Source organism: Flavobacterium anhuiense (assembly GCF_004151235.1).
Classification (GTDB): Bacteria; Bacteroidota; Bacteroidia; order Flavobacteriales; family Flavobacteriaceae; genus Flavobacterium; species Flavobacterium anhuiense_A.
On record NZ_JUIV01000003.1, the window covers coordinates 1 to 115343 of the forward strand.

Consider the following 115343-nt stretch of genomic DNA (forward strand, 5'->3'; position numbering starts at 1 on the left):
GGCCCCAAAAGATTGAAGCGCATAGCGGGAAAAAGCTCCTAAAAAAAGCCTAATTTAAAAAACTAACCTTATATATGTCGAGCATAAGACGCACTGCAGTGCATCTCTACGGAAAAACGGGAATTTGATTGCAAACATACCTATACAAATAAACCCGACAGGTTTTCAAAACCTGTCGGGTTGTAACCGAGATTTACTATTATATATATAGTATAACTTATAAACTATATTATATGTATTATTCATTCAAAGCGTCTATTACGTCTTTGGTGGTTTGAATGCTTTTTAGTTTTGCTTGGTGATCGAAGATTGGACTTGTCACCATTAGCTCGTCGATTCGGGCATAGTCAACAAACTTTTTCAAATCGGTTACTAGCTGTTCTTTGTTTCCCGTGAAGGTTCCTGCTGTCATTTGATTTACATGGAAACGTTCTGCTTCATTCATGATATCGTCTAGCGATAAAACTGGAGGTTGCAATCCTTTACGATCATTTCTAATTAGATTTAGGAACATTTGATACAAACTTGTCGATAGCAATTCTGCTTCTTCATTTGTATCGGCGGCAATGATATTTACACATGCCATTGTTTTCGGCTTGTCTAAATATTCTGATGGCTGGAAATTTTCTCTGTAAAATTCAAACGCTTGGATCATTAATTTTGGCGCAAAGTGTCCAGCAAAAGCATAAGGCAATCCGTAGGCTGCTGCCAGAGCTGCGCTATCCATACTTGACCCTAAAATCCAGATTGGGACATTTAGCCCTTCGGCTGGAAATGCTCGAACTTTTCCTGTGGCATTTTCAGAAGAAAAATATTCTTGAAGCTTGCTTACATTTTGCGGAAATCGCTGTGCTTGTTCGAAAAAGTCTTTACGAATCGCTTCGGCAGTTGGTTGATCTGTTCCTGGCGCTCTACCTAAACCTAAATCAATTCGGTTTGGATAAAGAGTTTCTAAAGTTCCAAATTGTTCTGCCACTACTAAAGGAGAATGATTTGGAAGCATGATTCCGCCAGAGCCTACACGGATATTTTCGGTTTGACTTGCCACATAACCAATTAAAACCACAGTTGCAGTACTTGCAACGTGTGCCATATTATGATGTTCTGCCAACCAGATTCTCTTGTATCCTAGCTTATCGGCTAATTGCGCTATGTCTTTTGTTTTTTGGAATGTTTCTGTTGCGTTACTATCTTGGGTGATAATTGCAAGCTCTAATATTGAGACTGAAATTGGTTTTTTCATATAATTTAAGGCTAAAATGCAAAATTAACTCATTTATGCGAATGCCTTTTATTTTCTAATGTTAATAGAATTATAATATTCCAAATTCTTTCTAAATAACTAGTTTTTAATAATTAATTATTGTTTTACAATAATTAATTATACATTTGCAATATCAATTTAATTTTTCATTGTATGAAGACTACTCATATTGTTTCTAGAATATTGTTTTATTTTACCCGATTCTTGGCTGTAGTTTATTTTTTCTTGGCCGCTTACTCGGTTTTTACTTTAATGACAGGGTTATTTCTAACATTTAAAGATAACGGAAAGTATTTTCAGGTTTGTTATCCGTTTACTACGCATCCTGTAATGTTGGGCGATTACAATCTGCCGTATATTCTTTTTGATTTTTTGGCTCCGCTAAGTCTTTACGGACTTTTCTTTTTACTGAGTAGTAATGTCTTTAAGATTTTCTTTCAGCCAAAATTATTTACTCAAAATGGAGTTTTGCACTTAAAACGCTTTTATTTATCCAATTTATTCATTCCGAGTATTGTTATATTTTTTGCTTTCTTCTTTGTCCCTTTAGATAATGAAGTAGCACTTTTTATCATATTGCACGGAATGCTTGGCGCTTTTGCTTATTTTTTAGCTGCCATTTTTAAACAAGGTTTAAACCTTCAAAACGAACAAGACTTATTTATATAGCTATGCCAATAATTGTAAATGTTGATGTAATGCTTGCCAAACGCAAGATGCAGAGTAAAGAATTGGCAGAGAAATTAGATATAACACCTGCTAATTTATCTATTCTAAAAACTGGAAAAGCAAAAGGTATTCGATTTGATACTCTCGAAGCTATTTGCAAAATCCTAGACTGCCAGCCTGGTGATATTTTAGAATATGTAAGCGAGTAGTTTTCTTTTAAATCAAATTTTCTGAACCTAAAAATCGGCTTTTTGAGGCTGACAGGACTCTTATTGTCTAAAAATTTCAAATCATCATTTATATCATCATCAAAAATCAATCAAAAAATGAACAGTTTATCAATCAAAAATCTCAGCAAAACGTATGAGAACGGTACAAAAGCGATCGACCATTTATCGCTTGAAATTTCAAACGGAATGTTTGGCTTGCTTGGACCAAATGGCGCCGGAAAATCGACTTTAATGCGAACCATTGCAGCTTTGCAGGAACCTACTTCTGGAATTATTGAATTTAACGGAATTAATATTCTGGAAAACCCAATGTTCATCAGACAAAATTTGGGCTATTTGCCACAGGAGTTTGGTGTTTACCCAAAAAATTCTGCTTATCGATTACTCGATCATTTGGCCATTTTGAAAGGAATTATTAATAAAAAGGAACGACACGATCAGATTTTGTATTTGCTGCAGCAAACCAATTTATTACAGCATAAAGACAAAGCGGTTCATTCTTTCTCTGGTGGAATGCGTCAGCGTTTTGGAATTGCTCAGGCTTTACTGGGAAATCCGAAGATTATTATTGTGGATGAGCCAACAGCTGGATTGGATCCGGAAGAAAGAAACCGATTTAATAATCTGCTGAGCGAAATTGGAGAAAGCATTATTGTGGTTTTATCTACTCATATTGTAGAAGACGTTCGTGACTTGTGTCCAAAAATGGCTATTATCTCTAACGGGAAATTGATTCTCGAAGGAAAACCTAATGAGACAATCGAAACTTTAAAAGGTAAAATCTGGACGAAGGCAATTCAGAAATCGGAATTAGAAGATCATAAATTGAACTTCAATATTATTTCTTCTCATTTAAATTCAGGAAAAATTAATATTCATGTTTTCTCAGAATATCAGCCAGATTCTGGTTTTGAATTGATTTCGCCAGATTTAAGTGATGTTTATTTCAGTGTTTTAGGTCAAAATCAATTTAAAAATTAGAGTTATGCTTTCTAAATTAATTCAATTTGAATGGCATAACAATACCAGAAGCTGGACATTTTATGCCACATTTATCATTTATTTGGTTTTAGGATTTTTTGTGAGTGCTTTTGCAAACTTTTCGTTTTCGGGAGCTTACAAAAATAGTCCGTATATGCTTACATATGCGATTGGTTTGATTTCGCTGATGACGATATTTTCGATTACGCTTCAGGCAGCGCAAAGTTTTTTAAGAGAATATGAAACCAAGTTCGATTCAATTATCTTCTCTTCCCCTGTTTCAAAGTTTCATTATTTGGGAAGCAAATTTATTACGGCTTTTAGTATTGCTGTAGTTTCATTTGGAATGTTTATTCTAGGAATGATTATTGGGCATCAAATGTCTTGGCTTTCTGAAAGTGAAATTGGTCCTTTTAAAATTCTCAATTATCTCTGGCCTTATTTGGTAATTGTGATTCCAAATATTTTCTTGTGCCTTTCTATATTGACGGCTTTGGCCTGGCTTACGCGACGCAAACTTTTTATTTATGTCGGCGGTTTATTAATCTACATATTATATATAGCGGGATCAATTTTTTCGAATTCGCCGATATTTGCCAATGCTTCTCCTTCTTCGGCGAAAGCCATGTCTTTGGCGGCAAAAATAGATCCGTTTGGATTGGCAGCATTTTTAGAACAAACCAGATATTGGACTTCTATCGAAAAAAATACAGCGCTAGTTTCCCTTTCTGGCAATTTTTTATTCAACCGAATACTTTGGATTTGTATTTCATTGCTCTTGGTTTTTATTTCTTATCGAATGTTTTCTTTTCGAAAAACGAAAATTAAAAAGATAAAAACTTTAAAAGTCATTCAAAAAGAAACAAAAGTTCTTTCTTCCAAAATTCCACTGAACATTGAATTCAAAACTTCCAAACATAATTTAGCCGTTTTTATGAGTAATCTTAAAATGGATATTTTTTTGGTTTTGAAAGGAATTCCGTTTTTACTAATTGTACTTTTATTTTCGGGTTTATTAATGATTGAGATTTCAGATGAAATTGACGGTGGAATCAGATTGGCAGAAAAAATTACCGATACGGCTTTGATGATTTCTACCATAATGGATCGCCTTCCGTTTATCCTGACTTTAATTCTCTTATTTTACAGCAATGAATTAGTAAATCGAAGTGAGAATTCGAGATTTGAAATGCTGGAAAATACTGCACCTTATTCTCAGTTTACCGTTTTAATGGCAAAATTAACGGCGCTTTTTATTATTCCGTTACTCCTCATTAGTATCAGTATTTTGATTGGATGCGGATTTCAGATTATCAATTCAAATGCGCCAATCGAAATTGGTCTTTACCTTTCTTTGTTTTATTATCTCGGATTTCCGCTGTTGTTGATTTCGATTTTAATAATTGCGATTCAGACTTTCATCAAAAACAAATATTTAGGATTGGCCGTTTCTGCCTTTATCTGTATTTTATTTTGTACCGGAATTGGCGAACAGCTGGGAATTTCGCATCCATTATTCCGATTTGGAGATTCTTTCAAAAGAGAATATTTTGATTTGAATGGCTTTGGAGCCTATACTTTTCCGTTTCATATTAAAATGTTTTACAATCTTGGTTTGGCTTTAGTGCTTTTGACTTTGACTGGAATTTTATGGAAACGAAATGCATCAATTGTGAAAACCTTTCGCAGAAATTCATTCAATAAAATTCAAAAGACAACTTTTGGCTTGGGAGTTTTTGTTTTTATTGGTTTTGGAAGTTATCTTTTTTATAAAACCAATATTGAATATCCGTATTTGACCGAAGAAGATCAGAATAATTGGAGCGAACAATACGAGCGCCAGTTTAAAAAATATACTAATCTGGTACAGCCAACGATTATTGCTGTAAAAAGCAAAGTAGATTTATTTCCTGAGAAAAATCATTATGAAGTAAAAGGAACTTACGAATTAATCAATAATACGAAAAAAACTATTGATAGTTTACTCCTATATATAGATCGAAATTCGAAACTAATTTCTGTTGAAATTCCGAATTCAAAAAATCTCGATGATGTTTCGGCATTTCGTCATTATTGGTATCAACTGGAGAAACCTTTAGAACCTCAACAAAAAATGAAAATGAGTTTTTCTTTTGAATCTTCGTGGTCGCCTTTTAAAGGGCATACTGCTTTTAATTCTATAATTGGAAATGGATCTTTTATGCGAATAAGCCGTTATTTTCCACTTTTCGGTTATCAGGATTCTAATGAAATCAGCAGTAAAAAAGAGCGTGCGAAAAGACATTTGAAACCTCAGACTCCGTTGAAAAAATTGGAAGAGAAATCAAATGCTGCAAATGATTTTATTGATTACGATGCTGTGGTTTCGACTTCTAAAAATCAAAAGGCGATTGGCGTTGGAGATTTAGTTGGGAATTGGAAAAAAGACAATCGCAATTATTTTCATTATCAATCAAACGGAAAAATTCCGTTCCGATTTGCTTTTTCATCAGCCGAATATCAAATTCAAAAAACGAATTATAAAGGCATTTCAATTGAAGTTTATTATGATAAAAGGCATTCTAGAAATGTCTCAAAATTAATTCAAGATGTAAAAAACACTTTAGATTATTGCCAAAACAATTTTGGAAAATATCCTTACAAAACTATTCGTTATGCGGAAGTTTCTGCTTTCGCGGATGGATTTGCGGCGACTTCATATCCCTCAACGGTTTTCATGAAAGAGAATTTTGGGTTTTACAGCAACCTCAACAACAAGGATAAAGAAGATGTTATCAATCAATTGACGGCTCATGAATTGTCGCATGAATGGTGGGGAAATTCGCAAATCAGTCCTGAACAGAAAGAAGGAAGCTGGATTTTGACTGAATCTCTCGCCCAATACACCGAATTGATGTTATATGAAAAAGAACATGGTTTGGAAAAAGCGCTCGAAACTTTAAAAATTCATCTCGATTTGTATTTGAGCAGCCGCAGTTACGAACCTGAAACACCTTTATATAAAACCAATTACGAAACGCCGCATTTGCCTTATGATAAAGGAATGCTGGTTATGCATCAGCTAAGAGTTTTAATTGGGGAAGAAAAAGTGAATCTGGCTTTGCGAAATTTTCTAAATCATTCGAAATACCCAAATCCGATTCCTGATGCTGAAAGTTTATTAAAGGAAATTTATGCTGTCGCTGATTCTAAACTGCATCCTAAATTGAATGAAATGTTTAAGCAGATTATTACGTATTCTTCTAAAATAAATTCTGTTGAAAGTCATAAAAAAAATAGCTTTTACGAAGTTTCTTTTAAAGCGGTTTCTGAGAAATTCAGAGAAAATGCAACTGGAAAACGAACTCTAATACCGAATGATTCTACAATAGATATTGGAATTTATGATGAAAACGGTAAACTGTTCCGTTATTCTTTCGCTTTAAAAAACAATAAACTTGAAGGTAAAATCAAACTGAAAGCAAAACCTCAGCGAATTGTAATTGATCCGTATTTAATGAATATCGATACTTTTATAAAGGACAACGAAAAAGAGATCGATTAAGTTTTTTTTGCCACAGATTAAAAGGATTAGAAGGATTATTTATTTTGAGAGATAAATCTTTGCGATAATTTTTAGCGCAAACAAAAAAATCATTTTAATCCTTTAAATCTGTGGCTAAACTTTTATTTCAATTGAATCAAAATCTGTTTATGCGTTGTTTTTCCATCATCTTTTATGTTCAAATCTTTTGGCGATTCGATTTCAAATTTGGATGGAGTTTCTATGTTTAATGAAATGTCTTTGTGGCGAAACGTTTCCGGAATTTCTGGAAGTATAATTGCTACTTCTACTTCTTTTTTGTTTTGTTTGTATTCAATTTTAATTCTGTCTCTTAACCAAATATATTCGTAAACTTCCTGCCACGGCGCCATCCAGATAGAATCATTTCCATTTGTACCATATTTGTTGGCAAGCGTTGTCATATAATATTTGAAATCAGGAAAACGTAAACTTAAATTCCAAAGATTTGAATTTCCTGTTCCGTGGGTAAATTCGTTAAACCAAACAGGTTCTGGCTGTTTTACAATCGAATCTATCGTTTTTAAATAACGATCCATTGTTTTAAAACTGGTAGTATCTTTTGAACTCAATACAAAAGTTCTGGCCGAAATCATTTTATCCAAATTTAATTTCGAATTCACTTTATAAACCGGACCAGTACCATAATAAGACGCTACAGAAAAATATCCATTATTAAGAGCTTCTTTTTCATATTCCAAATAATACTTCTCATCTCCTTCTCCACCCGGAACTACAAAATGAGACATTGCAAAATCTAAATTTTGTTTAATTGAAGTTGTATTTTCTGTTACTTCTGTTTTATAATTCGTTCCGTGTTTAGTAGCATGATGAAAACTATGATTCAAAATATCCCAACCTGCATTGTACATTTCTTTGATTTCAGACCATGAAAGATGTCCACGGTTTTGAGGTAAATCACGAATAGATCCGCCATTGATTGCTAAAGCAAGTTTAAACGGAATTTTATTCCCGAATCCGTCTGAATAAAAAAGTCCTTTTGAAGTGGTTCCGTCCCCGCCCTGATCAATTTTCCATTCGTTTTTATCAGGATTACTGATTTTTCCTCCATTTAATAATGGAAAAGCAGTTAAATGTGCCGAACGATATCCATCATCAAGTGTAAAACTATAAGCAAAATGTTTGTTGAATTTTAATGGCGACGTTTTTATTTCGACTTTGTTTTCTGATTTCAGTTTAATTTTAAAGGAAATAGTTTTCGTTTTTGAAGAATCTTTTTGAATAATTCCATTTGAAAAACTATTAAAACTTCCAAAGATTATAAAAGCTATTATAAAATGAATTTGTTTTGACATAAATTTTAGTGGTTCTTTTTCGATCTAAAAGTACATTTCTTTTTGAAAAATATTTTAAATCTGATTATGTCTTAAAAAATATTTTGTTCCGAATAAAAAAAGAGAACTAATTTTAAAGCTAAATTTGTACATCAAATACCAAAATTTGATTTAGCATCTCTGCAAATGACACACAAAATTTTAATTATAGACGACGAAGAAAAACTGAGAAGTCTTCTGGCAAGAATTATAAAATCGGAAGGATTTGAAGTTTTTGAAGCCAAAGATCTAAAATCGGGTTTAAAAAAACTGGAACAAACCGAAATTGATGTTGTTTTGTGTGATGTCAAACTTCCTGACGGAAACGGGGTCGATTTTCTTCAAAGCATAAAAAACCGTTTTCCCATAACAGAAGTGATTCTGCTGACTGCTTTTGGAAATATTCCTGATGGTGTTCAGGCGATGAAAAACGGCGCTTTTGATTATATTGTAAAAGGTGACGATAACGATAAAATTATTCCTCTTCTTTATAAAGCGGTAGAAAAAGTACAATTGCAGAAAAAAGTACAACAGTTAGAAAAACGAATTAACGATAAATATTCTTTTTCGACTATCATTGGAAAGTCAAAAGGAATCGAACAGGTTATTGATCTTGCCCAAAAAGTAGCCAAAACCGATTCGACTGTTTTACTTATGGGTGAAACTGGAACGGGAAAAGAAGTTTTTGCGCAAGCGATTCATGAAAACAGCAATCGTGCAGGAAAATCTTTTGTGGCGCTGAACTGTAGCACTTTCACAAAAGAAATTTTAGAAAGCGAGCTTTTCGGTCATAAACAAGGTGCTTTTACTGGAGCTGTAAAAGATAAAAAAGGTTTTATTGAAGAAGCAAACGGTGGAACTTTATTCTTAGATGAAATTGGTGAAATGCCAATTGATCTTCAAGCAAAATTATTGCGTGTTTTAGAAACTTCTGAATATATTCCCGTTGGAGACACGACTCCAAAAAAATCAAATTTTAGGTTAATTGCCGCTACAAACCGTGATTTAAAGATAGAAAGCGACGAACATCGTTTTCGCTCTGATTTGTATTTCCGTTTGAATATCTTCGAAATCAAATTGCCTTCGTTACGAGAAAGAATTAAAGATATTCCGTTATTAGCCAATTATTACGTGAAGCAATTTTCAGAAAAAACGAATAAAAAAGCGCTACAAATTGCGGATGACTTTTTACAGAAATTAGAGAATTATTCCTGGCCAGGAAATATCCGTGAACTGAAAAACGTCATCGAAAGATCGGTTATTTTGAGCAATGGAGATATTTTAACTTCAGATGTTCTTCCTTACGAAATGCAACATCAAGCCGAAAATAATTCGAAACCAATGTCGGCTTTCTCGATGCAGAGTGTTGAAAAATTGCATATTCAAAAGGTTTTAAATTATACGAAAGGAAATAAAGCGGAAACGGCAAGATTACTAGAAATTGGAATTGCCACTTTGTATAGAAAATTGGAAGAGTACAATATACAGTCGTAGTCCGGCAAGGTTTTCAAAAACCTTGTAGGTTTAGATTTTTAAAAATTTACATATTTAACGTTTTAATAGAATACCTACAAGGTTTTTGAAAACCTTGCAGAAAATATCGATTGTCAAGATATACCTTATCATTTCAATAAAAGCTTATCAAAATGATAGGCTTTTTTTATGCCTAATTTTTGGCACAAAACTACATTTCTTTTGTTTACAACACTTTAGACATCATTTGACTTTTTCGGAACATCTTTTGGCATAAAGAGGAAGAACATTAAAAATTCATTCCAAATGAAAAATCAAGTTACCTCAATCTACAAACAAGCAGAACGCTTTGCTGAGATTACTAAAAAAAATATTATCTGCGGTAATATCGTTCGTGCTAAAAAATGTTTAGCCCTTGCCGAACGGTTATTTATAAACGGAAGCATCGAAACTAAAAATGCCATTTCTAACGTGTATGTTTTTTCTGTTTCGTCTTTTATGGAAATGCGCCACTGCAATATCTCACACCTTTTCCCTCAAACGCTTAAAGCAGAATATATCAAACAAGTTAATGCTTCGGGAGTCTAAAAAATTTAATCGGTTAACTGTTTAATTGTTTAATCGAAAAATCTAAAGTCTACAATCTTAAATCTAAAAAAATCATGGTCACAATCCTCCTTCTCGCTTTGGCAGTTTTACTGTTTGCGATTTGTTTTCTGTCAGTTGAATTCTTTGAAAAAATCTAAATCATGACTGCACTATTTATTGTTTCAATCGCCGTTTTCGTGTATTTGATTTATGTATTAATCAAACCCGAAAAATTTTAAAAATGAAAAAGTCGAATTATAAAAATAAAAAGACATCTCTACTGTATGCATGTGCTGTCTGGACATTAGCCTTTATCGTACTTATCCTGTTTTTATAAAAATCTAAAAATTAAATAATTTCTAACAAATAAAATATGAACACAGAATTAATAGGTGTCATAGGTATTTTTATCCTTACCATAATTTTAGCTATTCCGGTAGGGAAATATATTGCTAAAGTCTTCTTGGGAAACAAAACACTTCTTGACCCAATTTTCAATCCAATTGAAAAACTTATTTTTAAAATCAGCGGTATCAATCCAGCTGAAGAAATGAACTGGAAGCAACATTTGAAAGCACTTTTAAGTATCAATATGCTTTGGTTTTTTCTCTGCTTCTTTGTTTTGCTTTTTCAGGGCTCTTTGCCTTTAAATCCAGATAATAATCCGTCAATGGCTTCCGATTTGGCTTTTAATACTGCCATTTCGTTTTTAGTGAATTGCGATTTGCAGCATTATTCAGGCGAAAGCGGCGTTTCTTACTTGTCGCAAATGGTCTTAATGTTTCTGCAATTCGTTTCGGCTGGTGTCGGAATCGCTGCTGCGGTAATGGTTTTTACCGCTATGCGCGAAAGAACCACAGATAAACTAGGGAATTTTTACAATAATTTAATTAAAAGCTGTACTCGTATTTTACTTCCGCTTTCTGTCATTGTAGCGGTTATTTTAACATTCAATGGAACTCCAATGACATTTGAAGGAAAAGATACTATTACCACATTACAAGGTGATCAAGTTGAAGTTTCTCGTGGACCAGCTGCAGCATTCGTGGCGATCAAACATATCGGTACAAATGGAGGCGGATTTTTTGGAGCTAACTCAGCTCATCCGTTAGAAAACCCTAGTTATTTTACAAATGCTGTTGAGCTTTGGGCACAAATGATTGTTCCGTTTGCAATGATTTTTGCACTTGGTTTTTTCCTTAACAAAAGGAAATTCTCTTTCATCATTTTTGGTGTCATGACCGTTGGATTTTTGCTTCTGGTAATTCCAACAATCTCTAGTGAACTCAACGGAAATCCTGCTATTGCAAAAATGGGAATTGCACAGACAACTGGAGCAATGGAAGGAAAAGAAGTACGTTTTGGCCCTGCTATTTCAGGATTTTGGAGCATTGCTACAACAGTGATTTCTACGGGTTCTGTAAATAGTATGCACGATAGCGCAATGCCAGTCTCTGGAGCTATGCAGTTATTGGCGATGATGGTCAATGCCTTTTACGGCGGATGTGGTGTAGGTTACCTCAACTTTTACATCTTCATTATTCTGGCGGTATTTATTTCTGGTTTAATGGTTGGCCGAACTCCTGAATTTTTAGGAAAGAAAATCGAAGCTCGAGAAGTAAAAATCGCTGCTTTTATTGCAATTCTTCATCCGTTATTGATTTTAGCTGGAACTGCTCTAGCTTCTTATTTTGCTGCGAACGATACTGCAATGGGATATTGGTTCAGCGGAAATGCCACAGGATGGTTAAACAATCCTGGAAATCATGGATTCTCTGAAATGTTATATGAATATACTTCGAGCGCTGCCAACAACGGTTCTGGTTTTGAAGGTTTGGGAGATAATAATCCGTTTTGGAATATCACAACTGGAATTGTTTTATTGTTAAGCCGTTTCATTCCAATTATTGGGCCTCTTGCAATTGCAGGTTTATTAGCCAATAAAAAATATATTCCTGAAAGTGCGGGAACTTTAAAAACCGATACTTCAATTTTTGGAATAATGATTTTTGCCGTAATCGCCATTATTGCTGCCTTGTCTTTCTTTCCAGCATTAGCTCTAGGTCCATTGGCGGAATTCTTTACTTTAAAATAATAACTCATTTTTCAATGCTGAAAATATTTTAAACACATAGAGACATAGTTTTTTCTTTACTAAAAAAAGAAAACCAAAAGAAACTAGTTTCTAACACATAGCTATGTGTATTAATGCAAGTGAAACGTCTTTATCTCGAAGTAAAATCTATGTTTCTATGTGTTTAGAAAAAAGTCAACCAAATAATATAAAAAAATGACAACTAATAAATCCACATCATTATTTGAAAGCAAACAGGTAAAAGAAGCCTTATTGCAGTCTTTTGTGAAGCTGAATCCAAAAATGATGGTAAAAAATCCGGTAATGTTTACCGTAGAAATCGGAACTGCGATTATGTTTGCCGTTTGCGTTTCGATCTTAATGGGCGCTAACGATCAGGGCAGTTTTGTTTACAATTTCATTGTTTTTTTAATTTTACTTGCAACGCTTTTGTTTGCCAATTTCGCCGAAGCGATTGCCGAAGCTCGAGGAAAAGCACAAGCTGACAGTTTAAGAAAAACCCGTGAAGAAACTCCGGCAAGACAAATTCTGCCTAACGGCGAAATTAAAAACGTGAGCTCTTCGGCATTAAAAAAAGACGATATTTTCATTTGCGAAGCGGGGGATTTAATTGCCGCTGACGGAGAAATTATCGAAGGTTTGGCAACAATAGACGAAAGTGCCATCACGGGAGAAAGTGCTCCAGTAATTCGTGAAGCTGGCGGAGATAAATCTTCGGTAACTGGAGGGACAAAAGTATTATCTGATAAAATCAAAGTAAAAGTAACTTCTGAACCTGGCGAAAGCTTTTTAGATAAAATGATTGCTTTGGTTGAAGGTGCAAGCCGTCAGAAAACGCCAAACGAAATTGCTTTGACGATTTTACTAGCGGCTTTTACCTTAATCTTCGTGATTGTTTGTGTTACGCTAAAACCGTTTGCCGATTATGCCAACGCTCCTATTACAATCGCTGCTTTTATTGCTTTGTTTGTGTGTTTAATTCCAACAACAATTGGAGGTTTACTTTCTGCGATTGGTATTGCCGGAATGGACAGAGCTTTACGTGCCAACGTAATTACAAAATCTGGTAAAGCTGTTGAAACTGCTGGCGATATTGATGTTTTGCTTTTGGATAAAACCGGAACAATCACAATTGGAAACAGAAAAGCAACCAATTTTTACCCAACAAAAGGAATTTCTTTTGATGATTTCGTTAAATCAGCAGTTTTGAGTTCGCTTGCCGATGATACACCTGAAGGAAAAAGTATTCTCGAGTTAAGTGAAATGATTGATGTGAAAAGTGAAACGAAAGCCTCGTTTTTACAAACTACTTCTGACATCGCGCACACTATCAAGTTTACTGCCGAAACCAGAACTTCTGGAGTAGTATTAAAAGACGGAACTAATATTAGAAAAGGTGCACAAGATGCTGCAAGGAATATTGCTCAACAAGCTGGAAATTCTTTTCCAGAAGATACAGCACAACAAGTAATTTCAATTTCGTCTAATGGAGGAACGCCTTTAGTAGTAATCAAAAACAACGAAATTCAAGGTGTAATCGAATTACAGGATATTATCAAAACCGGAATGAAAGAACGTTTTGAACGCTTACGCCGAATGGGAATCAAAACGGTTATGGTTACGGGTGATAATCCGCTTACAGCTAAGTTTATTGCTGAAAAGGCTGGTGTTGATGATTTTATCGCTGAAGCAAAACCTGAGGATAAAATGAACTATATCCGAAAAGAACAAGCTGAAGGAAGATTGGTTGCGATGATGGGAGACGGAACAAACGACGCTCCTGCCCTTGCGCAAGCAAATGTTGGAGTTGCCATGAACAGCGGAACTCAAGCTGCAAAAGAAGCTGGAAATATGGTCGATCTTGACAATGACCCAACCAAGTTAATTGAGATTGTTGAAATTGGAAAACAGCTTTTAATGACTAGAGGAACTTTGACTACTTTCTCAATAGCCAATGACGTTGCAAAATATTTTGCCATTGTTCCTGCGCTGTTTATTACTGCGATTCCTGCGCTTCAAGGTTTAAATATTATGCATCTCCACAGTCCAGAAAGTGCTATTTTATCGGCTGTGATTTTCAATGCGATTATCATTCCGATTTTGATTCCGCTTGCATTGAAAGGTGTTGAATACCGTCCGATTGGGGCAAGTGCCATTTTAAAACGCAATCTTTTGATTTATGGTTTAGGCGGATTGATTGTTCCGTTTATCGGTATAAAAATAATTGATTTAGTTGTTGCGCTATTTATGTAAATAGAAGTTACTAAGACACTAAGCTACTAAGATTCTAAGTTTTTTTTCTTAGCAGCTTAGAAACTTAGCAACTCAGAATCTTAAAAATAAAAAAAATGAAAACTATATTTTCACTCATAAAACTTACTGCCGTTACTTTAATCTTATTTGCAGTTATTTATCCTCTTGCGATTTACGGAATCGCACAAATTGCTCCAAACCAAGGAAAAGGAGAAACTATTTCGGTTAACGGAAAAGTTGTTGGCTATCAAAAAATTGGACAAAAGTTCGATAAATCTAATTATTTCTGGGGAAGACCTTCGGCTGTAGATTACAACGCTGCAGGAAGTGCTGGAAGCAACAAAGGGCCAAGCAATGCTGAATATTTGGCTTTGGTTCAAAAAAGAATTGATACGCTTTTATTGGTTCATCCTTATTTGAAAAAATCTGATATTCCAGCTGATATGGTTACGGCCTCAGGAAGTGGTTTAGATCCGAATGTTTCTCCGCAAGGCGCTTTGATTCAGGTGAAACGTATTGCTAAAGAAAGAAATTTGGCTGAAGCAAAAGTAAAAGCTTTGGTAGAATCTAAAATTAACTCGGCTGTTGTTGGTCCTGAAACTGTGAATGTTTTGGAATTGAATGTGGCGCTGGATCAGCTTCGCTAAAGCTCTAAGTTGCTAAGGTTCTAAGATACTGAGATTCTAAGTTTTTTTTCCTAACAGGTTTCCGAAACCTGTTAGGTATGAATCGGCATCAACTATTATCGTAAAGTAATCGTGTAGTTTGTCATCCCGAGGAACGAGGGATCTCTGCAAGTAGCTCAACAAAGATTGGCGAATTTCTATACGGAGTTTCTTGTGGAGATTTCTCCTCCGTCGAAATGACAAACTAGATGGAAAAAAACGAAAACGAAAACGCCTTTTTACCCCAAATGTCCTAGCCCCGATAGTAGTGGAAATCCTTTTGCTTTTTTCTTTAAAAAGCAAAAGATTGAAACGGATAGCGGGATTAGCTCCTAAAAAAATCTACTAAATAAATAATTGAATACCCAAAAAATGAAAAAAATAATACTTACTGCTTTAATCGCTTTTGGTTTTAGCAATTTACATGCACAAGAAGAATCTAAAAGTCCGTTTACGTTTTCTGGATATGTAGACGTTTATTATAGTTATGATTTCGGGAAACCGGAAAATCATACAAAACCGGGCTTTTTTTATAATTATAACCGAAGCAATGAAGTGAACCTGAATTTAGGTTTGGCAAAAGTGAATTATTCGAAGGGAAATGTCCGAGCAAATTTGGCGCTGATGGCGGGAACTTATGCACAATATAATATGTCGGCTGAACAGGATTTACTGCAGAATGTTTATGAAGCGAATGTTGGCGTGAAGATTTCGCAAAAACATGATTTATGGATTGATGCCGGAATAATGCCTTCGCATATTGGTTTTGAAAGCGCGATTGGAAAAGATTGCGCCAATTTAACCCGAAGCATTCTGGCAGAGAATTCTCCTTATTATGAAACTGGAGTAAAAATTGGTTATACTTCTGATTCTGGAAAATGGTATTTGGCAGCCATGTATTTGAACGGCTGGCAGCGAATTCAGAAAATTGAAGGAAACCAAACGCCTGCTTTTGGAACGCAGGTTACATACAAACCTTCGGACAGAGTGATTTTGAATTGGAGTACGTATATTGGAAATGAACAGCCCGATATTGATAAAAAGTGGCGTTACTTCAATAATTTTTATGGACAATTTAAAGTAGCAGAAAAAGTGAATTTGACAACTGGTTTTGATATTGGTTCTCAGCAATCGGCTAAAGGAAGCGAAAAATATGATGTTTGGTTCTCTCCTGTTTTGATTCTGCAATACAAACCGACTGATAAAATTCAGCTTGCAGCACGTGGAGAATATTACAGTGATGAAAAAGGTGTAATTATCGCAACTGAAACTCCAAACGGATTTAAAACTTACGGATTTTCAGCTAACTTTGATTACTTAGTTACTGATAATGTTATGTTTAGAATTGAAGCCAGAAATCTATCTAGCAAAGATGAAATTTTTACCAAAAATAATCAGCCAACAGATACAAATACCTTTGTGACAACTTCTTTGGCAATCAGTTTCTAGGAAAATTTTCTTGCCACAGATTACACAGATTAAAAGGATTCTTTGTGTTGAGTCATTTGCCACGAATTGCACAAATTTTCACGAATTAATTACTTTAACGTTTATGCCATTTTTAAAATAAAAATTTGTGCAATTCGTGTAATTCGTGGCTGAAAAAAATCACTTTAATCTGTGAAATCTGTGGCTAAAAAAAATAAAAACTTTGTGACTTAGCGCCTTCGTGGCAAAAAAAACATGAAAGAAGAAAACGAAAACAACGCACAGCATTTTCTGGATTTGATTCAAAAATCCCGAAAGGGAAAGTTTAAAATCTACATTGGAATGAGTGCTGGTGTGGGCAAAACTTTTCGTATGCTTCAGGAAGCGCATTCGTTATTGAAAAACGGAATCGATGTCAAAATCGGCTACATCGAAACGCATATGCGGAAGGAAACACATGAATTATTAGCTGGCCTTCCTATTATTCCAAGGCGAACAATTTTTTATAAAGGAAAACAGCTTGAAGAACTTGATGTACAAGCCATTATTAATCTTCGTCCGGAAGTTGTTATTGTTGATGAATTGGCGCATACCAATGTTGAAGGAAGCAAAAATGAAAAACGCTGGCAGGATGTTCTAGAGATTTTAGACGCTGGAATTAATGTAATTTCAGCTGTGAATATTCAGCATATTGAAAGTTTAAACGAAGATGTAAAACGAATCACAAATATTGATGTTCAGGAGCGAATTCCTGATAATGTTCTGCGTCTGGCAGATGAAGTCGTAAATATCGATTTGACTTCAGAGGATTTAATTGCGCGTTTAAAAGAAGGAAAAATTTATACGTCAGATAAAATTCCAACAGCTTTGGCTAATTTTTTTAAATCGGAACAGATTCTGCAATTGCGTGAATTGGCTTTGAAAGAAGTCGCAAGTCAGGTTGTGCGAAAAGTAGAAAGCGAAGTTCCGAATCTGCATGCTTTACGGCATGAAAAATTGTTGGCTTGCATTAGCAGTAATGAAAAAACTGCTAAAATCATTATTAGAAAAGCCGCTCGATTGGCAAGTTATTACAACGGCTCTTGGTATGTTTTGTATGTAGAAACTCCTAAAGAAAGTAGTACAAGAATTGCACTTGATAAACAAAGACATTTAATTAATAACTTTAAACTCGCTGTACAATTGGGCGCAGAGGTTATTAAATTGGAAAATTCAAATATTACAAATGCTATTTTGACAACGGTAGAAGAAAAACAAATTACAACTGTGTGCATCGGAAAACCGCATTTTAATTTGTTTAAAGTAATTTTGTCTACAACAATTTTCAGACGTTTGCTAAACAAATTGTCTTTATCAAATGTAGATCTTGTTATTCTGTCGTGAAAAATTTTTAAACCATATAAGTTATATCAGTTCATTTAAACGAGGCTGCTTAATTTAACCGCAAAGGGCGCAAAGTTTTGCGCAAAGCACACAAAGATTAAATTAAAAAACTTTGCGTCCTTGCGACTTTGCGAGCAAAAAATCTAGCGAACTTTGCGAAACCTTTGCGCCCTTTGCGGTTCAAAAAACTAACATTTTCTTATATAACTTATATGGTTCAAAAAAAACTAAATGTTTTATAAAATGAGAATTAAAACCAAATTGAATCTGGGTGTTGGATTGTTATTTTTAATGATCATCATTCTCTCGTTAGTGAGTGCTTATTCTGTTTTTTTGATTAAGCAGGACACTGAAAATATTTTGAAATCCAATTACAATACGCTGGAATATTCCAGAAATATGATTTTGGCTTTGGACGAAATGAAATCCGGTTCAAAAGAAACGATTCAGAGTTTTGAGGAGAATCTCGAAAAGCAGACTCAAAATATTACGGAACCAGGCGAAAAACAAGCTACCGAAAAGCTTAAAGCCAGTTTTGCTCTTTTGGACAAAAACAACTCCAACGAAACTGTAAAAACACAGATTCGTCAGGATATTTTTGCAATTATGAAGCTAAATCTGGATGCCATAAAACAGAAAAGCGACATTGCTAAACAATCGGCTGAAACGGCTAATCTTTCAATTGCCATTGTGGGAAGTTTATGCTTTCTGATTGCTTTTAATTTATTGATTAATCTTCCGAATAATATTGCCAATCCAATTAAAGAATTAACACTGAGCATTAAGGAAATTGCCAATAAAAATTATTCCGAACGCGTTCATTTTACAAGTCATAGCGAATTTGGAGATCTTGCAAAATCTTTCAATACAATGGCGCAAAAGCTTGAAGAATATCATGACAGCAATGTTTATAAACTTCTATTTGAAAAAAAGCGACTGGAAACCTTGATTAATAATATGAACGATCCTATTATTGGTTTGGATAATGAAGGAATTGTTTTGTTTGTGAATGATGAAGCACTGAAAATTATTGGTCTAAAATCGGAAGATATTATTGGAAAACCAGCATCTGAATTGGCAATTTCTAATGATTTGATTCGTTCTTTGATTCTGAAAGAAAGTGAAACTCCGAAAAAACAACCTCTCAAAATTTTTGCTCACGGAAAAGAAAGTTATTTCGAAAAAGAAATTCATAATATCACGATAACGCCAACGGGCGAAGAAAAAGAAATTAATATTGGCGATGTCATTATTCTTCGAAATATTACGCTTTTTAAAGAACTGGATTTTGCTAAAACCAATTTCATTGCCACCGTTTCTCACGAATTAAAAACGCCGATTGCTTCTATAAAACTAAGTTTACAATTGCTTGAAAATGGAAAAACAGGAGATATGAACGATGATCAGAAACAATTGGTTGAAAGCATTAAAGACGACAGTCAGCGATTGTTGAAAATTACAGGCGAATTGCTGAATTTATCGCAATTGGAAACGGGAAATATTCAGTTGAATATTGGAAAAAGCAATCCGCACGAAATTGTAAGATATGCTGTAGAAGCTGTAAAAGTTCAGGCAGATCAAAAACAGATCCAATTAGTTGTTGATGCTGATGAGAACCTCAAAAGCGTAAAAGCTGATGCCGAAAAAACAGGCTGGGTTTTAATTAATTATTTATCAAATGCCATTAGATATTCATCTGAAAAAAGTACGATTCTCATCAAATTAAAAGAAGAAAATAATCAAATGGTTTTTCAGGTAATTGATACTGGAAAAGGAATTGATACAAGATACAAAGACAAGGTTTTTGACAAATATTTTCAAGTTCCAGGCAGTCAGAAATCGGGAACGGGATTGGGATTAGCGATTAGTAAAGAATTTATTGAAGCTCAAAATGGAAGCGTTGGCGTAGAGAGTAATTTAGGTTTGGGAAGTACATTTTGGTTTTCGTTGAAAGTATAAATTATTTAACAGTATTTTGAAAATAAATCTTTAATTTTGAGTATTAAAAGAATTTGATATGGACATGACAGCGCAAATAAAAGAAAATTTGATTTCTAGAATTAGAGATTCTAAAGACATGAATTTTTTAAAAGCACTTCAAACTATTTTTGATTCTTCAGAACAGTCATTGTACGAATTAAATGCTGAGCAACAATCTTCTATCGAAACAAGCCGAAATCAGATACAAAAAGGAGAGTTTCATAAAAATGAAGATGTAATTTCAGAGATGAGAGAATGGCTAAAAAAGAAATAATCTGGTCTGATCTTGCTAAACTTGAATTTTCTAATGTTCTTGAGTTTTATGTTTTCAAGAATGGAAATTCTGCTTACAGCCTAAAAATTCTTGAAGAGGTTGAAGATTTATTAGAAACTCTTTCTAATAATGAGTTTATAGGAAGACTTACTTCTAATAAAATCACTCGTGTTATTCCAATGAAAATCTACTTAATTTTTTATGAGATTAAGAACAATCAAATAGAAATATTATCTTTTTGGGACAATCATCAAAATCCTGAAAAAAGGAAAATAAAATAAGACTCTTATTTAGTCAATCTTAATACAATTACGCAATTTAAAACCAACAAATTAAAGTTCACTTAAGGTTCAATTAAGTTCAAAATACCAGACTTAAACATTCGTTACTATTGCAAAACATAACACCAAAAACAATGTTCCGCAAAACGATTTCCCTCGTATTCCTGTTCGTATTATTTTCTGCTAATGCGCAGCAAAATGATTCCATTGCAAAAATTGACAGCACGTCAAATAATTTGAAATTCAATTACAAACAGCTAATTATTCCATCAGTTTTGATTGGGTACGGCGTAATTGGAATTGGAAATGATCAACTTTTAAGCTTCAATCGCCAGATAAGAGCAGAAGTTAAAGAAGACATTGACGAAAAAATTACAATTGATGACTTCTCTCAATACGCACCTGCAGCATCTGTTTATGCTTTGAATGCTTTTGGCGTAGAAGGGAAAAATAATATGCGTGATCGTTCGGTCATATTTGCAACTTCGTATATTATTATGGCAACGACTGTTTTGAGCTTAAAATCTATTGTACATGAAGAAAGGCCTGATGGAAGTTCAAACAACTCCTTCCCTTCTGGACATACTGCAACTGCTTTTGCTGGAGCCGAATTTTTATATCAAGAATATAAAGACAAATCGATTTGGTACGGAATTGCAGGTTATGCCGTTGCAACAGGAACCGGACTTTTTAGAATTTACAACAATCGCCATTGGTTGACTGATGTTGCGGCTGGAGCGGGAATTGGAATTTTGAGTACCAAAATCGCTTATTGGATCAATCCTTATATCACTAAAAAATTATTCAAGTCAGATTCTGAAAACAAATCAACCTCTATGATTATGCCTTTTTATAATGGACAGCAATATGGATTGGGTTTTGCGAAAGTTTTTTAGTTTTTTTTGCCACAAAGGCACTAAGACACAAAGTTTATTTATCTTTTTTTGAATAGCTTTGTGTCTTAGTGCCTTCGTGGCAAAAACTCTTTTTTATGTATTCGAAGTATTATTTTTAATCTCTCGAACTTCTCTTTTCAATTCTAAAAGCAAATCTTTCATTGCACCCGTTTCTGTCGTTTCTTGTTTTTTATCCGAACGGCCAATGTTACATTCGTATTCCCAAATCTCCAAAATTTCAGAAGCTTTCACTTCATAATTTGGATAAAAACTGTTATCAGATTCTAAAACCAAACTATTCTTTTTGTTTTTATTGAGACGTTTATATACTATTCCTTCATTCTTAGTAATCAAAATATAGGTTTTGCCATCCATAACCTCTCCCAGCTTTTCTACGTAACGGCCAATAATAATGGAACCATCTTCGTGTGGAGGCATTGAATCGCCTTCAACTGGAAATCCGCGGTGTTTTCCAGGGCCTAAAAACGGAAGTGTAATCTGCTGTAAACTTTCGATATATTCTGGATCAGCATATCCGTTGAGGTAACCGGCTTTTGCTTTTTGAGATACAATTTCGATATAATTTTCTCCAAAACTATCCACTTGAATTGGCAAAATAAGTCGATTGCCTTCTAGTTTTATCAAATTTTGCACATCAATTTTACGTATATCGACAGATAATATCAAGTCAATACTCATATGAAAATATAATGCAATTTTCTTTAAAATGTCATACGGCGCTTCCGAAGTTCCATCTTCGTATTTCACGTATCTTCCTCTTGTAATGCTAAGGTTTTCAGCTAATTTTTCTTGTGATATTTTATGCTTAACCCTTAATGCTCTGATGTTGTCTGAAAATAAGGACATAATTAATTTGTTATAATTTGGAACAGCAAATATACTAAAAATGTTCTAATCTGTGCTAATTTTGTTTCATACAAAAACAAAAGGAAAAAATGGCACGGGCAATTGTACATATGGATTTGGATACCTTTTTTGTATCCTGTGAAAGACGCACCAACTCAGAACTCAACGGAATTCCGCTTATTATTGGCGGAGGCGACCGAGGCGTTGTGGCATCTTGTTCGTATGAAGCTCGCAAATTTGGAGTCCGTTCTGCCATGCCGATTCGTATGGCATTAAAACTTTGTCCAGACGCAAAAGTGATGAAAGGCGACATGGAATTATATTCGCAATTGTCTCATGATGTTACCGAAATTCTTCAGGAAAAAGCGCCTGTTTTAGAAAAAGCCAGTGTCGACGAATTTTATTTGGATATTACTGGAATGGATCGCTTTCACGGAAGTTATAAATGGACAAACGAACTGGCACAAAAAGTAATTAAAGAAACTGGACTTCCTATTAGCTTTTCATTGTCTATTAATAAAACAGTTTCTAAAATTGCTACTGGGGAAGGCAAACCAAAAGGAAATCTTGAAATTCCGGAACATAAAGTGCAAACATTTTTAAATCCGCTTTCAATTCAAAAAATACCAATGGTGGGAGCTGTGACTTTTCAGCTTTTATCTCGAATTGGTGTGCGTAAAATTCAGACTTTAGCCGAAATGCCTGTTGAGGTTTTACAGCAAATGATAGGTAAAAATGGTATAGAACTCTGGAAAAAAGCTAACGGAATTGATCATACGCCTGTAGAGTCTTACAGCGAAAGAAAATCCATTTCGACAGAACATACTTTCTCTCAAGACACAATTGATCTTACAAAACTCAGAAGAATATTATTAGGAATGGTCGAAAAACTGGCTTTTCAGCTTCGTGCAGAACAATGGCTGACTTCAACTGTTACGGTTAAAATTCGTTATGCCAATTTTGATACCGAAACTAAACAATGTAGAGTGGCTTATACCTCTGCCGATCATGTTCTGACTAAAAATGTAATAGAACTTTTTGAGAAAGTTTACCAGCGCCGCATGCGTCTTCGTTTGATTGGCGTTCGCTTTAGCGGATTGGTTCGCGGAACGTATCAAATTGATCTTTTTGAAGATACTCAAGAAATGCTTGCGCTTTATGCCGCTATGGATAAAATGAAAAACCGTTACGGTTTTGATGCCGTAATGCGCTGTGCTGGAGCCCATTTCAAACCGAATACTAAAGACGAAATCTTAAAACGTATCAAATAATGTATCTTAATTGCCATTCATATCATTCATTGCGCTACGGCACGATTCCGCTTAAGGAATTGATTGACGAAGCTGTTTCGTGCGGTATAAAAGCAATGGCATTAACAGATATTAACACTGTTACCGGAATTTACGATTTTATAAAAGCTTGTCAGGAAAAAGAAATTAAACCTTTGGTGGGAATGGAATTTCGATGTAATCACGAATTCCTATATATTGGTTTAGCGCAAAATGCAGAAGGTTTGGCCGAAATGAATCGATTCTTAACGGAACATAATTTCAGCGGAGAAACTCTGCCTTTGCGTGCTCCAAAATTCGAATCAGCATTTGTGATTTATACTTTAGAAAATGCTCCTGAAAAGCTTTTTGAAAATGAATTTATCGGAGTTCGTCCTGAAGAAATTTCGGGTCTTCTGACTTCAAAACATAAAAATAAAATCTCCAAAATGGTGATTTTGCAGCCTGTAACTTTTAGAACTAAAAAAGAATACAATCTGCATAAAGTTCTTCGTGCTATTGATACGAATATTATTTTATCAAAACTTACAGAAGCTGATTATTGTAAAGTTTCTGATGTGATGAAACCTGTAGAATCTATTCTGCCATTCTATGAAAAATATCCTGAAATCATTTTGAATACACAGCGTATCATTGACGATTGTAATTTTCAATATGACTTTTCGGCTAAAAGAAATAAAAAGTTCTATACTCAAAACCGTCAGCAAGATTTAGAAAAATTGACCGAATTGGCTTGGGAAGGATTTGAAAAACGGTACGGAAACGAAAATATTGAAGCAAAAGCTCGTGTGGAAAAAGAATTGAAAGTAATTGACGAATTAGAATTCAGCGGTTATTTTTTAATTACTTGGGATATTATTCAATATAGCAATAGCCAAGGTTTTATGCACATTGGTCGCGGAAGTGGTGCCAACAGTATTATTGCTTATTGTTTGGGAATTACAGATATCTGCCCTATCGAATTAGATTTATATTTTGAACGTTTTCTAAACTTAAACAGAAAAACGCCACCGGATTTTGATATCGACTGGAGCTGGCAGGAACGCAATGTAATTTTAGAATACATCTTCGAGAAATACGGTAAAGATCATGTTGCTTTCTGCGGTACGAATGTCGAATTCAAATACCGTTCTATTTTTAGAGAAGTCGGAAAAGTTTTTGGCCTTCCGAAAGAAGAATTAGATCTTCTGGCAAAAAATCCAGAAGAACTTCATCCAACCAATAAAATAGTAAGACTGGTTCAGGAATACGGACAAATGATGGGTAAATATCCTAATCAGCGAAGCATGCATGCGTGTGGAATTCTAATTTCTGAAGAACCGATTACAAATTATACTCCTCTCGAAATGCCTCCAAAAGGTTTTCCAATTGTACTTTTTGATATGCATATTGCCGAAGAAATCGGTTTTGATAAATTCGATATTCTAAGTCAACGTGGTATCGGACATATTGATGACAGTGTAAAACTGATTGAAAAAAATCGGGGTATAAAAGTTAACATTCGTGACACTTCGATTTCTAAAGACGAAGCTGTTTGCAATTCATATTTAGCAAAAGGAGATACAATTGGCTGTTTTTATATTGAAAGTCCCGCTATGCGCGGTTTACTGCGTCGTTTAAATTGTGACAATTATAAAATTCTCGTCGCAGCATCGTCCATCATTCGTCCGGGCGTTGCACAATCGGGAATGATGAAAGAATATATTTTTCGTCATAATAACCCAACGCAGTTTGAGTATTTCCATGAAGTTTTCAGGGAACATCTTGGTGAAACGTACGGCATTATGGTGTATCAGGAAGATGTAATTAAAATCGCCCAGCATTATGGCGGACTTCCCGCTCCTGACGGTGATATTTTGCGACGTGCCATGTCTGGAAAAGGAAGATCTTTGGAAGCCTTACAGAAAGTAAAAGATAATTTCTTTGCCAGTTGTGCTCAAAAAGGTCATCCATTAGCATTAAGTCAGGAAATTTATCGTCAGATTGAATCTTTTGCGGGTTATTCTTTCTGTAAAGCACACTCGGCTTCTTATGCTGTTGAAAGTTATCAAAGTTTGTATTTGAAAGTTAATTATCCTGTTGAATTTATGACAGCCGTAATCAACAATCAAGGCGGATTTTATAGAACCGAAGTTTATGTGCACGAAGCGAGAATGTCTGGCGGAACAATTCATAATCCGTGTGTTAATAAAAGCGAATATCAGACTACTTTGTACGGCACTGATATTTACCTTGGTTTTATGCACATTCAAAGTCTGGAATCCAAAATTGCACATTTAATCGAATCGGAAAGAGGAAAAAATGGCGAATATCTTTCTTTGGAAGATTTCATAAATCGGATTCCAATAGGAATTGAAGGCGTTAAAGTTCTGATTTTCATTGGTGCATTTCGTTTTACAGGAAAAACAAAAAATCAGCTTTTGATAAGCGCCAGTTTGCTTTTAAACAATTTTAAACCCGAAAATAGAAATCTAAAACTTTTACAAGAGCCTGTCAAAGAATACAAACTTCCAACATTGGAACGCTCTGTTTTTGAAGATGCTTTTGACGAAATCGAATTGTTGAGTTTTCCTGTTTCCTGTACCGTTTTTGATCTTTTACAGACCAAATATCGTGGCAATATCATGGCTAAAGATTTAGTGAAATACCATAAAAGACAAGTAAAAATGCTAGCTTATTTAATTTCTAGAAAACATGTGCCAACAAAAAAGGGATCTATGTATTTTGGAACTTGGATCGATTATGAAGGAACTTATTTTGATACAGCACATTTTCCTGATAGTCTGGCAGAATACCCTTTTCAGGGCGGCGGCTGTTATCTATTATTAGGAAATGTTGAAGTCGATTATCATTTTCCAACTATTACAATAACCAAAATGGCCAAAATGCCTTTTATTCCAGATCCCCGTTATATGGATTCGAAAGACCAATATAAAACACAGAATCAAATTAAAGAAGATATAAGCCTTACGCACAGAAAGCCTTATCCGCAAGGACATGAAATTAATCTGCCAAGGCATCGAATGAAATTTTAAATGAGTATCCCAATTTAACACATAGAGAGATAATTTTTAGCTTGTAGAGACGCCATTTTAACTTTAACCTATGTGTTAAATTTTAAATAACTAAAGAACAACTTACGTTATATAAAGATGAAAAATACGGAATATGCTATAGTCGATATTGAAACCACAGGCGGAAATGCCAGTGGCAGCCGCATTACAGAAATTGCGATCATTATTCATGATGGCAAAAATGTGCTGGATCGTTACGAAACACTTGTAAATCCTCAACAGGACATTCCTCCTTCTATTTTTGGATTGACAGGTATTAATAACGAAATGGTTGCCAATGCACCAATCTTTGATGATATTTCAGAAAAAGTATTAGAAATGCTTACTGACCGTATTTTCGTTGCTCACAATGTTAACTTCGATTACTCATTCGTTCATCATCAGCTGGAACAGGCAGGTTTTAAATGGTCTGCCAAAAAACTTTGTACCGTTCGTGCAGCCAGAAAAATCAAACCAGGATTGGGTTCTTACAGTTTAGGAAATCTTTGCAATTCTTTAAATATCAATTTAGAAAACCGACACCGCGCGGGCGGAGATGCAGATGCTACTGCCTTATTGTTTTCTCTTTTATTAGAATGGGATGATGCTGGAGAAATAGAAAAAATGATCAAGAAAACAGCACAAGATCAGCGCTTGCCTCCTAACCTTCCGCCAGATGATTTTAATAATCTGCCAGATAAACCAGGCGTGTATTATTTTTATAATCAGGCAAAAAAAGTGATTTATGTTGGAAAGGCAATTAATTTAAAAAAACGAGTAACATCACATTTTACAGGAAACAACATCAATCCGCAAAGACAGCATTTTTTAAGGGATATTCACGGAATCTCTTTTGAAGTCTGCGCTACCGAATTAATGGCACTTCTTTTAGAATGTACCGAAATCAAAAAACTCTGGCCAACTTATAATAGAGCTTTAAAGCGTTTTGAAGCTAAATTTGGCATTTATCAATACGAAGCGCGAAATGGCTATAAATATCTTGCCATTGGAAAAGTGAGTAAATTTCAGGTTTGCATTCATGAATTTAGCAGTTTGCATGAAGGCATTAATTTGCTTCGAAGTCTAGCTGAACGTTTTGGAATTGATCATCGCTTCTGTAAATATTCAAGATCTGAAGAAGGAGAATTTTTCTACAATAATAATGTGCAAAGTCTGCCTGATGTCATAATGCATAATGCACAAGTCGATAACGCCATTGATTATCTGTTAAACAACAGGCCTACTTTTGCCATTATTGACAAAGGAAAATCAAAAGAAGAACGCAGCTGCATTTGGATTGAAAATGGGCATTTTTATGGTATGGGATATCTTCCTTCAGATGTTTCGATTCACGAGCCTTTGGATGTAAAAAACTATGTTACACCTTACAAAAGCAACCAATATATAGAGCAATTGATTTTTTCTTATGCAGAAAAGCATCCTAGAAAAGTATTCTTTAAAAAACATTTCTTGGTCTAAAATCAAATTAGAGAAAAATAGAGCTGTAAAAATCAAAATTATGACACTATTTAGCGACACCGAATTATTTACCACTGGACACGGAGGTAAAAAAATATTTGATCTTCCAGATTGCGAATTAATTCTGATTGAAAATTTCTTCAGCAAAGAAGAATCAGATTCTTTTTATGAAAGGATACTTCGCAAGACCAAATGGAGAGAATATGAAATGGAAATTTATGATAAAACCTATACTGTTCCTAGAATGATTGCCTGGTATGAAGATAAAGATAATGCAGGAGCTGATCCAAACGGACCAGATTGGACGTATGAATTGTTAAAGATAAGAAGTCGTGTAGAGAAAGAAACACAGCTTGATTTTAACAGTCTTCTGTTAAATTTATACCGAAACGGAAAAGATGGCGTTGGCTGGCACAGCGACCGAGAAGACAAGTGCGGTAAAGATCCAGTTATAGCATCTGTCACTTTTGGAGAAACCCGAATGTTCAAACTTCGCCACAAATTCAGAAAGGATATTCCGCTAGTAGAAATTCCGCTTCATCATGGTTCTTTCTTATTAATGGCAGGAACTACGAATAGCTTTTGGCAGCATCATGTACCCAAAACAGCACGCAAAGTTTTGCCCAGAATAAATTTAACATTTAGGCAAACGCAACGTAATACGTAATGCATTCAGAACTAAAAACTAGCTGATTTATTAGCTCAATCTCTACGAGGAAAATTCTGTCGAAAAAAGTTAAAATACTGATTGTATGAATGTTTTATTAGGCTGAACCTTCCTTTTTTACTATTTTTGCAACCTTTTAAAAAAATATAATACCGTAATGGCTTATTCAAACAACGATTTAGCGCGCTTCTTAGATGCGCAGAACAAACTCTATCTTACTGCTCTTTCTGAAATCGGAAAAGGGAAAAAAGAGACGCATTGGATGTGGTTTATTTTTCCTCAAATTAAAGGATTGGGTAAAAGTGATACTGCAAATCTTTATGCCATTAACGATTTAAAAGAAGCTACACATTATTTGGAACATCCTATTTTAGGAAAACATTTAATTGAAATTTCAGAATTGCTATTAACCTTTAAAATGAAATCTGCTGATGGGATTTTTGGCGATTTAGATGCCCGAAAATTGCGTTCTTGCATGACTTTATTCTCTTTGGTAGAAAATGCAAATCCGATATTTCAAGAAATTCTGGATGCTTTCTTTTCTGGAGAAACCGATCCGCTTACTTTGTCTATTATTAATTCAACTATAAAATCTGTTGATGAACCGGTAGAAATATAACCCGAGTTTACAGCGATTATTTACATTTAAAAGACACTAATTATAGTGTCTTTTTTTTGTTTGCATCCATACCTTAATGAAAATCAAGCACCTAAATTATTTATTTGAAAATAATAGCGTTAACTTGCATAATCAACCTCAAATCTAAACCAAATTATGACAGAAAAAATCAAAACTTTACAAATCATCCATCTTGGCATTTGCGCTGGAACAATTATCGCATATTTCATTATAGGAAATATTTCTTTAGAAACACTAAATATTCCTGCTATTGATTCAAATTCAATACTATATCTTATTATTCCTGTTCTTGCCTTTGTTTTGAGCAGCATCTTATTCAAAGCACAATTAAAACAGATTGATCCGAAATTAAAACTTGAAGACAAACTGCCAATTTATCAAACTGCTTCCATTATGCGATGGGCAGTTCTTGAAGGCGCCGCTTTCTTGATATTATTCATTAAACCCGAATTTATTATATTCGGAATCCTTCTCATTGTTTATCTTCTTTTTCTAAGACCTACCGAAGAAAGAATTACTAATGATTTATCTAATTCTTAAAACCTATAAAGCAAAAAAAGCATCTTGAAAAATCAAGATGCTTTTTTTATTTCAATTAAAACTAAAAATATTATTCGCTTGGTTTTGTTAAATAGTAAACTGGGATTCCAGTTAACATAATTAATACTCCCCAGCCGCAGGTAGAAAATTTTGTAATTAATAGCGAAATACAAATCGCCGAGGCTACAACAATATATAGCATTGGTAAAAATGGGTATCCGAATGCTTTATACGGTCTTTCTGCATCTGGCATTTTTTTTCTAAGAATAAAAATTCCGTAGATTGTCAGAATGTAAAAAATCAATACGATAATAATTACAAAATCCAGCAAATCACCATATTTTCCTGTCAAGCACAAAGCCGAAGCCCAAATACATTGCGCCCAAAGTGCCCAAGCTGGAACGCTCGAACTATTTAAAACAGCTGCTTTTTTGAAAAACAAACCGTCTTTTGCCATTGTATAATATACTCTTGCTCCCGCCATAATTAATCCGTTGTTACACGCAAATGTCGAAATCATAATCATAATCGCGATAATCAACGCTCCGATATTTCCAAAAATATAATCTGAGGCCACAACTGCAACACGGTCAAATTTTGCTGTTGCAATTTCATCAAACGGAACTACAGCCAAATACATAAGATTTGTCACTACATAAAGAGAAGTTACTATGAAAGTTCCTAGAAACAAACTAAGACCAACATTTCGTTTCGGATTTTTAATTTCTCCTGCAATAAAAGTCACACCATTCCAAGCATCACTAGAAAATAATGATCCAACCATTGCTGCTGAAATTCCAGAAATCAAAGCAGTTCCGCTAATTGGCAACCATGATCCGCTTTCTTTATCAAATGTTTTTGTACTCCATCCGTCTACCCAGTTTGCATCCCAAATTGAAGCTTTCGCGGCAAGCGTTAGTCCAAAAACAACTAATCCTAGCAGCGATAAAATTTTAATTATTGTTAAAACGGTTTGCAGAATTTTTCCGTTTTTCACTCCACGGCTATTAATGAAAGTCAGAATGATGATGGTTAAAATTGAAACTAGCTGAGCTGCATTCAGTTTAAAAGCACCCAGTTCGTAAAGAATATTTTCATCGCTTAAAGGCTCATACAAATAAGCTGCAAATTTTGAGAAAGCCACTCCTACTGCTGCAATGGTTCCGGTTTGAATAACTGCAAAAAAGCTCCATCCGTATAGAAAAGCAATCAGTTTATTATAAGCTTCTTTTAGGTAAACATATTGTCCTCCTGCTTTCGGAAACATCGCGCTCAATTCGCCATAGCTAACCGCAGCGACAACGGTAATAAATCCAGACAAAAGCCAGATTAAGGTAAGCCATCCTGCCGAGCCTACTTGTCTGGCGATATCGGCGCTTACGATAAATATCCCGGATCCGATCATAGAGCCAACCACAAGCATGGTTCCGTCTAAGAGTCCGAGTTCTCTTTTAAAATGTTCTTGGTCGTTTTCTTGCATTTTTATTGGTTTAGGTTGGCTAAAGATATACTTTTTTCTGAAATCTTAATATTAACTGATTAATTTAAAAGAAAAGAAAAAAAACATACCACTTACGGTTTTACGTAATGTTGTAATATTTAATTTACATATTTTTGAGTAAAACAGAAAAATGCATTAATAAAATATTCAGCAATCATAATATAGAATATTTTGTCAATATTAAATATCAGAAATTTAACCTAACGTTTCAATAGTAATTTCAGGTACTTCGATATAACTGTAAATAAATTTATTGAGCGGATTGCAAAATCTGAAGTTAAAATCTGAAAGGCGGAACAAATTAACCCAAATCTAGTACCTAAAGTTTTCGTCTTTAAAGGCAATTATTTTGCAAACGGGAAATAAAAAATCATGAAAAATTTAAAAATTTATCTAAGCATTACTTTCATTTTACTGATAACAAGTGCAACTTTTCTTGCCTGCACAAGTGATGAAAGCGACAAACAAACAGCAAAAACTTCTATAGAAGAATCCAAAACTAATTCCCCAACAAGCAAAGCAATACAAACTACTTGTGGTATTGTAAGTCCAACAATATCAATCCCTGAAACTTCTGAAGTTTTTCCAGGCTCACAGGTAACATATACTTATACTAATACTACTGGAACACCAAGTAATATTCAATGGAGTACAAACGATCCAGTAAACATTCAATTACTTTCAAATACCGGATCAACAATAACAGTTAAATATTCAAATAGTTTTACAGGAGGTCAAATTACCGCTGGAGGAACTGGGGACGGGGCATTATTTTGTCAATCAATCGTAAATGTTGTAAAACTTGATTGTTGCACACCAGTTCTTTCTGCATCGTATATTTGTAGAGGAAGCGGCACAGGAAGTGCAGGGGGAAGTCTAGAAATATCAATTCCTACTAGTAATAATTGTAAAATTACTTGGGAACATATTACTAAAATAGATTTAAGCTTGTCAGATGGAACTAAATTTACAGTTACCAATCCAAGCAGTTTATACAACCAAAGTCAAGGCACATTAACATATCCATACATTCTAACCAATAACAAAATAAATTTACCATTTAGAAATCAAGAATGTTCGCCGGACATCGCATGCACTGCTACATTTTACTTTAATAACGGCTGTCCTCCAGCAACTGCAACCGTCGTAACCTTGGGACCACTTGAGACATCTAATTAAATTTAATTATTAAAACTTAAAAACTGCAAAAAATATTTTGCAGTTTTTTTTATGCTCTTATCCAACATATAACTTAAAGAAACCCTATCATTACGGGAACATTTAAGCAAATGCAACAATCTCTACCTTTGGTTTTGAAGCATTAGAAATTTTCCCTAACTTTAAATAAAAACATATATCATGACTTGGGATCCGAAAAAATACAACGAATTTAAAGCAGAACGTTCTAAACCTTTTGATGATCTTACAAGTCATATTATTGACAAGCCCAATCTAAAAGTTATAGATCTTGGATGCGGAACGGGTGAATTGACCCAAAAATTGCATCAAATGCTTACCAATCCGTTTGTTCTTGGTATTGACAATTCTGCTGAAATGCTGGCAAAAGCTCCAGTACAAGAAAATCTTGAATTTAAAGAAAAAACAGTTTTAGAACAAATTGAAGATGAAACCAAATTTGATTTAATTTTTTCGAACGCAGCATTGCAATGGATTGATAATCATACCGAACTTTTTCCGAAAATTATTTCTCGCATAAATCCAGGCGGACAGCTCGCAGTTCAGATGCCACAGCAAAATGAGAACATTCTAAACAAAATACTTTTACAATTGGTGCAAGAAGAACCTTTTGCTTCATATCTCAAAAACTGGACGCGTCCTTCTCCAGTATTAACTTTAGATGAATATGCTAAAATCTTATTCGAAAATGGCGGCAAGGATTTAGTTCTTTATGAAAAAGTTTATCCTATAATTTCTAATAAAAAAGATGATTTTTTTGATTTCATTTCAGGTTCTGCGTTGACGGTTTATCAAGAAAGATTAGGAGAAGAAGCATTTACAGCATTAACAACCGAATTCAAAAAAAGAATAGATGCGTATTTTCCTGTTGTGCCATCTATTTACGCCTTTCGAAGATTGATAATTTATGCTACATTTTAATTAAAAAACTAAAAAGCCAGTTTCAATTTTTAAACAAAATAAGGCCTAATTATTTATTTTTAATCTTATTTTTATATCCCATTTTCTTTTAAAAATCGAATTACAAAGTCAGTCCTTTTGACTTAAAAATTAAAAAAATGGATTTTCAAAACCACAATTAACTAAATCACAAACAATTAAACAAAAACACCTGAAATAAAAATATTTTTGTTTCCGCCTAAATTTTTTTGCGAAAATCATAAGATAAATTTTATTATATTTGAGAGAATGATTTTATAAGCCTATATACAGAGCAAAATATCTTAACAAGTGTTTAACGATAACATGAATTGATTTTCCCCCATAATCATCTATTCATACTTGCAAAACACGCAAAAAGACACATTTTATTAACCTACTAATTTTAAGATTATGTCTAAATTGCAAGCTTTAAAAAATTTTCGTTTCCCAAATGTTTTCATTCTTATTTTAATAGTATTCATTTCTTGCGCATTATTAATCTGCATTAATTTTTTTACTATTAAAATCTTATCCGCCAATAGAGCTTATGTAAATGGAGAATCACATTATTCGAAAGGACAAAAAGACGCATCTAGACATTTAATCACCTATTTATTTACAAAGAATCCTGCACAATGGAAATTGTATCTGGAAGAATTAAAAGTACCGCAGGGAGATGGCATTGCAAGAATTACACTCTTGAAAGCTGGCGATAACGAAGTGGCGAGAAAAGGTTTTTTAACAGGCAGAAACAATGAGGATGATTTAGACGATATTATCTGGCTGTTTGAGAATTTTAAAAATGTTAGCTTTTTATCTAAAGCCATAAATGAATGGGGACAAGGAGACAAATTAATTTTTGATCTGTTTGTTATTGGCCAGCAGATTAATGCCAAAATTGAGCATAATATATTAACCGCTGAGGATCAGAAGAAATACTTGAAGCAAATAAGTTCAATAAGCGACCGATTAACAGTTAACGAACGTAATTTTTCAAACACATTAGGAGAAGGAACTCGAAAAATAAAGGATCTGTTGATTATTGCTAACATATTTTTTATACTGGTTATAGTTTGCAGTGTTTGCCTTTATTATTCGATAATGGTCAAAAGGCTCTTAATTTCAAAAAAAGAGACAGAAGTAAAAAATGAAAATCTTGTTATCGTAAATCGCGAATTGGATCGATTTGTTTACAGCGCATCGCATGATTTAAGATCACCCATTACTTCATTAAAAGGCCTTATCGAAATAACAGCATTAGAGGACGATGTACAGCAGGTTCGGAATTATCTGCAAATGATGCATCAAAGTCTTGCCAGACAAGATCAGTTCATTAGCGACATCATTGATTATTCTAAAAACAAAAGAAAAGAGATAATTATGGAGCCTGTAAGCCTGAAAGAACTTTGTAATGAAGCTATTCTGCAATTAATGCACATTGAAAATGCAAACAGAATTAAATTCACTCAGGAACTTTTGGTAGATCAGATTAAAAGTGATGGTCTTCGTTTAAAAATTATTATTAACAATCTCCTTTCTAATGCTATAAAATATGCAGATTGCAGTAAGCCTGAAATGTTCATTACAATAAAAACTTATTTTAGTGAAGGCCAAAATAAGATCGAAGTAACAGATAACGGAATCGGAATTCATGACGATAACAAAGCGAAAATTTTTGACATGTATTTTGGAACAAACAAAAACAAAGGTTCTGGCTTGGGTTTATACATTGTAAAAGAAGCTGTTGAAAATATTAGAGGAGATATTTCAGTTTTTTCAGAAAGCAGTGTTGGAAGTAAATTTATAGTAACAATACCAGACTCATATGCCGTATAAATCTCAATTTATAATTATAGAAGACAATCTGATAGATCAATTTGTCACTAAAAAGCTGTTGAAAAAAGGGCTTGATATTAATCCTGCTTATATAGCTAATAATGGAAAAGAAGGAATGAACTGGATTCTAAAAAATCAGAATCTAAATCCATTGATTATTCTTTTAGATATTCAAATGCCTGTCATGAATGGTTTTGAATTTTTGGAAGAGTTTGATAGACTTCCTGAGGATGTAAAAGAGAAAATTGAAATTTTTGTCCTTTCTTCGACTTTAGATAGTGACGAAATCAAAAAGGTCAAAGAAAACAAATACGTGACTGATTTCTGGAATAAACCTTTTAGATTAGAAATATTGAAAAATGCTTTTCTTTCAGCTTAATTTAAAACACGATTTACTTGAGAGAAAGCCCTTGTGTAATATGGTTCTTTTGTTGAAGAAATCATTACACCGCCATGAGTAGATGAGTGCACAAATTTAATCTCACCATCAACATTTTCAACAACCATACCTACATGATTTATATGTCGTCTGCCGTTGGTTCTAAAGAAAATCAGATCACCTTTTTGAGCCTCCTCTGAAGCTATTTTTGTTCCTATTCGAGATTGTTCTATTGAACTTCTTGGCAGTTTAATATCAAAATTGCCAAAAGTACAAAACATTAATCCTGAACAATCAAACCCTGCTTTTGTTGTTCCGCCAGATCTATATCTTATACCTATATTTTCGGTTGCGCTTGCTATAAGCTGATCTATTAATTCAGAATTATTTCCGGTTCTCACAAATGTCGAATCTCTCTTTATTTCTGGAGCCGTTACAGCTATTTGATTAGAAGAAGAAGCATCTTCTTGGACATTAGTTTCTTGCAAACCCTTCGCCGCTTGAATAGCATCTGCTTTTTCTTTTGGAACACGAATTTTCAATAAATATCCCGCAGGCACTTTTCCTTTAATTGATGGATTTTGACGTTCTAATTCCGCAACTGTAATCCCGTATTCTTTAGAAATCCCGTATTTTGTTTCTTTTGCTTTAACTTCTCTTATAAGTTCTACATCTGTTGAAACTACTTCTGAATTAACTGGAGTTTCGTTTTGAGAAGTACTATTTGACGCAACATTATTTGAAGGAATGTTTATCTGCTGTCCGATTTTTAAACCTTCGCTTTCTAGAGATGGATTTGCTTTCTTTAAATCACCAACAGAAACATTGTATTTTTTAGAAATTCCCCAAAGCGTTTCTTTGGAGGCTACTTCGTGAGTACCAGAAGCAGTTATTGTAGAGACATTAGCATCTGCAACTTCAACATTTTTAGATTTTGCCTTTGCAGTAGTTTTATTTTTATTCGGAATTAAAAGGATTGAGTTTAGTTTTAATATTTTAGGAGCATTTGGGTTTGCATTTGCTATGTCTTTTACTTTTACTCCATATTTTTTAGCAATAACAGAAAGGTTATCTCCTTGTGAAATTTTGTGCTTAATAAAATTATCCTGCGCAAAGGCTCCGACACTGAAAAAAAACAATACTATTATTAACCGATAAACCATATTTCTTGAATTACATTTTTATTATTATTTCAAGAGCTTAAAACACTAATTTTTAAACTCAAAAAAATCATTTTTATTACGTGCATCGGCGAATTTAACTTTTTAAAGTAAAAAAAACACGATTTTTAACAACAAATTTTAGTTAAAACCTAAAATTTAAAAGTTGGTTAATCCCCGAAAAATCTTTTAGACTGAATTTCAAAACGTTACGAATTTACAATACTTTTCCTACAATTAAAAACAATAACAGATAAAAAACGCCCTGTTTTTTTCAGAGCGTTTAATTTATAAGTGAAACTTAAAAAAATTTAAGCTTTTCCGGCAGCAATCAAATTCAATGCAGAGCCAGCTACAAACCAGCCAATCTGTCCTTCATTGTAAGTATGGTTTGCTAAGATAATATCTTTTGTACCGTCTGCATGAACAAATTCTAATGTCAATGGTTTGCCTGGAGCAAATTCTGTTAAATCTAAGAAGTTAATAGTATCATCTTCTTGGATTTTGTCATAGTCTGCTTCATTTGCGAACGTTAATCCCAAGAGACCTTGTTTTTTAAGGTTTGTTTCGTGGATACGAGCAAAAGATTTTACTAATACCGCTTTAACACCTAAGAAACGAGGCTCCATAGCTGCATGCTCACGAGAAGAACCTTCTCCGTAGTTATGATCTCCAACTACGATTGACGGAACTCCAGCTGCTTTGTACGCACGAGCAACCGCAGGAACAGCGTCATATTGACCAGTCAATTGGTTTTTAACGGAGTTTGTTTTTTGGTTATATGCATTGACAGCCCCAATCAGCATATTGTTTGAAATGTTATCTAAGTGCCCACGGAAACGCAACCATGGTCCAGCCATAGAAATATGATCCGTTGTACATTTTCCAAAAGCTTTGATTAGCAATTTAGCACCTGTGATATTTTTTCCATCCCAAGGCTCAAAAGGAGCCAATAACTGCAAACGCTCAGAAGTTGGATTAACCACTACTTGAACATTTGATCCGTCTTCAGCTGGAGCTTGAAATCCTGGATCTTCAGCAAAGAACCCTTTAGCAGGAAGTTCATCTCCTGTTGGCTCTTCAAGCATTACCTCTTCACCGTCTTCGTTGATTAGCTTATCAGTTAGCGGATTAAAACCTAAATCACCTGCAATAGCCAAAGCAGTCACCAATTCCGGAGAACCTACAAAAGCTAAAGTATTCGGGTTACCATCGGCACGTTTTGAGAAGTTACGGTTGAAAGAGTGCACAATGGTATTTCTTTCTTCTTTCTCTGCCCCTTCTCTATCCCACATACCAATACATGGCCCGCAAGCATTTGCAAATACTGTAGCATTGATTTTATTAAAAGTATCAATAAATCCGTCTCTTTCTATTGTAGAACGCACTACCTCAGAACCTGGCGTAATAGTAAATTTCGCTTTCGTCTTTAAGTTTTTAGCAGCAACTTGTTTTGCTAAAGAAGCAGCACGAGAAATATCTTCGTAAGATGAGTTTGTACAAGAACCGATCAAACCATACTGAACCTGTAACGGCCAGTTATTTTTGATTGCTTCTTCTTTCATTTTAGAAATCGGAGTAGCTAAATCTGGTGTAAAAGGACCATTTAAGTGTGGCTCCAATGTAGATAAGTTGATTTCAATCACTTGATCAAAATATTGCTCTGGATTAGCATATACTTCTGGATCTCCTGTTAAATAAGGAGCAATCTTGTCTGCAGCATCTGCAACATCTGCTCTATTTGTAGAACGAAGATAGCGCCCCATTGAATCATCATAACCAAAAGTAGAAGTTGTAGCTCCAATTTCTGCCCCCATGTTACAAATAGTTCCTTTACCCGTGCAAGACATTGCTTTCGCTCCTTCTCCAAAATATTCTACAATTGCTCCGGTACCTCCTTTTACAGTAAGAATGCCCGCAACTTTAAGAATAACATCTTTTGGAGCTGTCCAGCCTGATAATTTCCCAGTCAATTTAACTCCAATTAATTTAGGGAATTTAAGTTCCCAAGCCATTCCAGACATAACATCTACAGCATCTGCTCCACCAACACCAATCGCTACCATTCCTAAACCTCCTGCATTTACAGTGTGAGAATCGGTACCAATCATCATTCCGCCTGGAAAAGCATAATTTTCAAGTACTACTTGGTGGATAATTCCAGCGCCTGGTTTCCAGAAACCGATTCCGTATTTATTCGAAACAGAAGACAAGAAATCAAAAACCTCATTACTTTGAGTTTTTGCTCTAGCCAAATCGGTTGCCGCATCTACTTTTGCCTGAATCAAGTGATCACAGTGAACTGTTGTAGGCACCGCCACTTTAGATTTTCCGGCATGCATAAACTGCAATAAAGCCATTTGCGCTGTTGCATCCTGACACGCTACTCGGTCTGGTGCAAAATCAACATAATCAACTCCTCTCTTAAACACCTTAGATGGCGCTCCATCCCAAAGGTGATTATATAAAATTTTCTCCGTTAAAGTAAGGGGACGACCAACAAGCTCACGCGCTTTATCAACACGCGCAGGCATATTTTCGTATACCTTTTTAATCATTTCAATATCAAAAGCCATAGATTTTTTGTTTTTATTATTCTTTTTTGAACATGACAAGTTACAAAAAATAGAACAATTATTACTAAAAAAGCCCGAGTTTTACGACTCGGGCTTTTAAAATATTATTAAATAATCTTTTGATTACATAACTAATTGTTTATTAGAAGGAGCAAACTTCGTTAAGTTGATTCCGTCTACTGCTGCAGTGTATTCTTCCATTGTTGGAGTTCTACCTAAAATTGTAGAAAGAACAACAACTGGAGTAGAAGAAAGCAATGATTCTCCTTTTTTTCCTTCTTTATCTTCTACAACTCTTCCTTGGAATAAACGAGTAGATGTTGCCATAACCGTATCTCCTTTAGCTGCTTTTTCTTGATTACCCATACAAAGGTTACATCCTGGACGCTCTAAGTACAACATGTTTTCGTATTCTGTACGAGCTGCCGATTTTGGAGCATTATCGTCAAATTCGAAACCTGAATATCTTTGTAAAACTTCCCAGTCACCTTCAGCTTTCAATTCATCAACGATGTTGTAAGTTGGAGGAGCAACTACAAGAGGAGCGTTGAATTCAACTTTTCCATTTTGCGCCTCAACGTTTTTCAACATTTGAGCCAATATTTTCATATCTCCTTTGTGAACCATACAAGAACCAATAAATCCAAGATCTACTTTTTTCTCTCCACCATAGAAAGATAATGGTCTAATAGTATCGTGAGTATAACGTTTAGAAACGTCTTTATTATTAACGTCTGGGTCAGCGATCATTGGCTCAGCAATTTGATCCAAATCAACTACAACTTCAGCATAATATTTAGCATTTGCATCTGGAGTTAAGGCTGGTTTTTCACCAGATTTAATTTCTGCAATTCTCTTATCAGCTTTGTTGATTAAACCTTGAAGAACTTGTCTATCGTTGTCCATTCCTTTATCGATCATGATTTGGATTCTGCCTTTAGCAATTTCCAATGATTCGATCAAAGTATCATCTTCTGAAATACAGATAGAAGCTTTAGCTTTCATCTCCGCAGTCCAGTCTGTAAATGTAAACGCTTGGTCAGCAGTAAGAGTTCCGATGTGAACCTCAATAATTCTACCTTGGAATACATTCTCACCGTTGAATTTCTTAAGCATTTGAGCTTGTGTAGCATGAACCACATCACGGAAATCCATGTATTCTTTCATATCTCCTACGAAAGTCACTTTTACAGATTCTGGAATTGGCATAGAAGCTTCTCCAGTTGCTAATGCAAGAGCAACAGTTCCTGAATCAGCACCAAAAGCAACACCTTTAGACATTCTTGTATGAGAGTCACCACCAATAATGATTGCCCATTCGTCAATCGTAATATCGTTAAGTACTTTGTGGATTACGTCAGTCATTGAGTGGTAAACACCTTTAGGATCACGAGCAGTGATTAAACCAAAGTTGTTCATGAACTTCATTAATTTAGGAATATTTGCCTGAGCTTTTTTATCCCATACAGAAGCAGTATGACAACCAGATTGGTAAGCACCATCAACAATTGGAGAAATAACTGTAGCAGCCATAGACTCTAGCTCTTGAGCAGTCATAAGACCTGTAGTATCTTGAGAACCTACAATGTTTACTTCTACACGAACATCAGATCCAGCGTGCAATACTTTTCCTGGAGCAATACCAACAGCATTTTTGTTGAAGATTTTTTCAACTGCTGTTAAACCTTGTCCTTCATTAGAAATTTCTTTAGATGGAGCAAATACAGCAGGAGCTTCGATATCTAAAACTTTAGCCGCAAAAGTTTGTAATTTTTTACCAAATACAATTGCATATGATCCTCCAGCTCTAATGAACTCTTTTTTCTGAGGAGTAAATGATCTTGAAATATCAATTAATTCCTGATCACCATTGTACAGCTTTTTTGTTTTTGTATTAATAGTAAGAACAGTTCCTGTAGCAACAGAATATGCTTGCTCAAGAATTGGCTCATTATTTTCGTTTAATACAGGTTTTCCGTCTGAGTCAAGCTTTTTAACCCAGTTTTTAAGATCAATTCCGATTCCTCCAGTTACATCTACTGTAGTAAGGAAAATTGGAGAAATACCGTTTGTTCCTCCAACAATTGGAGCGATGTTTACGAATGGAACATATGGACTAGCTTGTTTTCCTGTCCAAAGCGCTACATTGTTTACACCTGACATACGTGAAGAACCAACTCCCATTGTTCCTTTTTCAGCAATTAACATCACGCTTGCATCTGGATGCTTAGCCTGTAAAGCTTGAATTTCTTCTTGCGCTTGAGGCGTAATCATACATTTTCCGTGAAGTTCACGGTCTGAACGTGAGTGAGCTTGGTTTCCTGGAGATAATAAATCTGTTGAAATATCACCTTCTCCAGCGATATAAGTAACAACCTTAATTTCTTCATCAACTTCAGGAAGTTTAGTGAAGAATTCAGCTTGCGCATAACTTTCAATAATTTCTTTAGCAAACGCATTACCAGCTTTGAAAGCTTCTTTCAAACGATCTGTGTCGGCATCGTAAAGGAAAACTTGAGTTTTAAGAACATCTGAAGCCTGTTTAGCAATTGCAGCATCGTTTCCTAAAGCCAAATCTAATAACACTTCAATTGAAGGCCCACCCTTCATGTGTGATAATAATTCAAAAGCAAAAGCAGGTGTGATCTCTTTAACTACAGATTGACCTAAAATAATTTCTTTTAAAAACTTTGCTTTTTCACCTGCAGCACTTGTAGTACCTGGTAAAGTATTGTAAATAAAAAACTTAAGAGAATCTTCGCGGTATGCGTTATCAACATCTTTAATTTGGGCAATGATTTCGCTTAATAATTCAGCTCCATCGATTGGTTTAGGGTGTAACCCTTGATTTTTTCTTTCTTCAATTTCTTGAAGGTAATCCTGATAAATACTCATAATAAAAGCGGATTTATTTTTTTGAGGCAAATTTAAGCATTAAACCCGATAATTAAAAAAAATATAATAGAACAAGCCTTTTCAAAAATTATTATTGCTAAAAAACGATTTTCACTGCTTGTTTTTACCAAAAAATCAATTTTAAATTAAAATAATGAATTATTAATATTTAAAGATCTTTTCTTTAACAAAGTCGAAATTCGATGTTATAAAGTAAGTAAGTTTTTACCTCTGTTTTCACTAAGAATCTTTCTAAATAAACAATTATAACGTTATAGTTGATCTTTTTGACGTCGTTTGAACGTCATCGATCGATTTTAAATTCTAGACAAAAACAAAAAATCCCGACAATAACTTATCGGGATTTAGTAAATATATTTTACAGAAATTACATTAGTTTTTTAATGATTGCTTCTTCTGTAATTCCTTCTGCATCGGCCTTGTAATTTTTGATAATTCTATGACGAAGAATTCCTGTTGCCACTGCTTGAACATCTTCAATATCTGGTGAAAATTTTCCATTGAAAGCAGCGTGTGCTTTTGCTGCTAGAATCAAATTCTGCGAAGCTCTTGGTCCTGCTCCCCAGTCCAAATAATTCTTTACAAAATCATTGGTCAAAGAATTGTCTGGACGAGTTTTGCTTACCAGAGTTACTGCATATTCTATAACGTTGTCTGCGACTGGAATTCTGCGTATTAAATGCTGAAAATCGATGATTTCCTGCGCATTAAACAACGGATTAATTTCTGTTTTGACATCAGAAGTTGTTCGCTTTACTACTTGAACTTCTTCTTCAAAAGTTGGGTATTCTAATTTAATAGCAAACATAAAACGGTCTAACTGAGCTTCTGGCAAAGGATAAGTTCCTTCTTGCTCAATTGGGTTTTGCGTTGCCAAAACAAAATAAGGCAAATCTAACTTGTGATGCTGACCAGCAATAGTTACTGATCTCTCTTGCATTGCTTCTAATAATGCTGCTTGAGTTTTTGGCGGTGTTCTATTGATCTCATCAGCCAAAATAATATTAGAAAAAATTGGGCCTTTAATGAATTTGAAGTTTCTATTTTCATCCAAAATCTCACTTCCTAAAATATCAGAAGGCATCAAATCTGGCGTAAACTGAATTCTTTTAAAATCTAGCCCTAAAGCCTGAGACAAAGTATTTATCATTAAAGTTTTTGCTAAACCAGGAACTCCAATTAAAAGCGCGTGCCCTCCAGAAAATATACAAAGTAAAATTTGATCTACAACGGCGTCCTGCCCTACAATGATTTTCGCTATTTCTTTTTTTAATTCATTTCTTTTTTGAACTAAATTGTGAATTGCTGTTACGTCAGACATTTATGAATGTATTTAAAATTAAAAAGAGTTAATTCTATGAAATCATAAAACTAACTCTTTTTATTTATTTATTAAAACTTATTTTTTTAACCAGTTATTCGCAAAAGTACAGTCTTTATACTCTCCAATAATTTTGATGTAAGTATCTTTAATTTTAGTATCAAACCATTTTGCAATTGCATTGATCTGCTTTTCTTTAAGTGCTAATTCTTTAATTTTAGTATAATCTTTAGCGTAATCAGCAGTGTGCTCATCAATTCTATTTGTAACGGTAATTAACTTATATGTTTTTTTACCTTTATCATCTGTGTTTAAAAGTGGCTGAGAAACTTCATCTCCTTTTAAATTTGAAACTTGGCTATATAATTGCGGATCCATTTTTGTCAACTCAAATCTAGTGTCTTGAGTTGTTGGGTTTACTAATGTTCCTCCGTTTGCTCTAGTTTCTTTTTCATCCGATTCGGTTCTTGCCGCTTCGGCGAAAGTTATCTCTTTATTGATAATTTTATTTCTAATATTGGTAATTCTTTCTTTCGCTTCTTTTAAGGCAGCTTCTGAAACTGTTGGAGCAATCAAAATATGACGAAGTTCAACTTCTTGTCCTTTAATTTTTTCTACCATTATAATATGAAAACCAAAAGTTGTCTCAAATGGCTGTGAAATTTCTCCTGCCTGAAGACTAAAAGCTACATCTTTAAACTCTTTCACAAATGGAGTTTTTCTTGTCATTTTGTAATACCCTCCATTTGGCGAAGATCCAGGGTCTTGAGAGTATAAAACGGCTTTTGTAGCAAAACTAGAACCTTCAAGAACATCTTGTCTAATAGAATTTAACCTATCGATTACTTTTTGTTTGTCTTCTTTAGAAATTTTAGGCTCCACAACAATTTGTGCTACTTCCATTTCAGCCCCAAAAGTTGGCAATTCATCTTTTGGAATTTTCTTAAAGAAATTACGAACTTCCTCTGGAGTAATCTCAACATCTTTAATGATTTTATCTCTCATTTCAGAAGCCAATTTCTGCTCCTTTAAGATATCAGCAAAATAGGTTTTAAATTCTTCTACAGAGCTTTTCTTATAGTATTCAACTACTTTATTAATGTCACCTACTTGCTGTGTCATATAATTAAGACGCTCTTCCATCATGCTTCTAACTTCGGCATCACTCACAATAATACTATCCTGAATGGCTTGGTGAGCATATAATTTGTCTTCTAAAAGTTTACCAAGCATTTGGCATCTTGTAATATCTTTTATAGATCCGCCTTGAGCAGTAATTTCTAAAAATCCTTTATCAATATCAGAATCTAAAACAATATAATCTCCTACCGTCGCAATAATTCCATCGATTTTCAATTTTCCACCAGAAGGAGTTTCGACTGGTTTCTGAGCAACAACATCAGGAATAACTTCTTGCGCCTTGATAATTGGAGTTAAAAAAAGAAAAAAACAAATTGTTAGTGCAAACTTGAAATCAATTGTTTTTAGCTGTAATTTTTTTAATAACATTATTTTAATTTTTATTTGAATGTAAAGCCTGTTTTAGATAATCCTTCTAAAATTACATATGTTCAACTTAAACATAAATAATTAAAGTATAGTTCTTTCGTAACTTATAACGAACAAAAATAACAATTCAATTACATAATCCAACTATCCGATATACTATTAACAAAAAATTATAGGATAGTTCTATAACAGTATTCCAAATTGGTTATTTCAATTTTCTTAATGCAACAAAAGGCGCCATTATAAATCGTTCCATAATTTGAATTTTAAGAGCAAATAAATGCTTAATTATAAAGGCTCTAAAAAAAAGTTCTCAACACTACAACGTTTTCGTAAAGAGCTATTTTCTTATAAATTAAAATTAAATCAAAAAAAAATTACTTTAGATGCGTATTTATCATTTTAAAGTATTAAAAAATGAAAATATCTGCTTTTTTAAAGCTTGATTTTGACAATTACAAAACTCACTATTTAACTTAACCACATCTATTATGAAAAAACCTATTTTAAAATTATGCGTTATTACGGCATTTACTGGACTGCTATTTTCGTGTTCGCAGAACGAAATGAGTGAAACTGATTCAAAAGCTGAAAGCCAAAATTTCAAAATTATTGATGTTACGCATCATGACGGAAAACCTTTTAGCACAGGAATTTCCAGTTCTTCTTCAACAGGAAAATATGTTGACAATCCAGGTGGAGGTGTTATGATGCAAGCTTTCTACTGGGACGTTCCTTCTGGGGGAACTTGGTGGAATACCGTAAGCAGCAAAGTAACCGCATGGGGTAACGCTGGAATTGGCTCTATTTGGCTTCCGCCTGCTTCAAAAGCACAAAACGGAGCTTTTTCTATGGGATATGATCCAACAGATTACTTTGATTTTGGAGATTACAATCAGAACGGAAGCATTGAAACCAGATTTGGATCAAAAACTGAATTAGTAAATTTAATTACGGCTGCTCACAACGAAAATATCAAAGTTTACGCAGATATCGTAATCAACCATAACAGTGGCGGACAATCTGAGGCAAATCCTTTTACAGGAACAAATACGTGGACTAATTTTACAGGTGTTGCTTCGGGCAAATTTCCTCGTAACTATAATGATTTTTATAAAAACAGCTACGGAAATAATGACGAAGGATCTTTTGGAGGATTTCCAGATTTATGCCATGCTGCGCCAAATGTGCAAAACTGGCTGTGGCTGCGAACTGACGGAGTTGGTAAATATTATAAAAACACTATGAAATTTGATGGTTGGAGATTTGACTATGTAAAAGGTTTTGGTGCTTGGGTTGTTAATTCATGGAATGCCAATATTGGTGGATTTTCTGTTGGAGAATTATGGGATTCGAATGTAAATGTATTAAACGATTGGGCAAATGCTGCCAATAGTTCTGTATTTGACTTTGCTTGTTACTACAAAATGAATGATGCTTTTGATGGAAACAATCTTGCTCTTTTGAATGATGATATGATGTGGAAACGTAATCCGTACAAAGCGGTAACTTTTGTAACCAATCATGATACTGATGAAATTTGGAGCAAAATGTTAGCTTACTCATATATATTAACTCATGAAGGTTATCCAACAATTTTCTATAGAGATTATGAAGAATGGCTGGACAAAAACAAACTGAATAACCTGATTTGGATTCACAATAATAAAGCAACGGGAACAACTTCTATCTTATATTCTGACAATGACGAATATGTGGCAAGAAGAAATGGTTACAACGGAAATCCTGGATTGGTAGTTTACATTAACAACTCAGACGTTTGGCAAGAAAGATGGATTCAAACGAATTGGGCGAATACTCAAATTAAAGATTTTACAGGTAACTCAACTTGGTATCCAACAACTCAAGCAGACAAATGGGTAAAAATACAATGTCCTCCAAAAGGATATTCAATTTGGTCAATTAATCAGTAATTTTAAAAATGACTATTTAAGGCTGTTGCAAAACAGCCTTATTTTTTTCTTCAAAATCCATTTAGGAATAAAGACTTCCAAATTTACGAACTGAATATTTTTATAAAGCCGTATTTAATAGTACTTTTGCAACCTATTTATACGAAATATGAGCTTTTTAAAAGAAATACAACGCAGAAGAACATTTGGAATTATCTCGCACCCTGATGCCGGTAAAACAACTTTAACTGAAAAATTACTGTTGTTTGGAGGTGCTATTCAGGAAGCTGGAGCGGTAAAAAATAACAAAATTAAAAAAGGAGCAACGAGTGACTTTATGGAAATCGAGCGTCAGAGAGGTATCTCGGTTTCGACTTCTGTGCTTGCTTTTAATTATAAAGATAAAAAAATCAATATCCTTGATACTCCCGGACACAAGGATTTTGCAGAAGACACCTTTAGAACTTTAACCGCTGTTGATAGTGTAATTGTTGTAATTGACGTTGCAAAAGGGGTTGAGGAGCAAACAGAAAAACTGGTTGCTGTTTGTAGAATGCGTAACATTCCAATGATTGTTTTCATCAATAAATTAGACCGTGAAGGTAAAGATGCTTTCGATCTAATGGATGAGGTTGAACAAAAATTAGGATTAAAAGTCACACCGTTAAGTTTCCCTATCGGAATGGGTTATGATTTCCAGGGAATCTACAACTTATGGGAAGAAAACATTAACCTTTTCAGTGGAGACAGCCGTAAAAACATTGAAGAAACCATTGCTTTTTCTGATGTTCAAAACAATCCAGAACTAGATAAAATTATAGGAGAAAAAGCGGCTAATAAACTTCGTGAAGAATTAGAACTGATTGATGAAGTTTATCCAAAATTTGAGCGCCAAGATTATTTAGATGGAAAAATTCAACCAGTATTCTTTGGTTCTGCTTTGAATAACTTCGGAGTTCGTGAACTATTAGACTGTTTCATTACAATCGCTCCTTCTCCAAGAGCAAAAGATTCTGAAACTCGTACAGTTGAACCTACAGAAGAGAAGATGACTGGATTTGTTTTCAAAATCCACGCTAACATGGATCCAAAACACCGTGACCGTTTAGCGTTCATCAAAATCGTTTCTGGAACTTTCGAAAGAAATAAACCTTACTACCACGTTCGCCAAAAGAAAAATCTAAAATTCTCTAGTCCAAATGCATTTTTTGCTGAGAAAAAAGAAATTGTAGACATTTCGTATCCTGGTGATATTGTGGGCTTACACGATACTGGAAACTTTAAAATTGGAGACACTTTAACAGAAGGAGAAATCATGAGTTTTAAAGGAATTCCGAGTTTCTCTCCAGAGCATTTTAGGTACATCAATAATGCTGATCCAATGAAAGCGAAGCAATTGGAAAAAGGAGTTGATCAGCTAATGGATGAAGGAGTTGCTCAGTTGTTTACTTTAGAAATGAACAATCGTAAAGTTATCGGAACAGTTGGAGCACTTCAGTACGAGGTAATCCAATATCGTTTAGAGCATGAATATGGAGCTAAATGTACTTACGAAAATTTCCCAGTGCATAAAGCTTGCTGGGTAAAACCTGATGATGCTAAAAATGAGGAATTCAAAGAATTTAAGCGTATCAAACAAAAATTCTTGGCTCATGATAAATACGGACAATTAGTATTCTTAGCCGATTCAGATTTCACTATTCAAATGACGCAAAGTAAATATCCAACTGTTAAATTGTACTTTACATCTGAGTTTGATTAATAATTCACTTTAGATTAAAACATAAAAGGCTGTCAATTTATTTAGACAGCCTTTTTCATTTACATTCCCCAATATGTAAATTTGATGATTATCGTGTATAATTAATTCCTAATCCGCCCGCAATATAGATTTTAGTAAGTTCATCAGCTGAAATAATTATATTTTGCTGTAATACATTATCTTTCACTAAACTCATATTAAAAGGAATTGTTTTCGAAAGATAATAATCATTGGCCGTGATTGTGACTTCAAATGCTTTAGAATCCTTCGCAATTAATATCGGAATTAAAAACTCACCTGTTTTTGAACTCATTTTTATATTACTCTTTGAACCATTAATAGAAATAGCTAGATTTTGATATATTTTTTTATCGAAAGGTTTATTTGTTTTGGCATCAAGTAATTTTCCTTTTATAAAAATTGATTGTTCTTCTGTGTTTTGAACATAAGCAACTTTTCCAACTGTATAACCTACTCGCTCTGGAACCCTAATCTCAGTTTCTGCTGTATTTTTTTCTTGTGCGGTTACATTTGATGCTAACAAAATTGACGCCGCCACAGCTGAATATTTTAAGTTATTGATTTTTGATGTTTCATTAAAGCGAAATTCTTCTCCCAACTGAGTTGTTTTTAATCTGGCACAAATCGATTGATCTTTATTTTCAGCAATGAATTTAGCAACTTCAGAATTCGTTTTCTTACTTAAATCGATTACATTTTTCATGCAGGAATTACAAAATGAACCATTTTCATTTGGAATCATTTTATCAAAATTTTCAGAACAAGGACTAGCTATTTCTAAGGTGAATTTCTTTTTCATCATGTATCTTTTTAAGTTAAAGTCTTTCATAGACTATTTACTTATATAGAGTACATTTTGCATCGAAAGGTTGGGAAGAATGGAAAAAAAATTCAGAATAAAAAAAGCGCTAATATTAAATTAGCGCTTTTTTATAATTTGAATTAAATTAACCTTTACTAAGTCATTATATTTCAAAATTCAATCTTTTTTAGGCAACACCAAGTTAATGAAATACTTAGCTAAAGAGAAACTTTGTCGACTAAAGTAAATTAAATCCGATAAAATACATTTTTTATTCATTAGCCATAAAAAAAGCCCCTTTATGCAAGGGGCTTTAAAATTTATGCCTGTCCCGCAGGACCAAAATTAAGCGGAATTGGTGCTTGTTCCGTTTCTTTGATTTCGCCATGAGCGGCCTCAAATCTATGGATGTTTTCACCTATTGCTCTCAATAATCTTTTAGCATGTTGTGGTGTCAAGACAATTCTTGACTTTACCTTGGCTTTAGGAATACCTGGCATAATACTCACAAAATCTAAAACAAACTCAGATGATGAGTGATTAATAATTGCTAGATTAGAATAAATTCCTTCTGCAATAGTTTCGTCTAACTCAATGTTAATTTGCTCTTGTTGTTGTTTCGGATTACTCATAGTTTCCTAATTAATAAATGTATTCTTCTTTATTAGCCATCATTTCGTTGTAATCGTCTTTAGATCCTACGATAGTGTTATCGTATTCTCTCATACCAGTTCCCGCAGGAATTCTGTGTCCAACAATTACATTTTCTTTTAATCCTTCTAGATCATCTACTTTACCAGCTACTGCAGCTTCGTTAAGTACTTTCGTTGTCTCCTGGAATGAAGCCGCAGAAATGAATGATTTAGTTTGTAACGAAGCTCTTGTAATACCTTGAAGAACTGGCGTTGCAGTCGCAGTAATTACATCTCTTGCTACAACAAGATTTTTATCTGTACGTTTCAATAATGAATTTTCATCACGTAATTCACGAGGCGTAATAATCTGACCTGGTTTCAATACTGAAGAATCCCCAGCATCTTCAACCACTTTCATTCCGTATAATTTATCATTTTGAAGGATAAAGTCTTTAGTATGGATCAATTGATCTTCTAAGAATAGAGTATCTCCTGGATCTTCAACTTTAACTTTACGCATCATTTGACGAATTACAACCTCAAAGTGTTTGTCATTGATTTTTACCCCTTGTAGACGGTAAACCTCTTGAATTTCATTGACCAAGTACTGTTGAACAGCCGCTGGCCCTTGAATTCTTAAGATATCATCTGGTGTAATTGCACCATCAGACAATGGAACTCCCGCTCTTACGAAGTCATTTTCTTGTACTAAGATTTGGCTTGAAAGTTTCACTAGATACTTTTTAATCTCACCAAATTTAGATTCGATAACGATCTCACGGTTACCTCTTTTGATTTTACCGAAAGATACAACTCCATCAATTTCAGATACAACTGCTGGGTTTGAAGGGTTACGAGCCTCAAGAAGCTCAGTAATTCTTGGTAAACCTCCCGTGATATCGCCCGCTTTAGAAGAACGACGTGGAATTTTTACTAATACTTTACCTGCTTTAATTTTCTCACCATTCTCAACCATTAAGTGTGCACCTACTGGTAAGTTGTATGAACGAATTAATTCACCTTCTTTACCATAAACTAATAAAGTTGGAATTAATTTTTTGTTTCTAGCCTCAGAAATTACTTTTTCTTGGAAACCAGTCTGCTCATCGATCTCAACCATGTATGATTGTCCTTGTTCTAAATCTTCATAAGCAATCTTACCAGTAAATTCAGAAACAATTACACCATTATATGGATCCCATTTACAGATTACAGTTCCTTTAGTAACAACGTCACCGTCATTTACAAAAATACTAGATCCATAAGGGATGTTATGCGTATTTAAAACAATTCCAGTTCCCTCGTCAATTAATTTCAACTCAGTAGAACGTGATACAACGATATCAACTTCGTTACCTTCACTATCCTCACCTTTAACTGTTTTTAAATCTTCGATTTCAAGTCTACCATTGAATCTTGTAACAATACTAGACTCTTCAGAGATACCTCCAGCAACCCCTCCAACGTGGAACGTACGAAGTGTCAACTGTGTACCTGGCTCTCCAATAGACTGAGCTGCAATAACTCCGACAGCTTCACCTCTTTGTGTCATCTTACCAGTAGCTAAGTTTCTACCGTAACATTTCGCACAAATACCTTTTAAAGCTTCACAAGTTAATGGAGATCTAACTTCAACTTTCTCAATTGGAGACGCTTCGATAGTCTTAACAATTGATTCTGTAATTTGTTCTCCAGATCTAACCATGATCTCATTAGTAAGAGGGTTGATAACGTCTTGTAATGCAACACGTCCTAAAATTCTCTCACCTAAAGATTCAACGATTTCCTCATTTTTCTTCAAGGCAGCAACTTCAACACCTCTTAAAGTTCCACAATCCTCGATGTTAACAATAACATCTTGAGAAACGTCATGAAGCCTTCTTGTTAAGTAACCAGCATCGGCCGTTTTAAGAGCCGTATCCGCAAGACCTTTACGAGCACCGTGAGTAGAAATGAAGTACTCAAGGATCGAAAGACCTTCCTTAAAGTTAGAAAGAATCGGGTTTTCAATAATCTCACCACCACCGGCAGTAGATTTTTTAGGCTTAGCCATCAAACCACGCATACCAGTTAACTGACGAATCTGCTCCTTAGAACCCCTCGCCCCAGAGTCAAGCATCATATATACAGAGTTGAAACCTTGCTGGTCTTCTCTAATATTTTTCATTGCTAATTCTGTCAACTGCGCATTTGCTGAAGTCCATACGTCAATAACTTGGTTGTAACGCTCGTTATTTGTGATAAGACCCATGTTATAGTTAGTTGAGATACCTTCAACTTGCTCTCTGGCATCTGCAATTAACTTCGTTTTTTGTTCTGGGATTCTAATATCACCTAAAGAGAATGATAAACCTCCTCTAAATGCGAATTTATACCCCATATCTTTCATATTATCCAAGAAAGCTGCCGTTGTAGGTACATCAGTCACACTTAAAATGTGTCCGATAATATCTCTAAGGTTTTTCTTAGTCAATACGTCGTTGATATATCCAGCTGCTTCCGGTACTACTTCGTTAAATAATACACGTCCTGCAGTTGTCTGGATGATTTTGTACACTAATTCTCCAGCGTCATTAAAATCTTTTGCTCTAATTTTCACACGAGCATTCAATTCTAATCTTCCTTCGTTTAATGCAATGTTTACTTCTTCTGCAGAATAGAAAGTCAAATCCTGACCGATAATTTTGTGATCTTCTGTTGAGATACGCTCTTTGGTCATATAATATAGACCCAAGACCATGTCCTGAGAAGGTACAGTAATTGGAGCACCATTTGCAGGGTTCAAGATATTGTGAGAAGCCAACATTAATAATTGTGCCTCTAAAATAGCCTCTGGTCCTAATGGTAAGTGAACCGCCATCTGGTCACCATCGAAATCGGCGTTGAATGCCGTACATACTAATGGGTGTAACTGGATTGCTTTTCCTTCAATTAATTTTGGTTGGAATGCTTGAATACCAAGTCTGTGCAAAGTAGGAGCACGGTTCAGTAATACTGGGTGTCCTTTAATTACGTTTTCAAGGATATCCCAAACTACAGGCTCTTTTTTGTCAATGATTTTCTTAGCAGATTTTACTGTTTTTACAATACCTCTTTCAATCAACTTACGGATAACGAAAGGTTTGTATAACTCAGAAGCCATATCTTTTGGCAATCCGCACTCATATAATTTCAACTCTGGACCAACGACAATTACCGAACGAGCAGAATAATCCACACGTTTTCCTAAAAGGTTTTGACGGAAACGTCCTTGTTTACCTTTTAATGAGTCAGATAATGATTTTAATGGTCTGTTTGATTCTGTTTTAACAGCAGAAGCTTTACGAGTGTTATCGAACAATGAATCTACAGATTCTTGCAACATACGTTTTTCGTTTCTTAAGATAACTTCTGGAGCTTTAATCTCCATTAATCTTTTTAAACGGTTGTTACGGATGATTACACGACGGTATAAGTCGTTCAAATCTGAAGTTGCAAAACGACCTCCATCAAGTGGCACAAGCGGACGTAATTCTGGTGGGATAACCGGAACCACTTTCATAATCATCCATTCTGGACGGTTTTCGCGGTTTTCGTTAGACTCACGGAAAGATTCAACAACTTGTAATCTTTTTAAAGCCTCAGTTTTTCTTTGTTTAGATGTCTCGTTGTTAGCGCTATGTCTTAATTCATAAGATAAAGCATCTAGGTCAATACGAGCCAATAAATCCATAATACACTCTGCTCCCATTTTGGCAACAAATTTATTTGGATCTAAATCGTCTAAATATTGGTTTTCTTGCGGAAGAGTATCTAAAATGTTTAAGTATTCTTCTTCAGTTAAGAAATCTAATCTTTGTAATGATTCTCCATCTGCATTTTTAGCAATACCTGGCTGGATTACTACGTATCTTTCGTAGTAAATAATCATATCTAATTTCTTAGATGGAAGACCAAGGATATAACCAATTTTGTTTGGAAGAGAACGGAAGTACCAGATGTGAGCAATTGGTACAACAAGGTTGATGTGTCCTACTCTATCACGACGTACTTTTTTCTCAGTAACTTCAACACCACAACGGTCACAGATGATACCTTTGTAACGAATTCTTTTATACTTACCACAAGCACACTCGAAATCTTTTACTGGTCCAAAGATTCTTTCGCAGAAAAGTCCGTCACGCTCTGGTTTGTGAGTTCTATAGTTGATTGTTTCTGGCTTTAAAACCTCTCCTCTTGATTCTTTCAAGATAGATTCTGGTGAAGCCAATCCAATAGAGATTTTGTTAAATCTTTTTACTGGATTCTTATCTTTATTGTTTCTATTATTCATCATAGTTTTTACTATTGATTTACTGCTGTTAAAAATTGATTTTAGATTTTCATAATCTCCATCTTTCAAAAATTGCTTTCAAAAGAGTTAAATCATCGCGCTTACCTCGGTTTACTTCTCTAAACCTCAAACTCTTATTTGAGGTGCTAGTTATAAAATGCCCTGCATTATTATAAAAAATCGGAACGGGTTACGGGTATAAATCTTAAAAACTTTAATATTTAGTAATAGTCAGCAGTCTCAGTTTTCAGCGTTAACTGAATACTGAAACTGCGACTGAAAACTTTTATTTATTCTTCCAAACGAAGATCTAATCCTAGACCTTTCAATTCGTGCATTAATACATTGAATGATTCTGGTAAACCTGGTTCTGGCATAGTTTCACCCTTAACGATAGCCTCGTAAGTTTTAGCTCTACCAATAACGTCATCAGACTTAACAGTTAAGATCTCACGTAGAGTACTAGAAGCTCCATAAGCCTCAAGTGCCCAAACCTCCATCTCTCCGAAACGCTGACCTCCAAATTGAGCTTTACCTCCAAGTGGCTGTTGCGTAATCAATGAGTATGGTCCAATAGAACGTGCGTGCATCTTATCGTCAACCATGTGTCCTAATTTAAGCATGTAAATTACACCCACAGTTGCTTTTTGTGCGAAACGCTCTCCAGTACCACCATCATATAGGTAAGTATGTCCGAAACGTGGTACTCCAGCTTCATCAGTCAAAGCATTGATTTCGTCTAGAGAAGCACCGTCGAAGATTGGAGTAGCAAATTTTCTACCCAAGTTCATACCAGCCCATCCTAATACTGTTTCATAAATCTGACCAATATTCATACGTGAAGGTACCCCAAGTGGATTCAATACGATATCTACTGGTGTTCCATCTTCTAAGAAAGGCATATCTTCGTGACGAACTATTCTAGCAACAATACCTTTGTTACCGTGACGACCCGCCATTTTATCACCCACTTTTAACTTACGTTTTTTAGCGATATAGATTTTAGCCAATTTCAAGATTCCAGATGGTAATTCATCTCCAACTGTAATAGTAAATTTCTCTCTTCTTAAAGCTCCTTGTAAGTCGTTCAGCTTAATTTTATAGTTATGAATCAAATCATTAACCATTTTATTTGTAGCGTCATCAGCAACCCACTGACCTTTGCTTAAGTGAGCAAAATCTTCTACTGCATAAAGCATTTTTTGAGTATATTTTTTACCTTTTGGTAAAACTTCTTCACCCAAATCGTTCATTACACCTTGAGATGTTTTTCCGTTAACGATCAAGAATAATTTCTCTACTAATCTGTCTTTTAATTCAACAAATTTAGTTTCGAATTCCATTTCTAAAGCGCCTAAAGCATCTTTATCTTGAGTACGTTTACGTTTATCTTTTACGGCTCTTGCAAATAATTTTTTGTCAAGAACTACACCATGTAAAGATGGAGAAGCTTTTAATGAAGCATCTTTCACATCACCAGCTTTATCTCCGAAGATTGCACGAAGCAATTTCTCCTCTGGAGTTGGATCTGATTCTCCTTTTGGTGTAATTTTTCCGATCAAAATGTCGCCAGGTTTAACCTCTGCTCCAATTCTAATCATACCGTTTTCATCTAAATCTTTAGTAGCTTCTTCAGAAACGTTAGGAATATCGTTTGTTAACTCTTCGTTTCCTAATTTAGTATCTCTAACCTCTAGTGAATAATCATCAACGTGGATAGAAGTAAAAATATCATCACGAACTACTTTCTCAGAAATTACAATGGCATCCTCGAAGTTGTACCCTTTCCATGGCATGAACGCTACTTTTAAGTTTCTACCTAAAGCTAATTCTCCATTTTGAGTAGCATATCCTTCAGATAATACTTGCCCAGGAACAACTCTATCACCTTTTCTTACGATAGGCTTCAAGTTAATACTTGTTCCCTGGTTAGTTTTTCTAAATTTAATTAAGTTGTACGTTTTCTCATCGGCATCAAAACTAACCATTCTCTCGTCTTCTGTACGATCGTATTTAATAGTAATAATGTTAGCATCTACATATTCAACAGTACCATGCCCTTCAGCATTAATCAATACTCTTGAGTCAGAAGCTACCTGACGCTCTAAACCTGTACCAACAATCGGTGCTTCAGGACGGATCAAAGGAACTGCCTGACGCATCATGTTTGATCCCATCAACGCACGGTTCGCATCATCATGCTCCAAGAAAGGAATCAAAGATGCAGAAATCGAAGCGATCTGGTTAGGAGCAACGTCTGTATAATGTACTGAACTTGGTTCAACAACCGGGAAGTCACCCTCTTCACGAGCAATAACGTTACTAGCTGTAATTTTACCTGAAGCATCCATATCAATGTTTGCCTGAGCAATCATTTTACCTTCTTCTTCTTCAGCACTTAAATAGATTGGTGCACTTTCTAAATCAACTACACCATCTGTTACTTTACGGTATGGAGTTTCAATGAATCCCATTCCGTTTACTTTTGCATAAACACCAAGAGATGAAATCAAACCAATGTTTGGTCCCTCAGGAGTTTCAATCGGACATAAACGACCATAGTGAGTATAGTGAACGTCACGAACCTCGAAACCAGCTCTCTCTCTCGAAAGTCCACCTGGTCCAAGTGCAGAAAGTCTTCTTTTGTGTGTAATCTCAGCTAATGGATTCGTTTGATCCATAAATTGAGATAACTGGTTAGTACCAAAGAAAGAGTTGATAACTGATGATAATGTTTTAGCATTAATCAAATCAATTGGTGTAAACACCTCGTTATCTCTAACGTTCATTCTCTCACGAATAGTTCTAGCCATACGTGCTAAACCAACACCGAATTGTTGAGACAATTGTTCACCAACTGTTCTAACACGACGGTTTGATAAGTGGTCGATATCATCAATCTCTGCTTTAGAGTTGATCAATTCGATCAAATATTTAACGATTGTAATGATATCCTCTTTAGTAAGCACTTGCTTATCCATAGGGATATCTAAATCTAATTTTTTATTCATTCTGTAACGACCAACTTCACCTAAGTTATAACGTTGATCAGAGAAGAACAATTTATCTATAATACCACGAGCAGTTTCTTCATCAGGCGGTTCAGCGTTACGCAACTGACGGTAGATGTGCTCTACAGCTTCTTTTTCAGAGTTAGTTGGATCTTTTTGTAACGTGTTGTGGATAATAGCATAATCTGCTTGATTGTTATCCTCTTTGTGTAACAAAATAGATTTTACGTTAGAATCAATGATCTCTTCAACATTATCTTTGTCGATAATAGTATCACGATCAAGGATGATTTCGTTACGCTCGATAGAAACTACCTCTCCAGTATCCTCATCTACGAAATCCTCGTGCCATGTATTCAAAACACGTGCAGCAAGTCTTCTTCCAATATATTTCTTAATTCCTGTTTTAGATACTTTAATTTCTTCAGCTAAGTCGAAAATTTCAAGGATATCCTTATCTCTTTCGAAACCGATAGCACGGAATAAAGTTGTTACAGGTAATTTTTTCTTTCTATCGATATACGCGTACATTACGCTGTTGATATCAGTAGAGAATTCTATCCAAGATCCTTTAAAAGGAATTACTCTCGCAGAATAAAGTTTAGTTCCATTTGCGTGGAATGACTGTCCAAAGAAAACCCCTGGAGAACGGTGTAATTGAGATACTACAACACGCTCGGCACCATTAATAACAAAAGTACCACTAGGAGTCATGTAAGGAATTGTTCCAAGATAAACATCTTGTACAATAGTTTCAAAATCTTCGTGTTCTGGATCTGTACAGTATAGTTTTAACCTAGCTTTTAAAGGCACACTATAAGTAAGACCTCTCTCTATACATTCTTGAATTGTATAACGTGGCGGATCAACAAAATAATCTAGGAATTCCAATACAAAGTTATTTCTTGTATCTGTAATTGGGAAGTTTTCCATGAAGGTATTGTATAACCCTTCGTTGCCTCTTTCGTCAGATTTCGTTTCTAATTGAAAGAAATCTTTAAAAGATTTAACCTGAACATCCAAGAAGTCCGGATAGTCAGGGATATTTTTTGTAGAGGCAAAATTCAATCTTTCAGTCTGATTTGTTATCATCAATGGACAAAATTTTGATTAAAAAAAAGTAATTTATTTTTGTGTAAATACACACTGTTTAATCTATACTTTCTTAATTATAATCAATACATCTTTAAAAATAGAACTGTAAAAGTGAGCCCAATTTTCTTTCTTCGTATTGATCAAAAACTTTTTCGTATTTTAAACTATGGGATAATAAAATTGATATATTTTATTATACGAAAAATGGTTTAGGCCTTTGAGTGTTAACTCAAGACCTAAACCTAGTTCTTAAACTGAGTTTAATTATTTAAGCTCAACAGTAGCTCCAGCCTCTTCTAAAGATTTTTTAAGACCTTCAGCCTCTTCTTTAGAAACACCTTCTTTAACGTTGCTTGGTGCACCGTCAACTACGTCTTTAGCTTCTTTAAGACCTAAACCAGTTAATTCTTTAACTAATTTTACAACAGCTAATTTAGAAGCTCCTGCATCTTTCAATACAACTGTAAATTCAGTTTGTGCTTCTTCAGCAGCACCGTCTCCTCCACCAGCAGCAACTACTACAGCAGCAGCAGCAGGCTCGATTCCGTACTCATCTTTTAATATTGTTGCTAATTCGTTAACTTCTTTAACTGTTAAGTTAACTAATTGTTCTGCGAATTGTTTCAAATCTGCCATTTTTTCTATCGTTTAAAATGATTTGTAAAAATATAATTTAATTATTGTGCGCTAATTAAGCAGCAAGGAAGTAAACTTCCCTACATTTATTACTCTGCTCCTTCTTCGCTTCCAGCGAATTTGTTTTGTAAAGCAGAAATAATTCTTTGAGCAGGAGATTGTAATAATCCAATGATTTCTCCGATAAGCTCTTCTTTAGATTTAATTGTAGCTAATGTATCTAATTGGTTATCTCCAATATATACTTCAGAATTGATGTAAGCTCCTTTTAAAACTGGTTTATCAGATTTCTTACGGAAATCTTTGATAATTTTTCCAGGTGCGTTAGCAACATCAGAAATGAAGATAGCACTGTTACCTGATAAAACTGTAGGTAAATCACCATAATCATTAGAAGAAGCTTCCATTGCTTTTGCAAGCAAAGTGTTTTTTACAACCTCTAATTTGATACCTGCTTTGAAACAAGCTCTACGTAAGCTTGAAGTTGTCTCTGCGTTTAAACCAGAAATATCAGAAATGTAAATGATATTTGTACCAGCTAACTGCGCAGTTAAATTTTCAATCGCGATTGATTTTTCTTCTCTAGTCATACTAAAAATTTTTAACTACCAATTATACTGCTTTTGGGTCTAATGCGATAGCAGGACTCATTGTGCTTGTAAGGTGGATACCTTTAATGTATGTACCTTTAGCAGCAGTTGGTTTAAGTTTTATTAATGTTTGAATAATTTCGTGTGCGTTCTCAACGATTTGCTCAGCTCCGAAAGAAACTTTACCAATACCAGCGTGAACGATACCAGTTTTATCAACTTTAAAGTCAATTTTACCAGCTTTAACTTCTTGAACAGCTTTAGCAACATCCATAGTTACTGTACCTGTTTTAGGGTTTGGCATTAAACCTCTAGGTCCTAAAATACGACCTAATGGACCTAATTTACCCATAACAGCAGGCATAGTAATGATCACATCAACATCTGTCCAACCGTCTTTAATTTTTTGTAAGTAATCGTCAAGACCAACATGATCTGCTCCAGCTTCTCTTGCTTCAGCTTCTTTATCTGGAGTAACCAATGCTAATACTTTAACGTCTTTTCCTGTTCCGTGAGGTAAAGTAACTACACCTCTAACCATTTGATTCGCTTTTCTTGGATCAACACCCAAACGAACTGCGATATCAACAGACTCATCAAATTTTGCAGAAGCAACAACTTTAATTAATGCAGCAGCATCTTTTAAAGAGTATAATTTGTTCTTTTCAATTTTTGAAGCAGCCTCTTTTTGCTTTTTTGTTAATTTTGCCATTTCTTTTTCTTAATTAAAAAGGAGCATCTCCTGATACAGTTATACCCATAGATCTAGCTGTTCCAGCAACCATACTCATAGCTTTCTCAATTGTGAAAGCATTTAAGTCAGGCATTTTGTCTTCAGCAATAGTTCTAATTTGTTCCCAAGTAACGCTAGCTACTTTTTTACGATTAGGCTCACCAGAACCAGATTTTAGCTTTGCAGCTTCCATTAACTGAACTGCTGCTGGAGGAGTCTTAACAACAAAATCAAATGATTTGTCTTTGTACACAGTGATTTGCACTGGACAAATTTTGCCAGGTTTATCTTGAGTTCTAGCATTAAATTGCTTACAAAACTCCATGATGTTAACCCCAGCAGCTCCTAAAGCAGGTCCAACCGGTGGCGACGGGTTCGCAGCACCTCCCTTAACTTGTAGTTTAACTACCTTACTAATTTCTTTAGCCATTTTTAAAAAATTTAACACTGTAATCTATGGAAGCGATTACAATGGTTTATTATAGTGTAACAAAAAATTATACTTTTTCTACTTGCATAAAGCTTAATTCTAATGGAGTTTTTCTTCCGAAAATCTTAACCATTACCTCAAGCTTACGCTTCTCTTCATTGATTTTCTCAACAGATCCATTAAATCCATTGAAAGGACCATCAATAACCTTAACCGTTTCACCAACACTAAATGGAATAGAACGAGTGTCTGTATTAACAGCCAATTCATCCACTTTTCCTAACATACGGTTTACTTCAGAAAGTCTCAAAGGAACAGGTTCTCCGCCCTTAGTTTCTCCTAAAAATCCAATAACACTAGTAATTGACTTAATAATATGAGGAATCTCACCAACTAAGTTAGCTTCGATCATAACATATCCAGGAAAATACACTTTATCCTTAGATGATTTTTTCCCATCTTTTACAGTAACCACTTTTTCAGTAGGAACTAAAACCTGAGAAACATAATCCTCCATACCTAATCTCGCGATCTCAGTCTCGATATAAGCTTTCACTTTATTCTCTTGACCACTAACCGCTCTAACTACGTACCATTTTTTCACATTATTATCTGCCATCACAAAAAAATTATCCTTTTAACCAGTTAAAAAATCCAGCCAAAGCTTTTGCAAAAAATTCGTCTACTCCCCAAGTTGCCAAAGCGAATAAAATCGAAAATACAGCCACAACAATTGTCAATTTTTGCACTTCAGCCCAAGCTGGCCAAGTAACATTTGACTTTAACTCTTCGAAAGCCTCTGATAAATAATTAGTAACTTTTGTCATTTGATATATTTTTTATTGCACGGGCGGAGGGATTCGAACCCCCATCAACGGTTTTGGAGACCGCTATTCTACCCTTGAACTACGCCCGTAATTAAAGCCAGTGATTAAAAAATAATCACTGGCTTCTTATTTATTTTAATAGAATTACTCTACGATTTCAGTAACCTGACCAGCACCAACTGTTCTACCACCTTCACGGATAGCGAAACGTAAACCTACGTTCATAGCGATTGGGCTTAATAAAGCAACCTCAATAGTCAAGTTATCACCTGGCATTACCATCTCTACACCTGCTGGTAAAGAAATAACTCCTGTTACGTCAGTTGTACGTACGTAGAACTGTGGACGGTAGTTATTGTGGAATGGAGTGTGACGTCCACCTTCTTCTTTTTTCAAGATATAAACCTCAGCTTTGAATTTAGAGTGCGGTTTTACTGAACCTGGCTTAATGATAACCATACCTCTTTTGATGTCTGATTTATCAATACCTCTTAACAATAAACCTACGTTATCTCCAGCTTCACCTCTATCAAGGATTTTACGAAACATCTCAACTCCTGTAATAGTAGAAGTTAATTTTTCAGCTCCCATACCAATGATTTCAACAGGATCTCCAGTGTTAGCAACTCCAGTTTCGATACGACCTGTAGCAACAGTTCCACGACCTGTAATTGTAAATACGTCCTCAACTGGCATCAAGAATGGTTTAGCAACGTCACGTACTGGCTCTTCGATCCAGTTGTCAACAGCTTCCATTAATTCGATAATTTTAGGTACCCAGTTTGGATCATTGTTTAATCCTCCTAAAGCAGAACCTTGAACTACAGGACCATTATCTCCATCATATTCGTAGAAAGATAATAAATCTCTAATTTCCATTTCAACAAGCTCTAATAACTCAGCATCATCAACCATATCCACTTTGTTCATGAAAACAACGATTCTTGGAATACCAACCTGACGTCCTAAAAGGATGTGCTCACGAGTTTGTGGCATTGGACCATCTGTAGCAGCAACTACTAAGATAGCTCCGTCCATTTGAGCAGCTCCAGTAACCATGTTCTTTACGTAATCCGCGTGACCTGGACAGTCAACGTGAGCGTAGTGACGGTTAGCTGTTTCGTACTCTACGTGAGATGTATTGATAGTAATACCTCTTTCTTTCTCCTCTGGAGCGTTATCGATTTGATCAAACGATTTTGCTTGACAGTAACCAGCATCTGACAATACTTTTGTAATTGCAGCAGTTAATGTAGTTTTTCCGTGATCTACGTGTCCAATTGTACCTATGTTTAAGTGCGGTTTGGAACGATTAAAATTCTCCTTTGCCATTTTACTTAATTTTTAATCTTAGTTATATATTAATTTTCAATTTCCTACTTACTTGAGCCAATGTCGGGATTTGAACCCGAGACCTCTTCCTTACCAAGGAAGCACTCTACCCCTGAGCTACACCGGCAGAGAGTTCTGATTTTAGATTTCTGAATTTAGATTTTAGATTTTTAAAAACCTAAAACCCAAAACCTTAACCTCTTTTTTTTGTGGGGAGAGCAGGATTCGAACCTGCGAAGTTTTCACAGCAGATTTACAGTCTGCCCTCGTTGGCCGCTTGAGTATCTCCCCTAATTTTAAAATTCCATTATTTTAAAGAACCAATTTCAAATCGCATTTGAAATTTATTGAGCCGATAGAGGGACTCGAACCCACGACCTGCTGATTACAAATCAGCTGCTCTAGCCAGCTGAGCTACATCGGCGAATACATTAAAAAAGTCCGCTATTTCTAACGGACTGCAAATGTAGCTATTTTATCTTTTAATCAAAACATTTTTTGAAAAAAATTTCAATTAAATATGCGCTCTTATTTTTTCCTTCCTTTTTACAAGCAAACGTTCTAACGACTCTGCAGAAAGCTCAACCGCTTCTTCAAATGTTTTACACTGTTTTTTTACCAAAAAATCATCACCAGGAACATTAATCTTTATCTCCACCACCTTATTCTCTTTATCACTTGTTCTTTCTACTTTTAAAAAAACATCTGATGAAACCACACGATCGTAGTATTTCTCTAGCTTACCCATTCTTTCTTGGATAAAATCGACCAATTTTCTGTCGACAGTAAAATTAACTGCATGAACATCTACCTTCATAATAAAAATTTTAGGATTAACATTTAGAACTGCTATTTACTTCTTGGATGTGCACCTTTATATACTTTTTTAAGTTCCGCAAGACTATTATGAGTATAAACTTGTGTAGATGCCAAACTAGAATGCCCCAGCAATTCCTTAACTGAATTCAAATCTGCCCCATTATTTAAAAGATGTGTTGCAAAAGTATGACGAAGCACATGCGGACTTTTTTTTACCTTTTCTGAGACCCTACTAAAGTATGAATTTATTAAACGATAAACAAAAGATTCGCTCAATTTTAACCCTTTTTTCGAAACAAAAAAATAGTCCGAATCAACCAAACTTTCCAAACCATCTCTTTCCTTTATATATAAATCAATTTGATCTGCAATAACTGGCAAAATTGGAATAATACGCTCTTTATTTCTTTTCCCTAAAACCTTAATCACGCCACCTGAAAGATCAACATTTTTAATCATTAAATGAATTAATTCTGCCCGACGCATTCCTGTAACATAAAACATTTCTACAATAAGCTTATCTCGGACCTCCTCAAAACCAACCGGAACTTCCATCTCAACCAACAAATCCTTTAATTCTTTTTCCGAAAAAGGAACCTGAACCACTTTTGGAGTTTTCAAAGACTTATGCTTCAGCATGGGATTAATCTCAATCTGCTTTGATTTTAAAAGAAACTTGTAATAAGCTTTTAGAGAAGCCATCTTTCTATTTACCGAAACATTTGAAATATCTTGATCAACTAAAAAAACAATCCAACTTCTCACTTGGCTATAATTCACCAAATCAATACTTTCTTGATCAAAAGACTCTTTTACAAAAAATTCAAAAGCCGTTATATCATTCAAGTAAGCACCAACAGTATGCGAAGAATATTTTTTTTCCAACAAAAGATAATCCGAAAAAGCTTCTTTATTCGTTTTCATAAAATCTAAAAATTAAGCATAAAAAAACCGTTAGCATCAAAATTAAAACATTTTGACCACTAACGGTAATTATTTTCGAAAAGCTGATATTAACTTTCTAAACTATCTTTCAAGCCTTGAATGTAAGCCGCTTTTTGGATTTGAGCTCTTTTGATAACAGAAGGCTTAATAAAAGCAGTACGTGCTCTTAATTGACGAACAGTTCCTGTTTTATCAAATTTTCTTTTATAGCGCTTTAATGCTCTATCGATATTTTCTCCGTCTTTAATTGGTATAATTAACATAATATAGACACCTCCTCTCGTTAAGGCTGCAAATGTATGTATTAATTATGAATTATGAGTTATAAATTTTGAATTATTTTTGCTTAAGACTTAAAATCAGAAAGAAAAACCATTTTCCATTTACTTCATTTACCTTTTAAACACTATTATTTCAATAAATTTCTAGAAATAACCAACTTCTGAATTTCAGTTGTTCCTTCTCCTATAGTACACAATTTAGAATCTCTATAGAATTTTTCTACTGGAAAATCTTTAGTGTAGCCATAACCGCCATGAATCTGAACGGCATCATTTGCAATTTTCACACATGCTTCAGAGGCATACATTTTTGCCATAGCGCCAGAAGTAGTTACTGGTTTATGCTTTTGCTTTAAAAAAGCTGCTTTATGGAGCAATAACTCAGAAGCTTCAATTTCTGTTGCCATATCAGCCAATTTAAAGGATACTCCCTGAAAATTACTAATTGGCTGTCCAAATTGATGTCTTTCTTTTGAATATTTCAACGCCGCTTCATACGCACCTTTTGCAATTCCTAAAGACAGGGCTCCGATAGAAATTCTTCCTCCATCAAGAATTTTCATAGCCTGGACAAAACCTTCACCAATTTCCCCTAATCTATTTGCATCAGGAACACGACAGCCATCAAAAACCAATTCTGCCGTTTCACTTGCTCTCATTCCTAATTTATTTTCTTTTTTACCAGATGAAAAACCTTTCATGCCTTTTTCAAACACAAATGCCGTCATTCCTTTAGAATCGCCTTTTTCGCCAGTACGAACTATTACAACAGCAACATCTCCAGATATACCGTGCGTAATAAAGTTTTTTGCACCATTTACAATCCAATGATCGCCGTCTTTAACGGCGGTCGTATTCATTCCCCCAGCATCAGAGCCTGTATTGTGCTCTGTTAATCCCCACGCACCTATATATTCTGCTGTAGCCAATTTTGGCAACCATTTTTTCTTTTGTTCTTCGTTTCCGAAAGTTAGGATATGATTTGTACATAAAGAATTATGCGCCGCAACAGACAAACCTATTGACGGGTCCACTTTAGAAATCTCTTCGATTACTGTAATATATTCATGATAACCCAAACCAGAACCTCCATATTCTTCTGGAACTAAAACTCCCATGAAGCCCATCTCGCCAAGTTGCTTAAATAACGGAATTGGGAAAATCTGCGCTTCATCCCATTCCATTATATAAGGTCTAATATTTTTTTCTGCAAAGTCTTTTATAGACTGTGCAATCATTATCTGCGTTTCGTTGTAATCAAAGTTCATGAGTTAGTTTCTTTTAGAACTCCAAATATAAACTAATTATTTTTGCTTTTTCAACAGGAAAATCTTTAATTTTTATCAAATCCTCAATATTATTAAAATTTCCATTCATGCTTCTATACGTTACAATTTGTTTTGCGAGTCCATATTTAAAGTACGTAAACTGAGCTAATTCTTTTATCGACGCCTCATTTACGTTAATTTTCTTCATATTTAAAGGAACGACAACTTTAAAATGACTATTTAATTCGTTGATAACTTCTGGCGAAAGTCCCCAAATATCTTTCATTTGCTCCATTGACACAAAAGAGCCTAAAATTTCTTTTTGGCTTAATATTCTAGTCGAAAGCCCTTCTCCTATTCCGTAAATTTTCATTAAGTCTTCTTTGGTAGCCTGATTGATGTCCAATATTTCAAGCTTTTCTTTTTTAGGAAAACTTTTTACAGCGAAATCTTTTTTATCAGCACTTTCGTTACTTTTATTTTGTTTCCAATCTGGAAACTTAAATAAAGGAGAAATTTTATGTAATAGTGAATCTGAAACTCCAGTAACTTTTTGAAATTCTTCTGCTGAGTTTACATATTTATTTTCTCTGCGAAATGCCATTAAACGGTCAATTTCTTCAACCGACATTCCAAGCTTGTACCCTTTATAGTCAGAAATAAAATTAGGATTAAAAAGATAATTAGTTGGCTTTGCGTTTTTATCAGTCAATTTCTCTTGATCAATTTCTGACTGAAGCGCAAGCCACTGCACTTTTTCTGGATTTTTAGTTTCCAAAATATTAAAATCGGATAATAAATAAAACAACTGTAATCCTATCATAATAAGAAAGAGCATAAAAATACCTATGCGTTGCTGTTTTGTAAAATAAAAATACTTGTTTAGAGGCTTAAAATTCATGCTAAAAATATTTTCAAAGAATAAATTAAGAAAAATCCCTCAAATTTATCAAGAAAATTAGTAAGAAAAGTAGTTTTTAAAAAATTATCGAATCTATTACAAAACGTCAATTAATTTAATGAATGTCAATGCTTAGAGAATCTTTCTTACGAGTACTGTAAAAAAAACAAAGATTTTATAACTTAAAACATGATAATTGTTTTTATTTTTTACAAAAAACAATACATTTGGCACTTAATAACAAATAAACCAATAAAATAATATGTCAATTTGGAGAGTTAAACCTATATCAGCCTTTGAAGCCGATATGAAAAAAAGTGATTTAAAGAGAGTCCTAGGAAAATGGAGTCTTACTGCCATTGGTGTTGGTGCCATTATCGGCGGTGGAATTTTTGTACTTACAGGTACTGGGGCTTATTATCATGCTGGTCCAGCATTAGCAATTTCGTTTATCATCGCAGGTATTGCGTGTGTTTTTGCGGCTCTTTGCTATTCTGAATTTGCTTCTATCTTACCTGTCGAAGGATCTGCTTACGCATATGCTTATGGTACGATTGGAGAAGTTTTTGCCTGGATTATTGGATGGGGACTAATTCTCGAATATGCAATGGGATCTATGACTGTAGCAGTTTCCTGGTCCGGTTACTTTAATAAACTACTGAAATTATTTCATATAAAACTTCCTGATTGGCTTACAACAGATCCTGCAAGTTATACAGGAGAAGGCTTCTCAATGAATCTTCCTGCTTTCTTGATCGTTATTTTAGTCATTTCATTACTTATTAAAGGAACAAAAAGTGCGGCAAAAGCAAATAATGCTATTGTTATACTTAAAGTTTCTGCAGTAATCTTTGTAATTGTTGCTGGTCTTTTCTTCATCAATACTGCAAACTGGAGTCCATTTATCCCTGAAGCAACTCAAATCGTTGAAAAAGAAACTACACACAATGCTTACGGAATTGGAGGTATTATCTCTGGAGCTGCAGCAATTTTCTTTGCTTATGTTGGTTTTGATGCCGTTTCTACGCAAGCTGGAGAGGCTATTAATCCTAAAAAAGACGTTCCGTTTGCAATCATTGCTTCTTTATTAATCTGTACTACATTATATATTCTTGTTTCTTTAGTATTAACAGGAATGATGAACTACCAAGATTTTAACCCACTAGGAAAATATCCTGAAGCTATTAAAGCTCCTGTTGCTTATGCTTTTGATATAGCTGGACAAGGATGGGCTGGCTTTATTATTACTGTTGCTGCGACTATTGGTTTAGTTTCTGTATTAATGGTAATGATTATGGGGCAATCTAGAATTTTCCTTGGAATGTCTAAAGATGGTTTAATCCCATCTGTTTTCTCTAAAGTAAACCCTAATTCTGGAACTCCAAAAACAAACTTGATGATCCTTGGTGCTATTATCGCAACTGTTGCTGCTTTTACTCCAATCAACAAATTGGCTGATATGACAAGTTTTGGTACTTTGTTTGCCTTTACAATGGTTTGTATCGCTGTTTGGATTTTAAGAGTGAAACAACCTGGATTAACCAGAACATTTAAAGTTCCTGCTTTACCAGTTATTGCAGTACTAGGAATTGCAATCAACTCTTATTTAATTTTTAATTTAAGTAAAGATGCACAGCTATTATCTTTTGGATGGCTTATTCTTGGTATCATTGTATACTTTGGATATAGTAAGAAAAGATCTAGACTTAATAATACAGATGCGGATTTTGAATAATTTTTCAATTCTAGTCATAAAAAAAGCTCCAAATTTAAATTTGGAGCTTTTTTTTATAAATCAAATACTGATGTTCTTTTTGATCGGATTAGATCTTTTAGTCTAATCCAAAAAGCAAGAGTCAAATAAACTCCAAATCCTAAACCGGCTGTAACAAAAGAAATATAGATAAAAAACAATCTGACACTTGTTACGCGCATTCCGAGTTTATCTGCTAGTCTTGAAGAAACATGAAAACCATATTTTTCAAAAAAGAATTTAAGTTTTAAAATTGCCGACATTTTGATATTTTAGATTTTAGACTTTAGATTTTTGGATTCCCGACTGCTCAGGATTACAAAAGTACAAATTATCTAATTATTTTTAAGCAGTTCTAATCCGATGGCACATTTTAAGCATGCTTTATGCTCACAATATTCATTTTTAAGTTCAAGTAATGCTTGACTTTCAAATGCCGACTGAGACTTTATTCCAAACGAATTAAACTTGTCAATAATGGCGTTTTTCTCTGGAGCAACTTCATTTATAAAGTCAATCAAATCTTCGGCAATTGATTCGCCTCTTATATTAGAATAAGCAAATTGAAGCGGCATTATAGTATTAATAATTACTAAATCTATAAATGACTTAGAAAGCATCTTAGACTTCTTTGGACTTTCTTTATCAAACTGATAATGGTTCTGCCAATACAGACTTGCAGAAATATTCAGCAATCGATATACTTCATCAACAGATTTTAAATCAATTATTTTTGAAAATAGATTTTGATTTCTATGATATAAAGATGCTAATTGAGAAAGCCTAATAGTCGGGAAATTATCTGGGCGAAGCTTAAAAAACTGAAGAGGATCTGCATAAGTCTTTTCTATCTGATATTTATGCAGCAAATAAAAATATCGAAACTTTAAATCTTTATAATAAACATCTTCTTTTTCTGTTTCCAATAATCCTGAAGTTCCAAAAAGAAGCGCTTCAAGATTTTCGACTTCAAAACTTTCTTTTCTAATTACTGAAAAAGGAATTGCTTTTGATATCTGCAAAAAGGAATTTCCGTTGGTATTTAAACCAAAATTTTTTGCCAGAAGGCAAAATAAGACCGCTTCCCAATCTTGATTGGTTTCTTCTAATAATTGATAAATAAACTTGGATTTTCGCTCTAAACGTTCAAAAAACAATCTTTCTCGCCAGTTCTTAAACACAAATTTGTCAATCTCTTTTAATTGCCTTTCACAAGAAATCCATGTTTTTGGAGAAACTAATGCATTATAATTTTCGATTATTTCTTTTGAAACATAATCTTTAAGGACTAGAACGGATATTTCTGTATTGTCTTCTCTAAAAATGGCTGTGTCATTTTCCCACACGACATGAAGAATCACATTTTTATAAGTGGCATCTTTTTCATGATTATGCAAATACCAGTCTGAAGATTTTAAATGAATCTCTACATTACCGGCCCACTTCTGATTTCCGATTTCTATATGAGCATTAAAAAAATCAGGCCCAGCAAGCTCCAAATAATCGCCTGTTTTAATGATGGTTATTTCTTCCCCTTGAGCAGATTTTAAATTCAAGCTACCAAACTTCTTGAATTTCCAGAGGTAATGAAGGAAGTCTTCTTTCATTTTAGATTTTATAGTGTAATTACAAAATCTAAAAGTAATTAAATTTTAATATTATTCTTACAAATAAGTAAAATTATTTAACGAAGCAAGTACAATTTAGCACAAGCTCTTGCATCTGATAGTGCCTCATGGTGATTTAGCTGAATATTCATTTCGCGACAGCAATCACTTAATTTGGTTGGTTTTATACCTTTAGCTTTATAGATTTTAACGGTACACTCCCATTTTGTAGCAATGTTCAAATCATCATAATTTAAGCCATGAAGCAGCATTGTTTTCATTAAAACATTACGATCAAAACTTTCATTGTGTGCCACCACAACTCTATTTTTTAACCTTTTTTCAATCTCAGGATAGATTTGAAAAAAAGATTTTGCATTGACTGTATCTTTAGGATAAATTCCGTGAACACGAATCGTAAACGGATTATATTCATTATTTGGCGGTTTAATTAAAGAAACATATTCGTCTACAATAATTCCGTTTTCAACCGTAACAATTCCCACCGAACACGGGTGATAGCCAGTGGCAGTTTCAAAATCAATGGCAGTAAAATTCATACTCTATTTTTAAAAAGACAAATCCATAAACCTTATCGAAAAACAACTCGGTTTATGGATTATTAATTATTTATAAAAGGCTTACTTTATTGAGCCAATAATATCATATTTAGTGATAATGTGGTGATGTCCGTTTCCTAAATCAACTAAAACAGCATCATTTTCTTTGCTGAAAAGTTTTGAAACTTCTTCGATTGGCGTTCCTAATTTTACAATTGGAAAAGGTTTACCCATTACTTCTTTAATTGGTTTTTCGGCTACATTTTTATCAGCAACATAACTTCTAAACAAATCTGTTTCGTCTACAGAACCAACAAAACCGTTGATGTCAACAACCGGAATCTGCGAAATTTTATATTTACGCATACGCTCAATTGCATGCGAAACTAATTCCTCAGTACGCACTACAATCAGTTCTTTATCAATATGATCTTTGATAACATCTTCTGCTTTTGTTACATTCTCTTCTAAGAATCCGCGCTCACGCATCCAATCATCGTTGAACATTTTACCTACATATCGGCTTCCAGAATCGTGAAATAGCACTACTACAACATCATCTGGCTTAAAATGTTCTTTCAACTGTAATAAACCTTTTATACAAGCGCCTGCAGAATTTCCAACAAAAATACCCTCTTCAAGAGCAATCTTTCTAGTATAAACCGCAGCATCTTTATCGGTTACTTTTGTAAAGCCGTCAATTAGAGAAAAATCAACATTTTTAGGCAAAATATCTTCTCCAATACCTTCTGTTATATAAGAATAAATTTCGTTTTCATCGAAGATTCCCGTTTCGTGATATTTTTTAAAAACAGAACCATAAGTATCAATTCCCCAGATTTTGATATTTGGATTTTGCTCTTTTAAGTATTTTCCAACTCCAGAAATCGTTCCCCCCGTTCCTACTCCAACAACAAAATGTGTAATTTTTCCGTCTGTTTGTTTCCAAATTTCAGGTCCTGTCTGCTCATAATGTGCCAGCGAATTTGACATATTATCGTATTGATTTACATACCAAGAATTTGGTGTTTCTTCAGCTAAACGTTTTGAAACCGAATAATAAGAGCGTGGATCTGTAGGTTCAACATCTGTCGGGCAAACAACAACTTTTGCTCCAACAGCACGAAGAATATCCATTTTTTCTTTAGACTGTTTGTCTGAGATCACACAAATTAATTTGTATCCTTTTACGATTGCAACAAGTGCAAGTCCCATTCCCGTATTTCCAGAAGTTCCTTCAATAATAGTTCCTCCTGGTTTTAGTCGGCCATCTGCCTCAGCATCTTCAATCATTTTTACAGCCATTCTGTCTTTTACAGAATTACCAGGATTAAAGGTTTCGACTTTTGCCAATACTAACGCATCAATTTCAGCAACAATTTTGTTGAGTTTTACTAATGGTGTGTTACCAATTGTTTCTAAAATGTTATTTGAAAAGTCCATTTTTATTTAAGTTTTATTAAGTGGTTCTAAATAAAAAATAAAGCCAGTTTTTATTGGAAGAAATTCCAAACCAGACCAAAACGAAGCACAAAATCACGATACGGATTATGTGGCGCCGCATAATAGTTGCTTTGTGTAAATAAAGCATTAAAATGTTCCGCTTTTAAATAAAAACGGGTCTGGCGTATTCTGGCATTTACAAAGAAATCGAATGTTGCAAAACCTCCGGTTTTTTTATCCTGCTGTACAAAAAATTCTGCAATAACAGGATTATAATCATCTCCATAGTATTTCGTCATATAATTAAATACAAGCCCTGTTTGCATAAACAATGCTTTTTTAAATAAATGATTTGAGTAATAGAATGTGTTTCTAGTCACAAAATCAGGCACATTCAAAATTAAATCTGACTGATCTACTTTCTGATATAAAAGTGTATTATCTAATGCAAAAGGTCCAAATTTAAATTCTCGGCTTGCTTTTATCTCTAAATAATTAATTACATTTCCGTATTGCATTGGTTTCACAATCTGCTCACTTGCCGCTTTTTCTGCGTCTGTAGCCATATCAGTAAAATATAAATGATCTTTTAGAACTGTATATTGAACTTGTCCTGTTAACCATGGAGTTGTAATCTCTGCACTTAACGAATTGATTTTTTCGTTTTTAAAATTATTAGACCAATTGTACGAAATCCAGCTACTTTGGTACAAATTATAATTATTGTTCGGCAATTTATTAATGTTGCGATATCTGAAATCAAATTTGATTTTTTCACTCATATTGTATCGCAGCTTAGCGTCTAAATCTGAAAGCGACTGATTGGTAATTGATCTTGAATACAAAAATCTACCATTCCATTTGTTTTTCTGATACTCGTATTGAGCACCGAAATTATTAAACTGCAAAAACAAATTATCTGGAACCGCACTTCCGTCAGCATTAACAATAATTCTGTTGTATTTATAATTGGATCTATAATCGTCTAAAAAAAATATAAACTTACCTAAAAGAGAATTCTCATAAGCCGCTCCTACTTTATTATACAATCTTTCGTATTTAGTCTGATCGTTAATATTGCTTGCTGCGTACGAGTCGCCAAATCGCTGTATTCGCGTAGTTGATCCATCGTTAGCTGTTATTGTTGAAATTACAGTTGGCTGTTTATATTCATAATCTTTATATTCATAGTTAAATTGATGTGTTATATATAGGTTATTGCTTGCATCATTTTGATTTACTCTAAAGGCATGGTCAAAAAACAATCTTCTTCCTTTTAAAAATGACTCTGCGTCAGTTAAATATACCTGCAATCTTTGTCGATTTTTATAATCTTTATTATCACTTTCAAAATCAGCATCGTTTGTAATACCTCCATTTTCCTCATTCAATATATCCTGATTTGTAAAATGCGCGTTTATTGCGTAACGCTTATTGGTTGTAGCATAACTGGTTGTAATTCTTAAATTTCCAGCACTAACCAATTGATTATTATAATCTCCCTCAGATCTTAATCCTTTATAAGCTATAGAGAAATTAAGATTTTTAGAAGCATTTAATGTGATGAAAGAATCTACATTTTGTCCTTTTTTTATAGTAGTATTAAAGAACAACTCTGTTAAGGGAGTTGCAACAGAATAATATCTAATTTGATCTGCCTGCATATATAGAGAATGCTTCCCGTTAAAACCAATTTCTGGATAAGGAGAAAAGCTCGTCAAACTATATTGCAACGTATTTAATGGCTGGCCAATATTAGAAAACTCCTGAAGTCCAAAAAGATCTTTTCTTAAATGGTTCTGTCTGTAAGCACTTTTAATCGTCAGTGAAGTATCTGCATAAATGGTATCATGTTCTAATGTCACAATTTTATATTGATCTATTGTCGCTATTTTTTGTTTTTTCTTTTTTACGGTATCCGTTATACTTGAATATTCCGTATTCATATCTAAATTACTTTTAGAAGCAGGTTTTTTCCCTTGCGAAAACAATAAAGTTGGAACAACTAATAGATATAGAAAAATGAATATTCTCATTGATGGCTTTGTATAAATTTATTTTGTCAAAATTTGCTAAGCAAAGGTAAATTATAAAAACAAATAAATAAAAAAACACTTCATTTTATACAATTGCCTTGGCTGACAGTACGAAAACGAATATTTTTGCTGAAAATTTCATCTTATTTGTTATTTAAAACCTAAAAAATGCTCGAAAAAAATTTCTCAGGATTTGTTTTAGAAACTGGAACTGATGAAGCCGGCAGAGGATGTTTGGCTGGTCCAGTTACTGCAGCAGCTATTATTTTACCCGAACATTTTGAGAATAAAATTCTGAATGATAGTAAACAATTATCTGAAAAAACGAGAGCGCTTTTAAGACCAATTATCGAAGAACAGGCAGTTTGCTTTGCCGTTACGCATTTGTTTCCAGATGAAATTGATGAAATAAACATTCTAAATGCCTCAATGAAAGGAATGCAGGAATGTATCTTAAAACTTAAACATGTTCCAGAATATATTATTGTTGACGGAAACCGTTCTTTAAATGCTAAACTTGGTCTAAAAAATACGTTCGGAAAACAGTTTACTCAAGATGAAATTGCGCTTTTAAAATCGATTCCTAATCAAAGCATTATAAAAGGTGATGGAAAATATCTGAGTATTGCAGCGGCATCTGTTTTAGCAAAAACGTATCGTGACGAATATATGGATCAAATCCATGAAGAATTTCCAATGTATAATTGGAAACAAAATAAAGGATATCCAACCAAAGAGCATCGTGAAGCCATCAAAGAATTTGGAACCACAAAATATCATAGAATGAGTTTTAGGCTCTTGCCTGAGCAATTAGAACTCGATTTATTTTAATAAAAAAAACGACCTATTATCTAGGTCGTTTTTAATTACTTTTTGCTCTTTAAAAACTCAGCAAATGTTTTTGTGTCATAGTAAAAAGATTTAACAGCAGTAATTTTTCCATCTTTCAAATCTAAATGCTCTGAAATTGGAACTGACATTGTTTTACCTGATTTTTTAGATTTACAGCTTATTGTAAAATAAATGATTACTTCATTTTTAGAAGCATCACTAAAATAAGTTGGTTCTTTTTCTATCTGAAGATCAAAAAACTCTGTTGATTTTGTAAACATTTTTGTCCATTCGCTAAAACCTACATAAGTTCCTCCGTAAGGTAAACCATTAGCTTGATTGTAAATTGCGCCATCTGCAACTACAGCAGCCAAAGCATCAAAATCTCTTGTTTTAAAAAAGCTTTCGTAATATTTTACCGCAACTTTTAAATTATCTGTTTCAAGGTTTTTCAAAATATCTGCTTCAGACAAAGTCGCACCTTTGTCCCAGAAACCAATAATTTTACTTACTTGTCCTTTACCATTTAAACGAGCAAAATCACGTCCAGCTAGTATAAGATTATTTTTGGAGTCTAGAACTTTCCATTCCCAAGTTACATAATTGTCTTTTACAATTTTGGATCCCGAAGTCAATACCGCATCTGGATTTTTCTTGTAAAATTCGTTGATAACATTATTAAATGCCGCAATTCCTTTTATTGAAGCCGAAGGATCTTCAAAAGTACTGTCTTCTAACCAGATTGATTTAATCATCTTTAATCTGGTATCGCTGTTTTTTTCCTGCCACACTTTTTCATAAACTGCAACTGGATATAATTTATCTTTCTTTTGGGCAAAAAGACCGTTAAGCGCAAAAAGGAAACAGAATAAGTAGATTTTTCTCATAAGCAATCGGAAATAAAATGAAATTTTAATTTAATAGTATAAAACCAAATTTAGCATAAATAGCTAAGAGAATTACAAGTAGTTTAGAATTTGTCATCCCTTCAAAATCTTAACTTTTGAGAAATGATTTTTCTGTTTTTTGAATATAAATTTAAGAAAAAAACGCTTTATATTAAAAAAAACAGTCTTGTTTCCTCACTCAAGAACAAAATAATTATCTTAGAAAAAATACATTTACCATTCAAATAAAAAACCCGTTTCAAATCAGTACTTGAAACGGGTTAATTTTTACAGCAATTCTTTTTAAACAAATTCGGCCTCAAACAGCTCAGTAAAATGCTTAATGATTTTAGATTTTACTTCTTCTTCGTCTACTTTTTCTACGCCAAGTTCTACGTTTAAAGAAGTAACACCTTTCCCGCGAATACCGCATGGAATAATATTATCAAAATAACCTAAATCGACATTTACGTTTAAAGCAAATCCGTGCATGGTTACCCAGCGTGAAGCACGAACTCCCATAGCACATATTTTGCGTGCAAACGGAGTTCCTACACCCAGCCAAACTCCCGTTTCCCCTTCGCTTCTACCCGATTCTAAACCGTATTCTGCTAAAGTCAGAATAATAGATTCTTCTAGCAAACGAAGGTATTTATGAATATCGGTAAAGAAATTTTCTAAATCTAAAATTGGATAACCTACAATTTGCCCTGGTCCATGATAGGTAATATCACCGCCACGATTAATTTTATAGAATGTCGCTCCTTTCGCCTCGAGCTGCTTTTCGTTTAATAATAAGTTTTCGAGATCACCGCTTTTTCCTAAAGTATAAACATGCGGATGCTCAACAAAAAGCAAATAATTTGGCGTTGGCAGATCTAATTCTTCTCTTCTGTTCTTGATTTTTAAATCGACAATATCTTTAAAGATTTCTTCCTGATATTCCCAAGTCGATTTATAATCTCTATTGCCCAGATCCTGAAGTTGGATTTTTTTATTCATTTTAATTATTTTTCAAACTCAACATCAAAGTTCAGTTTGTCAGGATTCTCCATATAATCCGTAAAAGAGTATTGAATTGTAATTGATTTTCGATCGTCGCTAAACAAAGCACTTGGATTAGAAACTTTCTTAATTTTTTTCGGGAAATGATACTTTACAATATAACTAGACGAAGCAAACATCATTTTGGTCATATCTCCAGCCGAATCTTTTGCCTTTACAGCCTGCAGTTTTTGCTGATCGATTATTGCTTTTCTTGCAAATTTCTTTCCATCGTAAGTATAGCTTAATTTACTGCCGTTGTCTCCAAAACTATTTCCAAGCGGACTAGCATTTGCCCCTCCTTCTAATTTCTGAAACGTACTTAAAGTCTGTAAAACATCCTGAAGTTCGTTGACATTTTTAAAATCTGTTCCTAATGTCATTAAAAACTGTTTTTTTTCAGAACTCATTTTTGTTGAAACAACAAAATTCTCAAGCTTTTTTAGTTCTTTCTGAGTTTCTGGAGATAACTTGGCAATACTGTCTTTTTTTTCTTCAAACATCTTTTTGAAAGTAAAAGTAGTATCTAAATCTTTTTTAGCATCTCCCATTTGACCTGCAATCTGATCGCCAGCCATTTCCATTAAGGCAGAACCATCCATATCGACAGAAAATTTTCCAGTTCCGTTATCATTAATATAAATGTTTTCAGTAAAAGTACAGCTTGTTAATGTCGCTATCAAAAAAGAAAAACTCAGTAATTTATATAATTTCATCGCAGGTATATTTTTATCAAAGATACAAAGAGTATTTTTAAAAATGCATTTTATTGAAAACCTCCAAATTATTGTTCCAACTCTACTTTAAATCCAAATCTTCACTGCTTTCTTGCAAATTAGCCAGTACAATAAGAAGATATTTTACATTGGCCAAAATCAATCTACCCTAACAGCTATCAATGTCAACTAAAGTCGATTGAAACCCAACAAATTGATGTCACAAAAAATCTAAAATCTGCATTCTAAAATCTGCATTCTTTTCTTTATCTTTGCACACTTAAAAAAATAGCACAAAAAATGGCATTATCAGAACAAGAAATCATCAGAAGAGAAAAACTTCAAAACTTACGCAATCTGGGAATCAATCCTTATCCAGCTAATCTTTTTCCTGTAAATCATACTTCGAAGCAGATAAAGGAAACTTTTGAGGAAGGTAAGAAGGTTATCGTTGCGGGACGTTTGATGAGTGTTCGTGATCAAGGTAAAGCTTGTTTTGCTGAATTACAAGACAGCGAAGGTCGTATTCAATTGTACGTGAATCGCGATGTTTTGTGCGAAGGTGACGATAAAACTTTATACAACCAAGTATTCAAAAAATTAACCGACTTAGGAGATTTTATTGGTATTGAAGGTGAATTGTTTACTACACAAGTGGGTGCAAAATGTATTCGTGTAACTGGTTTTACTTTCTTAAGCAAAACATTACGTCCGTTGCCTTTACCCAAAATTGACGAAGACGGAAAAGTGCACGATGCTTTCAACGACGCTGAATTACGTTACAGAATGCGTTATGTAGATTTAACTGTAAATCCGCAAGTTAAAGAAACTTTCCTTAAGAGAACTAAATTGTTCACTGCAATGAGAGAGTATTTTAACAATGCAGGATATCTTGAAGTAGATACTCCGGTTTTACAGTCAATTCCTGGTGGAGCTTCGGCAAGACCATTTATTACGCACCATAACTCACTTGATATTCCGCTTTACATGCGTATTGCGAATGAGTTATACTTAAAAAGATTAATTGTTGGTGGATTTGAAGGTGTTTATGAGTTCTCTAGAAACTTCCGTAACGAAGGAATGGATAGAACGCATAATCCTGAATTTACTGCAATGGAAATATATGTAGCTTACAAAGACTACAACTGGATGATGGATTTTGCAGAGGGATTATTAGAGCATTGTGCAATTGCCGTTAACGGGACTAGCGAAGTTACTTTTGGTGAGCACAAAATTAACTTTAAAGCGCCTTATGCACGTGTTACGATGACAGATTCTATCAAACATTTTACCGGTTTTGATATTTCTGGAAAAACAGAGCAAGAATTGTTTGAAGCTGCAAGAGGAATGGGAATCGAGGTTGACGAAACAATGGGTAAAGGAAAATTGATCGATGAGATTTTTGGAGCAAAATGTGAAGGAAATTATATTCAGCCAACTTTCATTACAGATTATCCAAAAGAAATGTCTCCGCTTTGTAAAGAGCACCGCGATAATCCTGATTTGACTGAGCGTTTTGAATTAATGGTTTGCGGTAAAGAAATTGCAAATGCATATTCTGAATTAAATGATCCAATTGACCAAAGAGAGCGTTTTGAAGATCAAATGCGTCTTTCTGAAAAAGGTGATGATGAAGCAAACGGAATTATCGATGAAGATTTCTTAAGAGCGCTTGAGTATGGTATGCCTCCAACTTCTGGAATGGGAATCGGAATGGATCGTTTGATTATGTATTTAACTAATAATGCTTCTATTCAGGAAGTTTTATTGTTCCCGCAAATGCGTCCTGAGAAAAAACAAGCTCAGATCGAACTTTCTGACGAAGAAAAATTCATCATTGACTTGCTTACAAAAAATGAAAATAGAATGGATTTGACGCAACTAAAAATTACAGCTAACTTAAGCGGTAAAAAATGGGATGCTTCTATGAAAAACTTATCTAAACACGGTTTAACTAAAGTTGTTGTGGATGGTGAGTTTAAGTTTGTGGAGTTGGTTGGGTAAATTCCTTTAAAACAATATATAAATTAAAAGGAGCTTTAAAAGCTCCTTTTTTATTGTTTCTGATTTTCTAAATAAATAACTAATTCATCTACATTAGTAAAGGGATTTAAATCAAACACATCTGTGCCTTCATTATTTTGAACAACAGTTATTCTACTTTTTTCAGCATTAGATTTGGCTGTAGTTATTTTATCTTTTAAAATTGAATAATGCTTGAAATTATTTTTCTCGTAATTCTCCATTCCAGCACATTTCTTCAATTCTTTTTCCAACTCTGCTTCTGAAGTAAAAGCTTTTGTTGAATTTTTATAATGCAATAAATACCAACCCTCAAAGCAGATACTTGAAAAAATTACAGTTATATTTTTCGTTTTAGCTAATTTAAAAGCTTCATCTCTTTTAGCCTGATTGTCATGATCAAAAACGACAAATATTTCTTCAAAGCCTTCTTTTTTTGCTTTTTTTATTGCTTCTTCTACAACACCTTTACAATCTACTTTGTTACTTTGAAAAACATTTACAGCAATAGTTTTAGGCAATCCTAAATCTTCTTTTAAAGCATTAAAATAGTTTTTCTCAGTCAATCCCTCACAAAGAATGAGAACCTTCGATTTTAATTCTCGTTCCTTAAATTTATTTTTAGGCCTTTTAGTCATTATTAGAATTTATAAAATCAATTAATTCATGTCTAAAAGTTTCCTTTGAAATATTTGGAACCGCTCCAAATCGACCTTCAATATACCATTTCTCAAAATTCCCGTCTCCTCTAATTCCTTTAATATCCGAAACAGTATATAATTCCGTTTCCCCTTTTGAATTTTTCTCCACTAAATTAATTTGATCTCTTCGTAAATTATTTTCAGGACTCAAAAGAGTTGTATCATGAGTTGCAAATATAAATTGAGCTTCATTTTTATTAACTTCTGGATCATTGAATAAGCCTAAAATATATTGAGCAATTTCTGGGTGTAAACTCCTTTCAAATTCATCAACTATTAAAACATGTCCATCAATTAAAGCGTTTAGTATTAACGGCACAAAAGCAATAAATCGCTGTGTACCAGAAGATTCATCTTCAAAATTAAATTCAATTTTTTCCATTTTACTATTTAAATGGAAAGTTTTAATTCTCCCGTCTCTTTCTTCAAGATCTACAACTTGCGTATCGATTTTCTGAATCAACGATTTGGATAAGTTTAAAATCCCTCCCCAAGCATCTGCATCATCAAACATAATTCTACTGAAAACTTCATTAAATCGATCAGAGTGCAACTTGTCCGTTGGCAAAATATATATCTTTCTAAAATTTTGATAAACTTCTTTTGCAACCTCAATATTCTCTAATGCCGCCTTTCCTAAAAATAATTGATTTTCATTTGTACGTTGCTTTATACTTTCAAAGATTCCTTCATACCCATTACCTTTTGTAATTTCTTGCCGATTCCTTTCAAACACTTTAACTTTTAACCCTTTTGGGAAACTAAAAAGTGATTCTTTTAGAACTTCTTTTCTAAAAACCTCTACAGAATAAATATACAAAGTATTTTCAATTAATAAATCAATTGAAAAAAAAGACGGTTGTTTTAAACATTCAGCACTCATTTTGAATGGGTTGAACAGCTCTATAAATTCATTTGGTTTATTATCTGTTGAATTTTGCACGAAAGTCTTAAAATCAAATAAAGCTTTAATTATATTACTTTTTCCACTTGCATTTGGTCCATAAATAGCTGCAGACGTTAAGGCGTAATACTCTTTATTTTTAGTGGCATGAGGATTTACATTTTTGATTACATTGATTGGATTTTTCAAATCACTAGGAATCATAGACAACTCAACCATTTCATTAATTGATCGAAAATTTGACACTCTAAAGTTTAACAACATCACTTAAGGGGTTAATTTGTAAATATTATGCAAATATATGCTTTATTTAAGCTTTTGGCGTCAAATAAAAGCTAAATTTTATAATTTGATCAAAACGCATACTTCTCCAATTTTCCTCCTTGAATATCCAAAACCTTAGTGCTTTCTTTTGGAACATCCCCTTTTATAACTTCTTGAACAGATGGATTAGACGGATATTTTCCGCCTTTCATTTTTAAAAGATGAAATTTTCCCCCACTTTCAAATATAAGATCATAAAATTTTTCAGTTGCTGAAGTAGTTACATAAATTGGAAAATCGGTTACGGTGAAACGATTGATTACACTTCCGTCATTCTTCAAAATATAGCCCGAACAGCCTCCGCTTCCGCAGAAATAAGAATTTGAGAAGCCAACCAAATATTCATTTTTCTTATCATTATTTAAGTCGAAAGCATCATAATAAAAATAACGATCGTCTTTTGTCAATGCAGGAATATCATTCTTTAATAAAACCAACAATTGCTTGCGTATTAGGTCTATTGCCTTGTCCTCTTTTGGAGTAGCTTCACTCAAATTGGCTGTTCCTCCAAGTGTTTTAGACAATGTATCTTGAACAACTGTTTTTACAATATTTTTTGAATTGTCTTTATTCTGGCAAGAACTTAATGTCAAAATGCTAACTAGAATTAAAATCTTATTTTTCATAATCTGAAATTTTAAATTCGTTATAATTTACACCAGCAAAGCGGCTTTATTTTCAATGTCATTCTGCGCCAACAACGATTTTATATTATTGAAAGTCACCAAAGCAATCTGTGTTAAAGCCTCATTGGTAAAAAACGCCTGATGTGCCGTTACCAAAACATTTGGAAAACTCATTAAACGCTGAATCGCATCATCTTGAATAATGTCTGCAGAAAGATCTCTAAAGAACAGTTTTTCCTCCTGTTCGTAAACGTCAATTCCTAAATAACCTATTTTTCCTTCTTTTAAACCTTCAATTACACTAGAAGTTTCAATCAATCCGCCACGACTTGTATTAATAATCATCACGCTGTCTTTCATAAACGAAATAGAAGTTGTATTGATGACATGTTTCGTCTGCTCATTTAATGGACAATGAAGCGAAATAATATCACTCGATTTGAAGATCTCTTCCAAGCCAACAAAAGAAACCCCATCCTTTTTCATCTCTTCGTTTTCAACAATATCGTAAGCCAAAACTTTACAGCCAAAACCTAATGCTATTTTAGAAAATGCCTTTCCGATATTTCCAGTTCCAATAATCCCGATTGTTTTTCCAAATAAATCAAAACCTAATAATCCGTTTAAAGAAAAATTCTGCTCACGAACTCTATTGTAAGCTTTATGTGTTTTTCTGTTTAAAGTCAAAATCATCGCCATAGCATGTTCGGCAACTGCTTGCGGAGAATAAGCTGGAACACGGCAGACTTTTATTCCATGTTTTTTAGCTGTTTCTAAATCAACATTGTTAAATCCGGCACAACGTAAAGCAATAATTTTTACTTTTTTTTCTGCTAATTGATTGATAACCGTTTCGTTTACAATATCATTTACAAAAACACAAACAATCTCACATTCCTCAATTAAGGCTACAGTTTGCGGATTCAATTGCGTTTCAAAAAAGTCCAACTGAAAACCAAAATCTTCATTGTATTTATTGAAAAACGTTTTATCGTAAGGCTGAGTTGAGAAAAAGGCGATTTTATTCATGGTTTTGAGAATTAATTCATTTCAAATTTCTTGATTCATTAAAAATAAGAAATTATTTTCAATGAGCACTTAACTAAATCGCTAATCAACTACTTGTCAATTTGTTAAAAAAAATATAATTTTTAAAAATTCAATTAAACCTGTTTTATTCAAAAAAGTCTAATTCCTTATAAACAATTAAAAAAACTTAAAACATGAAAAAATTATTAATTGCAGCTTTGTTATTTGTTGGAATAGCAAGTTTTGCACAAGAAAAAAAAGAAAGACTAACGCCTGAACAGCGCAATGAAAAGCAATTGCAAAAATTGACAACAGAGTTAAATCTTGATGCTAGTCAGCAAGCTCAGGTGAAACAGCTTTTAGCAGACCGAAGCGCCAAAGCTGAAAAACTAAGAGATGCGCGTCAAGAGCAAAAAGAAAGCGGTACAAAACCAACTGCTGCAGAAAGAGAAGCTTTTAAAAAGGAAATGATGGCTGAAAAAGATGCAAACGATGCTAAAATGAAATCGATTTTGAATGCTGACCAATACACAAAATGGAAAACCATTCAAGAAGAAAACAAAGACAAAGCGAGAGAAAAAATGAAAGAATACAGAAAAGATAAAAACTAAATTAAAGAGGCCTAAAAGCCTCTTTTTTGTTTCTAGACATTCTTTAAACTTTCCTTAATAGTTTCTGTTAAATAAAAGATAAACCTCAAAATAGCATTAAACTTAATAATTCAGATGAAGTCTAATTGCTATAAACCTTTTATAAGACAAATTATGAAAAAATTATTTATTGCAGCTTTATTATTTGTTGGAATAGTAAGTTTTGCACAGGACATCAATCAGAAACCGACACGCGATCAACGAGAAAAATTAACTCCAGAACAGCGTAACGAAAAGTATTTACAAAAACTAACTTCTGATTTGAGTTTAGATAAAAAACAGCAAGAGCAGGTAAAACAGCTTATCGCAGAAAAAAGTGCTAAAGCTGAAAAGTTCAGACAAAGCCGAAAAGATAGCAAAACACCTCCAACAGCTGAAGAAAAAGCAGCTTTCAAAAAACAAATGGATGCAGAAAAAGCAGATAATGATGCTAAAATGAAATCTATCTTAAATGCTGATCAGTATACAAAATGGACAGCTTTAAAGAAAGAACACAAAGGACATCATAGAAAAGGTGATTTTAAAACACCTCAAGAACGCGATCAGGCACATTTGCAAAAATTGACAACTGACCTGAACTTAAATGCAGATCAGCAAAAACAAGTGAGCGAACTTTTATCTGACAGAAGCACAAAAATGGCAATGCTTAAAAAAAGCAGAAAAGATTCTACTTCGCAACCAACAGAAGCCGAGAAAAAAGCCATGAAAAAACAAATGGAAGAAGATCATAAAGCTTATGATGCCAAAATGAAATCTATTTTGAATGCTGACCAATACAAAAAATGGACTGCGATTCAGAAAGAGCATAAAGACAAAATGAAAGAACACAGAAAAGACAAAAAATAATCTTGGTTCTAAAAAAGAAAAGGAGGCTTAAAGCCTCCTTTTTTATTAAAATGTTTTAGATACTTTATCAATCGCATTGATTGTAAAATCTAAATCTTCGTAAGTCAATGCATCTGTAATAAACCACGTTTCGTATGCCGATGGCGCGATGTAGACACCTTCTTGCAATAATCCGTGGAAGAATTTCTTAAACGTTTCATTATCTCCTTTTGCAGCCGTTTGGAAATCTGTAACCGGATCTGCATCAAAGTGAACAGAAATCATAGAACCTACTCTATTGATTGTAAATACAACGTTGTTTGCTTTTAAAACCCTATCGATTCCAGCCTCTAAATAAGCTGTTTTTTCTTCTAAACGTGTAAAAATTTCTCTATCATTATCAAGAGCTTTCAACATCGCATATCCTGCTGCCATTGCCAACGGATTTCCAGACAATGTTCCTGCCTGATAAACTGGCCCTAGAGGCGCTAAATGATTCATGATTTCTTCACGAGCCGCGAAAGCTCCAACAGGAAGTCCGCCACCAATAACTTTCCCGAAAGTCACGATATCAGCATCAATTCCGTACAACTCTTGAACTCCTCCGCGCGCCAAACGGAAGCCTGTCATAACCTCATCAAAAATCAATAAGATTCCGTTTGCTGTACACAAATCTCTTAAACCTTGCAAGAATCCTTTTGCCGGTGGAATACATCCCATATTTCCAGCAACTGCTTCGATAATAATCGCAGCAATTTCTCCTTTATTAGCTTCAACCAATGTTTTTACATTTTCTAAATCATTGTATTTTGCTAATAAAGTATCTTTAGCGGTTCCTTCTGTAACACCAGGACTATTTGGTGAACCAAAAGTTACAGCTCCACTTCCCGCTTGAATCAAAAATGAATCTGAATGTCCGTGGTAACAGCCTGCAAACTTAATGATTTTATCTCTTTTTGTAAATCCGCGAGCCAAACGAATCGCACTCATACAAGCTTCTGTTCCAGAATTTACAAAACGTATTTTGTCAATATTTGGAACCATAGAAACAGCTAAAGCAGCAATTTCAGTTTCCAATTCTGTTGGCATTCCAAATGAAGTTCCAAGTTTAGCTTTTTCAATAACAGCATCAACAACTGGCTGATACGCATGACCTAAAACCATTGGTCCCCAAGAGTTGATGTAATCTATTAATTTGTTTCCGTCTTCATCATATAAATAAGCACCTTTAGCACTTTTTACAAAAATCGGAGTTCCGCCAACCGCTTTAAACGCTCTTACTGGTGAATTTACTCCTCCCGGAATTACTTTTTCTGCTTCAGCAAAAAGCTGACTACTTCTTTTATATAACATTTTTTATTTTAGATTTTAGAATTCAGATTTTAGATTAAAACTGAAAACTTATTTTGAATTTTAGATTGATTTTCAAAACTGATCCCGATAGCTATCGGGAGAGACTGCGACTGAAAACTTATTTCACTTTCAACCTCTGTCCGATCGAAATTGCATTATCAGTCAGATTATTTTTTCTTTTTAAATCTTCAACCAATAGATTGAATTTCTTTGAAATTGAATATAGCGTATCTCCTTTTTGAACCTCATACGTATTCGGATCGTATTGATTCATATTGATCTTTGGATCAGAAGCGACATCATAAGATGATTTTTTTGGTGGAGCCGAAGTATTAATCGGAACATAGCTTCTTCCTGTAACCTGACAATCATATTGATGTAGATTGTATCTTTCAATATAACTGATCAATTTATCCGGATATTTCGGATCTGTTGCATATCCTGCTGCTCTTAATCCTTTTGCCCACGCTTTATAGTCGTCTTTTTCGTAAGTAAATAAGGTAGCATATCGTTTTTTCCCAACCAAAAATAAAGCATGATCTCTATACGATTCTGATGCTTGAGGATATTTTCTAAAACATTCCTGAGCCGAATCATCGTCGTGGCGAACACTTTCTCCCAACCAATCATTATGACATTTTATGCCAAAATGATTATTAGCATCTACGGCTAAATCTCCTCTGCCTGCACCAGATTCTAAAATTCCTTGCGCCAGAATAATACTTGCAGGAATTCCGTAAGTTTTCATGTTTCCCATTGCAATATCTTTATACTGCAAAACATAATTATTGATTAAATCGCTGGTAACAACTGTTTTGGAAGTAGATTGGATAACTTCAGTGGTATTATTTGTAGAAGGGTAATTTTTACCGATTGGTTTAACAGGAGTACTTCTTTTTGTCGCCGCCGTTCGAGATTGAACCGCTGCCGCTTTTTTAGTCGTCGCGATGGCAGGCTTACTAGAAGAGCAGCTTGCTAAAGCTAATATTACGAGAAGTAATACAATTTTTTTAATCATTGGTTTTGAGTATTGGTAATTTCTTCTGCTTCAACTTTATATTCATTCCGTCAATTCCCTGCAATCCGCCAGTGTGAATGAGTAAAATTTTTGAATGTGCAGGAAAATAATTTTTGCCGATTAAATCTATAACGCCAAAAACCATCTTTCCTGTATAAATTGGATCTAAAGGCACTTTTGTCTTTTCAAAAAAAGCATTAACAAATTCAATTAATTCTAAATTTATCTTGCCATAACCTCCAAAATGATAGTCAGAAATTAAATTCCAGTTATCTTTTTTTGCAAAAATACGAATTTCATCGTTTAAAAAGTCACCTTTTAACGCTGGAAACCCCAAAATTTTCTGATTTGGCAGCGAATTATTAATTAATCCCGAAATTGTACCGCCTGTTCCCACTGCACAACAAACGTAATTAAAAACCGAATCTTCTTCTGTTAAAATCTCTTCACAACCTTTTACAGCGAGTTCATTTGTACCGCCTTCTGGAACTAAATAAAAATCACCAAACTTGTCTTTCATTTTCTCAATAAAAGATGCTTCGCTTTTTAATCGATACTCTTCTCTCGAAACAAACTCAAATTGCATTCCGTTTTGCTGAGCAAATTTAAGCGTTGGATTTTCTTCTATTTTGTCGAAAAGTTCGTCTCCGCGAATGATTCCGATAGTTCTAAAACCTTGCTCTTTTCCTGCATAAGCTACCGCCGCAATATGATTGGAAAATGCTCCTCCGAAAGTCAATAAAGTGTCTTTATTTTCAGCTTTAGCTTGAAGTAAATTGTATTTTAATTTTCGGAATTTATTTCCTGAAACAAACGGATGAATTAAATCTTCACGCTTTATTGTCAACGAAATATCATTCGGAAATTGAATATTTATGGATTGATTGAAAACTGGATTCATTTTAATTTGATATAATTCAGAAACTGAAAAAATGATCGGTTTTTAAGATAATTCAAATCGGTTTCTTTTGCATAAGCTTCTCTTTCAAAACTAATATTTCGATAGGCTAAATCTTTGTTTTTGTATTGAATTAACCGAATTAAAAACTCAAAAACATACCAAATAAAGAATGGAAGAATTAACATTTCTAATTGCTGACGTAAATGTATTTTTTCATGATTAACAAAAACTCCATTTGCTTTATCAAAATCATATTTTACCAAAACAAACGGAAATACAGCCATTCCTCGATAACCTTTCGGAATTAAATATTTGGCAACAATCAGAAACATTGGCTGTAAAATTTATAAATTTGTAGCTATAAAATTGTTCGATTTCAATAAAATCATAATCAAATATTTTTATTTTTGATTTTTAATTATTCGAAAAAGAACGCGAAGCAGATTTATGAAAGAGCAAAGTAATGAAAATAAATTAATCGAAGACGAAGATTTTTACTATACGCCCGAAGGTTATAAATGCTTTACTGAAAAACATCATTTAAAACGTGGTTACTGCTGTAAAAGTGGCTGCCGCCATTGCCCTTACGGATTTGATAAAAGGACAGGAGAAATAAGAAGAAAAGCGAATTAGATAATTTGAAAATGTGTCAATTAGATAATTCTAAAATCTAAAATCAACAATCTAAAATATTAATATGGATATCCATTCACTAAAATTCAGGATTAAAATCCACAAGTCCTATCATAGGTCGGATATCCGTTATCCTTAGTTTTTTTTAATTAGAAAATGTGACAATTTGAAAATGAGTCAATTTGAAAATGGGATAATTAAAATAAATTTCAAATTTTACATTCCAATTTCGTCGGTCGATATTTCGCTCCGCTGGAGCTTTTATATTGGGGTTACTGTTTTTCTATAAATATTTCGCCTTTTCAAGGCTTTATTATATCAGCTCCAGAGGACCTAAATATTTATAGAACCAATTAACCGTCAGTCGCATATAAGCCCGAGCGGGGCGACATAATTTTATAAAAAACAAAAAATTAATCTGCTGTTAATCTAACCGCAATACCTTAGCATCTTAGTCCCGATAGCTATCGGGGACAGCACCTTAGCATCTCTAAAAAAATGACTTTTAAAGAACAAATACAACAAGGAATACCAAATATATTACCTCCAAAACAAGCATACGATCCAGCGATTAATCATGCTCCGAAACGAAAAGAAATTCTTTCAGCAGAAGAGAAAAAGCTAGCGTTGAAAAATGCTTTGCGCTATTTCGATCCAAAACATCACGCTGAATTAATTCCTGAATTTTCAGAAGAATTAGAAACTTATGGGCGTATTTATATGTATCGTTTTCGTCCAGATTATAGAATGTACGCAAGACCAATTGACGAATATCCAGGGAAATCTTTGCAGGCAAAAGCAATTATGCACATGATTCAGAACAATTTGGATTATGCTGTGGCGCAACATCCGCATGAATTAATTACGTATGGAGGAAACGGTGCTGTTTTCCAAAACTGGGCGCAATATTTATTGACAATGCAATATCTGTCTGAAATGACAGATGAGCAAACTTTAACGATGTATTCTGGGCACCCAATGGGATTATTCCCTTCGCATAAAGAAGCGCCAAGAGTTGTGGTTACAAACGGAATGGTAATCCCGAATTACTCCAAACCTGACGATTGGGAAAGAATGAACGCTTTAGGGGTTTCGCAATACGGACAAATGACAGCGGGAAGTTATATGTATATTGGCCCGCAGGGAATTGTACACGGAACTACGATTACTGTTTTAAATGGTTTTAGAAAAATAAAACAAAATCCAGAAGGAAGTTTATTTGTAACTTCTGGTCTTGGAGGAATGTCTGGCGCTCAGCCAAAAGCAGGAAATATTGCTGGATGTATTACAGTTTGTGCTGAGGTTAATCCGAAAATTACTAAAATTCGTCACGATCAGGGATGGATTAACGAAGTCGTAACTTCTACTGATGAATTGGTTGCCAGAGTTGCTTTGGCAAAAGCCAACAAAGAAACAGTTTCAATTGCTTATTTAGGAAATGTTGTGGATGTTTGGGAACGTTTTGATCAAGAAAATATCAAAATTGATTTGGGTTCAGATCAGACTTCACTTCATAATCCGTGGGCTGGAGGTTACTATCCAGTTGGAATTTCGTTTGAAGAAGCAAATGATTTAATGGCTAATAATCCAGAATTATTCAAAGAAAAAGTTCAAGAAACCTTACGTCGTCATGCAGCTGCAATCAATAAACACACTGCAAAAGGAACTTACTTTTTTGATTATGGAAATGCCTTTTTATTAGAAGCTTCACGTGCTGGAGCTGATGTAATGGCCGAAAATAATATTGATTTTAGATATCCGAGTTATGTTCAGGATATTATGGGGCCAATGTGTTTCGACTACGGTTTTGGACCTTTCCGTTGGGTTTGTACTTCAGGAAAACCAGAAGATCTGCTAAAAACAGATGCAATCGCTTGTGAAGTTTTAGAAAAAATGGCCGAAACTGCGCCAAATGAAATTCAGCAGCAAATGCAGGATAACATCAAATGGATTAAAGGCGCACAGGAAAACAAACTAGTTGTAGGTTCACAAGCTCGAATTCTATATGCCGATGCTGAAGGAAGAATCAAAATTGCAGAAGCCTTTAATCAAGCGATTGCTAAAGGAGAAATTGGCGCTGTGGTTTTAGGACGTGATCACCACGACGTTTCTGGAACGGATTCTCCTTACAGAGAAACTTCAAATATTTATGATGGTTCTCGTTTTACAGCCGATATGGCAATTCATAATGTGATTGGAGACAGCTTTAGAGGAGCAACCTGGGTATCAATACATAATGGCGGCGGAGTTGGCTGGGGAGAGGTTATAAACGGCGGATTTGGTATGGTTCTTGATGGTTCTACAGAAGCTTCAAAGCGTTTAGCGTCAATGCTTTTCTGGGATGTTAACAATGGAATTTCAAGAAGAAGCTGGGCAAGAAATGAAGGTGCTGTTTTTGCTATAAAAAGAGCAATGGAAGTTGAGCCTTTACTAAAAGTTACGCTACCAAATTTGGTTGATGAAAGTTTACTTTAAAGTTTGTATAAAATTTTAAAATAACCATACTGTCATCCTGAGCGAAGTCGAAGGCTTATAAAAACGAAAAGGCTTCGACTCCGCTCAGCCTGACAAACTTAAAACAAGAACATTTAATTCTTAGAAATATGAAAACACTTAAGTTAATTCCGTTTTTGCTACTGCTGATACTTACTTCTTGCAGTACTGTGACCGTTTATTCTGATTATGACAAAACTGTCGATTTTACGCCTTATAAAACATACGCCTATTTTAAGCCCGGAATTGACAAGGTTGAAATATCAGATTTAGACAAAAGAAGAATTCTACGCGCAATTGATGATCAAATGCAAGCTAAAGGCTTTACAAAAAGCGATAATCCAGATTTGTTAGTAAACATCTTTACTAAGTCAAGAGAGCAAGTAGATGTAAACCAATTTACTGCTGGCTGGGGTTATGGCTGGGGCTGGGGTTGGAATCCTTACATGATGTATGGAGGACAAACTACAGTTTCTACTTCTACTGAAGGCACTTTGTATATTGATTTAATTGATGCTAAAAAGAAAGAAATGATTTGGCAAGGTGAAGGAATTGGAACTTTGACAAGAAACATCGATAAAAAAGATGAAAAAATTGCTGAGTTTGTAGGCAAAATTTTAGCTCAATATCCGCCAGTAAAAAAATAATTATTTACATTTGCCATTCAATCAGTAAAAAAAATGACAAACTTTAACAATATTATTATCGCTATTATTAGCATTATTGCAATTCAGCAATAATGGCGAGGTGCTATATAAGTTTGTAAAATATAATTTATAGAAACCTCCCAATTGGGAGGTTTTTTATTTTAAAAAAGTTTAAGACAAATATTTTTTTGCCACAGATTTCACAGATTCACACAGATTAAAAATCATTATAATCCTTTTAATCTGTGGCAAAAAAAAATAAAAACAAAACATCATGAGTTTATTTGAAGAAGTACTTAATGCCCAAAAGCATCTTGAAAATGTAGTTGCCGCAACGCCTTTAACGCAAAATTTGAATCTTTCAGACGAATTTGAATCGACTATTTTATTAAAAAGAGAAGATTTGCAAATTGTTCGTTCTTATAAAATTAGAGGCGCTTATAATAAGATTTCTTCGTTAAACGAAAAAGAAAAAGCAAACGGAATTGTATGCGCCAGTGCAGGAAATCACGCTCAAGGAGTTGCCTATTCTTGCAATCTTTTAAAGATTCATGGTAAAATTTACATGCCCAAAACAACTCCAAAACAAAAAGTAAAACAAGTTCAGCTATTCGGAAAATCGTTTGTTGAAATTGTTTTGACTGGAGATACTTTTGATGATGCTTATGCCTCAGCAACTGCAGATGCTATCAAAAATCACAAAACATTCATTCATCCTTTTGATGATGAAAAAGTAATCGCTGGTCAAGGAACTGTTGGATTGGAAATCTTAGAAAGTTTCAAAGATCCTATTGATTATGTTTTTGTACCAATTGGCGGTGGCGGACTGGCTTCTGGTTTATCAGAGGTTTTTAAACATTTGAGTCCCCATACCAAAATAATCGGTGTTGAACCCAAAGGCGCACCTTCGATGAAAACTTCTATTGAAGAAAACAAAAATACACCATTAAAAACAATCGATAAGTTTGTTGACGGTGCTGCAGTAAAACAAGTTGGCGATAAAACTTTTGAAATCTGCCGTTACAATCTTGAAGACATTATTCTGGTTCCAGAAGGAAAAGTCTGCACCACGATTTTAAGGTTGTATAATGAAGAAGCCATGGTTGTAGAACCAGCTGGAGCTTTAACAATTGCTGCTTTGGATTTTTATAAAGATAAAATTAAAGGCAAAAATGTGATCTGCATTGTAAGCGGAAGTAATAATGATATAGAAAGAACTGCCGAAATAAAAGAACGCTCTTTACTTTACGAAGGTTTAATGCACTATTTTATGATTCAGTTTCCGCAACGTCCAGGAGCTTTAAAAGAATTTGTCAACAATATTTTAGGTCCAGATGACGACATCACTTATTTCCAGTTTGCCAAGAAAAATAGCCGTGAAGTAGGTTCTGTTGTGGTTGGTTTAGAATTGAAAAACAAAAATGATATTATGCCAATCAAATTAAAAATGACCGAAAATGGTTTTGAGTTTCAATATCTGAACGACAATCAGGATTTGTTTACGCAATTGATTGGATAAAATAAAAAACAAAGGCTGTCAGATGGGATGACAGCCTTTTCAAATTCAATACAAATTACTAATTGAATTGTGGATGTAATTATTGCTTCAAGATTTTTTTCGAATACGAACCTTTACTATCGTTAACTTTTACAATGTAAACGCCTTTTGGCAATCGAGAAATTTCTACTTCTGCTTGATTTCCTTTTACAAATTTTACATTCTTCTTTAAAACTGGCTGTCCAGTAATATTGAAAACCTGTACTTCAGCATCTCCTTCATGATTCGTATCAATTTTTAAAGAATCATCTGTTTCATTCACAAAAATAGTCATATCATTTGAGCTTGTATTTTCAACTACAGTCGTTTGTGCTGCTAAAGCGCTTTTTGCTGTAGAAGATTCAACCTGCACCAACTGCCATTGCTGATTTAACCCTCCTGTATAAGACCAAACCTGAATATTAGCGCCATTTGCTGTAGAAACATTTTCAACGTCAAGCGATTTGCTACTGTTTACGTTTATAATTTTATAATAACCTGTGCCAAGACTTGTTACTGTCCATTTGAATTCATTTGAAGATGAGAACGTTTTCTGCTGTACTTTTAATCCATCAGCTGTCCCGTTGTTTTCAACAGCCAAATACATTCCAGTTGATTTTACGATAATATAATAATTACCGCTTCCGTCAGGAACAAATTTCCAACGTTGGTTACTTCCTCCTCCGTTTGTTATATCATACTGCTGGATTCTGCTTCCGCTTGTAGTAGCATTGTCAGCCACATCTAAACCTTTGTTACTGTTTCTTGAAATAATGTTATAATATCCAGGAAATTCGGTAGGAGGCGGTGTTCCAGAGCTCCAAGTAAAAGTAACAGCCGACGAAGCTGGAACTGCATAATTAAATGCCGAAGATCCTGAAACCACTTTTATTGTATTTGACGAACCTCCAGAATTATATACTACAAGTGCAGTTGACCCGTCAGGGTTTTTGAAAGCAGCAGACTGAATACTGCTGTTTGTGCTTGAAGCCCCAATTCGCACAGCACCCGGTTTCACAAATTTTGAAATCTGACCAATAATATAATACGCTACATTTTTAGTATAACTTGTGCTGTTATTTACTGTAATAGCACCTAAACAAGTGCTGCATCCTCCTGGAGTGCGTGGCCCTAAACTTGAATTATTTGCAGCATTCCATTCTAAAACTGTTTTAGACCAGTTATTTGTACTACCAATAACTACGTTTTGCATATGCCAGCCAAAATCTCCACTAAAACTTCCGCCAGAACCCGTGTATTGTTCTGTGAAATAAACGTTTTTATTGGTTTGAGTTTTTACCGTTGACATAGCTGAGATGTTTCCTAAATACAAGTGAAATGCTGCTCCGTCAACATAAGAACTGTTATTTAAAACATCAATTGGATAGGCTGTATTGTCGCAATTGTGGTCAAAAGCAATGATTTTGATGTTTCCGTAACCCGCTGCAGCCATTTGAGGTCCAAGTTGTTGATTAATGAAATTCTTCTGTTCTGTAGAATTCATCAGCATACTTGGTTCGTTGTTTGGATTTTCTGGCTCGTTTTGTGGTGTAATTCCCCAAATATTAATACCTTGTGCTTTCATAGCATCAAAATATTTTACGAAGTATTTCGCATACGCTGCATAATATTGCGTCTGTAGAGAACCTCCAACCCAAGCTCCATTGGTTTTCATCCATCTTGGTGCAGACCAAGGCGTTGCCAAGATTTTGATGTTAGGATTAATGAGTAAGATTTTTTTAAGGATTGGAACCAAATAAGTCAAATCAGGTCCGTTCAAGCTGAAATTATTCATGTTTGTGTCGCCCGAAGTTTCGTTATAACTGTAAGACGAGCTGCTTAAATCTGAAGCTGCGATACTAATACGAACTACACTTGCATTTAATCCCGTTGTCGGATTGTATAAATCATTCAACAATTGGTTTTGCTGAGTGGCAGCCATTCCAGAAATGACTTCGCAACTTCCTTCGGTAAGGGTATAACCGAATCCGTCCATAGTTTGATAAGTAGTTCCTGCATTTACTGTTACAGTTGAAGGATTTGTTCCTGAATTGGTTCCGAAACTTACAGTTGCCTGCTGCTGTAATAATTTAGTTTGATCTCCCGAGGTTATCCAAGGAGTTACTGTCTGAGCATTTAAGCTGTTCATGAATAAAAGCGTACCGCAACATAATAGTTTCAACGCTTTACTTACCCGAATTGTAGGTGTTTGAGTAGTTTTGTGCATTCTTTTGTGGTTTTGGTTTGATAATTAGTTTTTTCTTATTTATTCAGTTTTATTTTATTAAAACATCACAATATTATGATTATTTTTACAATATTATCAATTTTTCAACTTTACAAATACACATCAAATTAAAAAAATCGATATAACAAAAACTCATCTTATTGTTTTTCAAAACTCTGAAAAACAATATTTTAAAAAATTAAAAATCATAAAAAACTTACCTATCAAAACCAAAATAACTCATCATAAAATATAAAATCTATACAATTCCTTACAAAATGCGATTTTGCCTAGCAAATAAAGGCATATGACAATTATCAGGAAGGCAAAAGAAAGATATATTGTATTTTTGCAGTTTACTTAAAATACAATAAAATGACAGCTTTAAAAGATATTTCGACAATAGAAGATATTCAGCAAATGGTTAACAGCTTTTATGCAAATGTCAGAAAAGACGATTTAATTGGGCCAATATTTAATGACAAACTACAAGATCGCTGGGAACCTCATCTGCAAAAAATGTATAATTTCTGGCAAACCATTTTATTTGATGTTCGCGCTTATTCTGGAACACCTTTTCCTCCGCACAAACAATTACCCGTCGACAAAACACACTTTGACCGTTGGATTGCTATTTTTAATTCAACAATTGATTCGCAATTTGCAGGACCAATAACAGAAGAAGCTAAAATGCGAGCTACTAATATGGCTTTTATGTTCAGCCATAAAATTGAGTATTTCAGAAATGCAGAAAATGAAATGAGGAATGCAATAAAAAAATCTTAAAAAATTTCTTTCAAATAAAAGTAGAACTCTATATTTGAATAAATGAATTAAACCCAAATCTATATTCTTTTATTTATGAAAAAAATATTTTTTTTTATTGCAATCTGTTTCTCATTTTTAAATCAATTATCAGCACAATCCCAAACTTCAGCTTCTAATTTATACAAAGGAACAGTTGACGGAAAAACTCCTATAACTGTTTACATTAAAACAGAAGAAAATCCTTGCACAGCAGATTTGATGTATACTTCTATGTATCGCTATAATAAATCTAACAAATGGATTCAGCTGAATATCACTCAAGGCAAAAAGAAAGAAAACGAATTTATTATGGTAGAACAGGGCTTTAGCGGTGTTTTAATTTTGCAGAAAAACGGAAACTCCTTTACTGGTTTGTGGATTAGTCCTGATACTAAAAAACAATTGAAAGTTGAGCTAAAAGAAGCTGCCATGACTAAAAAAGAATCGGAAAATTTCGAAAAGACAATGGAAAAAGTAAATTATGAAAATAATGACTGCTAAAATTTGATTTTCTTCAAGCTCTTTAAAATCTACAAAAATGCAATAAAAATCAATTTCGAATAAAAATTTTGTGATGGATGATAAAAAATCGAGTCGTAAATTCGTAATTTTACATTTTAATCTACAACGTTTTCGAAATGAATCCAAATATTGAAACCAATCCGTTATTAGAGCGATTGCCTAAACATTTACAGCAATTTATTAAACCTCAAGATTATAGCGATTACACTCCTATCAATCAGGCGGTTTGGCGATATGTGATGCGCAAAAATGTAGATTATCTTTCTAAAGTTGCGCACGATTCTTATTTGGAAGGTTTACGCAAAACGGGAATCGAAATAGATTCTATTCCGAGCATGTACGGTATGAACCGAATTCTTAGCGAAATTGGCTGGGCTGCGGTTGCCGTTGACGGATTTATTCCGCCAAATGCTTTTATGGAGTTTCAGGCTTATAATGTTCTAGTTATTGCATCTGATATCAGACAATTGGAACATATTGAATATACTCCTGCTCCAGATATTATTCACGAAGGCGCTGGCCACGCTCCTATTATTGCCAATCCTGAATATGCCGAATACTTGAGACGTTTTGGAGAAATTGGCTGTAAAGCGATTTCTTCTCACAAAGATTACCAAATGTATGAAGCGATTCGTCTGCTTTCTATTTTAAAAGAAGCTGAAGATACGCCACAAGAAAAAATCGACGAAGCAGAAAAAGCGGTTGCCGATTTACAAAATGATATGGGCGAATTGTCTGAAATGGCTCAAATTAGAAACCTGCACTGGTGGACCGTAGAGTATGGATTAATTGGAACAGTTGAAAATCCGAAAATATATGGCGCTGGATTGCTTTCTTCTATTGGTGAAAGCGCGCATTGTATGACAGATAATGTGAAGAAAATCCCTTATGATATTTCAGCTGCGAATCAGAATTTTGATATTACACAATTACAGCCTCAACTTTACGTAACACCAACTTTTTCTCATTTAAGTTTGATCTTAGAAGAATTTGCCAACAAAATGGCTTTACGAACCGGAGGACTTTCTGGAATTCAAAAACTGATTCATTCAAATGCTTTAGGAACTATTGAATTGAGTACGGGTTTACAGATTTCAGGAGTTTTTACCAATGTCATTGAAGAAGAAGGCAAACCAGTTTACATCCAAACAACAGGAAAAACGGCTTTGGCTTATCGTGAAAAAGAATTAGTTGGCCACGGAACTTTAACGCATCCACACGGATTTGGAAGTCCGATTGGGAAATTGAAAGGTTTTAATCTTGCAATTGAAGATATGAGTCCGAAGGATTTACAGGCTTATAATATTATTGAAGGTGAAAAAATAAAACTAGAATTCGAAGGCAATATTATTGTTGAAGGTGAAATTATTACGGGTTCACGTAACCTTCACGGAGAAATTATTTTAATCAGTTTTAGAAATTGTACCGTTACACATGGAGAAACTGTTTTGTTCCAGCCTGAATGGGGTAATTATGATATGGCCATTGGTAAAAAAGTAATTTCTGCTTTCTCTGGACCTGCCGATGTGAATAGTTTTGATCTAATTAATATTGTTCCGTCAACTAAAACCATCAAAGCAAAACATACAGATGAACGCGATGACTTAGAGCATTTATATGCCACTGTTCGCGAAATAAGAACTAATAAATCTTCTAAAACAGAACTGAAAAACGTTTTTGAAAAACTTAAAAATAATCATTCAAACGACTGGCTATTATCTGTCGAAATTGCTGAACTTTTGAATGATTCTGATGAAAAACAGCTTTTACAGGAAGTTCTAGTTCATTTAGATCAATTGAAAGTAAAACGTCCTGAAATTGCACATTTAATTTCTGGCGGTTTGGATTTGATTTTTGATAATTTGCCACAAAGGCACTAAGACGCAAAGTTTTTTACTTTTTTAAGTTTACTTTTCGACTCTGCGTCTTTGCGAGATTCTTTTATAGCTTTGATCCCAAATCCTGACTTAATTCAGTTTCAGACTCAATAGTTTTTCCGTTATATTGCAGTTTCCAGCCCATCGAATTGGTCATGATTAAAATCTTAGACAATTCGCTTATTAGTCTGTTTTGAGCGTTTGTTTTAAGGGTAGATTTTTCGATTTTCTTAGCCAGATTCGCTTTTACCGATTTATTGATTTTATTGTAATCATCTCCCGTAAACGGATTCAGTTTGCTTTGTTCAACATCGTAAAACTGAATATCTGGGTTTATGGTAATTTCCTCTTTCGGAATATTTAAAATCGTGATGGTTTTATTTTTTTCATCAATATCATATTTCATTTGATGAAGATCATAAGCCACCGTTACGTTGGCATTGACCACAATTAATGCTTTTTTCTCAAAAGAAATCATGTCCATCAAATACTTCTGCTGGTTTTTATAGGTAATGACCTCTGAAAAATGTCCTTCGGTTACAACCAATTTACCAACATTAAGAATCTGCTGCTGAATTAAATTGGTGTTATATTGAATATCAGAATCGTCGTCTTTTTTGAACTGGCAATATTTAAACCCCAGAACAATTATTAAAACAATAACTCCAACACCTATAATTCTTTTAATCAAGTTTTGCATTCCTCTAAAATATTTTAGACCAATTTACTTCTTTTTATTCTTTTTCCCTGCCACGAATTCACGAATTTTCTCTAATTTTTTGTCTATTATTTTTTCCAATTTCACAAATTAAAAAATCCGTTTAATTCAATTATAAGCAATACATAGATTATAATAATTCGTGAATTCGTGGCTAAAAAATTAGAACGGATAACCGATAGCGATATTCAGAATTAGATTGTCTTTTCTCCAAGAACTGCTTCCGAAATTAACATCATCAATTAACCATCTTTGTCCGTCTGGCAAAGCAGGATTTCTGAGCGGAATTGCCAAGTCTGTTCTTAAAACAAAAAACGATACATCAAAACGTAAACCTACTCCAGCGCCAACAGCAATTTCTTTCATAAAGTCTTTTGAAATTTCTGCTCCAGGTTTGTCCGGATCGGCATGCAAAAGCCAAATATTTCCCGCATCTAAAAACACCGCTCCTTTCACAATGCTAAATAGTTTTGCTCGGTATTCGGTATTAAATTCCAACTTCAAATCGGCTGATTGATCAGGGGTATAATTATTATTTGTTGGAGGCGGGATCACATAACTTCCTGGCCCCAGAGTTCTTGCTCTAAAAGCTCGAATACTATTGGTTCCTCCAACTACAAATTGTTTTGATGCGGGAAGTGTATTCGAATTTCCGTAGGCAAATCCAGCTCCAACGATCAATCTGCTTGCGAGTTCACTTTCTTTTCCTAGTTTTAAATAATGCCTGAAATCAGTTCTGATTTTTACATATTGACTAAACGGAACATCAAATATCGTTTTAACTTTATTGGGATAATCTGCACCTGTAACCAAACCTGTAATATTTCCTGCCAAATCTAATTCGCCATTAAAATAAATAGTGTTTTTTCGGCGTTTCTGCATCGTGTTAGTGTAGGTATAATTGTAAGTTGGCCCAAAAATTAACTGTTTCTCAATTACTTTTCCTAATGCTGGATCATCTTTTATATCTTCTAAATATTCTGGCGTTACATGATTTGGACTTACATATGTCACATCTATAACATTCAATTGATGCTCTTTTCGAATATTTTCTTTCCATAAATAACCAAAAGAGGTATTGAAAGAATTCAGCGCATACAATTGTGTACGTTTTTGGTATTCATAACGAATTGTTGCCTTGGTTCTTGGCACATATTCGCTGTTTCCTTCAATATGAAAAGGAGTTATAAATCTCGGCCAAGTTAAACTAACTTCTCCACCTAATTTATAAATATTTTTCCCCTTGTTGACTCCGCCTAATTGAAAATCGGCTCCTCCAAAAATCGAGGCGGTAAACAATTCTGCACCACCCAAAAAGTTTCTATTATTCCAGTTCAAATTCAATTCTGTACCAGTGTAACTTGCTGAATTGGTTTTCCCGATAACTTCGACACGAATAAACTTTTTAGGTAAAAGAGTTAAGTAATAATAGGAATCTAAAGCATTATCAATACTGTCTGAAGGCTTAAATTCATTTTTAACAAAACTGAAAGTTCCTAGATTTACAAAACGGTTCAGAGTCAAATTATGATCTGTTCGGTTGTATAAATCCCCTTTTTTAAAATAGATTGTTCTGTCATAGACTCTCGGTTTAAAAGTCTCTGCAGTATCAATAATCGTAAAATCTTTGTACTGTGTGATATTCTTTTTTCTATAAACCATACTATCGTTGGCCAGAGAATAATTCGGATAAACAAAAATGTTATTTATTTTATATGCTCTTAAAGCTTTTGCAGGCGTTTCATCTTTAATAACCAATCTTATTTTTACTTCGTGATCGCCCTTACTGCTGTCTACTTTTGCCAGAAGATAATCGGGACTGAAATAGTAATATCCTTTTTCTTTCAACCTGGCATCGATACGTTCTCGTTCTGCTTTTATAACATCCAAATCATAAGGTTTTCCCACTTTCAATAAACTGCGTCGGCTTGATCTGGCAATTATTTTTGACATTTTTAAAGAATCATCTGGAAATGTGACGCTTTTAATAATATATTGCTTTTTGGGAACAACGGTATATTCTGCCGTAACTCTTTTATTACTTACGGTAGAATCGGCACTTACGCGAGTTTTAAAATAACCTCTGTTTTCTGTAAAATTTCGTAAAACTGAAGCGTTATAATCTAAATCTACTTTGCTGAAAAGCACTGGCTCTTCTCCCACTTTAGTTCGAAGCCAATATCTAAAACCTTTTTGTTTTTTAGGTTCGCCAGCAATATTATAAAACCATAATTTCGGGCGTAATCCTAAAAACGTTTTATTCGGTTTTGGGCGAAGAAGTCCTTCCAACTCCGTTTCGAGTGCTTTTCTATCTTTCTTTTTCATAATAGAATCTTTCACTTTTACCGAGCCGCCTGTGTACAACAAATCGCCTTCTGGAAGATATTTTGTATTACTGCATCCAAAAACAAAAAACAGGGATATCAGTACAAAATACTTTGCAAAATGACTATTTATATGATTACGTTTTTTGTTCATTTCCTTCAATTTGATTTTCCTGCAATTCCTCCTTCTCTTTATCTTCCTTCTTTTTCTGTTTTTCTTTTTCTTTTCGAAGCTTTTCTTCTCTTATCAGTTCTTTTTCTTTTTCGGTTCGATGGAAAAGTTCTCTGAATTTATTGTAACTCATCGTGATAATAAAAGCAACACCCGTTTCTATCACCTGTCCTTCTACTGCCACTTGATATTGATTTTTTCTGTAGGCACGAACCATATAACGGCCGTCTTTCGTTAATTGATAATCCAAAGCGACATCTCCGGCAATATTGGTACTTTCTTCATTGGCTCTTTCCGCGCCTTCCACTCCAAAACTGCTTCCAACGGTTACTTTTAGTCTGTCATCCAACAGTTTTTTAGAAACTTCTACATTTAAATCAGTTCTATTTTGCATGGTTCCGGAAGTGTAATCTTCAGACGATTCTAAATCAAAATTGACTTCAAAACCTGTAATTAATTCTCCTGCCAAATTATTTAGTTGCTGAGAAAGTATTTTGCTCACACTTTGCCTTGCCATTGTTTCGGCACTTATACCACCGCTTTGGCTAGCAAATGGATTTTCGCCCACAAAACGGTTTAATAATAAAAGGGCAAAAACTTGTTTATTCAATTCTGCAGGATCTTGTTCTAATTGTTTTAATTTACTTTGCGTTGTTGTAACAACATCTGTAGAAACATTATAATTTCCATCTGGCAATACAATTCCAAATGAAATTTCCGGCTTCATCAATTCGCCATTCATTTTCAATAAAGTCTGAAAAGGAAGCTTCTGTTTATACGTATTTTGAACAGCTTGTTCCATTCCCGCCAACTGATTTCCAAGTAGATCAATTGGAGCTGCATTTACATTGTAAATTGCTGTAATGTTTACATTTGCCATTGTCGGTTCACCATTCCAAGTAATAAAACTGCCTTTCTGGATATCGAATTTTCTTTTAATTCCGTTAAAATTCATTTGATAAGCACCATCCGAAAACTCATATTTCCCAGTCAGAGTTGTTTTTCCAGACTGGTCGATTCCTCCAACCAATTCAGCTTCTCCTTTTAAGTTCAGATAATCTCCGTTTGACTTATCAATCAGTAAAGTCAATTCTGCTTCTTTGTCGATCGTAATGGCAACGTTAACGTCCATTCCTTTTAATTCGGATTGATCTAATTTATTCTGAAGATCAACTGTTTGTTTGAGATACATATTATCTTCATCCACAAACTCCACAATTCCTTCACGATCCGCAATTGAAGGGTCTGACTGTGGCATTACGACCGTAAACTTGGTTTCTTTATTTATTTTTAAAGTTCCATCTACAACCGGACTTTCTAAACTTCCTTTAATATTCAATTTAGTATCCAAAAATAAATCTCCGTAGAACAAATCATTATCAACAGCTTTAGAATGAATCGCTCTAAAATCGTCAGCTTCAACAAGCAGATTAAAATTGTATTTAACAAAATCTGGGGATTGAATAGTTCCATTCACGAACAGTTCATTATCATTTTCATCTAAAAGAGAAAACTTATCAAACGAAATTACTCCTTCATTGAAAGTGATTTTTTCTTGTCCCGTTTTAAAATAGGAATTAAGCTGTGTCACTCTGAAACCGGCATCATTAAAGTTCAATTCTCCATTCACTTTTGGTGCCGAAGTATTTCCTGTAACTTTAAAATTTCCAGACAAAAAACCTTTCCCTTCGGTAATATTGCCCATACTGAAACCTTGAATACTTTTGATGTACAGCTTATTAATTGCCATATCTAAATCAAAACTGCCTTCTGCAATTTTATATTCTCCAGTAAGTTTTACGTCATTGCCTTCATCACTTAAAACGACATTTGCAACAAGGGTATCTTCGGTTTTATTATCAACTTTTATTTCTAAATCGCCGACTTTTTCTCCTTTAAAAGTAAAATCATCTATTCTTAAATCGGATGTAAAAGTTGGTTTAGTCATTACATTTTCGACCAATGCATTTCCATTTATTAAACCTTGAATCATCGATTCATCTTTCGAGACCATATTCATAATGGTTCCCATTTTGAAGTTCACAAAATCAACTTGCAATGGCGCATTATTTTGTGTTCCCTGAGATTGAATCTTCAATTGGTCACCTTCCTTATTCAAATAAAACTTATTGATATAAAGTCTCTTGTCTCCAAATTCAATTGCGTTTTCGGGATCGACTGTCCATTTATCATAATTTAAAACAAAGCTGTCGGCATCGATTTTAAAAATGTTTTTGGAGTCTTCGTGTTTCAGGTTTCCAGCAATAAAATACTGCTGTTTTTCTTTGGCATCTTTGACTTCTAAGGCATACGTCAGTTCATTATTTTCTACTTTTCCTGACAAACTCGTAAACGGAATTTTAAGCGAGCCGCTTTCTATAGTCGCCACAGAAACTAAATATTCCAGCGCATTTTCTTTAGTTTCGATATTTATTCTTCCGTCCGAAATAGTGTTTCCGCCATACACAATTCGCGGAATCGTTCCTTTTACTTCCAAAGAATCGGCTTGACTGTTATATTTTCCGTTTATGGTAAAAGGCTCTAAAGCTGTGAGTTTTGGCAATAATTTCAAAAGCACAGGATCATTATCTACTTTCAAAGTAAAGGACAATCTTTGTTCGTCTGATTCAGCGTTGACTTTTGGATTTTGAAGATTAATGTATTTAGACAATGATTTCTGAAGCGAATTTGCCAAAGTCGTCAATTTGTATTTTCCAGTCACTTCAGCTTTTAAAAATTGAGACGAAATTTTAATCGAATTACTGTCTTTATCTGCAAACGCAAAAACGCGGATAGAATCTAAAACAATTGGTTCTTTGTCCTGTAAAATCTGAATGTTGGATAAAAACACTTTTCCGTTCAAGAAATCTGGATTGCTGTTGGCAATATCAGCATCTACATTTCCGCGAAGTTTCATTGGGCCGGCATGAAGATTCAATTTTTCTAAATCGGCTATATCGAGATTTAATTTCAATTTTACGGTTGGATATTTGTCTTTTGTATCTCCGCTTGCGGTTAAATTAAAATTCAGATTTGGATCTTCCATTCCAGATTTTACTGCAAAAGATCCGTTTTCGATGTTTCCTTTCAGCGTTAGATCTTTATACGTATATCTGTTAAAAACTGCTTTCTTAACAATTCCATCAATTACGGCATTTGCCGTTTTCGGGTCTAAACCGTTTCCTTTTACTTTCGCGTTAAGCGTAATTTTCCCGATGGAATCGTTTTTGATTAATCGCCCCAAATCAAACTCATTTAACGAAACTGTAGCATCGTATTTCTCTCTTTTCTTAATGCGCTGATCAAATAAAGCATCAACTTTTGCATTTCCGAAACTGCTATTTAAAGCCAGATTGGTTTTGAAATTCTGAACAGAGCCTTTAAATTTCCCTTGCAAACTTAATTGAGATGGCAACTGAATATTCTTCGGAATTGTTCCAGCCGGCACAAACATATTAATGTCTTTTGCTGTGCTTGACATCTTTTTAATGTTCAAATCGTAATAGGCTTTTTCAGCATCTGGCAGTCCGGCTATTTTCCCCGAAAGGGAAACTTTTGTCGTTCCGATACCGCTCATTTCGAATTTGGAAATATTCAAATCTTTTACTTTTCCGCTCACACGGCTATCCACGTACAAAATCGCATTCGGATTGCTTTTAAACGGATTTGTATTTTGAAGATCGGGAACAAACAGTAAAATATCTTTAAAACCAATTTTAGACTGTTTTAAATTGGCATCAAGGGCAAGATTTCCTAAATCTTTCTGAAGTGATTCAAGTGATTTATATTGCGCTTTAACTTTATCCTGAACGAGAGTCTGCGGTGTTTTTAAATACAGATTTTCTAAAGAAGCATTTTTCGATCCGTAAAAGAAATCGGTTTTGAAAGACTGAATCTGCAAACCGCTTTTTTCGTTTATGGTTAACGTTTTAATATTTCCTGAAATTGTATCATTTCCATAGTATAATTTCTCTGCTTTAAAATTGAATTTATCCAAATCCAAGTGTGCATAATCAATTCCTTTTGTTTTGGGTTTTGACTGCATATCGTCAAATTTGAAAGCGATATTTTCTAGATTGGTTTCGTTGAGTTTTACTTTCCAACCTGCTTGTTTTATGGCTGTTGTATCTAAGTCAGGAGCTTGAATCTGCTTATCTTTTACACCAAGACGCAAATTTCCTTTAAGATTTTTAACTTCAAAAGTATTAAAATCCAAAAACCGTTTATTAATATTAATCTCATTTACTACTAAATTTAAATTTCCTAAACTGATGCCCGAATTTAATTTGGAATCTTTATTACCGTATAAAACATCGATTTTAGACAAAGCTATTTTATCTAGTTTCAGTTTAAAATCTGGACGTTTTGAAACAGTGTCAACGGTTTTAACAGAAACTTCAGCAATTTTCTCGACAACATCTTGATCTAAAACCACTTTCAATCCATTCAAATTGATATTTGGAATATTAAAATCCATTTGATCCAAATCAAACTTTTTAAATTTAGTATCAAAATGCGTCAAGTTTACTTTGATATCATTCTTCGAAAAATTATCTTTAAAATTAAATTTAACCTGATCGAGATTTACTTTAACAACCGAAATTTTAAACGGTTTAGCATCGGGATCTTCTACTTTTGGTTCTTTTGATTCAAATGCTTTTATGATATAATCAAAATTGAAAACGCCGTCTTTGTTTCTGGAAATATTGGCTTTGACATTTTCTAATGAAACCGAATTGATTTCGAGTTCACTGCTTACCAATTTAAAAAGGTCGACATCAACCTCTAATCTTTTACCAGCCAGCAAAGTATCTTTTTTTTGATCTTCAAAATAAAAACCTTCCAGAACTACATCTTTGGGAAATTTAATTAGAATTTTATCTAAAGAAACTTTAGTTTTAATCTTACCTTCAAGATAAGTAATCGCTTTGTTCTTAACGAAATTTTGAACTGACGGAACCTGAATTAAGATTATGAGAACTAATAAAAATGCAACTACAGAAACCACGCACCACATTAAGATACGAAGTGTTTTTTTAAGAAAATAAACTGGTTTCTTATTCATACGTCAATAAAATCGTTAAGATTAAAATTGCTTCTGAAAAAAGCAGGATTAGACATCTTACAAAAATGTAAAATTTAAACCTTAACAATTTACATAATTATGAGGAATTATTCTAAAATTTTATTGCCAACTGATTTATTAAGACCAATAAAAAAAGCCAAACAATAAAATTATTTGGCTTTAATACTTTCTATTTAATTATATATATTTTTCTAATAAGAATATTTATTTGTAAAAGCGATTGATTGTCCGTGGTAATAATTAATTTCGGTAGGGAAATTATGGTCATTATAAGTATATGTTATCTCATTGGTGTAACTAGAATTGTTTGATAAAGTAACAGAATAACTTGTTACATTATTAACCGATGAACTAACTTGCGGCTGTTCCTCAAAGATTTTATTAAATCCTAAAACATTTCTCATCGGACTATTTTTATTATCATACTTATATGTTGTTACAGATGATGAAGTTTCATATTTTATGATATTTCCATCCTTTAATGTATAGATGTTCTTTGCAGAAATGACTTCTTCTGCCCCAGTTGAAATGGTAATTCTGCTGACTACAAATGAGACAACATCATTAGAAACATAGGTATAAGAATACTTGTCATAATAGTCTCGCCCTGTTAGTTTTCGCAAATAAGTTGTTAGTTTGCCATCAGTATAACTATACTCATTTGTCAAATCTGAGCTCTCTTTCTTTGTAATTAAATCTCCTTTATATGTATATTTTACAACATAATTATCAGAATGGGTACTACTGACAATTTTATTTCCATCAAAAACGAAATCAATAGTCACAGGGCTATCAAGTCTAGAAATAATTTGTTTTTTGGGCACTGTACTTGTCTCAGTATTCTGAGGAGTGTCGCTTTCGCTTGAACAAGATGTAAAAATAAATAGCGAAATACAAAGCAAATAAGTAATTTTTCTCATCATATTTAAAGGTATTTACTACAAATAAACATAATTTTAAAATCAAAACATAATAATTGTTCGTTTTTATTTTAAATATTTTTAAAACAAAACTCAAAAAAGTATTTTTTTACCACTAAAATACAATATGAGGCCATTTTTCTTCAACTTTTTTCATTTTCTGTTGAAGATTAGCTAAAAATTTTTGGTGCTGTTCTGATTCTGGATTGAAACTGCGATGACGAAGACTTTTTTGGATTTCGTCTACTTCTTTCATTACTTGAACAATTTCTTCTGAAACATAATTTTCGCTGAAAAGTTTCCAGATGTAATCTATCGCAATCTGATTGGGATGCAACATATCTTCGTTATAAAAACGATAATCACGAAGTTCGTCCATCATGATTTCGTAGGAAGGGAAATAATTATGAGTTATGAGTTTTGAATTATGAGTTTTTAAAACCTGATGAAGCGCTGTAAATAAATGCGATTTGCTTAATTGGTTTTCTATAAATCCATCCTTGATATGACGAACCGGAGAAATTGTGAAAATGAAATTGATATTGGGATTTAAAGTCTGAATGGCTTCAATTGTATTTTGAATGCTTTGCTGAATTGTTTCTGCTGACAATAGTTCTTTCGAAAATTGTTTTTGAGGCACTTTATGGCAATTGGCTACAATTTCATCTTTTTCGAGATTTCTATAAATCCAAGAAGTTCCAAAAGTAATGATAATATGGGTCGCTTCTTTAAGTTGTTTGTTTGTTTCTGTTACAGCTTTATTGAGAGTTTCTAATAGTTCCTGACGATCAGAATTGCTTAAATCTGAATGTACTTCAAAGCTATGCCAACGCTCGTTATGGAAGAAAACATCTTTTTCTTCAAACCATTCTTGTTTAGAAATTCTCCTAAATAATTTTTCAATTGAAACCGGATTAAAAATAATCCCAAACGGATTGGTTTCGTTCTGAAATTTAAAATAATCAAATTTCTCAGCCATATTTTCTGCAAAACAAGACCCAATAGAAAGTATTTTCGAATTATAATCGATTGGCAAACTACTTTTTGAAATGGGTATTTGGGTTCTGAATTGCATGATTTCGAATTTAAACACGAATTTCATCAATTTTAACCAATAAAAAAACCAAATACAAAAAGTATTTGGTTTCTATAATAAAATATGCTTTTAATTAATAAGTGTATTCATAAGATTCAGCAGCTGTGATTCCGTCTCTTTTGAAGTTGGTAATCTTTGAAGGGAAATTATTTGCATCATATACGATTTCGCTCTTGTACACATTTGGTGTTTCATTTGAGTAAGATGCTGTATACTTAACAATATTGTTCACAGAGCTATACACAGAACCTTCACCTTCACTATGATCTATTAGAAAATTGAATCCTGTAATGTTTTTGTATGGACTGTTTTTATTGTCATATTCATATTGAGCTGTAAATACACTACCTGATTGTGAATCTGTTTGTACACTTTTAACTAGATTTCCGTTCGCAAAAGTTAACACTTCAGAATAATTACTTTTTGTTTCTGTATTACCATTAATATTGTAGCGCTCTCTTGTTACTGTTCCATCTGCGTTATGCGTAAATACTATTCTGCTATTGTATTCACCATTAGGAAATGCTGTCGAAAAAGCTTCTGCATATGTATACTCTGTAAGCTTTCCGTTTGTATACTTATAAGTTGTTACGTCACTAATAATGTCTTTACCGCTTTCAGTATCATAATTAGTTTCTTTTACCACAAGGTTACCATCATAAGTATAGTCAGTTCTTCCTGTTTCATCTTTTATGCTTACAATTTTAGTACCATTGTAAGTTGCTACACGAGTAGAATTCTCTGAAGGATATGCTACACTAGAATATTTAATTGTTTTTGGCAAAATAGCACTTTCTTCTTTATTATCATCACTTGAACAAGATGCTAAAACTAGTGCTAAAGCACCAAAAAGACATAATAATTTTTTCATTTTGATTTGGTTAAAATTCTTAATGGTGCAAACGTACCATAACCAAACATCAAATCCTTACGGGATTCCATATTTAGAATGCAAATACCATTTAAACATTTCTCAAAACACTAAAAACAAACCACATGATATTAAAATTTCTCGCAAAAAAAATATTTAAAAAGTAAAAACAAGCATAAAAAAATGTTTGTTCTCATTTTTTAATTATTCAAGAACCAAATTATAGATGCAAAAAAAAAATCAAATACAGAAATATTTGGTTTTACATTATTTATATAGATACTTTGTAATAGTTGTTTCTTCTTTACCTCCCTTATAATATGTTTCTATATATGGGTAATTATTAGAATCATATTCATATTTTTTAATTTCTATATAAGTACCAGAATTATCAGAAAAACTACTTAAATGATTATTAAAAGATGACCTTTCATCATTTATTAATAAATTCATCCCTACTATATTTTTAAATGGTGAGTTCTTATTATCATAGACATAGATTACTGTAGACGAAGGAATCCCTGTTTTGGTATTTACATTTATTCTTTTTACCCTATTCCCATCTTTAACTCTAAACAAGGAAAAATAATCATCTTCTGTTTCGACATTAGTTAAATAATGAGTACTATACCTTTGTTCCTTAATTAATGTGTCGCCCAAATAAGTGTAAACTGCTCTTAAATTAATTCTAGTGGGATATGATGATAAATTGTCCAGATATTTAATCGATGTCAATTTTCCATTTGTATATGAATATAACTCCTCATTAACTTTATCTTCCTTACCTTGTACTATATTATAGTAGGCTTTTCTTGTAATCAAATTATCCTCATAATAATAGTAAATTTTAAACTTTTTATAAGTTATGCTTTTAATTTTCATATCATCGTAGGAAACAAAAGCGGTATCAGAACTAAATCCAGGATCAATAGATATTATGGCTTTAGGCAATACCGCTTTATCGTCTTCGGTATTGTCGCTTTCATTACTTGAACAAGAAAAAAAAGTAAAAGCTAAAATTAAAAAAGAGAATAATTTATTTTTCATTTGGCAAATATTTAGATTACCGACAAAAATATAATAAAAAACTCACAAATAAAATTATTCAGCTATTTAAAAAGATAGAAAAAATATTTGCATACGTTTATATGGCTATTGTAAAATAAACTGCACCATATATAAAAGTAAATAAAAAAATTACATTTTTAATAACAAAAACCAACTCTAGAAACTAAAACAATTCCTTATTTTTGCATCTTCCATTTTTTTAAAATCTTATATGAAATTACTATATACCTACATTATCAGACACAAAATGCTCTTGTTTTTTGCGTTGATAATGGCTACCATTAACATTTGCTTTAGTTTGTCAGATTCAGTAATCACAGGAAAATTAATGCAGGACTGTGGAGTTGGAATCTCAAAATACAAAGGAAACGAAATCGGATTTATAAAATCTTTAGCTTTCTGGCTTGGTCTTTCGCTTGGTGCGGCGATGATTTCCAGAATTACCAAAAACTTTCAGGATTATTTTACCAATGTGGTCATTCAGAGAACAGGCGCTCAAATGTATACTGACGGAATCAAAAAATCTCTTGACCTTCCTTATGCCGAATTTGAAGATCAGCGAAGCGGCGAAACTTTAAGTAAACTGACAAAAGTTAGAATCGATTCAGAAAAACTGATTACGCTTTCTATTTCGTTAATCTTTCAGACTATTATCGGTTTTATATTCGTAATAGTTTATGTTGCCAGAATCGATTTCAGGATTTCGATTATCTTTTTAATTACGGCGCCAATTATTGCTTTGGTAAGTTTGTATTTAGGGAAAAAGATTAAAATCGTTTCTCGAAAAATTGTGAATCAAACTAATGCATTGGCAGGTTCTACCACCGAAAGTTTACGAAATATCGAATTAGTAAAAAGTCTTGGTTTGACGTATCAAGAAGAAAAGCGTCTAAACTTAAATACTTTTAAAATTCTGCAATTAGAATTACAGAAAATTCGTTTTATTAGAAGTTTAAGTTTCATACAAGGAACAACGGTTCATTTCTTAAGAACCTGCGTTGTTTTCGCTTTGTATTACTTCTTATTTGGAGGAAAAATTATTGTTGGAGATTTATTGACAATGGTATTTTTCACTTTCTTTATTTTTGGTCCTTTACAGGAATTAGGGAACTTTATTATTGCTCTGAATGAGACGAAAGTTTCTATGGAGAATTTTAAACATTTATTAAATGCTCCAAAAGAATTCCGCCCAAAAACTCCAAAACATGTTGGAGCGATTCAAAAATTGCTTTTCTCAAATGTAAGTTTTCAACATAAAACCGCCAAATTTAAAGCAGTCGAAAATATCAATTTCGAAATCAAACAAGGACAAACCGTCGCTTTTGTTGGTCCGTCTGGATCTGGAAAAACAACTTTAGTAAAATTATTAGTTGGATTGTATACTCCAGAAGAAGGAGAAATTCTGTACAATGACATCGATTCAACCGAAATTGATTTGCTAGATTTAAGAAAACAACTTGGTTTTGTGACTCAAGATGCACAATTATTCTCAGGAACAATCCGCGAAAACTTATTGTTCGTCAAACCAAATGCAACCGACGAAGAACTTTATGATGCTTTAAAACGTGCAAGCTGCGACAAACTTCTAAAACGTGCTGAAGATGGTTTAAACACCACAATTGGCGAAGGCGGAATCAAAGTTTCTGGCGGTGAAAAACAGCGTTTATCTATCGCAAGAGCTATTCTTAGAAATCCTAATTTATTGATTTTTGATGAAGCGACTTCTGCTTTGGATTCTATTACCGAAGAAGAAATCAATGATACGATTAGAAATATTTCAGACAAAAACAGAATCACAGTTTTAATTGCACACCGTTTATCAACCGTAATGCACGCTGACAGAATTTTTGTTCTTGAACAAGGTAAAATTATTGAGCAAGGTAAACACGAAGATTTAATCGTGGAGAAAGGACTTTATTATGCGATGTGGCGCCAGCAGATTGGTGAGAGAAAATAGATTTTCTAAGGTGCTGAGATACTAAGTTGCTAAGATTCTGAGTTTTTTATGCCTTATTTGTCCATTTCTCCTTTCGAAATGACATAAAATGAGAAAATACTATAAATAACAAAACCCGACAGATTTTAAAAATCTGTCGGGTTTACTTTTATAAAAAACTCAGAACCTTAGTATCTTAGATTCTTAGCACCTTTAAATTATTTCACGAATTCCACTGCTTTAGATAAAGCTTCAGCAATTCCATCAACATTTTTACCTCCTGCAGTTGCGAAGAAAGGCTGTCCTCCTCCTCCACCTTGTATGTATTTCCCTAATTCGCGAACAACTTGTCCAGCATTTAGGTTTTTCTCAGCTACAATTTCTTTTGAAATATAACAAGTTAACATTGGTTTCCCTTCGTGAGCTGTAGCGAAAACAACGAATAAGTTGTTATAAGAACCACCCAATTCGTAAGCCAAATCTTTTGCTCCTTCTGGATTTAAATCTACTTGTTTTGCTAAGAACTGAACGCCATTGATTTCTTGCAATTCTTTAGCCAAATCAGCTTTCATGTTTTTAGCTTTATCTTTTAATAATGCTTCTAATTGTTTTTTCAATTGAGCGTTTTCATCTTGCAATGCTAAAATTGATTTTACTGGATCTTGAGCATTTTTAAGTGCATCTTTAATTTCAGCCAAAGAAACAGCTTGAGATTCAAAATATTCTTTCGCTGCTTCACTTGTAATCGCTTCAATCCTTCTAATTCCAGCAGCAACAGCTCCTTCAGAAACAATTTTAAAATGCCAAATATCAGATGTATTTGCAACGTGAGTTCCACCGCATAATTCGACAGAATCTCCAAATTTAATAGTACGAACTAAATCTCCGTATTTCTCTCCAAATAAAGCAATTGCTCCATCTTCAAGAGCTTGCTCTTTCGGAATTGCTCTTTTTTCAATTAATGGCAAACTCTCACGAATTCTCGCATTCACAAAATTTTCAACCTCTACTAATTCTTCATCAGTTACTTTAGAGAAATGAGAAAAGTCAAAACGCAATGAAGCATTTCTTACCATCGAACCTTTCTGCTCAATGTGAGTTCCTAAAATCTTGCGCAAAGCTTGGTGCAATAAGTGCGTAGCCGAGTGGTTTGACGAAGTTTTAGCTCTCTGATTTGCATCAACAACCGCATTAAAAGTACCCGTAAGATTTTCTGGTAACGATTTTGCTAAATGTATGGTTTGGTTATTTTCTTTTTTAGTATCGATAATATAAACAATATCACCGTTTTGAGCTTCAAGATATCCTTTATCTCCCGTCTGTCCTCCGCTTTCTCCATAAAATGGTGTTGCATTGAAAACCAATTGGAAAATTTCTCCGTCTTTCGCGCTTTCTACTCTACGGTATTTTGTAATTTTTACTTGTTGTGATAATCTGTCATATCCAACAAATTCTTGAATATCATCTTCAACAAGTACATTCCAGTCTCCAGCAGTTACTTTAGATGCTGCACGAGATCTTTCTTTTTGTAATTGTAATTGTTCCTGGAATCCTTCTTCGTCTAATTTCAATCTTCTTTCAGAAAGAATCAAAGCTGTTAAATCAATCGGGAATCCGTAAGTATCATACAATTCAAATGCCTTTTTACCATCAACAGTA

The 115343-nt window shown here is 33.9% G+C and carries 91 protein-coding genes and 4 tRNA genes (1 of these 95 running past the window's edge); 41 read left to right on the forward strand and 54 right to left on the reverse strand.

The annotated features are described in order from the left end of the window. Positions 1–238: 238 nt before the first annotated feature. Positions 239–1243 (reverse strand): LLM class flavin-dependent oxidoreductase, encoded by a 1005-nt coding sequence (locus tag NU08_RS05565; protein ID WP_129746225.1) that lies wholly within the window; start codon positions 1241–1243, stop codon positions 239–241. Between the two features lie 174 nt (positions 1244–1417). Between NU08_RS05565 and NU08_RS05570 the strand changes: the two genes are divergently transcribed. The 4 genes from NU08_RS05570 to NU08_RS05585 all read left to right on the forward strand — a co-directional run bounded on the left by NU08_RS05570 (position 1418) and on the right by NU08_RS05585 (position 6688). Then, entirely contained in the window at positions 1418–1933 is a 516-nt protein-coding gene (locus NU08_RS05570; protein ID WP_129746226.1) for a DUF2975 domain-containing protein, read from the forward strand. Between the two features lie 2 nt (positions 1934–1935). Further along, positions 1936–2142 carry a helix-turn-helix domain-containing protein gene (locus NU08_RS05575; RefSeq protein WP_008466864.1) on the forward strand — a complete coding sequence of 69 codons (207 nt, stop codon included), beginning with the start codon at positions 1936–1938 and terminating at the stop codon, positions 2140–2142. Between the two features lie 117 nt (positions 2143–2259). Continuing rightward, positions 2260–3144 carry an ABC transporter ATP-binding protein gene (locus NU08_RS05580; protein WP_129746227.1) on the forward strand — a complete coding sequence of 295 codons (885 nt, stop codon included), beginning with the start codon at positions 2260–2262 and terminating at the stop codon, positions 3142–3144. Between the two features lie 4 nt (positions 3145–3148). Beyond that, on the forward strand, positions 3149–6688 hold the full coding sequence (locus NU08_RS05585; protein WP_129746228.1) for an ABC transporter permease/M1 family aminopeptidase: 3540 nt from the start codon (positions 3149–3151) through the stop codon (positions 6686–6688). A 122-nt stretch (positions 6689–6810) separates the two neighbouring features. Here the strand turns inward: NU08_RS05585 and NU08_RS05590 are convergent, their stop codons facing one another. Continuing rightward, positions 6811–8022 carry a polysaccharide deacetylase family protein gene (locus NU08_RS05590; protein WP_129746229.1) on the reverse strand — a complete coding sequence of 404 codons (1212 nt, stop codon included), beginning with the start codon at positions 8020–8022 and terminating at the stop codon, positions 6811–6813. A 165-nt stretch (positions 8023–8187) separates the two neighbouring features. Here NU08_RS05590 and NU08_RS05595 point away from each other — a divergent pair, with 165 nt between their 5' ends. The 12 genes from NU08_RS05595 to NU08_RS05650 all read left to right on the forward strand — a co-directional run bounded on the left by NU08_RS05595 (position 8188) and on the right by NU08_RS05650 (position 21356). Then, positions 8188–9534: a sigma-54-dependent transcriptional regulator gene (locus NU08_RS05595; RefSeq protein WP_129746230.1), complete on the forward strand. Its 1347-nt coding sequence runs from the start codon at positions 8188–8190 to the stop codon at positions 9532–9534. A gap of 285 nt (positions 9535–9819) precedes the next feature. Further along, entirely contained in the window at positions 9820–10101 is a 282-nt protein-coding gene (locus tag NU08_RS05600) for a hypothetical protein (RefSeq protein ID WP_008466868.1), read from the forward strand. A 161-nt stretch (positions 10102–10262) separates the two neighbouring features. Beyond that, entirely contained in the window at positions 10263–10340 is a 78-nt protein-coding gene (kdpF, locus tag NU08_RS05605; RefSeq protein WP_073418200.1) for a K(+)-transporting ATPase subunit F, read from the forward strand. A 134-nt stretch (positions 10341–10474) separates the two neighbouring features. After that, complete coding sequence (gene kdpA, locus NU08_RS05610; protein WP_129746231.1) at positions 10475–12196, forward strand: potassium-transporting ATPase subunit KdpA; 1722 nt, start codon at positions 10475–10477, stop codon at positions 12194–12196. A gap of 195 nt (positions 12197–12391) precedes the next feature. Next, positions 12392–14449 carry a potassium-transporting ATPase subunit KdpB gene (gene kdpB / locus NU08_RS05615; RefSeq protein WP_129746232.1) on the forward strand — a complete coding sequence of 686 codons (2058 nt, stop codon included), beginning with the start codon at positions 12392–12394 and terminating at the stop codon, positions 14447–14449. A gap of 95 nt (positions 14450–14544) precedes the next feature. Then, positions 14545–15096, forward strand: coding sequence for a K(+)-transporting ATPase subunit C (locus tag NU08_RS05620; RefSeq protein ID WP_129746233.1), 552 nt, complete (start codon positions 14545–14547; stop codon positions 15094–15096). 390 nt (positions 15097–15486) lie between these two features. Further along, entirely contained in the window at positions 15487–16563 is a 1077-nt protein-coding gene (locus NU08_RS05625) for a porin (RefSeq protein WP_129746234.1), read from the forward strand. Between the two features lie 234 nt (positions 16564–16797). Beyond that, on the forward strand, positions 16798–17925 hold the full coding sequence (locus tag NU08_RS05630; RefSeq protein ID WP_129746235.1) for a sensor protein KdpD: 1128 nt from the start codon (positions 16798–16800) through the stop codon (positions 17923–17925). Positions 17926–18168: 243 nt separating this feature from the next. Beyond that, positions 18169–19884, forward strand: coding sequence for a sensor histidine kinase (locus tag NU08_RS05635; protein WP_129746236.1), 1716 nt, complete (start codon positions 18169–18171; stop codon positions 19882–19884). A gap of 58 nt (positions 19885–19942) precedes the next feature. Then, positions 19943–20179 (forward strand): hypothetical protein, encoded by a 237-nt coding sequence (locus tag NU08_RS05640; RefSeq protein WP_129746237.1) that lies wholly within the window; start codon positions 19943–19945, stop codon positions 20177–20179. Further along, complete coding sequence (locus NU08_RS05645) at positions 20161–20460, forward strand: type II toxin-antitoxin system RelE/ParE family toxin (RefSeq protein WP_129746238.1); 300 nt, start codon at positions 20161–20163, stop codon at positions 20458–20460. Before NU08_RS05640 ends, NU08_RS05645 begins: the two co-directional genes overlap by 19 nt. 134 nt (positions 20461–20594) lie before the next feature. Further along, the gene (locus NU08_RS05650) at positions 20595–21356 is read left to right on the forward strand and encodes a phosphatase PAP2 family protein (protein WP_129746239.1); all 762 of its coding nucleotides are present in this window, start codon (positions 20595–20597) and stop codon (positions 21354–21356) included. Between the two features lie 93 nt (positions 21357–21449). Here the strand turns inward: NU08_RS05650 and NU08_RS05655 are convergent, their stop codons facing one another. After that, entirely contained in the window at positions 21450–22223 is a 774-nt protein-coding gene (locus tag NU08_RS05655; RefSeq protein WP_008466879.1) for an XRE family transcriptional regulator, read from the reverse strand. 89 nt (positions 22224–22312) lie between these two features. Here NU08_RS05655 and dinB point away from each other — a divergent pair, with 89 nt between their 5' ends. From dinB to NU08_RS05685, 6 genes are all read left to right on the forward strand, one after another. Beyond that, the gene (gene dinB, locus NU08_RS05660; protein WP_129746240.1) at positions 22313–23494 is read left to right on the forward strand and encodes a DNA polymerase IV; all 1182 of its coding nucleotides are present in this window, start codon (positions 22313–22315) and stop codon (positions 23492–23494) included. Continuing rightward, positions 23494–26547: a DNA polymerase III subunit alpha gene (locus NU08_RS05665; RefSeq protein WP_129746241.1), complete on the forward strand. Its 3054-nt coding sequence runs from the start codon at positions 23494–23496 to the stop codon at positions 26545–26547. The genes dinB and NU08_RS05665 overlap by 1 nt, the downstream gene beginning before the upstream one ends. Positions 26548–26664: 117 nt before the next feature. Then, positions 26665–28044 carry an exonuclease domain-containing protein gene (locus NU08_RS05670; protein ID WP_129746242.1) on the forward strand — a complete coding sequence of 460 codons (1380 nt, stop codon included), beginning with the start codon at positions 26665–26667 and terminating at the stop codon, positions 28042–28044. 40 nt (positions 28045–28084) lie between these two features. Beyond that, the gene (locus tag NU08_RS05675; RefSeq protein ID WP_129746243.1) at positions 28085–28711 is read left to right on the forward strand and encodes an alpha-ketoglutarate-dependent dioxygenase AlkB family protein; all 627 of its coding nucleotides are present in this window, start codon (positions 28085–28087) and stop codon (positions 28709–28711) included. 157 nt (positions 28712–28868) lie between these two features. After that, positions 28869–29330 (forward strand): DUF1810 domain-containing protein, encoded by a 462-nt coding sequence (locus tag NU08_RS05680; RefSeq protein ID WP_129746244.1) that lies wholly within the window; start codon positions 28869–28871, stop codon positions 29328–29330. Between the two features lie 156 nt (positions 29331–29486). Further along, complete coding sequence (locus tag NU08_RS05685; protein ID WP_129746245.1) at positions 29487–29891, forward strand: MFS transporter; 405 nt, start codon at positions 29487–29489, stop codon at positions 29889–29891. A gap of 70 nt (positions 29892–29961) precedes the next feature. Here the strand turns inward: NU08_RS05685 and NU08_RS05690 are convergent, their stop codons facing one another. Continuing rightward, positions 29962–31371: an APC family permease gene (locus NU08_RS05690; RefSeq protein ID WP_129746246.1), complete on the reverse strand. Its 1410-nt coding sequence runs from the start codon at positions 31369–31371 to the stop codon at positions 29962–29964. A 393-nt stretch (positions 31372–31764) separates the two neighbouring features. Here NU08_RS05690 and NU08_RS05695 point away from each other — a divergent pair, with 393 nt between their 5' ends. The 4 genes from NU08_RS05695 (at position 31765) to NU08_RS05710 (ending at position 35725) form a co-directional block, all read left to right on the forward strand. Then, positions 31765–32571 carry a hypothetical protein gene (locus NU08_RS05695; RefSeq protein ID WP_129746247.1) on the forward strand — a complete coding sequence of 269 codons (807 nt, stop codon included), beginning with the start codon at positions 31765–31767 and terminating at the stop codon, positions 32569–32571. A gap of 180 nt (positions 32572–32751) precedes the next feature. Next, complete coding sequence (locus tag NU08_RS05700) at positions 32752–33510, forward strand: methyltransferase domain-containing protein (RefSeq protein WP_129746248.1); 759 nt, start codon at positions 32752–32754, stop codon at positions 33508–33510. Positions 33511–33921: 411 nt separating this feature from the next. Continuing rightward, positions 33922–35346 (forward strand): sensor histidine kinase, encoded by a 1425-nt coding sequence (locus NU08_RS05705; RefSeq protein ID WP_129746249.1) that lies wholly within the window; start codon positions 33922–33924, stop codon positions 35344–35346. Further along, complete coding sequence (locus NU08_RS05710; RefSeq protein WP_129746250.1) at positions 35336–35725, forward strand: response regulator; 390 nt, start codon at positions 35336–35338, stop codon at positions 35723–35725. Before NU08_RS05705 ends, NU08_RS05710 begins: the two co-directional genes overlap by 11 nt. On the opposite strand, the gene NU08_RS05715 is transcribed toward NU08_RS05710, so the two are convergent. The 5 genes from NU08_RS05715 to NU08_RS05735 all read right to left on the reverse strand — a co-directional run bounded on the left by NU08_RS05715 (position 35722) and on the right by NU08_RS05735 (position 45207). Then, positions 35722–36888 (reverse strand): C40 family peptidase, encoded by a 1167-nt coding sequence (locus tag NU08_RS05715; protein WP_129746251.1) that lies wholly within the window; start codon positions 36886–36888, stop codon positions 35722–35724. The two genes, NU08_RS05710 and NU08_RS05715, sit on opposite strands and share 4 nt — an antisense overlap. Positions 36889–37196: 308 nt before the next feature. Next, complete coding sequence (locus NU08_RS05720; RefSeq protein ID WP_129746252.1) at positions 37197–39461, reverse strand: aconitate hydratase; 2265 nt, start codon at positions 39459–39461, stop codon at positions 37197–37199. 123 nt (positions 39462–39584) lie between these two features. Continuing rightward, positions 39585–42356, reverse strand: a complete 2772-nt coding sequence (locus NU08_RS05725) for a bifunctional aconitate hydratase 2/2-methylisocitrate dehydratase (protein ID WP_129746253.1) — start codon at positions 42354–42356, stop codon at positions 39585–39587. 388 nt (positions 42357–42744) lie between these two features. After that, complete coding sequence (locus NU08_RS05730; RefSeq protein WP_091135614.1) at positions 42745–43698, reverse strand: AAA family ATPase; 954 nt, start codon at positions 43696–43698, stop codon at positions 42745–42747. A 78-nt stretch (positions 43699–43776) separates the two neighbouring features. Beyond that, positions 43777–45207, reverse strand: a complete 1431-nt coding sequence (locus NU08_RS05735; RefSeq protein ID WP_129746254.1) for a peptidylprolyl isomerase — start codon at positions 45205–45207, stop codon at positions 43777–43779. Between the two features lie 491 nt (positions 45208–45698). On the opposite strand from NU08_RS05735, the gene NU08_RS05740 reads away from it, so the two are divergent. Together NU08_RS05740 and NU08_RS05745 are read left to right on the forward strand one after the other, a co-directional pair. Next, the gene (locus NU08_RS05740; protein ID WP_129746255.1) at positions 45699–47141 is read left to right on the forward strand and encodes an alpha-amylase; all 1443 of its coding nucleotides are present in this window, start codon (positions 45699–45701) and stop codon (positions 47139–47141) included. Positions 47142–47289: 148 nt separating this feature from the next. Beyond that, a complete protein-coding gene (locus tag NU08_RS05745) occupies positions 47290–48882 on the forward strand; it encodes a peptide chain release factor 3 (protein WP_129746256.1) in 1593 nt (530 codons plus the stop codon). 88 nt (positions 48883–48970) lie between these two features. Here the strand turns inward: NU08_RS05745 and NU08_RS05750 are convergent, their stop codons facing one another. From NU08_RS05750 to NU08_RS05845, 20 genes are all read right to left on the reverse strand, one after another. Beyond that, on the reverse strand, positions 48971–49702 hold the full coding sequence (locus NU08_RS05750; protein WP_129746257.1) for a hypothetical protein: 732 nt from the start codon (positions 49700–49702) through the stop codon (positions 48971–48973). Between the two features lie 323 nt (positions 49703–50025). Beyond that, positions 50026–50337 carry a DUF3467 domain-containing protein gene (locus NU08_RS05755; protein ID WP_012024017.1) on the reverse strand — a complete coding sequence of 104 codons (312 nt, stop codon included), beginning with the start codon at positions 50335–50337 and terminating at the stop codon, positions 50026–50028. Between the two features lie 10 nt (positions 50338–50347). Then, complete coding sequence (rpoC, locus tag NU08_RS05760; RefSeq protein ID WP_129746258.1) at positions 50348–54655, reverse strand: DNA-directed RNA polymerase subunit beta'; 4308 nt, start codon at positions 54653–54655, stop codon at positions 50348–50350. A gap of 287 nt (positions 54656–54942) precedes the next feature. Beyond that, a complete protein-coding gene (rpoB, locus tag NU08_RS05765; protein WP_129746259.1) occupies positions 54943–58755 on the reverse strand; it encodes a DNA-directed RNA polymerase subunit beta in 3813 nt (1270 codons plus the stop codon). A gap of 267 nt (positions 58756–59022) precedes the next feature. After that, on the reverse strand, positions 59023–59394 hold the full coding sequence (gene rplL / locus NU08_RS05770) for a 50S ribosomal protein L7/L12 (protein WP_008466917.1): 372 nt from the start codon (positions 59392–59394) through the stop codon (positions 59023–59025). 89 nt (positions 59395–59483) lie between these two features. Continuing rightward, complete coding sequence (gene rplJ, locus NU08_RS05775) at positions 59484–59984, reverse strand: 50S ribosomal protein L10 (RefSeq protein WP_008466919.1); 501 nt, start codon at positions 59982–59984, stop codon at positions 59484–59486. 22 nt (positions 59985–60006) lie between these two features. Beyond that, positions 60007–60696, reverse strand: coding sequence for a 50S ribosomal protein L1 (gene rplA / locus NU08_RS05780; RefSeq protein WP_008466920.1), 690 nt, complete (start codon positions 60694–60696; stop codon positions 60007–60009). Between the two features lie 13 nt (positions 60697–60709). Further along, complete coding sequence (rplK, locus tag NU08_RS05785) at positions 60710–61147, reverse strand: 50S ribosomal protein L11 (protein ID WP_008466923.1); 438 nt, start codon at positions 61145–61147, stop codon at positions 60710–60712. A gap of 67 nt (positions 61148–61214) precedes the next feature. Continuing rightward, complete coding sequence (gene nusG / locus NU08_RS05790; protein WP_008466925.1) at positions 61215–61766, reverse strand: transcription termination/antitermination protein NusG; 552 nt, start codon at positions 61764–61766, stop codon at positions 61215–61217. A gap of 10 nt (positions 61767–61776) precedes the next feature. Then, positions 61777–61974, reverse strand: coding sequence for a preprotein translocase subunit SecE (secE, locus tag NU08_RS05795; RefSeq protein WP_008466927.1), 198 nt, complete (start codon positions 61972–61974; stop codon positions 61777–61779). 18 nt (positions 61975–61992) lie between these two features. Continuing rightward, positions 61993–62063: transfer RNA gene (locus tag NU08_RS05800), tRNA-Trp, on the reverse strand. Positions 62064–62118: 55 nt separating this feature from the next. Further along, a complete protein-coding gene (tuf, locus tag NU08_RS05805; RefSeq protein WP_091492765.1) occupies positions 62119–63306 on the reverse strand; it encodes an elongation factor Tu in 1188 nt (395 codons plus the stop codon). Between the two features lie 55 nt (positions 63307–63361). Further along, a tRNA-Thr gene (locus tag NU08_RS05810) sits at positions 63362–63433 on the reverse strand. 83 nt (positions 63434–63516) lie between these two features. Beyond that, positions 63517–63597, reverse strand: a tRNA-Tyr gene (locus NU08_RS05815). Positions 63598–63656: 59 nt separating this feature from the next. Beyond that, a tRNA-Thr gene (locus NU08_RS05820) sits at positions 63657–63730 on the reverse strand. Between the two features lie 90 nt (positions 63731–63820). Then, entirely contained in the window at positions 63821–64123 is a 303-nt protein-coding gene (hpf, locus tag NU08_RS05825) for a ribosome hibernation-promoting factor, HPF/YfiA family (protein WP_008466930.1), read from the reverse strand. Positions 64124–64155: 32 nt separating this feature from the next. Continuing rightward, on the reverse strand, positions 64156–65049 hold the full coding sequence (locus tag NU08_RS05830; protein ID WP_129746260.1) for a tyrosine-type recombinase/integrase: 894 nt from the start codon (positions 65047–65049) through the stop codon (positions 64156–64158). 89 nt (positions 65050–65138) lie between these two features. After that, on the reverse strand, positions 65139–65333 hold the full coding sequence (rpsU, locus tag NU08_RS05835; RefSeq protein ID WP_026730435.1) for a 30S ribosomal protein S21: 195 nt from the start codon (positions 65331–65333) through the stop codon (positions 65139–65141). Positions 65334–65479: 146 nt separating this feature from the next. After that, positions 65480–66619: an acyl-CoA dehydrogenase family protein gene (locus NU08_RS05840; protein WP_129746261.1), complete on the reverse strand. Its 1140-nt coding sequence runs from the start codon at positions 66617–66619 to the stop codon at positions 65480–65482. Positions 66620–66632: 13 nt separating this feature from the next. Beyond that, positions 66633–67442, reverse strand: coding sequence for a ComEA family DNA-binding protein (locus NU08_RS05845; RefSeq protein ID WP_317126347.1), 810 nt, complete (start codon positions 67440–67442; stop codon positions 66633–66635). Positions 67443–67782: 340 nt separating this feature from the next. On the opposite strand from NU08_RS05845, the gene NU08_RS05850 reads away from it, so the two are divergent. Then, entirely contained in the window at positions 67783–69255 is a 1473-nt protein-coding gene (locus tag NU08_RS05850; protein WP_129746263.1) for an APC family permease, read from the forward strand. A 53-nt stretch (positions 69256–69308) separates the two neighbouring features. Here NU08_RS05850 and NU08_RS05855 read toward each other — a convergent pair whose 3' ends face one another. The 5 genes from NU08_RS05855 to NU08_RS05875 all read right to left on the reverse strand — a co-directional run bounded on the left by NU08_RS05855 (position 69309) and on the right by NU08_RS05875 (position 74919). Next, positions 69309–69536: a PspC family transcriptional regulator gene (locus NU08_RS05855; protein WP_008466940.1), complete on the reverse strand. Its 228-nt coding sequence runs from the start codon at positions 69534–69536 to the stop codon at positions 69309–69311. A 72-nt stretch (positions 69537–69608) separates the two neighbouring features. Further along, positions 69609–70880 (reverse strand): DUF2851 family protein, encoded by a 1272-nt coding sequence (locus NU08_RS05860; RefSeq protein WP_129746264.1) that lies wholly within the window; start codon positions 70878–70880, stop codon positions 69609–69611. Positions 70881–70957: 77 nt separating this feature from the next. Further along, a complete protein-coding gene (locus NU08_RS05865; RefSeq protein WP_129746265.1) occupies positions 70958–71440 on the reverse strand; it encodes a 3'-5' exonuclease in 483 nt (160 codons plus the stop codon). Positions 71441–71521: 81 nt separating this feature from the next. After that, positions 71522–72883 carry a pyridoxal-phosphate dependent enzyme gene (locus NU08_RS05870; protein ID WP_111364141.1) on the reverse strand — a complete coding sequence of 454 codons (1362 nt, stop codon included), beginning with the start codon at positions 72881–72883 and terminating at the stop codon, positions 71522–71524. A 50-nt stretch (positions 72884–72933) separates the two neighbouring features. Continuing rightward, positions 72934–74919 carry a putative porin gene (locus tag NU08_RS05875; RefSeq protein ID WP_129746266.1) on the reverse strand — a complete coding sequence of 662 codons (1986 nt, stop codon included), beginning with the start codon at positions 74917–74919 and terminating at the stop codon, positions 72934–72936. A gap of 168 nt (positions 74920–75087) precedes the next feature. Between NU08_RS05875 and NU08_RS05880 the strand changes: the two genes are divergently transcribed. Further along, a complete protein-coding gene (locus NU08_RS05880) occupies positions 75088–75750 on the forward strand; it encodes a ribonuclease HII (protein ID WP_129746267.1) in 663 nt (220 codons plus the stop codon). 35 nt (positions 75751–75785) lie between these two features. On the opposite strand, the gene NU08_RS05885 is transcribed toward NU08_RS05880, so the two are convergent. The 3 genes from NU08_RS05885 to NU08_RS05895 all read right to left on the reverse strand — a co-directional run bounded on the left by NU08_RS05885 (position 75786) and on the right by NU08_RS05895 (position 78397). After that, on the reverse strand, positions 75786–76637 hold the full coding sequence (locus NU08_RS05885; protein ID WP_129746268.1) for a nuclear transport factor 2 family protein: 852 nt from the start codon (positions 76635–76637) through the stop codon (positions 75786–75788). A 303-nt stretch (positions 76638–76940) separates the two neighbouring features. Beyond that, the gene (lipB, locus tag NU08_RS05890) at positions 76941–77639 is read right to left on the reverse strand and encodes a lipoyl(octanoyl) transferase LipB (protein ID WP_129746269.1); all 699 of its coding nucleotides are present in this window, start codon (positions 77637–77639) and stop codon (positions 76941–76943) included. Between the two features lie 5 nt (positions 77640–77644). Beyond that, on the reverse strand, positions 77645–78397 hold the full coding sequence (locus NU08_RS05895) for a hypothetical protein (RefSeq protein ID WP_129746270.1): 753 nt from the start codon (positions 78395–78397) through the stop codon (positions 77645–77647). Positions 78398–78697: 300 nt separating this feature from the next. Between NU08_RS05895 and lysS the strand changes: the two genes are divergently transcribed. Further along, complete coding sequence (gene lysS, locus NU08_RS05900; RefSeq protein WP_129746271.1) at positions 78698–80401, forward strand: lysine--tRNA ligase; 1704 nt, start codon at positions 78698–78700, stop codon at positions 80399–80401. A 50-nt stretch (positions 80402–80451) separates the two neighbouring features. Here lysS and NU08_RS05905 read toward each other — a convergent pair whose 3' ends face one another. From NU08_RS05905 to NU08_RS05920, 4 genes are all read right to left on the reverse strand, one after another. Next, a complete protein-coding gene (locus tag NU08_RS05905; RefSeq protein ID WP_129746272.1) occupies positions 80452–81057 on the reverse strand; it encodes an RloB family protein in 606 nt (201 codons plus the stop codon). Continuing rightward, positions 81050–82228, reverse strand: coding sequence for an AAA family ATPase (locus tag NU08_RS05910; RefSeq protein ID WP_242502486.1), 1179 nt, complete (start codon positions 82226–82228; stop codon positions 81050–81052). The genes NU08_RS05905 and NU08_RS05910 overlap by 8 nt, the downstream gene beginning before the upstream one ends. A 149-nt stretch (positions 82229–82377) precedes the next feature. Continuing rightward, positions 82378–82974, reverse strand: coding sequence for a hypothetical protein (locus NU08_RS05915; protein ID WP_129746274.1), 597 nt, complete (start codon positions 82972–82974; stop codon positions 82378–82380). 27 nt (positions 82975–83001) lie between these two features. Then, positions 83002–84003 carry a 2-hydroxyacid dehydrogenase gene (locus tag NU08_RS05920; RefSeq protein ID WP_129746275.1) on the reverse strand — a complete coding sequence of 334 codons (1002 nt, stop codon included), beginning with the start codon at positions 84001–84003 and terminating at the stop codon, positions 83002–83004. Between the two features lie 194 nt (positions 84004–84197). Here NU08_RS05920 and NU08_RS05925 point away from each other — a divergent pair, with 194 nt between their 5' ends. Then, positions 84198–84614: a hypothetical protein gene (locus NU08_RS05925; protein ID WP_129746276.1), complete on the forward strand. Its 417-nt coding sequence runs from the start codon at positions 84198–84200 to the stop codon at positions 84612–84614. Positions 84615–84767: 153 nt separating this feature from the next. After that, positions 84768–85499, forward strand: coding sequence for a hypothetical protein (locus NU08_RS22485; RefSeq protein WP_242502487.1), 732 nt, complete (start codon positions 84768–84770; stop codon positions 85497–85499). Positions 85500–85544: 45 nt separating this feature from the next. Here the strand turns inward: NU08_RS22485 and hemL are convergent, their stop codons facing one another. The 4 genes from hemL to NU08_RS05950 form a co-directional block, all read right to left on the reverse strand. Then, on the reverse strand, positions 85545–86831 hold the full coding sequence (gene hemL, locus NU08_RS05935; RefSeq protein ID WP_129746277.1) for a glutamate-1-semialdehyde 2,1-aminomutase: 1287 nt from the start codon (positions 86829–86831) through the stop codon (positions 85545–85547). 118 nt (positions 86832–86949) lie between these two features. After that, positions 86950–87849, reverse strand: a complete 900-nt coding sequence (locus NU08_RS05940) for a glucosaminidase domain-containing protein (RefSeq protein ID WP_129746278.1) — start codon at positions 87847–87849, stop codon at positions 86950–86952. Continuing rightward, positions 87842–88750 carry a 1-aminocyclopropane-1-carboxylate deaminase/D-cysteine desulfhydrase gene (locus NU08_RS05945; protein WP_129746279.1) on the reverse strand — a complete coding sequence of 303 codons (909 nt, stop codon included), beginning with the start codon at positions 88748–88750 and terminating at the stop codon, positions 87842–87844. Before NU08_RS05945 ends, NU08_RS05940 begins: the two co-directional genes overlap by 8 nt. Next, the gene (locus NU08_RS05950; protein WP_129746280.1) at positions 88747–89082 is read right to left on the reverse strand and encodes a hypothetical protein; all 336 of its coding nucleotides are present in this window, start codon (positions 89080–89082) and stop codon (positions 88747–88749) included. The genes NU08_RS05945 and NU08_RS05950 overlap by 4 nt, the downstream gene beginning before the upstream one ends. A 115-nt stretch (positions 89083–89197) precedes the next feature. Here NU08_RS05950 and NU08_RS05955 point away from each other — a divergent pair, with 115 nt between their 5' ends. From NU08_RS05955 to ilvA, 4 genes are all read left to right on the forward strand, one after another. After that, complete coding sequence (locus NU08_RS05955; RefSeq protein WP_129746281.1) at positions 89198–89383, forward strand: DUF5522 domain-containing protein; 186 nt, start codon at positions 89198–89200, stop codon at positions 89381–89383. Between the two features lie 498 nt (positions 89384–89881). Then, complete coding sequence (locus tag NU08_RS05960; RefSeq protein ID WP_129746282.1) at positions 89882–91858, forward strand: urocanate hydratase; 1977 nt, start codon at positions 89882–89884, stop codon at positions 91856–91858. A 128-nt stretch (positions 91859–91986) separates the two neighbouring features. Continuing rightward, positions 91987–92523, forward strand: coding sequence for a DUF4136 domain-containing protein (locus NU08_RS05965; protein WP_066032610.1), 537 nt, complete (start codon positions 91987–91989; stop codon positions 92521–92523). 274 nt (positions 92524–92797) lie between these two features. Next, on the forward strand, positions 92798–94042 hold the full coding sequence (gene ilvA / locus NU08_RS05970; RefSeq protein ID WP_129746283.1) for a threonine ammonia-lyase IlvA: 1245 nt from the start codon (positions 92798–92800) through the stop codon (positions 94040–94042). Between the two features lie 79 nt (positions 94043–94121). Here the strand turns inward: ilvA and NU08_RS05975 are convergent, their stop codons facing one another. Continuing rightward, positions 94122–96287: an RICIN domain-containing protein gene (locus NU08_RS05975; protein ID WP_129746284.1), complete on the reverse strand. Its 2166-nt coding sequence runs from the start codon at positions 96285–96287 to the stop codon at positions 94122–94124. A 375-nt stretch (positions 96288–96662) separates the two neighbouring features. On the opposite strand from NU08_RS05975, the gene NU08_RS05980 reads away from it, so the two are divergent. The 3 genes from NU08_RS05980 to NU08_RS05990 all read left to right on the forward strand — a co-directional run bounded on the left by NU08_RS05980 (position 96663) and on the right by NU08_RS05990 (position 99496). Further along, positions 96663–97073: a group III truncated hemoglobin gene (locus tag NU08_RS05980; protein WP_129746285.1), complete on the forward strand. Its 411-nt coding sequence runs from the start codon at positions 96663–96665 to the stop codon at positions 97071–97073. A gap of 75 nt (positions 97074–97148) precedes the next feature. Further along, positions 97149–97595: a hypothetical protein gene (locus NU08_RS05985; RefSeq protein WP_129746286.1), complete on the forward strand. Its 447-nt coding sequence runs from the start codon at positions 97149–97151 to the stop codon at positions 97593–97595. 137 nt (positions 97596–97732) lie between these two features. After that, the gene (locus tag NU08_RS05990) at positions 97733–99496 is read left to right on the forward strand and encodes an aromatic amino acid hydroxylase (RefSeq protein WP_129746287.1); all 1764 of its coding nucleotides are present in this window, start codon (positions 97733–97735) and stop codon (positions 99494–99496) included. Positions 99497–99557: 61 nt separating this feature from the next. Here the strand turns inward: NU08_RS05990 and NU08_RS05995 are convergent, their stop codons facing one another. From NU08_RS05995 to NU08_RS06025, 7 genes are all read right to left on the reverse strand, one after another. Next, on the reverse strand, positions 99558–100193 hold the full coding sequence (locus tag NU08_RS05995; protein WP_165352416.1) for a DUF4230 domain-containing protein: 636 nt from the start codon (positions 100191–100193) through the stop codon (positions 99558–99560). A 180-nt stretch (positions 100194–100373) separates the two neighbouring features. Continuing rightward, the gene (locus NU08_RS06000; protein WP_129746288.1) at positions 100374–102689 is read right to left on the reverse strand and encodes a BamA/TamA family outer membrane protein; all 2316 of its coding nucleotides are present in this window, start codon (positions 102687–102689) and stop codon (positions 100374–100376) included. Continuing rightward, on the reverse strand, positions 102673–107772 hold the full coding sequence (locus NU08_RS06005; RefSeq protein WP_129746289.1) for a translocation/assembly module TamB domain-containing protein: 5100 nt from the start codon (positions 107770–107772) through the stop codon (positions 102673–102675). The genes NU08_RS06000 and NU08_RS06005 overlap by 17 nt, the downstream gene beginning before the upstream one ends. Positions 107773–107984: 212 nt before the next feature. After that, positions 107985–108716: a hypothetical protein gene (locus NU08_RS06010; RefSeq protein ID WP_129746290.1), complete on the reverse strand. Its 732-nt coding sequence runs from the start codon at positions 108714–108716 to the stop codon at positions 107985–107987. 112 nt (positions 108717–108828) lie between these two features. Further along, positions 108829–109788, reverse strand: coding sequence for a GSCFA domain-containing protein (locus NU08_RS06015; protein WP_129746291.1), 960 nt, complete (start codon positions 109786–109788; stop codon positions 108829–108831). A gap of 94 nt (positions 109789–109882) precedes the next feature. Next, entirely contained in the window at positions 109883–110680 is a 798-nt protein-coding gene (locus NU08_RS06020) for a hypothetical protein (protein WP_129746292.1), read from the reverse strand. Positions 110681–110947: 267 nt separating this feature from the next. Further along, positions 110948–111727, reverse strand: a complete 780-nt coding sequence (locus NU08_RS06025) for a hypothetical protein (RefSeq protein WP_129746293.1) — start codon at positions 111725–111727, stop codon at positions 110948–110950. A gap of 232 nt (positions 111728–111959) precedes the next feature. Here NU08_RS06025 and NU08_RS06030 point away from each other — a divergent pair, with 232 nt between their 5' ends. Then, on the forward strand, positions 111960–113705 hold the full coding sequence (locus NU08_RS06030; protein ID WP_129746294.1) for an ABC transporter ATP-binding protein: 1746 nt from the start codon (positions 111960–111962) through the stop codon (positions 113703–113705). Positions 113706–113902: 197 nt separating this feature from the next. Here NU08_RS06030 and alaS read toward each other — a convergent pair whose 3' ends face one another. Beyond that, on the reverse strand, positions 113903–115343 hold the 3' portion of the coding sequence (alaS, locus tag NU08_RS06035; RefSeq protein ID WP_129746295.1) for an alanine--tRNA ligase. It continues 1199 nt past the right edge of the window; only the last 1441 of its 2640 coding nucleotides appear in the window; its start codon lies beyond the right edge, outside the window — the gene reads right to left on this strand; its stop codon occupies positions 113903–113905.

Coding starts and splice junctions, on each gene's coding strand:
- NU08_RS05855 (WP_008466940.1), bottom strand. CDS start 69,536: ATGTCGGCAATTTTAAAACTTAAATTCTTTTTTGAAAAATATGGTTTT.
- NU08_RS05625 (WP_129746234.1), top strand. CDS start 15,487: ATGAAAAAAATAATACTTACTGCTTTAATCGCTTTTGGTTTTAGCAAT.
- NU08_RS05580 (WP_129746227.1), top strand. CDS start 2,260: ATGAACAGTTTATCAATCAAAAATCTCAGCAAAACGTATGAGAACGGT.
- NU08_RS05640 (WP_129746237.1), top strand. CDS start 19,943: ATGGACATGACAGCGCAAATAAAAGAAAATTTGATTTCTAGAATTAGA.
- NU08_RS05590 (WP_129746229.1), bottom strand. CDS start 8,022: ATGTCAAAACAAATTCATTTTATAATAGCTTTTATAATCTTTGGAAGT.
- nusG (WP_008466925.1), bottom strand. CDS start 61,766: ATGGCAGATAATAATGTGAAAAAATGGTACGTAGTTAGAGCGGTTAGT.
- NU08_RS06030 (WP_129746294.1), top strand. CDS start 111,960: ATGAAATTACTATATACCTACATTATCAGACACAAAATGCTCTTGTTT.
- NU08_RS05860 (WP_129746264.1), bottom strand. CDS start 70,880: ATGAAAGAAGACTTCCTTCATTACCTCTGGAAATTCAAGAAGTTTGGT.
- ilvA (WP_129746283.1), top strand. CDS start 92,798: ATGAGTTTATTTGAAGAAGTACTTAATGCCCAAAAGCATCTTGAAAAT.
- rpoB (WP_129746259.1), bottom strand. CDS start 58,755: ATGATAACAAATCAGACTGAAAGATTGAATTTTGCCTCTACAAAAAAT.
- NU08_RS06015 (WP_129746291.1), bottom strand. CDS start 109,788: ATGCAATTCAGAACCCAAATACCCATTTCAAAAAGTAGTTTGCCAATC.
- NU08_RS05720 (WP_129746252.1), bottom strand. CDS start 39,461: ATGGCTTTTGATATTGAAATGATTAAAAAGGTATACGAAAATATGCCT.
- rplJ (WP_008466919.1), bottom strand. CDS start 59,984: ATGACTAGAGAAGAAAAATCAATCGCGATTGAAAATTTAACTGCGCAG.
- NU08_RS05955 (WP_129746281.1), top strand. CDS start 89,198: ATGAAAGAGCAAAGTAATGAAAATAAATTAATCGAAGACGAAGATTTT.
- NU08_RS05725 (WP_129746253.1), bottom strand. CDS start 42,356: ATGAGTATTTATCAGGATTACCTTCAAGAAATTGAAGAAAGAAAAAAT.
- NU08_RS05865 (WP_129746265.1), bottom strand. CDS start 71,440: ATGAATTTTACTGCCATTGATTTTGAAACTGCCACTGGCTATCACCCG.
- NU08_RS05685 (WP_129746245.1), top strand. CDS start 29,487: ATGACAGAAAAAATCAAAACTTTACAAATCATCCATCTTGGCATTTGC.
- NU08_RS05650 (WP_129746239.1), top strand. CDS start 20,595: ATGTTCCGCAAAACGATTTCCCTCGTATTCCTGTTCGTATTATTTTCT.
- NU08_RS05750 (WP_129746257.1), bottom strand. CDS start 49,702: ATGAAAAAGAAATTCACCTTAGAAATAGCTAGTCCTTGTTCTGAAAAT.
- NU08_RS05575 (WP_008466864.1), top strand. CDS start 1,936: ATGCCAATAATTGTAAATGTTGATGTAATGCTTGCCAAACGCAAGATG.
- rplL (WP_008466917.1), bottom strand. CDS start 59,394: ATGGCAGATTTGAAACAATTCGCAGAACAATTAGTTAACTTAACAGTT.
- NU08_RS05985 (WP_129746286.1), top strand. CDS start 97,149: ATGAAAAAAATATTTTTTTTTATTGCAATCTGTTTCTCATTTTTAAAT.
- NU08_RS05840 (WP_129746261.1), bottom strand. CDS start 66,619: ATGAACTTTGATTACAACGAAACGCAGATAATGATTGCACAGTCTATA.
- NU08_RS05715 (WP_129746251.1), bottom strand. CDS start 36,888: ATGGTTTATCGGTTAATAATAGTATTGTTTTTTTTCAGTGTCGGAGCC.
- hpf (WP_008466930.1), bottom strand. CDS start 64,123: ATGAAGGTAGATGTTCATGCAGTTAATTTTACTGTCGACAGAAAATTG.
- NU08_RS05980 (WP_129746285.1), top strand. CDS start 96,663: ATGACAGCTTTAAAAGATATTTCGACAATAGAAGATATTCAGCAAATG.
- NU08_RS05600 (WP_008466868.1), top strand. CDS start 9,820: ATGAAAAATCAAGTTACCTCAATCTACAAACAAGCAGAACGCTTTGCT.
- kdpA (WP_129746231.1), top strand. CDS start 10,475: ATGAACACAGAATTAATAGGTGTCATAGGTATTTTTATCCTTACCATA.
- NU08_RS05570 (WP_129746226.1), top strand. CDS start 1,418: ATGAAGACTACTCATATTGTTTCTAGAATATTGTTTTATTTTACCCGA.
- rplK (WP_008466923.1), bottom strand. CDS start 61,147: ATGGCTAAAGAAATTAGTAAGGTAGTTAAACTACAAGTTAAGGGAGGT.
- NU08_RS05850 (WP_129746263.1), top strand. CDS start 67,783: ATGTCAATTTGGAGAGTTAAACCTATATCAGCCTTTGAAGCCGATATG.
- rpsU (WP_026730435.1), bottom strand. CDS start 65,333: ATGTTAATTATACCAATTAAAGACGGAGAAAATATCGATAGAGCATTA.
- NU08_RS05950 (WP_129746280.1), bottom strand. CDS start 89,082: ATGTTTCTGATTGTTGCCAAATATTTAATTCCGAAAGGTTATCGAGGA.
- NU08_RS05965 (WP_066032610.1), top strand. CDS start 91,987: ATGAAAACACTTAAGTTAATTCCGTTTTTGCTACTGCTGATACTTACT.
- NU08_RS05745 (WP_129746256.1), top strand. CDS start 47,290: ATGAGCTTTTTAAAAGAAATACAACGCAGAAGAACATTTGGAATTATC.
- NU08_RS05670 (WP_129746242.1), top strand. CDS start 26,665: ATGAAAAATACGGAATATGCTATAGTCGATATTGAAACCACAGGCGGA.
- NU08_RS05740 (WP_129746255.1), top strand. CDS start 45,699: ATGAAAAAACCTATTTTAAAATTATGCGTTATTACGGCATTTACTGGA.
- NU08_RS06005 (WP_129746289.1), bottom strand. CDS start 107,772: ATGAATAAGAAACCAGTTTATTTTCTTAAAAAAACACTTCGTATCTTA.
- NU08_RS05690 (WP_129746246.1), bottom strand. CDS start 31,371: ATGCAAGAAAACGACCAAGAACATTTTAAAAGAGAACTCGGACTCTTA.
- NU08_RS05920 (WP_129746275.1), bottom strand. CDS start 84,003: ATGAATAAAATCGCCTTTTTCTCAACTCAGCCTTACGATAAAACGTTT.
- NU08_RS05995 (WP_165352416.1), bottom strand. CDS start 100,193: ATGCAAAACTTGATTAAAAGAATTATAGGTGTTGGAGTTATTGTTTTA.
- NU08_RS05735 (WP_129746254.1), bottom strand. CDS start 45,207: ATGTTATTAAAAAAATTACAGCTAAAAACAATTGATTTCAAGTTTGCA.
- NU08_RS05895 (WP_129746270.1), bottom strand. CDS start 78,397: ATGAAATTATATAAATTACTGAGTTTTTCTTTTTTGATAGCGACATTA.
- rpoC (WP_129746258.1), bottom strand. CDS start 54,655: ATGATGAATAATAGAAACAATAAAGATAAGAATCCAGTAAAAAGATTT.
- NU08_RS05630 (WP_129746235.1), top strand. CDS start 16,798: ATGAAAGAAGAAAACGAAAACAACGCACAGCATTTTCTGGATTTGATT.
- kdpB (WP_129746232.1), top strand. CDS start 12,392: ATGACAACTAATAAATCCACATCATTATTTGAAAGCAAACAGGTAAAA.
- rplA (WP_008466920.1), bottom strand. CDS start 60,696: ATGGCAAAATTAACAAAAAAGCAAAAAGAGGCTGCTTCAAAAATTGAA.
- NU08_RS05700 (WP_129746248.1), top strand. CDS start 32,752: ATGACTTGGGATCCGAAAAAATACAACGAATTTAAAGCAGAACGTTCT.
- NU08_RS05975 (WP_129746284.1), bottom strand. CDS start 96,287: ATGCACAAAACTACTCAAACACCTACAATTCGGGTAAGTAAAGCGTTG.
- NU08_RS05870 (WP_111364141.1), bottom strand. CDS start 72,883: ATGGACTTTTCAAATAACATTTTAGAAACAATTGGTAACACACCATTA.
- NU08_RS05940 (WP_129746278.1), bottom strand. CDS start 87,849: ATGATTAAAAAAATTGTATTACTTCTCGTAATATTAGCTTTAGCAAGC.
- NU08_RS05705 (WP_129746249.1), top strand. CDS start 33,922: ATGTCTAAATTGCAAGCTTTAAAAAATTTTCGTTTCCCAAATGTTTTC.
- dinB (WP_129746240.1), top strand. CDS start 22,313: ATGGCACGGGCAATTGTACATATGGATTTGGATACCTTTTTTGTATCC.
- NU08_RS05695 (WP_129746247.1), top strand. CDS start 31,765: ATGAAAAATTTAAAAATTTATCTAAGCATTACTTTCATTTTACTGATA.
- NU08_RS06025 (WP_129746293.1), bottom strand. CDS start 111,727: ATGAAAAATAAATTATTCTCTTTTTTAATTTTAGCTTTTACTTTTTTT.
- NU08_RS05585 (WP_129746228.1), top strand. CDS start 3,149: ATGCTTTCTAAATTAATTCAATTTGAATGGCATAACAATACCAGAAGC.
- NU08_RS05910 (WP_242502486.1), bottom strand. CDS start 82,228: ATGATTCCTAGTGATTTGAAAAATCCAATCAATGTAATCAAAAATGTA.
- lysS (WP_129746271.1), top strand. CDS start 78,698: ATGGCATTATCAGAACAAGAAATCATCAGAAGAGAAAAACTTCAAAAC.
- NU08_RS05675 (WP_129746243.1), top strand. CDS start 28,085: ATGACACTATTTAGCGACACCGAATTATTTACCACTGGACACGGAGGT.
- NU08_RS05635 (WP_129746236.1), top strand. CDS start 18,169: ATGAGAATTAAAACCAAATTGAATCTGGGTGTTGGATTGTTATTTTTA.
- NU08_RS05665 (WP_129746241.1), top strand. CDS start 23,494: ATGTATCTTAATTGCCATTCATATCATTCATTGCGCTACGGCACGATT.
- NU08_RS05565 (WP_129746225.1), bottom strand. CDS start 1,243: ATGAAAAAACCAATTTCAGTCTCAATATTAGAGCTTGCAATTATCACC.
- NU08_RS05880 (WP_129746267.1), top strand. CDS start 75,088: ATGCTCGAAAAAAATTTCTCAGGATTTGTTTTAGAAACTGGAACTGAT.
- NU08_RS05875 (WP_129746266.1), bottom strand. CDS start 74,919: ATGAGAATATTCATTTTTCTATATCTATTAGTTGTTCCAACTTTATTG.
- NU08_RS05945 (WP_129746279.1), bottom strand. CDS start 88,750: ATGAATCCAGTTTTCAATCAATCCATAAATATTCAATTTCCGAATGAT.
- NU08_RS05620 (WP_129746233.1), top strand. CDS start 14,545: ATGAAAACTATATTTTCACTCATAAAACTTACTGCCGTTACTTTAATC.
- NU08_RS05990 (WP_129746287.1), top strand. CDS start 97,733: ATGAATCCAAATATTGAAACCAATCCGTTATTAGAGCGATTGCCTAAA.
- NU08_RS05960 (WP_129746282.1), top strand. CDS start 89,882: ATGACTTTTAAAGAACAAATACAACAAGGAATACCAAATATATTACCT.
- NU08_RS05755 (WP_012024017.1), bottom strand. CDS start 50,337: ATGAGTAATCCGAAACAACAACAAGAGCAAATTAACATTGAGTTAGAC.
- NU08_RS05710 (WP_129746250.1), top strand. CDS start 35,336: ATGCCGTATAAATCTCAATTTATAATTATAGAAGACAATCTGATAGAT.
- secE (WP_008466927.1), bottom strand. CDS start 61,974: ATGACAAAAGTTACTAATTATTTATCAGAGGCTTTCGAAGAGTTAAAG.
- lipB (WP_129746269.1), bottom strand. CDS start 77,639: ATGAATAAAAAAATCCAACTTCAGGATCTGGGCAATAGAGATTATAAA.
- NU08_RS05905 (WP_129746272.1), bottom strand. CDS start 81,057: ATGACTAAAAGGCCTAAAAATAAATTTAAGGAACGAGAATTAAAATCG.
- NU08_RS05595 (WP_129746230.1), top strand. CDS start 8,188: ATGACACACAAAATTTTAATTATAGACGACGAAGAAAAACTGAGAAGT.
- NU08_RS05655 (WP_008466879.1), bottom strand. CDS start 22,223: ATGTCCTTATTTTCAGACAACATCAGAGCATTAAGGGTTAAGCATAAA.
- NU08_RS22485 (WP_242502487.1), top strand. CDS start 84,768: ATGAAAAAATTATTTATTGCAGCTTTATTATTTGTTGGAATAGTAAGT.
- NU08_RS05845 (WP_317126347.1), bottom strand. CDS start 67,442: ATGATAGGATTACAGTTGTTTTATTTATTATCCGATTTTAATATTTTG.
- kdpF (WP_073418200.1), top strand. CDS start 10,263: ATGACTGCACTATTTATTGTTTCAATCGCCGTTTTCGTGTATTTGATT.
- NU08_RS06010 (WP_129746290.1), bottom strand. CDS start 108,716: ATGATGAGAAAAATTACTTATTTGCTTTGTATTTCGCTATTTATTTTT.
- NU08_RS05730 (WP_091135614.1), bottom strand. CDS start 43,698: ATGTCTGACGTAACAGCAATTCACAATTTAGTTCAAAAAAGAAATGAA.
- NU08_RS06020 (WP_129746292.1), bottom strand. CDS start 110,680: ATGAAAAAATTATTATGTCTTTTTGGTGCTTTAGCACTAGTTTTAGCA.
- NU08_RS05830 (WP_129746260.1), bottom strand. CDS start 65,049: ATGAAAACGAATAAAGAAGCTTTTTCGGATTATCTTTTGTTGGAAAAA.
- NU08_RS05885 (WP_129746268.1), bottom strand. CDS start 76,637: ATGAGAAAAATCTACTTATTCTGTTTCCTTTTTGCGCTTAACGGTCTT.
- NU08_RS05645 (WP_129746238.1), top strand. CDS start 20,161: ATGGCTAAAAAAGAAATAATCTGGTCTGATCTTGCTAAACTTGAATTT.
- NU08_RS05680 (WP_129746244.1), top strand. CDS start 28,869: ATGGCTTATTCAAACAACGATTTAGCGCGCTTCTTAGATGCGCAGAAC.
- NU08_RS05925 (WP_129746276.1), top strand. CDS start 84,198: ATGAAAAAATTATTAATTGCAGCTTTGTTATTTGTTGGAATAGCAAGT.
- NU08_RS06000 (WP_129746288.1), bottom strand. CDS start 102,689: ATGAACAAAAAACGTAATCATATAAATAGTCATTTTGCAAAGTATTTT.
- hemL (WP_129746277.1), bottom strand. CDS start 86,831: ATGTTATATAAAAGAAGTAGTCAGCTTTTTGCTGAAGCAGAAAAAGTA.
- tuf (WP_091492765.1), bottom strand. CDS start 63,306: ATGGCAAAGGAGAATTTTAATCGTTCCAAACCGCACTTAAACATAGGT.
- NU08_RS05915 (WP_129746274.1), bottom strand. CDS start 82,974: ATGAAAAATAAGATTTTAATTCTAGTTAGCATTTTGACATTAAGTTCT.